The sequence below is a fragment of the Micromonospora sp. RV43 genome, from assembly GCF_001029515.1.
Lineage (GTDB): Bacteria > Actinomycetota > Actinomycetes > Mycobacteriales > Micromonosporaceae > Micromonospora > Micromonospora aurantiaca.
Genome location: NZ_LEKG01000002.1, coordinates 1 through 113,335, shown reverse-complemented (window position 1 = coordinate 113,335; position 113,335 = coordinate 1). Strand labels below are relative to the sequence as shown.

Below are 113,335 nucleotides of genomic sequence, written 5' to 3'. Positions count from 1 at the left end.
GCTCGGCACCGCGCTCGGCGGCATCCCGTACCTGGTGGGTGCAGACGGCCCGCGTGAGCCCGCCGGCACCGGCCCGGCCGAGGTGGCCACAGCGGCCCCGGGCGACGGGCGGGTCGCGTTGCCGTCAGGGGTGCAGCGCGGCGAGGCCGGCTGGGTGGTGGCGCCCGAGGTGGACGTGCTCGCCGCCGCGCTGCCGCTGGCCGCCGCCGAGGCACGCATGCTCGCCGGCGCGGCCCGGTCCCGCTACGAGCGCACCTTCCACCCCGACGTCATCACGAAGCGCCTGATCGACATCTACGCCGGCCTGGCCGGAGGTCGTGCCGCGCGCTGACCGAGGTGTTAGGAAGGGCCCCTTTCAATGCACGAGGCGTTAAGAAGGGGCCCTTCCTTACCGCAGGGAGGCGCGGGCGGAGAACGCGATGCTGGCCAGCAGGAAGCCGCCGTTGACCACCGTGAACGCCACCACCACCCAGAAGGCGAGGGCCGGCGCGAAGGCCAGCACCAAGCCGGCCACGAAGATCACCGCCCCGTAGTCGCGGACCAGCTTGACCAGGCGTACCGGGAGCGAGGTCGAGGTGACCATGCTCGCCGCGTTCGGCCCCGACTGCATCACCGAGGTCACCAGGTTGACCATCCAGGTGCCGGCGAACACCGCCACCAGCCAGACCGGCGTGGACGGGCGCTGCGCCACGGCTGTCGCGCCGATGGCGGCGACCAGCGCGATCTGGGCGGCCACGTCGCAGAGCACGTCGATCCGGGCGCCGGCCGCGCTGCCCTGACCGGTCACCCGCGCGAGCTGCCCGTCGGCGCAGTCCAGCGCGTACGCGATCTGCCAGGCGACCAGGGCGACCAGCCCGACCACCCAGGCCGGTACGGTGCCGGCGGCCACGTCGTCGGCGAGCGCCACCACTGTGACCGAGGCGGCCAGCCCCAGCACCAGGTTGGCGAGCGTCAGCGCGGTCGGGCGCAACCCGAGGCGCTGCGCGGCCAGCGCGAAGGCCGCCCCGATCCACTGGCTGATCGACTCGCTGAACAGGCCGCCTCCCCGGTTGACCCGGTGGAAGTCGGCGACGGTGGGACGGGGCTCAGCCAATGTGGTCGCGGAGGGCACCGGCGTAGTCTGCCAGCCGCTCCCGCGTCTCGGTAGCGGACATCGCGAGGTGTTCGAGGATGGTGTAGCGGTCCGGCCGGGTGGCCGGCGCGAACTGCACCGCCTCGACGAACTGGTCGTCGGTCAGCTCGACCTCGGCCGGCAGCCGGGGCAGCCCGTGCCGGGCCAGGCAGGCCGCCATCTCGGCGAACCGGCGCTCGTCGCCGCGCAGGAACGTGCAGAACAGCGCGCCGAGCCCGGCCAGCTCGCCGTGTGAGGCGGTGCCGGGGAACAGCGCGTCGATCGCGTGCATGATCTCGTGGCAGCCGCCGCTGCACGGCCGGCTGGTGCCCTCGATCGCCATCGCCAGACCACTGGAGATCAGCGCGTCGGCGAGCACCGTGACGAAGCCGTCGTCGCTCATGTCGCCCGGGTGGTTGAGCACCGCCTCGGCGCCGGCGCGCGACAGCGAGGCGGCCAGCCCGTCGACCCGCTCACCGCGTACCCGCCGGGCCAGTTCCCAGTCCGCCAGTGCGCTGATGTTGCTCACCACGTCGCCGACGCCGGCCCGGTTGTGCCGCTCCGGCCCGGCCTCCACGAAGTCCAGGTCCACGATCACCGCGATCGGGATGTGCACACCGTAGGAGCCCTTCAGGCCCTCCGTGATCAGGCTCGCCACCGGGGAGGCGATGCCGTCGTTGGCGAGGCTCGTCGCCACCGACACCATCGGCAGCCCGCGCCGGGTCGCGGCGTACTTGGCCACGTCGATGGTCTTGCCGCCGCCGATGCCGACCACCGCGTCGTACGACCGGGTGCGCAGCTTCGCCCCCAGGTCGTCGGCGGCGTCGAGCGTCCCCCCGGCCACGGTGAACACGTCGGCCGAGCGCAGCGACGGCCGGATCAGCTCGGCGATCCGTTCGCCCTGCCCCGGCCCGACCACCACGGCGACGTCGCCACCGGCCGAGATCCGCCCGTCGGAGAGGATCGCCGCCAGATCGGCCACCGCGCCCCGCCGCACGTCGATGTGCAGCGGGGTGAGGACGCTGCGGGCTAGTAGCGGCACGCGATCTCCCGCGCCCGGGCCAGATCGGCGTGGTTGTCGACCTCGACCCAGGAGACGTCGCCGATCGGGGCCGCCCGCACCTCGCCGCCGCGCTCGGCGAACTCCTGGTAGCCGTCCTCGTAGTAGAGGTTCGGGTCGCGCCGCCAGGTCGCCTCCAGCGCGTCCGCGAGCGGCTCGGCCACCTGCGGCTCGATGAGCGTCGCGCCGATGTACTCGCCGTACGCCTCGCCCGGGTCCATCAGCTTGGTGATCCGGGTGAGCTGGCCGGCGGCGTCGAAGGTGGTCTTCATCTCCTCCTCGGCCAGCGGCTTGAGCGTGTCCACGGCGAGCAGGATGCCCGGGCCGCGCTCGGCCAGCAGCGTCTTCTCCACGCTCACCGGGTGCACGGTGTCGCCGTTTACGAGCAGCACGCCCCGGGAGAAGTGCTCACGCGCCAGCCAGAGCGAGTACGCGTTGTTCCACTCCTCGGCCTTGTCGTTGTAAACCAGGGTGATCGTGACGCCGTACTTCTCCTCCAGGGCGGCCTGGCGCTGCCGCACCGCGTCGGCCGCGTAGCCGACCACGATCACGACCTCGTTTAGCCCCACCTCGGCGAGGTTGCGCAGCGCGATGTCGAGGATGGTGGTCTCCCCGTCGACCGGCACCAGGGCCTTGGGCAGGGTGTCGGTGTACGGCCGCAGCCGGCGCCCCGCACCTGCGGCGAGCACCATCCCGATCATGCCGACACGCTCCTCTTCTCGACCCGATTCCACCCGGCGAGGATATCGCCGGGCACCGACCGGCAGTGGTTCAGCCCGTCAGCCCGATCGAGCGCAGCGCCGCGAAGCCGTCCTCCGCGATCCGCCGGATCATTCCGTCGTTGACGTCCCGGTGCTCGTCGAGCAGCGCGATCTCCGACTCCGCAAGCCAGCGGAACTCGGTGTGCTTGCCGGCTTCCAGCCGGGGCCGGCTCAGGTCGCCGTCCACCCGGACCAGGAAGTCGGTCTCCACCCGGGTCAGCCCGTCGTCGGCGGTGTACCGGTATTCGCCGACCAGGCCGAGCACGTGCGACAGGGCCCAGCCGGTCTCCTCGGTGACCTCCCGGCGCAGCGCGTCGTCGATCTCCTCGCCCGGTTCGAGGTGGCCGCCGACGATGTCCCAGCAGTTCGGGAAGAGGCGTCGCTCGGGGGATCGGCGTTGGATGAAGATGCGGCCGTCGTCGTCGACGATCAGCGCGCCGGCGCAGCGGAGGGGCTCGGTGGGCACCCTCCGACAGTAGCCATCCGGGCCGTCTCCGGCGATGCCCGTTCTTGTCCCGGTACGCATCGATGGCCCACCATGTCCGTACTCAGTCGCCGTCCCACAGGGGTGATGTGTGATGCAGGTACGGGAAGCGATGTCCAGCGAGGTACTGGTGGTCGGGCCGGAGCACACGCTCCGGCAGGCGGCCCGGATGATGTCGGCCCGCGGTGTCGGGTCGGCGGTCGTGATCGACCCGGACTCCGAGGGGGTCGGGATCATGACCGAACGCGATGTGCTGAAGGCGATCGGCGCCGGGCTCGACCCGGATGTCGAGCGCACCGGGGCACACCTGACCTGGGACGTCGTCTACGCCGGCCCGGACTGGACGGTCGAGGAGGCAGCCGCGGCGATGGCCCGGGGCGGGTTCCGTCACCTGGTCGTGCTCGACGGCCGGGAGGTGGCGGGAGTGATCTCGGTACGGGACCTGATGCGGGTCTGGGCGGGCGAGCACGCGCCGACCCGTACCTGATCCGCCCGGCGCGATCGGCGCCGGGGAAAGGGCGATGGCCCGGCCGATATCGGCCGGGCCATCGTCGTATCTGTTCCGTTCCGGTCGTGCCCGCCCGTCAGGGGCCGACGAAGACCGAGGTGCCGCGCCAGTCCACGTCGTCGACGCTCGGACCGCTGCGCACCGTGGCGGAGCCGGTCGGCACGCCGTCGGACCACGCCATCGAGGACAGGGTGCCGGTGCTCCGGGAGACGACGTAGAGCGTGTCGCCGTCCAGGAACAGGCCGCCCGCGTCGGCGAAGGCCGTGGTGCCGGTGACCGTGTTGCGCTCGGCGCCGACGGTGCCGGTGTCCGGCGCGAACCCGCGCCAGAACAGCGTGCTCTGACCGGCCAGCGAGTAGTAGATCCGGCCGCCCTTGTAGAACATGGCGGTCACGTTCGGCAGTTCGGCGGAGAAGTTGCCGGTCATGCCGGCGTACGTGGAGCCCTCCGGCGCGGAGCCGGTGACGACCAGGTCCCACTTGGCGTCGTGGTACGGGTCCAGCTTCTTCGGGGTGCCGAACTCGCTGCCGTCGAACGAGCGCTTGTAGAGGTCGCCGCCGACGCCGTAGAACAGGTCACCGCCGACCCAGAAGGCGCCCTTGACGCCCGACCAGCCGGTGTTGTCCGCGTTCGGCACCGACATCGCGTTGCCGACCGAGGTCGCACCGTCGTACGTGCGCTTGGTGATGCTGTCGACGGTGGTGGCCGGCGGCACCGGGGGCAGCTTGACGATCTCGATGCCCTGCACCAGCGGGTTCTCCAGGACGCGACCGAAGTCGATGTCGATGTTGCCGTCGCTGGTGATCGGGAACGCGCGCATGGTGCCCCGGTTGGTGGCGCCGATCGCGGCGATCGGGTCGAAGTTGCTCAGCTTGACCACGCCGTCGATCGTCACGTTGAACTTGCGCTTGCCGGCGGTGGCGGTGCCGGCCCAGCGGTTCGCCAGGTAGAGCCGCACCTGCACCGGCGTGCCGGCCGGGACCGGGAAGTCCCACTGCATGTCCGGCGCGGGCGACTCGTCCCACCGCTCCGCGTTGAACAGCTCCACCGGGGTGCCCGACGGCACCGTGCCGTCGAGGGAGGCGTTCGTGGTGTAGCTGGTCACCTGGTTGCCGGCGTTGTGGTAGGTGCTCGGCGCGGCGGCGGTGTCCGCGGCCCAGGCCGGGCCGCTCGGCGCGGCCAACTGGTCGCCGCCCGCGTTGACCCGGTAGAGCACGTCGGAGGCGTCCGGCGTGGGCGCGGTCTTGACGATCTCGATGCCGTGCAGCAGCGGGTTCTGGAGCACCCGGCCGAAGTCGATGTCGACCACGCCGTCGCTGACCACCGAGATGGACTGCATGGTGCCGCGGTCGGTCCCGCCGGCGGTGACGACCGGGTCGAAGTCGTTCAGCTTGAGCACGCCGTCGATGCTGACGTCGAACTTGCGGGCGCCCGGCTTGCTCGTGCCGGACCAGCGGTTGGCCATGTAGATCCGGACGTCGACCCGGGTGCCGGCCGCGACCGGGATGTCCCACTGCATGTCCGGCGCGGTCGCCTCGTCCCACCGCTCGGTGTTGAACAGCGTGGCCGGCGTGCTCGCCGGCACGGTGGGGTCGAACGTCGCGTTCGTAGTGTAGCTGGTGACCTGGTTGCCCGTGTTGTGGTACGGGCTGGGCTCGGTGGCGCTGTCGGCGGCCCAGTCCGGCCCGCCGTCGGTGGCCGGGATGGCGGGACCACCGGCGTTGACCCGGTAGAGCACCTCGGTCTGCGCCGCGCGACCGGCCTGGTAGACGTTGCCCGGCAGACCCTTGGTGCTGGTCGAGTGCGGGGCGTTGCCGCCGTCCAGCGGGAAGAAGGCGAGCCGCTTGCGCTGGTAGTCGAAGTTGCCGATGTACTCCTGGTCGCTGCCGAGCCAGAGGCCCTCCTGGGTCACCAGCATCTCGGTGACGCCGTAGCCGCGCGGGTGGCGGCCCGGGTTCCAGGACAGCGGCAGGCCGCTCACCGGGTCGAGCGCCGCGATGCTGGCCCGCGGCACCGCGCCCGGTCCGGCCTTGTCGCGGGCGAGCGGGTTGTTCGACCAGCGGAAGTGACCGCCGACGTAGACGGCCTTCTCGCTGATGCCGACCGAGAGGAAGGTGTCGCCGCCGCTGAAGTTCGTCCAGGTCGGCTTCTGGCCGTCGCCGCTGGCGGCGGTCTCCCAGCGGGCCGCGGAGTCGCAGAGCGTGCCCGGGTACGACGCGCCGGTGGTGACCACGACGAAGTACTTGCTGTCCGGGGAGAACTGGATGTCGCGCACCCACGAGTCGAACGCGGCGTACTTGCAGGCCGCGGAGTAGCCGTCGGTGTTCCAGTCGGCGACGGTCGTCGAGCTCTCGCCCAGGTTGATCCGCACGATCTGGTCGTGCACGACGTCGTCGGCCTTCTTGAAGTTGCCGATCACCACGAGGTGCTTGCCGTCGGGGGAGACGGCGAGCTTCTCCGTACCGACACCGGCCGAGGCGCCGTTGTTGGTCGGCGTCCAGTTGTGGTGCTCGGTGAGCGACACGGTGAGGTAGTCGTCCACCGCGCCGGTGGTCGGGTTCAGCGAGGCCAGCCCGTTGCGGTTGGTCGTCGCGGTCACAGTGGTGAAGATGCCGCCCACCAGCAGGTGGCCGTCGACGAGCGCGATGTCGTTCACGGTGCCGTTGAACGCCGGGCCCTTGAACCCGTCGACGGGGGTGCCGTCCGCGACGTTCAGCAGGGCCAGCTTGCGGAAGTTCTTGTCGCCGACCTTGTTGAACTTGCCGGCGACGTACACCGTGCCCGGGGTCGGGCCGGCGATGACGGCGGTGACGTCACCGTCGAGCACCGGCGCGAACGCGTTGTCGATCTTGCCGGTCGCCTTGTCGAAGGCGAGCAGTCCGCGGCGTTCGACCGGGGTGGGTGAGGAACCCCGGTTCTGCGCGTTGGTGAACGAGCCGCCGACGATCACCTTGCTGCCGGCGTCGTGGATGGCCACGACGTTGCCGTCGTTGATGTTCGGCGTCTTCTCCGAGGGCACCTCGCCGACCATCGTGCTGTGGTCGGGCGCGGGCGCCGCGGCCGGCGCGGCGAGCGCCGGTACCGGTGTGAACAAGGTGGCGATGCCGAGCACGGCAGCGCCGAAGGCGGACACCGAGCGGTGTCTCAGGATCGAGGAAGCCACAGGCTACTCCGGGGGGAAACGTCGGAGGCGCTGCGATCGTGGTCGGTGCCGACATGAGGCGGGGCGTCACCCGACCGACCGCAGACGTGAGAGCAATACCTTCTCGCATTCGGCCGTCGCCCGTCCACCCGGGTTGGGCCTTTTTGACCGAGGAAACGCACCGGGTCACACGAAAAGACGAACGACGATCACCTGGTGGACACGGAGGGTGTTCCTGAGGAAACACTCAGGTCGGGCATCGGCGGCTGGAAGTACGGATCGGTCGCCATCTCCCGGAATACCTGCTCGCTCTCCGGGTCGTCGCCGAAGGTGCTGTCGTAGATGGGCTTCTCCGTCTGCCGGGCCGCGAAGTAGACCGCCGCCTTGATCTGCGGGTGCTTCTTCAGGTACGGCCCGACCTCGCGCATCCATTCGGCCCGCTGGCCCGGCCGCCCGTCCTGGGTCAGGCCGTACTCGCCGATGATGACCGGTCGCGGGTGCTTCTTGGCGAACGCCATGAAGTGGTCCATCCGGTTGGAGAAGCTGTTCCACTCCGGACTGGGATAGACGTCCGCGCAGAGCCAGTCGACCTGGTCGTCGCCCGGGTAGTAGGCGGCGGCCTGGCGCTGCGGCTCGGCGAACCCGTCCGCGTGCGGGCACCACACCCACCCGGCGTTGGTGACGCCCATCTCGGCGAAGATGCCGCGGACGTGCTTCCAGGCGGCGACGTAGTCCTCCGGCGAGTGCATGCTCGCGGCCAGGTTCGGCCGGTCCATCTCCCACCGGTAACGCAGCAGCACCGGAACGCCGAACTCCTTGACGTCCTTCGCGCGTTCCCGGATCAGCGCGTCGTAGACGCCGCTGACCGTGGACCGGGTGTCGGTGCCCTGCCACGAGATCATCTGGAGCTTGCCCCGGGACTGGAACAACTTCTCGGTGGCGCTCGGGAACGGCTCGTTCCACTCGTGGAACATGTGCGCGATGGCGAGCTTGCCGCCGGCCGCCTGGTTGAACGCGTCGAACGCCGCGGCCCGCCCGCTGGCGTTGTGGTACTGCGGCTTGACCCAGGTGCCGAGCCAGGCCCCCTTCTCCGGCGGCTCCGGCCCCCACCCGGTGGTGCGGACCGGAGCGGTCCGCGGTGTCACAGTCGGCGGGGGCGGCACCGCCGTCGCCGTCTCGTCGGATCGCTCCGAGCCGATGTCACAGGCCGCCACGGCCGGGGCCAGGAATGCCAGGCCCAGCACGGCAGCCATCGTCAGTCGTAACCGTCGTACCACCGCAACCTCTCCCCAGGACGGTCGCCGGCCACGGTATGGGGGCCCTGACGGATCCGCGTGGGCGGAGAGGCACGCCGGGCCGGGCGGGCGACCCCTGGCACTCTACCTGTGACGCGGCGCTCAGGCGGGGTAGCCGAGTCGCGTCAGCAGCGGCCCGGCCTGAGCCATCACGTCGGCCAGATCCTTTTCGGTCAGTCGCTGCCGCCACCGGCCCACCGAGCCCGGCCGCGCCTTGGCGAAGCGGGCGTGCAGCGCCTCCCGTCCGGCCGGATCACCGACCTCCAGGAAGTCGGCCACGACCTCGGCCGCCTCGGCCGGGCGGGTGACGACGTCCTCGTACCGCAGGTGCCGCACCCGTTCCGCGGGCAGCTCGGCGAGCTGCGTGAGCGCGCTGCTGGTGAACCGCCGCCACATCCAGGCCGACCGGCCCAGGTCGGAGACCTGCGTGAACTCCTCGCGCCGCTCCGGCTCCACCCAGAACCGGGGCGCGGCGCCCCACGGCGTACCGCCCCGGCCGCTGCGGCCGGTGCCGGTGGACGCGGCGTTCAGCCAGGGCTGCTCGGCGTGCGACACCGCCACATCCCGCCCGTCCCGGTAGACGTGCAGGAAGACCGCGTCCGGGAAGACCTCGGTCAGGAACGGCACGATGAAACAGTTCTCCGGGTCCTTCTCGGCGAACCGCAGGCCGCCGTGCCCGGACGCGGCGAGCAGCGCGCCGTAGTAGCCGCGGAAGTAGCGGGCGGCCCGCTGCGGCGTCCAGCTTCCCTCGTAGACACAGCGGGCGACCGCCTTGGTCAGGCGCGGTTCGAAGTGGTACGACACGTCCGGCAGCGCGCCGACGCAACTGCCGAGGAACGTGGTGCCGGAACGCGGGGCGCCCAGGATGAAGATCGGACGCTCCACCTTCAGGGTGAGCCGGCGGCCGCCCCCCTCGACCGGCCGTTCCAGCTCGCGGCGTTCCTTGCGGTCCGCCAGGAGACCGACCGCGGCGAGCTTCGCGGCCTTCACGGTGGACAGGCCGGAGTGCGGGGCGGGGGAGTCGCTTGTCATCGAAGGTCCCATCGGTGCGCAGGATCGGTCAGGACTGGGCGGCCGGGTCCGCCCCGGCCCGGTTACGGCCGCGGCGGAGGGCGCGCAGCGCGTCGAGGTGCAGGGTGCGCCGCCAGCGCCAGACGCCCGTCGCGTACGCGACCAGCCCGGCGACCGTCACCAGCGCGAGTACCAGCGGACCGGCGCCGAGCAGCGTCGCCAGGCCGAGCGGCAGACCCAGCGTGACCACCGCCAGCGCCATCGCGGCCCGGGTACCGGCGCCGAACGGGTGCAGCCGCATCGACCACCAGAGCTGGGTCAGCGGCACCAGGTTGGTGACCAGGATGGAGACGGTCCAGGCCAGGGCCGCGCCGAGGATGCCGTACCGCGGGATGAGCACCAGGTTGCCGACCACGTTGAGCACGGTGCCGGTCATCGCGTTGTAGAACGTCCACGCGGTGCGCCCGGCCATGTTGAGCACCATGTCGACCATGCCGCAGCCGGTGGCCAGCAGCATGGTCAGCGCCAGCAGCACCACGACCCGACGTCCGTCGCCGTACCCGGATCCGAACAGTGCCAGCATCGGCGTGGCGAACGCCGCGAAGATCAGGTACGCGGGCCAGGAGAGCAGCACGAGCCAGCCGGTGGCGGCCTGGTAGAGCTGGCGCGCCTCGGCCCGGTCGTCGCGGGCGAACGCGGCGGCCAGCCGGTGCTGCACCGAGCTGGACAGCGCGACGCTGGAGAGCTGACCCAGCGCCAGGAACCGGGTCGCGGCCGTGTAGATCGCCGCATCCGCCGGGCCGCGCAGCGCGCTGAGCAGCACGATGTCCAGCCGCTGCACCACGATCGCGGCCAGGCTGCTGACGGCGCGGGGCCCGGTGAACCGCCAGAACGGCCCGGCCAGCTCGCGCGCCGGCACCGGCCGGCTCACCTGCCGCCCGGCCCGGCCGACCAGCCGGCTCAGCCAGAACAGCGCGACCACCGCGGCGATCAGGTACGGCACCACCCAGGCCAGCGGCAGCGCGACGGTGGCGGACATGCCGAGCCAGGCGGCCACCGCCACACCCAGGAACTGCACCAGCGTGCGGCCGAGCCGCTCAACAGTCAGCAGCGGGCGCATCTGGCCGAAGCCGCGGCAGGCGGCGAGCGCGTAGTCGTTCAGCGCGGCCAGCGGCACGAACGCCAGCAGGATGCGCAGCGCGGTCACCGCCTCCGGCCCGGCCTCCGGCATGGTGGCCCGGGCCAGCGCCGGTGCGGCCAGCCAGCCGGCCAGCCCGAGCAGCGTGCCGACCACGAGCACCGGCAGCAACCCGACCAGGATGGTGCCCCGGATCTGGTCGCGGCGGTCGAGCGTGCGCTGGCGGCTGACGAAGTAGACGGTGCCGACGTCGGTGCCGAGCCGGGCCGCCGACGCGGCGATCATGAACGCGCTGGTGGCGGCGAAGAACATGCCGGCCTCGCGGACCGACCAGCCGCGGGCGATGACGATGTTCAGGCCGAAGCCGGCGACCGCGGCCAGCCCGACCCCGACCAGGTTGGCGAAGCCCTGCCGGGCCGCGCCGCCCAGCCCCGCGCCCGGCCCGGGGGGCGGTGCGGTGAGCGTCGGGGTGCCGCCGGCGTCCGCCCGCGTCACCGCCGCCACGACGGCACGCGTCCCCACCACGTCGCCAGCCGCTCGTCGTACGGCGCGAAGTGGTCCTCCAGCCGGGTCCGCAGCTCCGCCGACATGGGCGAACGGGAGCGGGAGTTGTGCTTGCCGAACGCGATGTCCGCCCAGCGGGGCAGCCCGAGGAAGTCGCAGACCGCGTCGAAGGAAGGGCGCGGGTCGGCGAAGAAGTCGTCGCTGTCGATGACGTGCATCCGGTCCCGGCCGACCAGCGCCTCCAGGCGCTCCAGCTGCTCGATGTAGCGGCCCCGGGCCAGGTACGCGTTGTGCTGGAGGTGCTCGCTGGCGTACGACGCGGAGCTGATCATCCGCTCCCGCTCGCCCGCCGTACGGGACTCCTCCAGCGCGAGCGCCCGCTCGAAGTCCGCCTCGGTCTCGTAGCCGCGGGCCAGCTCGTGCGAGTGCGCCGAGTAGGCGCGCTCCACCGGGTCACGCAGCAGCACCAGCAGCTTCACCGAGGGCAGGTCACGGGCGATCCGCTGCCCGGCCAGCGGGTGGAACATGTAGTACGGGCTGGACTCGCCGGTGATCCCGCGTACCCCGATCTGGGCCTTCACCGCCTCGGCCTTGCCGGTGGTGGGGAAGTGCCCGAGGTACCAGCTCATCCCCCGGTGGTAGTCCATGTCGAAGTAGTGCACGCCCTTGTGGTAGGCGGGCGGCAGCACACCGGGATGCTGCGACAGCGTCTTGAACAGCGAGGTGGTGCCGCAGCGCTGCGCCCCCACGATCAGGAATCCCGGCACCATCCGCGAACCGGCGGTCAGCCGGCCGACCGTCCGGCTCACCGACTTCACCGCGCGGAGCGCCTGCTCCTTGGCCAGCGTCACGTCCCCACTCCTCACTCTCACCCGGCCCGGCGGGCCAGGTGTTCCTCGACGGCGGGCAGCAGCCAGGTGTCGACGTGCCCCAGTCGCGCACCCGCCTCCGCCTGCCGGTCCCGCAGGTAGCGCGCCGCGAGCTCCACCAGGTAGAGCACGGCGACCAGATCGGCGCCCCCGCCGGTCTGGTCGAACGGCGCCAGGGTGGCCCCGGCGCCGGCGATCAGCGCTCGGGCCGCCTCGACCGGCTCCACCCCGTCGTGGCTCATCGCGCCCTGCACCGCCAGGTGCAGCGCGTCGTACCCGGCCGGCACGTCCGCCTCGAACCGTTCCCAGTCCCAGACCAGCACCCGGCCGTCGGCCAGCACGGCGCTGTTGCCGCCGTTCCAGTCACCGTGCCAGGCGCCGAAGGCCACCACCGGGTCGGCGTCCGCGACGGACTTCAGCGCCGCGCGCAGCCGCCCGGCCTCCGGCCGGGGCCCGAGCGCGTCCACCGCCTCGGTGAGCCGGGCCGCGTGCCCGCTGGCCGCCCACGACTGCCGGCGTACGCCGAGACAGCCGGCGACCGCCACCATCGCGTCGCGTTCGGCCGCCTCCGCGGCGGCCGGGGTGGCCCGGGGCAGCCGTACCGGCAGCGCCTCCTGCACCAGCAGCGCGTGGCCGTGCCAGTCGCCGTGATGGCGTACCCCGGCCAGGACCACCGGGCCGAGCGGCACCTCGGCGAGGCGGCGCAGCGCGTCCGCCTCGGCGTGCACCAGCGCGCGGGTCAGCGGGTCGACGCCGAGCTTGGCGTACCCGAGGGCCCGGCCGTCCGGGGCGAGCAGTTGCAGCACCGGCTTGCGGTTCGCGCGGGCCGGCCCGATGTGCAGGCTCACCAGCGCCGGCTCGCCGAGCACCTCGGTCAGGTGCGCGTCCAGCCCGCCGCCGTCGACCACCAGCCGGTCGCGGAACACCAGCGGGCCCAGCCCGAGCCGGAACGCCGTGGACAGACCCTGCCGGACCAGCTTGGCCTTGCGGCCGACCGCCTCGGTGGAGTGCCGGACCGCGCTCGCCGCCGCCCGGCCCGAGCCGGTGGGCACGAGCAGCCGGGGGCGGGACGCCGAGGGCACCACCACCCAGCCGGCGCCGCCGCGGCGCAGGCTGGGCTCGGCCGGCGCGGGCCAGATCAGCCCGGCCAGTTCACCGAGGTACGCGGCGCGGCCGTCGCCGTCCGGGGGTACGCGGAACACCATCAGCTGTCACCGGTCTTTTCCAGTCGGGCCCGTAGCCCGGCGATCGTGCCCTGGGGTGGCGCCGGCGCGAGCGACCGGCGTATCCGGTCGTTGCGGGCCAGCAGGGCGACAGTGATCAGGGCGTAGGCGAGTGTCGCTTCCATCGCACCGTAGGTGAACTGGAAGAAGAGCATGAGGATGAGCACGAGCGTGCCGGCGATGCCGATCGCGCTGTGGTCGCGGCGGTAGCGCCAGATGCAGTAGATGAAGAAGGCGTTGTAGCAGATCGCGCCGACCCAGCCCTGCCCGACGAGCAGCGCCCAGACCTGGCCGTTGCTGCCCAGTTCCCGGTTGCCGCACTGCTTGCAGTCCTCGGACTTGCCGATGGCGATGGACCGGTTGCTGCCGATCAGCGCCCGGTTGCCGCCGTACCCGAGGATCGGCGAGTGGTTGGCCGCGGCGACCGCGCCCTGGGACAGCGTGGTCCGGATGTCGTCGCTGTGGCCGTTCTGGAGGCGTTCGTCGAAGGTGCGGCCGAGCGGTGTGGCGACGATCAGCACCCCGATCAGCCCGACCGCCAGGGCGAGCCCGCCGAGCACCACCATCCGGCCGCGCAGCGCGAGCCGCAGCGCGACGTACGCGGCGGCGATGCCGAGACCGATCCAGAGGCCCCGGTTCAGCGAGTAGACGATCGGGAAGATCGCGGCCAGGGCGATCGCCACGCCCGCGGTACGGCGCATCGGCTTGCCCAGCACGACCCAGCCGACGATCAGCCAGACCAGCAGGATGGCCGTGTTCTGGCCCCACGAGTTCGTGTAGGTGAACGGCGCGGACGGGCGGGGCGAGCTGGCCTCCCCCTCGATCACCTGCTGCACCTGGGCGAACTTGATCTCCATGAGCGAGGTGACGTACGGGTGACCGGCGATCGACTGGGGCAGGACGAATCGCAGCGGCGCGACGAACGTGAGGTTCGGGAAGAGCGAGCCGATCCAGCCGCCGAGCACCACGACCACGCCCATGAACCCGAACAGGCGGACCATCCGGCGCTGGGACAGCTCCCGCTCCCGCAGGTTGTAGACGTAGAGCATGGTCACGGTCATGGCGACGTAGTTGGCGAGCCGGATGCCCCAGCCGATGTACTTGCCGCTGCCGCCGGGGGGCAGCGTGTTCGGCGCGGTGAGGTCGAGGGTGAGCACGGACAGGAACACCCAGAGCAGCAGGACCATCCAGATCCCGAAGCCGGGCGGCACCCGGATCGGGCCCCGCTTGCGCATCTGCACCACCATCGGCACCGCGAAGATGACGAAGACGAAGCTCGACACGCCGAGCACCCACCACAGCGGGTACAGCAGGAAGACCGAGATCAGCGGCCACGCCGTCGGCAGCCGCCACGACCAGCTCTCCGGCCGTACCGTCACCGGCCGCAGGCGGTTCCCGTCCGGCGGCGACACCGCTCCGACCGGAACCGTCCCGCGCGCGGTGCGGGGCGGGGTGGCGGTGCTCATTTCACGGTGACCTTGGCGGTGGTCGGCGCGTAGATCACCCACGCGTTGCCGGGCTGGGGGTGCAGGAGATCGCCGCCGGTGTCGGCGAGCGTGCAGACCATGCCCAGGCCGGGCTTGCGCCACCGGCCCTTCGCGCTGTTCGGCCCGGACACCGCCAGCACCGCGCCCTCACCGAAGACGTTCGCCGAGGGCAGCGAGCGCGGGGACGGGTTGCGGACGTCCAGCGTGCGGTACTCCATCGTCAGCACGATGACGGAGGCGGCGGTCACGGCGACCTTGCCGACCTTGCCGACCCAGACGGACTTGGCCTGGTCGTACCGCCAGACCATCGGCGGGCCGCCGGAGACGGTGACGGTGAGTTCGGTGGCCGGCGCGAGGTCGCGGGCGGCGAGCGCGTCGCCCTCGCCGGCGTGGTCGATCGGCGGGGTGGGCGGCTGGCCGCCCTTCGGGGCGGCCTTGAGCAGCGCGGCGGTCGACGTGTAGTCGCCGGAGAAGACCTTGCTGTCGTCGTCGGGCGTCACGCCGTCGAGGTCGGAGTTCTCGAACTGGGTGAGGAAGCCGGTGGGGCCGCCGTCGTAGCCGACGAACGGGCGCAGCACGGCGAGCGACCGGATGTCGACCGGCCGGATCTCGGTGACCGGACCGATCTTGGTGGCGTCCTTGGAGTGGAACACGGCGGTCAGGTGCAGCGTGTCGGACTCGGCGAACTCGGCGTAGACCAGGTCGGCGGCGTCCAGGCCGGCCGGGGTGGTCGCGGGGCTCACCCGCAGCGGCACGGCGACCGCCTGGCGGGTGGCGGCGGCCGGGGTGCTCACCGGCGCGCCGGTCAGCGGGCCGGTGGGCAGGGTCGGCGAGGCACTGGCCGATGACGGCGAGGCGGTGACGTCGCCCGGGTCCACCACCTGGACCTTGCCCGGCTTGGGCTCGGGCTCGCTGCACCCCGTCCCGACGCCGAGGACGACGGCGGGGGCGATGGCGGCGCGGAGCATCTGCCGGCGGTTCACCCCAGGTCCTCGCCGGAGTCGAGCGCGTAGCTGCGGCCGTCGCCGTCACCCCGGGAGCGGTACGTGCCGCCGGTGCCGTTGAGCGGCACCGGCTTACCCGGCATGCCCTGGTTGCCGGGGTTCGGCGGCGGGGTGGCCTTGCCCGGTGCCGGCTTCGCCGGGGCGGGGCGGGACGACTGCATGCGCGGCAGCACCATCGTCGACTCGGCGGACGGGCCGGGGCTCGGCCGGGGCTTGGGCCGGTTGGCCGGTGCCACCGGGGTGCTCGGCGCGCCCGACGTGCCCGACGTGCTGCTCGCACCGCCCGAGGACGCCGGCCGGGCGGCGCCGGCCACCGGGGCGGGCAGGCGCGGGGCCAGCACGGCACCGATCACCGGCGCGTTCACCTGCTCGAACTGCTGCAGGGCGGCGGTGATCTCACCGCTGCGGGTCTTGCCCGCCTCGGCCACCATGATCACGGCGTCGACGTACCGGCCCAGGGCCTGGGCCTCCACGGCGAACGTGGGCTGCGCGGTCTCGATGATCACGTGGTCGAAGCGCGCGGACAGCTCGTGCATGATCTCCAGCAGACCGGCGACCGGCAGCTCGACCTCCGCGTCCAGGTCGCCCGGCACCAGCACCCGGAGCTGGCCCAGCCCCGGCACCGGCGCGAGCGCCTTGAGCGGGGGTACGTCGCGGCGCAGCACCGAGGCCAGGTTGTGCCGGCCCTCGGCCACGCCGGTGATGGCGCCCACCGTCGAGTCGGGCTTGGTGGTGATCAGCGCGACCTGCTGGCCGGTACGGGCGTACGCGGCGGCGAGGTTGGCGGCGACGAATCCGGCGGCGGTGCCGGCCGAGGCGTCGCAGATCAGCAACTGGCGACCGCGCCCGCCCTGCGCCGGTTCGGGCACGGCGGACAGCAGCACGTTGCGCAGCCGGCCCAGCTCGCGGGAGACCCGGTGGGTGGCCGGCAGGACGGCCAGCGAGGGCGCGCGCACCGGCAGTTCCAGCAGCAGCGGCAGGCCGACCCGGTCGGAGATGTCGCGACCGCGCCGGATCCGGGTGTCGAGCCGGTCCAGCACCAGCGCCAGCACGATGCCGAGCAGCAGGCCCGCGCCCATGCCGCTGGCGAGGTTGAGCGTGCGGTTCGGTGAGCTGGGCGAGTCGGGGAGACGGGCGTCGGAGATGATCTCGCCGGGGTCGGAGCCGGCCGAGACCAGCGGGCTGAGCCGGTTGTTCAGGCCGGTGATCTGGCTGGTGAGAAGGCTCCGTTCGGCCTCGGCCCGCTCCCGCTCGGGCGAGTTCGACGGCGACGCCGCGATCCGCCCGGCGACGGCACTGAGCTGCTTCTGCAGCTCGGCGATCTGCTGCTTGAGCGCGGTCGTCTCGTTCTCCAGCGCCTTCTGCGCGGTGGCCTTGCGCAGGTCCAGATACGCCTGGGCGAACGCGTGCGAGCCCGACTGGGCGCCCTCGGGGCTGTTCCCCTCGTACGCCACCTGGAGGATCTGGCTGTTCGGCGGCACCTTGACTGTCACCGACTTGACCAGCTGGTCGGCACCGGTGTCGACCTTCATCAGCGCCTTGGCCCGCTCGGCCACCACCAGCGAGCGGACCACCTGGGCCTCGGTGTCGAGGTTGACCTTGGCGTTGGGGTTGCTCTCCGCGCCCGAGCCGAGCGGGCGCACCAGCAGCGAGGTGGTCGAGGTGTAGCGCGCCTCCTGGATCTGGTTCAGCGCCAGCCCACCACCGAGACCGAGGGCCGCGGCGAGCAGCAGGATCCACCAGCGGCGGCGCAGCCAGCCCAGGTAGGCCATCAGGGCAAGACCGTCGGCGTCGCTCTCGGCCAAATGGGGTGAGGGCATCAGAGTCTGTCGCTCCCTTTCGACCGAGCCGGGCAGTCCACGGCACAGCTGGACCTGACCGTGGCCTTGAGTGTCCCCGATCCGAACGACGAGGGAAAGTCTGCTCACGTTCCGGTAAGCCTGCCCGGGTGTGGGCAGCCCGCGTAGAAATGGCCGATCGGCGCTGACCATTCGGCGGGTTTCCCGGTGTCGGGCCCGACCTGTCCCCGGATAAGCCGGCGTCGCCGACGGCTCTCGTGCGGAGCGGTGACGGAATCCTGACACATCTCACTTTCTTCCGGTGGCCCGCCCCGGCGGCGCGGGGCGAACCGGGCTGACCTGGACGGTGGCCGGCCGGTGGGCATCCCGGTGACGGGAATCGAGAGGTGAGCCGACCGGCGAGCCAGGATCCGTCCAATGGCCCCTTCAGTTGCCCATGGGCGCGCCAGTAGGTTGTCAGGACGCGTCCGAGGGGCTTTCACAAAAATCCGGACGCGTCATCCGCGTACGGGAGGACTTTTGTGGTGAGCGGGTCAACCGAGGACTCGGGGCAGGTCCTGCTGGTGGGTTCCAGTGGCGGGCACCTGGCCCAGCTCCTGGCCCTGGAACCGTGGTACCGGGATCGGCGCCGCGCATGGGTAACCTTCGACACCCCGGACGCGCGCTCGCTGCTCGCCGGTGAGGACGTGGTCTGGGCGCACCACCCCACCACACGCAACGTCAAGAACCTGGTACGCAACGCGTTCCTCGCGCTGAAGGTGATCCGCCGGCGCCAGGTCGACGCCGTGGTCACCACCGGCGCCGGGGTCGCCCTGCCGTTCGTGGTGGCGGCCCGGATGCGCAAGATCCCGACGGTCTACATCGAGGTGTACGACCGGATCGACAGCGCGACGCTCACCGCCCGGCTCTGCCGCCCCTTCCTCTCCGCGATGCTCGTGCAGTGGGACGAGCAGCGCCGGATGTACCCGGAGGCCACCGTCGTGGGGAATCTGCTCTGATGGCGCACATTCCGCAGCAGCGGGACCGGCGTTCCGCGGCACCGTACGTGCTGGTCGTGGTCGGCACCGACGTGCACCGCTTCGACCGGCTGGTCGGCTGGCTGGAACGCTGGCACGCGGCGCGGCCCGAGGTCCGGCTGGTCCTCCAGTACGGCCACAGCCGCACCCCGGCCCTGCCCGAGGCCACCCCGTTCCTCGGCCACGAGGAACTCCAGCGGGCGATGGCCGAGGCGACGCTCGTGGTCAGCCACGGCGGCCCGGCCACCATCACCGAGGCGCGCCGCAACGGCCACCTGCCGATCGTGGTGCCCCGCGACCCGTCGCACGACGAGCACGTCGACAACCACCAGCAGCTGTTCTCCCGCCGTCTCGGCGCGGCCGGCATGGTGCGGCTGTGCGAGTCCGAGGCCGAGCTGCTCGCCGCGCTCGACGAGGGCCTGGCCGACCCGAACCGGTTCGTGCTGGCCGCCGACCCGAACCGCCCGGACCCGCGCGCCGAGGCGGTCGCCCGGGTCGGCGCGGTGATCGACGAGCTGGTGGCCCGGCGGGTACGACAACGAGCCGTCGGGCGTCGCGGATGAGCGCCCCGGATCCGGCGACGCCGCGGGTCCTCTTCGTCGGCGGCCTCGGCCGCAGCGGCTCCACGCTGCTGGAGCTGCTGCTGGCGCAGAGCGCCGACGTGTGTGCCGTCGGTGAGGTGGTGCACCTGTGGGAGCGGGCGCTCGGCGCCGACGAGCGGTGCGGCTGCGGTGAGCGGTTCACCGCCTGCCCGTTCTGGCGGCAGGTCGGCGACCAGGCGTTCGGCGGCTGGGCCGCTGTCGACCGGGACGACGTGCTGGCGCTCAAGGACCGCGTCGACCGGACCCGGCACATCCCCCGGCTGGCCAAGGAGGCGCTCCCGCCGGAGCAGCTGGCCGACGTGCGCCGCTACGCCGACCTGTACACCCGGATCTACCGGGCCGCGCTGTCGGTGACCGGCGCCCGGGTGGTGGTGGACTCCAGCAAGCACGCCTCGCTCGCCTTCGCCCTGCGCTGGGCCGAAGGGCTGGACCTGCGGGTACTGCACCTGGTCCGGGACAGCCGGGCGGTGGCGTACTCGTGGGGCAAGCAGGTGCGCCGCCCCGAGGTCGTCGACGGCGAGGACTTCATGCCGACCTTCTCGCCGTTCGAGGTGAGCAAGCTGTGGACCGCGCAGAACGCCGCGTTCCACCTGCTCGCCTCCCGGGCGAAGGTGCTGCGGCTGCGCTACGAGGACTTCACCGCCGACCCGGCCGGCACCGTACGCCGGGTGCGGGACTTCGCCGGCCTGCCGGACGACCCGGCGGCGCTGCGCATCCTGTCCGGAGCCGACGAGACCGGCGCGGCGCCCGAGCCGGCCGCGCCGTTCCGTGCGCACAGCGTCGCCGGCAACCCGCTGCGGTTCAGCGGCGGGCCGTTGACGGTGCGCCGGGACGAGGCGTGGCGGGACCGCCTGCCGCGCCGCAGCCGTGCCGTGGTCAGCCTGGCCACGCTTCCCCTGCGGGTCCGCTACGGCTATCTGGGCCAGCGGGGATCCGACGAGTCCGTGGAGAGAGCATGAGTGGGCCGAGCATCTCGGTCGTCGTACCGACGCGGGACCGTCCGGAGCTGCTGCGTGCGGCGCTCGACGCCATCCTCAGCCAGGCCCACCCGGGCCTGATCGAGGCGATCGTCGTCTACGACCAGTCCGAGCCGGACCGGTCGCTGGAGACCGACCGGGGTGACCGCCGGATCCGGGTGATCACGAATACCCGTACCGCAGGGCTGGCCGGCGCGCGCAACACCGGCATCGAGGCCGCCACCGGCGACTGGGTGGCGTTCTGCGACGACGACGACGAGTGGCTGCCCGGCAAGCTGGCCGCCCAGTTCGGGGCGCTCGACGCGCACCCGGACGGCGCGCTGGTGAGCTGCGGCATCCGGGTCAGCTACGACGACCGTACGGTGGACCGTTCGCTGGACCGGGCCCGGATCTCGCTGGAGGCGCTGCTGCGCGACCGGCTCACCGAGCTGCACCCGTCCACGTTCCTGATCCGCCGCGCCGCGTTGCTCGACGCGATCGGCCTGGTGGACGAGCAGATCCCGGGCAGCTACGCGGAGGACTACGAGTTCCTGCTCCGCGCCGCCCGCTACGCCCCGCTGGTGAACGTGGAGAGCCCGTACGTGCTGGTCCGGTGGCACAAGCGGTCCTACTTCGCGCAGCGCTGGGAGACCATCTCGACCGCGTTGCAGTGGCTGCTGCGCCGCTACCCGGAGTTCGCCACGGTGCCGCACGGCGAGGCGCGGGTGGCCGGTCAGATCGCCTTCGCGCAGGCCGCGATGGGCAACCGGCGCGACGCGGTCCGCTGGGCCCGGCGCACGCTGGCCCGCAACCCGAAGGAGCCGCGCGCCTACCTGGCGCTGGCGGTGGCGAGCCGGGCCGTGCAGGCCGACCGGGTGCTGCGCACGCTGCACAAGCGCGGCCGGGGCATCTGAGCCGTACGCGAGACGGGCGGGCGACCTCGGTCGCCCGCCCGTTCCCGTTCCGCTGTGATCAGGCCGTGCAGAAGGACTTCCACGCCTGGATGCTCGGCTGGTCGAGCAGCCGGAAGTCGCCCTGGCTGACGGTCTGGTTGTAGTACGCCACGAACTCCGGCCGCTGACCGTTGAGGAAGCTGGTCATCGACCGGATCCAGGCCGCCCGGCCGGTGCCCCCGTCACCGGGAACCAGGTCGCTGCCGGTCTCCGCGACGCCCCACGGCTTGCCCAGCGCCTTCGACTTGCTGATCATGGGGCCGTAGATCTCCTGCGGCGAGGCGTACCGCTTCCACTTCTTGCCCCAGTTGTAGCAGTCCCAGCCGAGCGCCTCGATCACGTCGCCACCCGGGTAGAACGCGTCGAAGCTGCGCCCGGACTTCGAGTCGAGCGTCCAGCACATCAGGATCAGCGTGTTGATCAGCTTCGGGTTGCCCGTCCGGTCGGCCAGGCCGGCGATCCGTTTCCACGCCGTCCGGTACGCCGTCGTGCTGAACGCGCCGCGCTCGACGTCGTCCTCCGGCTCGTGGAAGTACGACCAGTAGACGTTGTGCTCGCGCGGGATCGAGGAGAACCAGGAGGTCAGGCGGGAGTCGAACTTGCCGGTGTTCACCTCCTGCGGCGACGCCTTGAAGGACACCACGACGGTCCGGTCCACCACGTCGGCCCGGCTGCCGGACCACGCCGGCGGCAGGCCGGGGAAGAAGATCCGGGCCATCCGCAGCTTGCCGAAGGTCTGGTCGGACCGGGCCAGCGCCTGGCCGAACGTCTCCCCGCCCTGCACACCGATCGAGGCGCCGGGCAGCGTCAGTCGCGTACCGCTGAAGGCCGGCCCGGCGTCCGCGGAGGCCGACGGACGCGCCGAGGGCTTGCCGCCGAGACCCTGGTCGGCGCTCGGCGACGCACCCGGGGTGCCGGGCGTGCCGGGGCCCATCGAGGTGGCCGGCCCGACCGAGCCTGGCGTCCCGCCGGCCTGCCGTTCCGCCGCGTCGGGTCGCAGCGTGGCCACCGCCAGGACCAGTGCCGCCGCGAGGGCGACCCGCCAGCGACGACGGGAGCCGCCGGACGACGGCACGGGGGCCGGGGCGAGCGGCGGCGCGGGCGGCCGGCCCGGCCCGCCGGTGGCCGGTCCGTGCGGAACGTCCACCGGGGGCGGTCCGGTCAGGGTGGCGGTCGCCGTGGTGCCCGCACCCCAGCCCGCCTCGCCCGCCGGGCCGCCCGGCCCGAAGTCGCCCGCCGGTCCCCGGCCGGGCTCGTCGTGCGGCGCCCAGCCGGTGTGGCCGTCCGCCGGACCGGCCTGAGTGGCCCAGGCGTCGTCGTGCGGCTCACCCGGCGGCCAGGCGGCGTCGCCGTGGCCCGCGGGCCCGTGCTGCGGCCAGGGGCCGTCCTGCTGCGGCGCCCAGCCGTTCGTCGTGCCGGGAGCGGCGTCCCAGCCGGCCGGGTCGTGCCCGGGCCCGTCGTGGTGACCGGCGTCGGGCCGGTCACGCTCGGGCCAGGGCAGGTCACCGCCCGGGCGGGCCGGTGGTGGCGGTGGCGCGCTCTCGGCCTCCGGCCAGGGCAGCGAAGGGCCGCCCACCTGACGCGGAATGTCCTGACCCGGCCACAGGCCGGTCGGCTGCCCGAAGGCATTGTGCGGCTCTCGGTCGGCCGGCATGACCCTCCCTGGCTGTCGGCGGCCCGTGGTCGGGGCTCAGATCGCCACGCATACCTGCCCGACGATAACCCTCATCCACCTGGCCGTACGTACCGTGACACTCAGCCGAACGCCTCACCCTGGTCACCGGTGACGGTCGAAGCGGGCATCTCGACCCCGGTCCGGGCGATCGCGTCGAGCAACTGGTCGGCCAGTTCGGGCCGGCAGACCAGCAGATCGGGCAGCCGCGGGTCGGCCCGGTTGTAGCGCAGCGGCGAACCGTCGATCCGGGACGCGTGCATGCCCGCACCGAGCGCCACGGCGACCGGGGCGGCACTGTCCCACTCGTACTGACCGCCCGCGTGGACGTACGCGTCGACCTCGCCGGTCACCACCGCGCAGACCTTCACACCGGCCGAGCCCATCGGCACGGCGGTGGCGCCGAGCATCTCGACCAGCTCGCCCACGAACGCCGGCGGGCGGCTGCGGCTCACCGCGATCCGGATCGGCCCGTCGGACGCCTTCGGCTGCGGGCAGGTGGTGCCGAGCACGAGCGGCGTACCGTCCACCGTGGTCCGGGCCGGCATGCCCACCGCGCCGGCGACCAGGGCGCCGTCCGGGGCGGCGGAGCGCTGCCAGAGCGCCACGTGCACCGCCCAGTCGTCCCGCCCCTCCTCGGAGAACTCACGCGTGCCGTCCAGCGGGTCGATGATCCAGACCCGGTCCGCCTCGTGCCGGGGCGCGCGCTCGCCGTCCGCCCACGCGCGGCGCGAGTCGGCCTCCTCCTCGGAGAGCACCGCGTCGGCCGGCCGCAGCCGGGCCAGCGCCGCCGTCATCAGCTCGTGCGACGCCCGGTCGCCGGCGTCCTTGAGCGCCTTCGGGTCGGCGAAGCCCTGCCGGTCCCGCAGCGCGGTGAGCGCCTTGCCGGCCTCGGTCGCCAGCCACTGCGCGAACCGCTGGTCGTCGAGCCGTCCCGCCTCGTCCTCGGTCACGAGCCCCATCCCTTGTTCTCCCGGGTCTGCCGCGACCCGTCATCCTTCGGCGTCCGGTCGGACCGGCGCCAGCGTCCGTCGGATCGTAGACAGTCGCGAGGCGGTCTCGGATCCCCCGGAGGCACCGGTGGTCCGGCCGGCCGCCCGCATGTTGAACTTCGCGTGTATCGCGGTCGGACCCGCCGGGCCAGGCCCTAGGCTCTGCGCATGACCGCCGAGCAGCTGATCTCGTTCGCCCGTGGCGCGCCTTCGCTGGACATCGTCGATGTCGAAGGGCTCAAGGCCGCCGCCGTCCGCGCCTTCGACGCCGACCCCGCCGGGGTCACCGCGTACGGCACCTCCGTCGGCTACCCGCCCTTGCGGAAGTGGATCGCCGAGAAGCACGGTGTCGAGGCCGACCAGGTGCTGATCACCAACGGCTCGCTGCAGGCCGACGCGTTCCTCTTCGACCACCTGGTCCGCCGGGGCGACGCGGTGGTGGTCGAGCGTCCGACGTACGACCGCACGCTGCTCAACCTCAAGCAGATGGGCGGCGAGGTGCACGGCGTGACGATCCAGCCGGACGGCCTGGACACCGCCGAGCTGCGCAAGCTGCTGGAGTCCGGGGTGCGGCCGCGGCTGGCGCACGTGATCCCCAACTACCAGAACCCGGCCGGCGTGACCCTCTCCCTGGAGAAGCGCCGTGAGCTGCTGGACCTTGCCGCCGAGTACGACTTCACGATCTTCGAGGACGACCCGTACGCGGACATCCGGTTCCGGGGCGAGCCGCTGCCCTCGATGCTGTCGATGGACACCCGGGGCGTGGTGGTGCACGCCTCCAGCTTCACCAAGACGGTCTGCCCGGGCGTACGGGTCGGCTACCTGGTCGGCCCGGCCGAGCTGATCGCGGCGATCGCCAAGCGGGCCACCAACCTCTACATCTCGCCCGGCATGGTGGCCCAGGCGATCGTGCACCAGTTCTGCGTCTCCGGCGCGATCGAGGAGTCGATCCGGACGGTCCGTTCGGCGCTCGGTGAGCGGTCGGCGGTGCTGGCCGAGTCGCTGCGCCGGCACATCCCGGAGGCCCGGTTCGTGGAGCCGGACGGCGGCTACTTCCTCTGGGTGGAGCTGCCCGAGGACGTCGAGGTCGACCGCCTCGCCCCGGCTGCCGCCGAGCGCGGCGTGGCGGTGGTGAAGGGCAGCGACTTCATGGTCGACGGCGGCCGGCACGCGCTGCGCCTGGCGTACTCGGCGGTCACAGCGGACCGGATCGACGAGGGTGTGCGGCGTCTCGCCGAGGCGATGGCCGCCGTTCGCGGCTGATTTTCTGTCGGGTTTCTGACAAAAAGGCCCCGCTGGCCGGTTCGGCACTCCCGCCGAACCGGCCGGCACCCCCACAATGCTGCGAGTGCCGCTCACCTTCTGCCGGTGACCAGCCCGCACGCCGGATGACCGGCCGGGCCGGCGGCACGCCCAGCATCACTCCCGCCCCCAAGGGGTGCCGGGTGGGCCGTGTCGCCCCTCACCCCCCTGACGCGGCCCGGCCCGCCCGGCGCCGCCGCGTGACGCCCGTCGCAACCGCCCGTCTCCCGCACCCGCGCCCGCGCTGCGCTTCCCGCCGGTCGGCGTAACCTGCAAGCCGCAGCTCTAGGGGAAGGGGGCGAGAGATGACGGACCGGGTGGCACGCGACCGAACCGCCGGCACCGACGGCAGCCGGGCACTGCGCCCCCGCGCCTGGTCGGCCCCGGTCCGCGCGATGTCCCGCATCCTCAACGCCGACGGCTCCCCGCGTACGGCCCAGCCGGCCGGACCGGAGCGCAGCGGCATCGTCGACTGCGGGCTGTACGTCGACGGCGAGCGCCGCCCCGGCCACCCCCGGTACGCCGAGGCCCTGGCCGCCGCCCGGCAGGAGCGGGACGGCTTCGTCTGGCTCGGTCTGCACGAGCCGGACCTGGCCGAGATGACCGAGATCGCCGCCACCTTCGGCCTGCACGAGCTGGCGGTGGAGGACGCGGTCAAGGCCCAGCAGCGCCCGAAGCTGGAACACTTCGGCGAGATCGTCTTCCTGGTGCTGCGTACCGCCCGCTACTGCGAGCACGCCGAGCTGACCGAGAACTCCGAGGTGGTGGAGACCGGTCAGGTGATGCTCTTCATCGGGCCGCACTTCGTGATCAGCGTGCGGCACGGCGACGCCTGCCGGCTGGCGCCGGTGCGCGCCGACCTGGAGGCGAAGCGGGACCTGCTGCGGCACGGCCCGTGGGCGGTCGCGTACGCGATCACCGACCGCGTGGTGGACCTCTACCTGGAGGTGGCCGACCGGCTGGAGGACGACCTCGACGTGCTGGAGGCGGACGTCTTCGACCGGCAGAGCAGCGGCCGGATCCAGCGGATCTACCAGATGAAGCGGGAGCTGGTCGAGTTCAAGCGGGCGGTGGCGCCGTTGCAGCGCCCGCTGATGACGCTCACCTCGCAGGTCAACCGCGCGGTGCCGCAGGAGGTGCGGCGCTACTTCCGCGACGTGCAGGACCACCTCAGCCGCACGGTCGAGCAGGTGAACTCCTACGACGACCTGCTCAACTCGATCCTCCAGGCCCGGCTGGCCCAGGTCACCGTCGACCAGAACAACGACATGCGCAAGATCGCCGCCTGGGCCGCGATCGGTGCGGTGTGGACGGCGATCGCCGGCATCTACGGCATGAACTTCGACAACATGCCCGAGCTGAAATGGACGTACGGCTATCCGGGCGTCTGGGCGCTGATGCTCGCGGCGTCCTTCACGCTGTACCGCCTGTTCCGCCGCAACGGCTGGCTGTAGCCGCCCCGTACGCGCGGAAGCGCCGGCCACGCGGGGTGTCCCGCGTGCCGGCGCTGATCCGACGGTACGAGGTCAGCGGCGACCGCCGGCCTTCGCGGCGTTCTTGCCGGCCTGCACGGCCTTGGTGATGTCGTCGGCCGGGCGGCCGGAGGCGTCCCGGGCGCCCTCGGCGACGGAGGGGACCTGGTCGTTCGGGTGGATCACCGGCTGGCTGCCGGAGGTGGCGGTCGACGCGCTGCTGCCCTTGGCCACCGCCGAGGAACCGGCGCCGGTCGGGCCGGCCTGCGTCACCTTCGCGCTCGCGTCCGGGGTCTCCACCACGATCGTGTCCACGTCCTCCCGCATCGGCTCCAGTTTGTCGTGACCGGTCGTGCCGAGCGTGCCCGTCGCGCCGAGCGTGCCGGTCGGGTCGTACTCGGCCCACTCCTGCTGCTCGCGGCGACGGCGCATGGCCATCGCACCGGCCAGGCCGGCGACGGTGCCGGCCACCAGCAGGCCCGCGGTCATGCCCCGCGACCTGCGCTGCTTCTTCTTTCCGGCCTTCATGTTCTTCGCCTTCTTCGTCATCGCGGACTGCTTCGCGGCCATCACCTTGCGGCCACTCGACGCCTTGCCGGCGGCCTCGACCCGGGCGTTGCGCACGGCCAGCAGCACCGGCGCGAGCGCCGCGGCGGTCGACGCGAACCCGCTGGACGCGCGGTCCCGGACCAGGACCGCGGTGGGCGCGACGGCGACCCGGGCTGCCTGGACCCGCGGGCCGACAGTGGCGCCGGCCCCCTTCGCCGCGTGCGTGGCGGCCTGCCTCAGGTGACCGATGCCCTGGTTCAGCTCGACCCTCGCGAGCTGGCCCTGGGTCTTTCGCCGCCCGATTCCAAACACGGTCCCACCTCCTGGGAGTTGTTCCTTCGTCATCCTCCACCTTCGAATGCCTCCGCATGGCCAGATCGGGCACATGGGAGGATCCGCAAGGAACTGAACTACGAGTGAGGAGTACCCGTGGCCGAGGCTGTCTACGCCACCTTGCACACCAACGCCGGCCCGATCCGGCTGGAGCTCTTCCCGAACCACGCACCGAAGACCGTCCGCAACTTCGTGGAGCTGGCCGAGGGCACCCGGGAGTACATCGACCCGCGTACCGGTCAGCCGGGCAGCGGGCCGTACTACGACGGCACCGTCTCGCACCGCGTGATCAGCGGTTTCATGATTCAGATGGGCGACCCGACCGGCACCGGCCGCGGTGGCCCGGGCTACAAGTTCGCCGACGAGTTCCACCCCGAGCTGCGCTTCGACCGGCCGTACCTGCTGGCGATGGCGAACGCCGGGCCGGGCACCAACGGCTCGCAGTTCTTCATCACGGTGTCGCCCACGCCACACCTGAACAACCGGCACACCATCTTCGGTCAGGTGGCCGACGAGCAGTCCGCGAAGGTGGTCGACTCGATCGCCAACACCCCGACCGGCCCGAGCGACCGGCCGATCCAGGACGTGGTGATCGAGCGCGTCGAGATCGAGCACAAGCAGTCCTGAGCGGCACGCGGGTACCTTTGCTCGCATGACTGAGCGCTCCGGCCAGCCAGGCGACGCCACCGGGGGTCCGGTGCCGACCACTCCGGTCTGCTACCGGCACCCCGGCCGGGAGACTTACATCCGGTGCACCCGGTGCGACCGGCCGATCTGCACCGAGTGCATGCGGGACGCCTCCGTCGGCCACCAGTGCCCGGAGTGCGTCGCCGAGGGCCGCCGCAGCGTGCGGCCGGCGCGTACCGCCTTCGGTGGCGGTGCCGCCGGCCGCCAGGGCAACGTCACGAAGGCGCTGATCGCGCTGAACGTGGTGATGATGCTGCTGTCCATCCTCTCGGCCCGCAGCGGGACCGCCGTGGCCGGCGGTGGCCTGGGCGGCCTGATGGGCAACGGGACGCCGCTCACCGAGTGGGGGGCGGTGCTGGGCCTGGCGCGCTTCCCCGACGGGCACGTCGGCGGGGTGGCCGACGGCGAGTGGTACCGCCTGGTCACCGCCATGTTCCTGCACTACGGCGTGCTGCACCTGCTGCTGAACATGTGGGCGCTCTGGGTGCTCGGCCGGACGCTGGAGGCGGTGCTCGGGCCGCTGCGCTTCCTGGCGCTCTACCTGCTCGCCGGGCTGGGCGGCAACGTCGCCGCGTACGTCTTCACCGAGCCGAACCGGTTCACGGCCGGCGCCTCGACCGCCGTGTTCGGCCTGTTCGCCGCCGTCTTCGTGATCATGCGGCGGCTCGGCCGGGACACCTCGGCGATCGTGCCGATCCTGGTGATCAACCTGATCTTCACGTTCACCGTGCCGAGCATCTCGGTGGCCGGGCACCTCGGCGGTCTGGTGGCCGGCGCGCTGGTGGCGCTGGTCCTGGCGTACGCCCCACGGTCGCGTCGCACCCTGTTCCAGGTGGCGGGCTGCGCGATCGTGCTGGTCGCGCTGATCGGCCTGACGCTCGTCCGGTCCGCCGCGCTGCTCGGCTGAGCCTCAGCGCGCGGGGCGGGCCTCGTCCAGTGCCGCGGCCACCTCGTCCAGCGGGGCGTCCAGGTCGCGGCGGCCGAACAGGTGCAGCGACTCCCCGGCGTCGATCTCCAGCGTCTCGGCGGTGATCCCGCGCCGGCTGCGCCGGTCCAGGCGGATCGCCTCCACGGCGTCCCACGGCAGCCGGCGCCGCCCGGCGAACCCCCGCAGCACGGTGAGCCCGTCCGGGTCGACGGCGAGGCGGACCGGCGCGACCACGTCGCGCAGCGCCCAGGCGAGCAGACCGGCGGCGGCCAGTCCGGCGAGCGCCGGACGGACCGGGTCACCGCCGGCGAACACCAGCCCCAGGGCGACGAGCGCGAGCGCGCCCACCGCCTTGAGCACCGGCACCTCGCGCGGCACCCGCCACTGCCGGACCGGCGGCGACTGTGGATCCATCCGCCCAGCATGCCAGCCGCACCTGCCGGACGCCGGGGGAGGACGACCGGTCGGATCAGCACGTAGGATCGGGGCAAGCGAGGTTACCGGGGAGTAGACATGAGTGACGCGGTCATCGTCGGCGCGGTACGGACCCCGGTCGGGCGGCGCAAGGGCAGCCTCGCCGGAGTGCACCCGGTCGACCTCTCGGCGCACGTGCTGCGCGCGCTCGCCGAGCGCACCGGCATCGATCCGGGCCAGGTCGATGACGTCGTGTGGGGCTGTGTGTCGCAGGTCGGCGAGCAGTCCTGGAACGTGGCCCGCAACGCCGTGCTCGCCGCCGGCTGGCCGGAGTCGGTACCCGGCACCACGCTCGACCGCCAGTGCGGGTCCAGCCAGCAGGCGCTGCACTTCGCCGCCGCGACGGTCCTCTCCGGCCAGGCCGACCTGGTCGTGGCCGGTGGCGTCGAGTCGATGACCCGGGTGCCGATGGGTTCCAGCGTCGCCGGCGGCATGCCGTTCAGCGCGGCGATCCTGGAGCGCTACCGCGGCGTCGAGGGCGTCGCGGAGGACTCCCCGCTGCCGTTCAACCAGGGCGTCGGGGCCGAGCTGATCGCGCAGCGGTGGCGCTTCTCGCGTACCCAGCTCGACGAGTTCGCGCTCGCCAGCCACGAGAAGGCCGCCGCCGCGCAGGACGCGGGTGCGTTCGAGGCCGAGCTGGCGCCGGTGGCGCTCGCCGACGGCGGCAAGTTCTCCGCCGACGAGGGCATCCGCCGCGACACCTCGCTGGCGAAGCTGGGCGAGCTGGCCACTCCGTTCCGCGCCGACGGCGTGGTCACCGCCGGGTCCGCGTCGCAGATCTCCGACGGCGCCGCCGCGCTCGCGGTCACCACCGCAGAGTGGGCCAGCCGGCACGGCCTGCGCCCGCTGGCCCGGGTGCACACCGCCGTGGTCGCCGCCGACGACCCGGTCACCATGCTCACCGCGCCGATCCCGGCGACCGCGAAGGCGCTGCGCCGCGCGGGGCTGGGCATCGAGGAGATCGGGGTGTACGAGGTGAACGAGGCGTTCGCCCCGGTGCCGCTGGCGTGGCTGGCCGAGACCGAGGCGGACCCGGAGCGGCTCAACCCGCGGGGCGGGGCGATCGCGCTCGGTCACCCGCTCGGCGGCTCCGGCGCGCGGATCATGACCACGATGCTCCAGCACATGCGGGACAACGGCATCCGCTACGGCCTCCAGACCATGTGCGAGGGCGGCGGCATGGCCAACGCCACGATCGTCGAGCTGCTCTGATCCGACCGGCCGCCGGTGTCGCACCGCTGGTGCGACTTGCACGTGTGGAAGTTCCAGAAATCGGGCGTGACCCATATCACCCCTGGTCATCGGCTCGTTGGACCGGGCATGGACGTGTTCTCGCGAACGTTCCTTCCGGCCGCCGCCGAGACCGGCCTGGCGACCCAGACCGTCACCCGCCACATGCCGGTGTTCCGCCGATGCGTCGGCTCCGGCGACGCGACCATCCTGGTCACCCGGTGCAGCCGCCCGGACGACCCGGTGGGCGGCGACTACCTGATGCTCCTCACCCACCGGCGGCTGGTGGTCACCCGGCAGACCCGGGTGCTGCACCGGCTGCGCCTGCACCTCAACACCGAACTGCGCGAGCTGAGCAACGTGACGTGGAGCCCCGACGCCCGCGCGCACAGCGTGGAGCTGGCGGCCACCGCGATCGACGGGGTACGCGAGCGTTTCGTCCTGCGTACCCACCACCCGAAGCAGGTGTGGCAGCTCGACGCGTTGCTCAACCACGCCTTCCGGACCCGCCTGCGTACGCCCGCCGAGCGGGTGGTGGCGACCATCGGCGAGTCGCCGGCGGGCGCCCGGCCGACGGTGCTGCGGCCCGCCCCGGCCCGCTGACGTCCTCCTTACCTGATCCGAACATTCCCTGACCGGCCGGGCGGTCGCGGGTCGGTCATCATGAGCCGGTGACCACCGCCGCCCCGCCCGGGCTCGTCCTCGTGGTGGAGGACGAGCCGGCCATCGCCGACCTGGTCCGGCTCTACCTGACCCGGGACGGGTTCGGCGTACACCTGGAACGTGACGGCGAGGCCGGGCTGGCCGCCGCGCGGCTGCCTGCGCCCGGTGGCCTGCGTGCTCGACATCGCGCTGCCCGGCCTGGCCGGCACCGAGATCTGCCGCCGCCTGCGCGCGGCGGGTGACTGGACGCCTGTCATCTTCCTCACCGCCCGCGACGACGAGGTGGACCGCGTCGTCGGGCTGGAACTGGGCGCTGACGACTACGTCACCAAGCCGTTCAGCCCGCGCGAACTGCTCGCCCGGCTGCGGGCGGTGCTGCGCCGCACCGCCGGCGTGCCCGCCGAGCAGCCCCGCACGCTCGGCGCCGTCACACTCGACCCGGCCCGGCGGACCGTGACGGCCGGCGGTACGCCGGTGCAGCTCACCTCCACCGAGTTCGACCTGCTCGCGCACCTGATGGCGCGTCCCGGCCGGGTGTTCACACGGGAGGAGCTGCTGGCGGGCGTGTGGGGGTACGCGGCGCACGCCGGCACCCGGACCGTCGACGTGCACGTGGCGCAGGTGCGGGCCAAGCTCGGCCCGGACAGCGTGATCCGCACCCATCGGGGCGTCGGGTACGCCGCCGATGCCTGAGCAGCCCACAGTGCCGATGCCGCCCACAGTGCCGACGCCGCCCACAGTGCCGATGCCGCCCACGGTGGCGATGCCGCCCACCGGTCCGGCCCGCAGCGGCCGCCGCCCCGGGCGGACGCTCACCGCGCGCGCCGTGCTCGCCACCTGCGCGGTGGCGCTGGTGTCGGTGCTCGTCACCGCGCTCGTCGCGGTGCCCCTCGCGGTACGCGGCGCGGAACGCAGGGACCAGGAGGCGCTCGCCGCCCAGGCCCGGCTCGCCGCCGACGTGCTCCGGGTGCGGCCGGTACGCCAGCGCGACGGCGCCGGGGACCGGCTCATCCGGCAACTGCGCCAGCAGCAGATCGACGTGTACGTGATCCGGGACGGCCGGGCCGACCGGCCGGGCCTGCCCCGGCCGCTGGTGACGCGGGTGGCCGGCGGCGAGAACGTCTCCGGCCGCCGGCTCGTCGAGGGGCAACGCCGGCTGGTCGAGGCGCGGTCGCTACCCGGCGGGGACGGGGTGGTGCTGACCCGGGCCCGTAGCGCCGCGCCCTGGCGGCAGGTGTTGCGCGGACTCTGGCTGCCGCTGCTCGCCGGACTCGCCGCCGGGGCGGCCGCCGGACTGCTGCTCGCCCGCCGGCTGGCCCGGCCGATCCGTACCGCCGCCACCGCCGCCGCCCGGCTGCGCGCCGGGGACCGGGCGGTCCGGGTGCCGGTCGAGCCGCCCGACGAGGTGGCCGACCTGGCCCATGCGCTCAACGGCCTGGCCGCCGCGCTCGCCACGAGCGAGGGGCGGCAGCGCGAGTTCCTGCTCTCCGTCTCGCACGAGTTGCGGACCCCGCTGACCGCCATCCGCGGCTATGCCGAGGCGCTGGCCGACGGCGTGATCGAGGCCGACGCCGTGCCGGCGACCGGCCGGACCGTGCTCGCCGAGGCCGAACACCTGGACCGGCTGGTCCGCGACCTGCTGGCGCTGGCCCGGTTGGAGGCGGTCGACTTCCCCCTGGAACCGGTGCCGGTCGACCTGGCCGGGCTCGCCGCCGACGCGGAGCGCGCATGGTCCGGCCGGTGCGCGGCGCTCGGGGTGCCGTTCCGGCTGGAGGCGCCGGGTGTGCCGGTGCCGGCGTACACCGATCCGGGCCGGATCCGGCAGGTGGTGGACGGGCTGCTGGAGAACGCGCTGCGGGTCGTGCCTCCGGGGGCGCCGGTCGTGCTCGCGGTCCGCACGGACGGTCCGGCGGGCGGCGGGGTGCTGGAGGTCCGCGACGGCGGACCCGGCTTCACCGACGACGACCTGCGGGTGGCGTTCGAGCGGGGCGCGCTGCACGAGCGGTACCGGGGGGTGCGCAAGGTGGGCAGCGGGCTGGGCCTGGCGCTCGCCGCCGGGCTGGTCCGACGGCTCGGCGGGGACATCGCCGCCGGGCACGCCCCGGAGGGCGGGGCCGCCTTCACCGTCCGGGTGCCGGCGGATCCTTACGCGGCTCGAACATCGGCTTGACCGTCCCCTCGCGTCGGTGCGGAACGCTCGGGTCGTCACCGCGAGGAGAGGACCACAGATGAGACGTCAGCGAATCGTCACCGGCGCCACCGCACTGCTCGCCGCCGCGGCGCTCGGGCTCGCCGGGTGCGGCGTGAGCCGCCCCGGCGCGGCGCCGGACGACGCGGTCGAGGTGAGCGCCGCCCTGGGCGTGGACGGCCAGGCGCTCGCCGCGCTCGGCGTCGACGCCGACGAACTGGACGTGGATCCGGTCGCCGCCCCGGCACCCTCCGGCACGCCGCAGGCCGGGCCGGACGGCAAGGGCGAGCGGGCCAAGGACGGGCACAAGCGGCACCGCGCCCGGGTGCTGCTGCGGCGCAACACGCTGCACGGCGAGGCGGTGGTCCGGACCAGGGACGGCGGTACGAAGACAGTCGCGGTCCAGCGCGGCGAGGTGACCGCGATCGACGGCAGGTCGATGACAGTGAAGTCCACCGACGGCTTCACCGCGACGTGGACGTTCGGCGAGAAACTGCGGGTGGTCGAGCGGCGGACCACGATCCGATCGACCGACATCAAGATCGGTACGACGGTCGGGGTGGCCGGCGCGAAGGACGGCGACAAGAGCGTGGCCCGGCTCGTGGTGGTGCCACTTCGCCAGGAATAGGGTGCCTGGGCTGTCGTGACCTGAGCAATGTGCCAGGCTACGCTATGCCCCGACCTGCCATCGCCTCCGTGGAGATTCCGTGAAGCTCTCGATCCTCATGCCGGTCTACAACGAGGAAGAACGTATCGCGGATGCCCTGAAGCAGGCATTGGCAGTCGACTACCCCTGCGAGATCGAGCTCGTCGTCGTGGACGACGGCAGCCGGGACGGCACCGGTGAGATCCTCGGCCGCGTGGACGACGCCCGACTGCGGGTGATCACCCACCAGCGCAACGCCGGTAAGGGCGCGGCCATCAAGACGGCTGTCGACAGCGCCGAGGGCGAGTACATGGTCATCCTCGACGCCGACCTGGAGTACGACCCCCAGGACATCCCGCGCCTGCTGGAGCCGGTGCTCGACGGCCGGGCGACTGTCGTCTACGGCAATCGGACCTTCGGGAGCCACAGCTCGTACAGCTTCTGGTACGTGATGGGCAACAAGGGCGTCACGCTCGCCGCGAACGTGCTCTACAACTCCTACATCGGCGACCTGGAGACCTGCTTCAAGCTGATGCCGCTGGAGCTGTACCGCTCGCTCCAGGTCCGCTCCCGGGGCTTCGGCATGGAGGCGGAGGTCACCGGCAAGCTGCTGCGCCGCCGCATCCGCCCGTACGAGGTGCCGATCAGCTACCGCGCCCGGGGCCGCGAGGAGGGCAAGAAGATCACCTGGAAGGACGGCGTCGAGGCGATCTGGATCCTGGCCCGCGAGCGCGCCCGCCGCCGCCCGGCCGGTCCCGCCACCGCGCACTGAGCGTGAATCGACGGAACCCCGCGACCCCGGCACGAACCGAGGTCGCGGGGTTCCGCCGTGTCCGGCCCGCTCAGGCGAGGAACGCGTCGACCGAGCGGCGCAGCCCCGCGGCGTCCAGGCCGTGCCAGCGTTCGTGGTCCTCGGCGCTGCCGTAGCGGCGCAGGTCCTTGCGGCCCACCCCGAGCGCGAGCAGCCGGTGCGGCCGGTCGGCCAGCGCCTCCGACACCACCCGCGCCGACGTGCCCGCCAGGTACGGCTCGACCAGGATCACCTCGGTCCCGGCGAGCGCCCGCAGCCCGGCCGTGTCGAACGGTCGCGGCCGGTGGGTGTAGGCCACAGTGACCGGCCGGCCGGCCGTCGCCGCCACCGCCGCGTCCAGCACCGGACCGACCGCGACGAGCAGCGGAGCGCCCGGCCCGGCGTCGCGCACCACGTGCAGGTCACCCGCCTGCGGGTACGCCTGCACGTTGGTCCGGACGGACAACCGCAGGTACGCCGAGTCCTGCCCGCACACCACGTCGCGCAGCAGCGGCCGGACCTCGTCCGGGTGCCCCGGCACGTGCACTGTCCAGCCGTCCAGCGTGTCCAGCAGTGCCACGTCCGCCGGCCCGAGGTGGGTGCGTCCCGCCGCCGCCCGGTCGTACGAGCCGCCGATGCCGACGAGCACCGCGCCGACGTCCTGGTGGTCGAGGTCCAGCTTGATCTGCTCGTACGCCCGCTCGACCAGGAACGGGGCGTAGCTGTGCACGACCGGCCGCTGCCCGGTCAGCGCCAGCCCACCGGCCACCCCGATCATCAACTGTTCCCGGATGCCCACGTTGATCACCCGGCCCGGGTACCGGGCGGCGGCCGGCTCGAACGCGGCAGCGGAGATGTCGGCGAGCACGACTGTCGTCCGCGGATCGGCGAGCACCTCCTCGGTGCTGGTGACGAACGCGTCCCGCATGGTGCTGGTCATGCTCACTCCCCGTCCGTGACGACCGCGACGACGACGTGCGGCCGGTGATCGTCGTGCCCGGTGAGGGCGGCGTGCAGGGCGTCGTGGTCGCGCCCGTCGACTGTGGCGGCGCTCCACCCGTTCACCGTGAACCGGCTCGCCGCGCCGCCCGGCCAGCCGTATGTGGCCGAGCGGTTGTCCAGCACGATCGCTGTCAGGTTGCCCAGCCCGGTCGCGCCCGCGTACGCGATCGCCTCGTGGTTGGAGCCCTCGTCCAGTTCGGCGTCGCCGAGCAGCACGTACACACGGGGACCGGTGCGGCCCTGGGCCCGCAGCCCGAGCGCGGTGCCCACGCCCAGCCCGAGCCCGTGGCCCAGCGAACCGGAACCGATCTCCACCCCCGGCACCAGCGTCCGGTCCGGGTGGTCGCCGAGCCGGCTCGCCGGGCCGCCCTGGTCGTCCAGCCACTCGGCCGGCAGGAAACCGCGGGCGGCGAGCAGCGCGTAGTACCCGGCGACCGCGTGGCCCTTGGAGAGCAGGAAGCGGTCCCGGTCCGGGTCGGCAACGGTGGCCGGGGTGACCCGGAGCACCCGGTCGTAGAGCACCTGGAGCACGTCGAGCGTCGAGTACACGTTGGCGCCGAACTCGCGGCCGGCGCGCACCCGGTCCAGGAGCGCGCCCAGGTCGGTGGCGGTGGTCGTCGTCATACCGATAGCCTCGGACTTGAAGCGAACTTCAACTCAAGGCCGTGTGATGCACGAAGCAACACTGACCATCGGGCAGCTCGCCGACCGCAGTGGTGTCGCCCCTTCGGCGCTGCGCTACTACGAGCGGCTCGGCCTGATCCACGCCGCCCGCACCGGCGGGAACCAGCGCCGCTACGCCCGTACCGAGCTGCGCCGGGTCGCGTTCATCCGGATCTCCCAGCAGGTGGGTGTGTCGCTGGAGGAGATCCGGGCGGCGCTCGACTCGCTGCCGTCGGGGCGTACCCCCACGCCCGACGACTGGGCCGCGCTGTCCCGCGCCTGGCGGGACCGGTTGGACGAGCGGATCCGGCTGCTCGGCAAGCTCCGCGACGACCTGGACGGCTGCATCGGCTGCGGCTGCCTGTCCTTGCAGCGCTGCACGCTCTACAACCCGGAGGACTCGCTCGCCGCCGAGGGCCCCGGCCCGCGCCTCATGCTCCCGCGCCCCGGCCAGGGCTGACCCCTACCGGACCAGCAGCACCTTGCCCAGGTGGTCGTTGGTCTCCACCAGGCGGTGCGCGGCGGCGGCGTCAGCCATGTCCACCCGGGCGTGCACGACGGGCCGGATCCGGCCCGCCTCCACCAGGGGCCACACCTGCTCGCGTACGCCCCGGACGATCGCCGCCTTCCCCTCCACCGGGCGGGACCGCAGCGCGGTCGCGTGCACCGCTGCGCGCTTCGCCAGCAGCATCCCCAGGTCGAGTTCGCCCTTGCGCCCGCCCTGCATGCCGATCACCACGAGCCGCCCGCCGGTCGCCAGCGCCGCCACGTTCCGGGGCAGGTAGGACGCGCCCATGATGTCCAGGATCACGTCGGCGCCCCGGCCGTCGGTGACCCGGCGTACCTCGTCGACGAAGTCCTGCTCGCGGTAGTCGATCGTGTGCGCGGCGCCCAGCTCGCGCAGCCGATCGTGCTTGGCCGAGCGCGCGGTCACCACCACAGTCGCGCCGAGCGCCACGCCGAGCTGGATCGCGAACGTCCCGATTCCGCTGCCGCCGCCGTGCACCAGCAGCGTGTCCCCCTCGGCCAGCCGGGCCAGGTCCACCACGTTCGACCAGACCGTGCACGCCACCTCCGGCAGCGCAGCCGCGTCGACCAGGTCCACCCCGGCCGGCACCGGCAGCAACTGCCCGGCCGGCACCGCGACCTGCTCGGCGTAGCCGCCGCCGGCGAGCAGCGCGCAGACCTCCTGGCCCACCGACCAGCCGGTCACGCCGGGACCGAGCGCACGCACCGTCCCCGAACACTCCAGACCGGGGTACGCGGACGCGCCCGGCGGCGGCGGGTAGTGCCCCTGCCGCTGCAACAGGTCGGCCCGGTTCACAGCGCTGGCCCGCACCTCTACGATCACCTCGCCGGGACCGGGCTCCGGATCCGGCACGTGGGTCCAGACGAGCGCCTCGGGTCCGCCGGGTTCCGTGATCGTGACTGCGCGCATGACTCAGTCTTACCCGATCTGCCCGTCGGTCCACGCGCGGGCGAGGATCTCCGTCACCGTCTCCTCCGGTGTCTGGCCGGAGGTGTCCAGCCAGAGCCCGATCCGGGGGTGTCGGCGCGGAACCCGGCATCGGGTCCGCCACCGGCCAGTCGCCGTACCCCTTCTTCGACCGGTCCCGCTCGCGGGCGGCGACCACCTCGGGGCGCGGCGCGAGCACCACCACGGCGAGCGGCCGGTGCCGGATCCGGCCGATCATGGCCGGCAGGTCCGCTGACGATCATGCGGCGGAACACGTCGCCGCGCAGGCGCGCCGCACGGGGCAGCCGCCACGCCAGCCCTTCGGCCACTGTGGACCTGCCGGCTGCCATGATTCCGCTGATCAGCACCACTGCCGGGCTCTCCCGCACGCACACATTCGCGCAAGGGAGGTGGGACGGCGGCTTGCCCGGTACGGGGTTCGTGGCAGACTGGTCCCCGGTCGCGCACCCCTCGGGGGCGTGCCGGGAGGGTTCGCCTAGTGGCCGATGGCGCTGGTCTTGAAAACCGGTAAGGCAGCGATGTCTTCGTGGGTTCGAATCCCACACCCTCCGCCAGTAGCTGATCTCCCTTCACGCAGCTCAGCCCATCCTCCAAGGCGGGAGTTGTCCGCTGGCGGCGCATCGTGGGGGGAGAAGTCATAACAGGAGATGCCCCTTCTCCTGGGGCGCCGAGCACCAGACCGTCGATCTGCAACCGCGAACGGCACGGCAGGGCGGCCGAGGAGGAACGGCGGGGCGGCGGAACAGCGGGAGCGTCGGGCCGGTCGTAGGCTGCGGGGTGCGGCGACGGCGGGAGGCCCTGGTGGCGGAGACGACGACTGTGGCTGAGGTGACGGCCGAGCTGGCCGCGCTCGACGATCCGAAGATCCGTGCGGTGAACGAGCGCCACGGTGACGATCACGGGGTCAACCTGGGCAAGCTGCGGGCGGTCGCGAAGCGGCTGAAGACGCAGCAGGAGTTGGCCCGCGAGCTGTGGGCGACCGGCGACAGCGCGGCCCGGCTGCTCGCGATGCTGATCTGCCGGCCGAAGGCGTACGGGCGGGACGAGCTGGACGCCATGCTGCGCGAGGCGCGTACGCCGAAGGTGTACGACTGGCTCGTGAACTACGTGGTGAAGAAGAGCCCGCACGCCGAGCCACTGCGCCTGGCCTGGTCGGCCGACAGGGATCCGGTGGTGGCGAGCGCCGGCTGGGCGCTGACCACCGAGCGGGTGGCGCGGAATCCGGAAGGGCTGGACCTGGCCGGCCTGCTCGACGTGATCGAGGCGGAGATGGCGGGCGCGCCGGAGCGCCTCCAGTGGGCGATGAACCACTGCCTGGCGCAGATCGGGATCGAGCACCCTGCGTACCGGGACCGCGCGATCGGGATCGGCGAGCGGCTCGGGGTGCTCAAGGACTATCCGACGCCGCCTGGATGCACGTCGCCGTATGCGCCGGTCTGGATCAACGAGATGGTGCGCCGGCAGCACGGTGGCGCGGACAACGGGGTATGAAGGGGCGCAGGACATTCGCGTACCCGGAAGGACCGTTTCGATGACCCTGGAACGACCGATCGCCCCGGACCCGTACGAGCTGCTGCCGACGGTGCCGTCGTTCGACCTGACCAGCGACGACGTGCACAACGGCGAGCCGATGGACGCGCGGTACGCGCACGGCAGCACCGGCGGCGAGAACGTCTCACCGCAGTTGTCCTGGTCGGGCTTCCCGGCCGAGACCAAGAGCTTCGTGGTCACGTGCTTCGACCCGGACGCCCCGACCGGCAGCGGCTTCTGGCACTGGGTGCTGGTGAACGTGCCGGTCTCCGTCACCGAGCTGCCCACCGGCGTGCGTGAGGCCGACCTGGGTGGCGCGTTCAGCGTCCGCAACGACTACGGCGACACCGGCTACGGCGGTGCGGCGCCGCCGGCCGGGGACCGCCCGCACCGGTACGTGTTCGCGGTGCACGCGGTGGACGTGGACCGCCTCGACATCCCGGCCGGGGCCAGCCCGGCCTTCGTCGGCTTCAACCTGGCGTTCCACACCCTGGCCCGGGCGGTCATCCGCCCGACGTACCAGATCAAGGAGTGAGGTGTAAGGAAGGGCCCCTTGTTAACAGACGTCTGTTAACAAGGGGCCCTTCCTTACACGCGGGCGACGGCGAAGACGGACTGGCCGAACGGCGGCCGGACGCGCTGCTCGGCGGCCTTGGTGACTGGCAGCACGAGGGTGTCGTAGACCTTCACCATCGGGCCCTCCTTCGGCATCAGCCGGAAGACCTTGGTGGCCATGAAGTAGCCGATCAGGCCGAGCGCGTTGGCGTAGTGGATCCGCTCGACGGTGAGGCCCGCCTCGGTCATCGCCGCGGCGAGCGTCTTCTTCGTGTAGCGACGGACGTGGCCGGTGGCGATGTCGGCGGGGCTCATGGCGAACTGGAACGCCGGCACGATGATGACCACGGCGCCGCCGGGGCGGACCAGGTCCCGCATGCTGCGCAGCGCGCCCACGTGGTCGTCGATGTGCTCCAGCACGTTGTAGGAGACGGCCGCGCTGTAGTCGCCGCGCTCGTGGTGCGGGAGCAGCATCTGCCGGACCTCGACGCCCGGGTGGTCGGACAGCCGCTCCTTGAGCTGGATCAGCCGGTCCGGGTCGGCCTCGGTGGCGGTGATCCGGGGTGCGTACGCGGCCCAGGCGGAGGCGTAGTCGCCGAGGCCGCTGCCGATCTCGATCGGGTTGTCACCGAGGTAGGGCACCGCCAGCTCGACGAACCACTGCCGGTGGTTGACAGCCGTCGCCAGGCCTTCGAGCACCTCGGACTGGACGCGCTGATCCCCAGTGATTTCTGCCATGCGTCGATTCCTCACGATATGACTGACCCGCGCCTGGACCGTCAGAGTCAACCATCTGGATGGCTGAGGGGGAAATCGGGGGACGGAGGGGGGCCGAATTGTGATCCGGAGGGGTGCCTGTTCGGCGGTCGGCGAACTCGGCACATAGTACGTGATTCCCCGGAACATTGCACGTGCCCGTCATACCCTGACTACGCTCTGAAATGTCATGACTACTCCGGAAAGCGCCGCGAGCGTGGCCAAATCGGGGCAGGGTAGGCGGATCGACGCGCTCGCCGTGCTCAGCTTCGTGCTGCTCGCGTTCTGGGTCACCGCCCGGCTCTGGGTCGATCCGCGCAATGGCGTCCGGGACAATCGGACAGATCAGGCGCAATTCGAATGGATGATGGCGCATGGTGCTCGCGTCGTCACTGACTTCGCCTATCCGTTCACCTCGGACCGGATGAATGTGCCGGATGTCGTCAATCTCATGGCCAATACGTCCGTATTATCCGTTTCATTGCCGCTGACCCCGATAACGCTCTGGGTAGGCCCGCGCTGGTCCTTTCTGATTTTCCTCACTCTCGGGCTCGCCGCCACCGGCGTGTCCTGGTATTTCCTGCTCTCCCGAGTTGTCGTGAAGTCCCGCGGTCCGGCCTGGCTGGGTGCCGCCTTCTGCGCGTTCGCGCCGGCGATGATCTCGCACGCCAACTCGCACCCCAACATCGTCAGCCAGTACGTGGTGCCGCTGATCATCTGGCGGACGCTGCGCCTGGCCGAACCCGGCCGGTGGCTGCGCAACGGCGTCCTGCTCGGCCTGGTGATCGTCTGGCAGGCGTTCCTCAACCTGGAGATCCTGCTGATGACCGCCATCGGGCTCGGCGTGGTGGTGCTCGCGCTGGCGCTCCGCCGTCCCGCGCTGCGCTCGGCGGCCCGCCCGTTCGCCGCCGGGCTCGGGGTCGCCGCGGCGGTCGCCGGGGCGCTGCTCGCGTACCCGCTCTGGGTGCAGTTCTTCGGCCCCGGCGCGTACAGCGGGCTCTCCACGCTGATCCGGGGCTACTCCACCGACCTCGCCGCGTACGTGGCCTGGTCGCGGGAGTCGGTGGCGGGCGACGCCCGGGGCAGCGAACCGCTCGTGAAGAACGCCACCGAGGAGAACGCGTTCTTCGGCTGGCCGCTGGTGATCCTGGTGATCGCGCTGGTCTGGTGGCTGCGCCGCAACGCCGTGGTGCTCGGGCTGGCAGCGGTCGGGCTCGTGTTCGCGCTCTTCTCGCTCGGCCGGGAGATCCGCTACGACGGGCGGGACACCGGCGTCCCCGGCCCCTGGGCCGCGCTGGAGAACCTGCCGGTCCTGCACTCGGTGGTGCCCACCCGCTGGTCGCTCGCGCTCACCCCGATCATCGGCGTGCTGCTCGCGTTCGGTGCCGACCGGGCCCGGCGGCTCGCCGTACGGCACCCGGACGCGCGCGACCAGATCCGGTTCGCCACCGTCACAGTGCTCGCCATGGCGCTGCTGCCGATCCTGCCCACCCCGCTGCCCGCGAAGCGCCTCGACCCGACTCCGACGTTCGTCACCTCCGGCGCCTGGCGTCCCTACGTCGCCGGCGGGCGGAGCATCGTCACGCTGCCGCTGCCCGACACCACGTACGCGGTCCCGCTGCGCTGGTCCGCCGAGACCCGGCTGGACATGCCGCTGGCCCGCGGCTACTTCCTCTATCCGGACACCCGCCCGGGCGGGGACCGGATCGCCCTCTTCACCGCGCCGCCGCGTCCCACCAGCACGTTCTTCGAGACGGTACGGCGCACCGACGCGGTCCCGCCGATCACGCCGCAGGACCGGGTGGCCGCCGTGGACGACCTGCGCTACTGGCGGGCCGGCGCGGTGATCCTCGACCCCCGGCTGCCGCAGGCCGACGCGCTGCGCCGGGCGATGACGGAGCTGAGCGGGATCACGCCGAGGCGTACCGGCGGGGTGTGGTTGTGGGACGTCCGGCCGCTGGTCGAGTGAGCGGTCAGCCCTGGCGGACGCAGCAGCCCTGGCACACCTTGGGCCGGGGCAGCGTGAACGCCAGGCAGCAGGTGCGCCGCTGCACAGTCGGCTCGCCGGCCGGGCTGGGCACCAGTTCGACCAGGTCGCTCAGGTCGAGCGCGTCGAGCAGCGTGCCGACGGCCGCCGTGGCCGAGCCGGGCAGCGCGTCCGACGCGCGCAGGATGCCGTGGGCGATGCCGGAGGCCACCGAGCCGAGCAGCGTACGGGTGCCGATCCGGACCTCGCCCTGGATGGCGCCGATCAGCGGGGCGAAGTGGGCGTCGAGCAGCGCCGCGCGCAGCGCGCCGAGCAGCGCCGCCTCGTCCGTCACCACCCGTACGCCCGGAGCGCCGGCGAGGGCCAGCGGGTCGCTCGGCAGCACCGCCACCGGGGTGGAGGCACGCAGTCCCAAGGTGAGGAGCTGGTGGTGGTCCTCGAAGTGCACGAGCACGTCGGCCGGGTCGAGCAGCGGCACCCGGCGGGCGGACGCCCAGCCGAGCACCGCGGGTAGCGCGGTCCAGTAGCTGTAGGACTTCCAGGCCAGCGCGGCGCACGCGTGCGGGGTGCCGCCCCAGCGGCGGCCGGCGGCGGTCAGGAACTCGGACAGCAGCGTGCCGTCGATCAGCCGGGTGGCCGGGGACCAGCGGTCCAGCTCGTCGTGGACCAGCAGGCCGGGTGCGAGCCCGGGCAGGTCGTCGGTGCCGAACATGGCGCGCAGGGTCGCTGTCACAGGGGCGAGCGGGGTGGCGGCGTCGCGCCCCGGCATCACCGCAGTCACCTGGCCGTCCCCTGTCCTGTCGCCCTGCGGTCGGCGCGTGCCGTCGACCCAAGCTAAGGCTAGCCTAACCACCCTCCCGGCGGGAGGGGAAGTGGTGCCGCGGTATCGCGGGGAGGTCCCCGTCACTCCGCGGCCGTCGCGTACTACCCGGCCTCGGAGACGGAAAACGCCGCCGGAGAACCGGCGGCAGGCGGCGTAAGGATCGACGTACGCCGCTGAAAAGTCAAGGTGAGTGTCGAATACGAGGCAGTTTCCGTACACGTTCGGCCACTCAACGTGAAAATGGTCTTCCCGCGTACGAGGAAGCTGATGACGACCTCACCGATCGAGCGTGCCGCGGACTCGTTCGCGGCCGAACTCGCCCGGCACCGGACCGGCCGAGGGCTGTCCAAGAAGCAACTGGCCACGATGATGGGCTTCGACCCGTCCTACGTCAGTCACGTCGAAGGGCGCCGGCACCGGCCCACCGAGGACTTCGCCCGCCGGGCCGAGGCCGTCCTGGAGGCCAGCGGCGCGATCTGGCAGCGCTTCCGGGAGTACGACGAGCTGCGGCACGGCCGGACCAGCGCCGCGCACCGCGACCCACCCGTGCCCGGCCAGTGGCTGCCCCCGGGGACCGGCCTCGTGGTGGAACGGGAGATGGCCACGCTCACCCACACCGGGGACGGCTACCACTGCGCGATCCGGCGGGAGCTGTACAACGCGGGCACCGAACCGGTCACCCGCTATTTGGTCCGGGTCGCCGTCGACCGCTACCCCAACGACCCGGGCCGATCCAACCGGCACCACCGGGAACACCCGCTGACCTTCGCCGAGCTGCAGCTCACCGCGTACCGGGACGACGGCAACGGACGCGAGCCGATGCACTGGCGGGCCAAACACGACCGGGACGCGTTCAAGGAGATCTGGCTGCTGTTCGAGAACGACGAGGGACGCTTCCCGCTCTACCCCGGCGACCGGGTCACCATCGAGTACGCGTACCGCGTCGGCCGGGACAAGTGGGGCCCCTGGTTCCAACGGGCCGTACGCCTGCCCACCCGGCACCTGGCGGTGCGGCTCGACCTGCCCGCGGACCTCGACCCCAAGGTGTGGGGCGCGGAGACCTCGCTGTCGGCGGAGGAGGGGCCGCTGCGTACCCCGATCCAGCGTTCGGCGGACGGCGGCCGGGTGGTCTTCGACTGGGGGACCGACGACCCGCCGCTGAACGCCCGCTACCGGATGCAATGGCGGTTCCGCAGCCCCGAGCCGGACGCCGAACCGGACAGCGCGCCCACCGGCGGCGCCCGGGTACGGGCCAGCGACCGGATGCGCGCAGTGGGCATCGTGCAGCGCGGCGACGACCTGCTGCGGCAGCGGGCCCGCCAGTTCGACCTGCCGGCCGACGAACAGCACGCCCGGCAGGTGATCGACCGGCTCGCCGCGATGCTGGTCCGCCTGGACGAGCTGCACCCGTTCAGCAAGGGCGTCGGCCTCGCCGCGCCCCAGCTCGGCATCGGCTGGTCCGCGGCGCTCGTGCGCCCGGCCGACCGGGCGGCCGACCCGGTGGTGCTGCTCAACCCTCGGGTGGTGGACGCCGCCACCGAGACCGACGAGCAGTACGAGGGCTGCCTGTCCTTCTTCGACCACCGCGGCCTTGTGCCCCGGCCGCTGCGCATCGACGTGGAACACGCCCTGTGGGACGGCAGCCGGGTGATCACGTCCTACGAGTACGCGATGGCGCGGCTGGTCGCACACGAGATCGACCACCTGGAGGGGCGGCTCTACGTCGACCGGATGGCACCCGGCGTGCCGCTCGTGCCCGTGGAGGAGTACCGCGAGACCGGCACCCCCTGGCGTTACTGAGAAACGGGGGGCCGGGTCGCGTGCCCCAGGGGGCGGGGGCACGCGACCCGGCTCGGGGGGAGCAAGGTTCAGAGGTTGCCGAACGTGTCGTACCGGATGTGGTCGGGCGGGACGTCGTCGGCGGCGAGCGCCCGCAGGGTGGCCCGGACCATGGCGGCCGAGCCGGAGACGTAGCAGTCGTGCGTGGTCCACGGGCCGTACCGGGTGACCACCTCGGAGACGTCACCGAGTTCGCCGCCGAAGTCCGGGTCCTCGCTGCACGCCGGCGTCACCGACAACCACGGGTGGGACGCGACGAGGTCCTCCAGGCCGGGCAGCCCGTACAGCTCGTCCGGGCGGCGCGCGCCGTAGAAGACGTGCACCCAGCGGGTCCGGTTGACCCGGGTCAGCTCCTCCACCAGCGCCTTGATCGGCGCCAGGCCGACCCCGCCGGCCACGCAGAGGACGTCCCGGGTGGACTCCGGGTCCAGCGTCATCGAACCCATCGGCGCGGCCACCCGCAGCAGGTCACCCGGCTTGGTACGGCGCACCAGCGCGCCGGACACCCAACCGGCCGCACCCGGTGGCGTCCGGACGTGGAACTCCAGCACGTTCTCCTCGTTCGGCGCGTTCGCCACCGAGTACGTCCGCCACACCCGCGGGTGGTAGCGCGGCACCTCCACGCTCACGTACTGGCCGGCCCGCCACGGCAGCGGATCCTGGAGCGCGCGGACGGTCAGCACCGCCGTGTCCGGGCCGTGCCGCTCGTGGGTCAGCACCTCGGCGTGCCAGTACGGCGGGTTCTCGTCCGCCTCCGCGCCGGCCAGCATCCGCTCGCTGATGCCCGCGTACGCCTCCCGCCACGCCTGGTCGTACTCCAGATTCCAGCCGTCCCCGGCGGTGCTGCGCAGCGCGTCGAGCAGCGCGACGCCCATCGTCGCGTAGTGCTCGGCCGACACGTGGTACTTGCGGTGGTCGCGGCCCAACGCGCGCAGGTACTCGTCGAAGCTCTCCGGGTCGCCCACCGTCTGGGTGGCCGTGACGATGGCCTCCAGGATGCGGTCCCCCTGGCCGTTCATCTGCACTGGGAAGAGCTTGCGCAGCTCCGGGTCGAGGAGGAACAGCCGGGCGTAGAAGTGACCGCTGAGCCGCTCCCGGTGCTCCTCGACCAGGGTCCAGCTCTCCTTCAGCAGCCGCGCGAAGTTCTCCACAGGGGCACGCTCCTTCTCCGTACGGGCGGATCGGCCCGCATAGAATGTCCACGGAGCGTGTACGCCGGTCGCACAGGCTGTGCGACCGTCCGGCCCGGTCGCCGAAGTGCTTTCATGGTCCGGTGACGGTTGACGAGCTGGCCCGTCCGGTCTCCCGCCGGATGCTGGGCACCGAGACGCTGCTCGTGCTCGGTCTGTCCCTCGGCCAGTCGGCCGTGTACGCGCTCGTCTCGCTCATCGCGAAGCTGACCGCGACCGGCGGACTGTCCAAGCAGACCGCAGCGCTGAACACCTCCGCGTCGGCCCGGCCGTACCTCGACCTCACGTACCAGCTGCTCGGGATCGTCTTCGCGCTGCTGCCGGTACTGCTCGCCGTACACCTGCTGGCGCGCGACCCCGGCGACCCGGCACGGACGCTCGGCGTCGACTTCCGCCGGCCCGCCTCCGACCTGGCCCGGGGCGCGGGCCTGACCGCGCTCATCGGCCTGCCCGGGCTGGCGCTGTTCTGGGCGGCGGCGCAGCTCGGGCTCAACGCCACGCTGGTCCCGGCCGCGCTGCCGGACCTCTGGTGGACGGTGCCGGTGCTGATCCTCGCCGCCGTGCAGAACGCCGTGCTGGAGGAGGTGATCGTGGTCGGTTACCTGATCACCCGGCTGCGGCAGCTCAACTGGCGGATCGGCGCGGTGCTCGCCACGAGCGCGCTGCTGCGCGGCTCGTACCACCTCTACCAGGGCTTCGGCGCGTTCGTCGGCAACGCCGTCATGGGCGTGATCTTCGGGCTGTTCTACCTGCGTACCCGCCGGGTCGCCCCGCTGATCGTCGCGCACACGCTGCTCGACATCTTCGCGTTCGTCGGCTACGCGATGCTGCCGAAGTCCTGGTTCGACTGGCTCTGACCGCACGCGTTCCGTCCGCCCTCAGGTCGGGGAAGTGGCGGCATCGGGCCCCGCCTGACCGCGCCGGCTCGCCGAAGTGGTGTCGATCACGCCCGATACCGGGCGACCGCCCGCGCGGCCACCCGCTCGGCCCTCGCCGTACCGCCGGTCGCGGCCGCCAGCGCCGCTGCGCCCGGCAGCAACCGGGCCGCCAACCGCAGCCCGAGCCAGCCACCCGCCTGCGCGGCCACCGGCGTCGCCAGCCGCCAGGCCGCCTCCGCCACGCGCCCCCACGGACCCTCCGCCGGAGCATCAGCCGCCCGAGCCGCCGCCAGCGCCGCCCGCGCGGTGCCGTCGTCCGGGTGCACCAACGTGAGCACCAGCAGCTCGGCCGCCCGATCCGGATGCGACGGATCCCGCCCGTACGCCGCCGCCAGATGCAACACCAGGTTCGCCTGCGTCCACAGCACAGTCGCCAGCTCCGCGACCGGCGCGAACAACCCGGCACCCGCCGCGAGCGCCCCACCCGTACCGGCCATCCGCACGAACCGCCGCGTCGCCAGCCGGGCCACCCCGTCGGCGTCCGCCTCCGGGTAGGCCCGCCGGACCTGCTCCACCCAGGCCGCGGCCCGCGGCCCGAGCGCGTCGACCGCCGCCAGGGCCAGCAGCTCCGGCGCGAACCCGGGGTGGTCGCGCAGCTGCGGCCCCACCGCCCGCCAGCCCTCCACCGGGGTACGCGCGACGTCGGGTTGTGCGGGTGCCCGCTCGACGACCGTGCCGTGCGTCGGCTCGTCGGACTGCTTCGCGTGGGGTGTCGTGGTGTCGGCGGCGGCTGGACTCGCCGTTGCCGGGATCGCCATCGCCGCCGCTGGGGCGGCTTTCGTGGTCCGGCGGGTCCGTCCGGGCGAAGGTGCGGTGACGGGACGCTCCGCCGTGACCGGCTCGGTGCCGTCGGGCTGCCGTTCGGTGGGTGTGGGCTCCGTCGTGCTGATCGCCGTCTCCTGCTTCGGAGGCGACGCCTTCCGAGTGGCCTTCTTGACCGCCGGCGCAGCCTTCTTCACAACTGGGGCCGCTTTCTTCGCGACCGGGGCGGCCTTCTTGGCGGCGGGAGCGCGGCGCGCCCGTTTCGGTGTTTCCTCCCCGGCCGGTGGGGAGACCGGCCCGGCCGGAGGCTCGGTGGCTTGCTGCTGCTTTGCTGTGACGGGCCTCTCATCGGCCGGGAGCGTGCCCTCCCCGACGCTCGGCGACGGCTCTCCGGCAGTCGTGCCCGAGGGAGTCGTGGACGTCTCTTTCGGCGGCGTACCCGGGCCGTCGACAGAAGCCTTCGGAGCGGCGTGCTCGCCGGGCGTACCCGGATCGGTTGGTGAGGGATCGGCGGCCGGGCGCGGGCGCGGCGCCGGCGGTGCGTCGGCGGCCGGCGTCGGCGGCTGGAAGACGACAGTGGGCGCCGCCCGGCGCGGACGCCGGGGCGGCGGTGTGTCGCTCGTCGCGTTCTCCGCGGCGGGCTCCGGTGTCGGTGGGTTGAACGTCGGTCGTGGGGAGCGGCTCCGCCGGGCCTTGGGGGCGGGCTCGCGACGGGGCGGATCGCTCGGCGGCTGCTCCTGCATATCGATGGAGCGTAGCCGTGGGCGTGATCTGGCACACGACGAAAACGCGGTCGGAGCGGCCGGTCCGATAGTCGCTTTGCCCCGGGCGGGTACGGACCTGTATCCTCGGGCGCGGTGACCTCGTGGGTCACCAGGGAGACTTCGCCTAGTCTGGTCTATGGCGCCGCACTGCTAATGCGGTTGGGGTCTTAAAGCCCCTCCCGGGTTCGAATCCCGGAGTCTCCGCGCGAAAGCCGGTTGTGTAGACTGGCCGAGCACCAGGCGCCCGTAGCTCAACGGATAGAGCATCTGACTACGGATCAGAAGGTTAGGGGTTCGAGTCCCTTCGGGCGCACAAGCAATCAAGGCCGTGACCAGCGGAAACGTCGGTCGCGGCCTTGATTCTTTCCCACGATGTGCTGCGATCTTCCAAGATGCGGGACCACGGTGCTCCGATGGTGCTCCGTTGTCGCCGTGCCGTCTGGGCGGGGTTCGTGCGGGTGCGTGCTGACCAGTGCGTTTCGCGTCGCCTGGTCCGGATCATGGTTGAGGTGCCCGCTGGCCAGTCGTCGATCACTGTCTACTGTGGGCCAATTCTGTCGATCTTCCCTCCCAGGGTCGGGGCGGGGGTGGTCGGCCGCCGCTGACCTGGGTCGGCGCCCCGCACGGATGGCGGCGGAACCGTCGGCCCCCGGGCGAGGTCAGTGGTGACAGTTGCACCGTCCGGCCATCTGACTTCCGCCCTGCTGATCTGCCCTGTGCGCCAGGGCAGCGATCCGACCGCGGGCGGTCGCGACCTCGGCGCGCCGACCCGGGCCGGCCAGGCATCCGCTGCCTGGCGGCTCCCCGACCGGGGTGACAAAGATCTGTTCCGGCGGCGCAACCGGCGCCGCGCAACTGTGCGCCGACCCGGCCCACGTCGGACGGCTCGACCGAACGGCACGGTCCGGGGTCGGCCCCGCACGGCCGCCAGGGGTGAGGTGCCGTTCCAGGAGGCGAAGTGCCCGCGGGTGGCGAAGCGGCTGATGTCCGCAACGTCGCCGATCAGGCGGGCTCCACGATCAAGGCGAACAAGGAACTGACCCAGCTCGTCGAGACCACGGCAGCACCCTGCAGGACCTCAACGGCACCGGCCCCTCCTGGTCGACCTGGACCAGCTCGGTGATCAGCTCGGAGGCGAGTCGGCGGCGGGTGCGCCCGGCCAGGTCACGCGGCCGGACGGAGTTCAGCAGGGGGCGGGCCTGCGGAGCGGACAGGAGCTCCCAGGTAGTGCCGTGGTCTCCCACGATGTGGGAGCTTGATGCTCGATGTAGCGCGGTTCGCTGGGTTCCTACTTCCCCCGCTCGCCGTCTTACCCACCTTCAAGCATGAGGGGCACCCGAGCGATCAGTCCTGCAGCTCACCTAGCCCGAGCCCCAATGCCGACGCCAGCGATAGCACGGTGAAGTAGCCGGGCTCGACTACCTGCCCTGATTCGATCTTTCTCAGAGTCGAGACGGCCACCCGTGCGCGAGCGGCCAACTGCTCCTGAGTCAGGCCTCGCTCGATGCGTAGCGACCGCAGCCGCACCGCTAGCCGGTTCGCTTGATCACGGAACCGGCTCTCGTCTCTCTTGGCGCGCCCTACTGGCACAGGTTTCAGGATAGTGATAAAATTTTACCAGTCAAGATTTACCACTCACGGCCCAGCGCGAATGATTGCCTGGGAGGCGACAGAAGGCAGCCAGCGTTGCCGCCCGGTCAGCCGCTACCCATCAGGCCGGGCACGATGTATGCAGAGCGTGAGAAGACCACGTCGGGGGAAGGGAGGTGACAGTCGGGTGGCAACAGCAGATCAAGTAAAAGCCCTGGTCAGGAGCCATGGTGAGGGCGACGACGCGCGCTTCTACTCTGTGGCGTTGCAGGTTGCCGCGCACGCCGCACGAAGCGGCCAGGGCAAGTTCGCGCAAGAGATGCGCGAACTTGTAGACGGCCTTCGCACCCACACTGGCGCCGCCCATTTGGGTCGACCGGTACCAGTGGCTCGTCCACGAGGTGAACTGGCTGACCTACTCACCGTCGCCTACCCCGACAGCCGGTTAACAGACCTCTGTCTGGAGGCGGGCGTACGCCAACGGCTAGACCGCGCCTTGCTCGAACAACGCCAGCAGGACCGTCTTCGGGAGAAGGGTTTCCACCCGCTGCGGCGACTGCTACTCATCGGCCCTCCCGGTACTGGCAAGACGATGACTGCTAACGTGCTCGCCGGCGAGCTTCGGCTACCGTTGTTCACCATCCGCCTCGACGGCCTGATCACAAAGATGATGGGCGAGACGGCCGCGAAGCTGCGTCTCATCTTCGACGCCCTCGCCCAGACCCGAGGCGTCTATCTCTTCGACGAGGTCGATGCGCTCGCCGGTGAGCGCGCGATCGGCAACGACGTCGGCGAGATTCGCCGGGTGCTCAACTCGTTCCTGCAGTTCCTCGACCAACCTGACTCGCCGAGTCTGCTTGTCGCAGCGTCGAATCACCCGCAGCTTCTCGACCGCGCCTTCTTCCGCCGGTTCGACCTGGTGGTGGACTACCCTCTACCAACACCCGACGTCGCACGCGCGGTGATCCGCAACCGGCTCGCCACGATGAGCCCACGACGGTGGGCCTGGGACCGCGTCGACCAAGCGGCCGCCGGGCTAAGCCACGCCGAGGTCACGATCGCCTGCGAGTTGGCGGCAAAGGAGGCCGTCCTGTCCGGTCAGCAGCACATCACCACCGCCACGTTGGTTGCGGCTCTCCAGGAACGACGAAACGCCGCCCCGAGCGCTTCGTAACCATGCCAGCTCGGAACCGCCACCACCTCATCCTGCGCGCCGGCGCGGCTGCTGAACCCTACCGTCGACCAGTGGGCGGCGGTGGCGGCGAGCAGGTACCGGCACCGTCGGACCGGCAGCGACACGCGAGCCAACTACAAGAGCAGCTCCATCGAGCAGAGAGCGCAGCCACGGAGCAACGCGCCGAGCGGGACTACGCAATCTCAGGCGCGGTGGACGGCGTGTACCTCACGTTCGAGAGCTTCCCCGACGTGCACTTGGCCGTGGAGTCGCTGGACCCTCGCGCCGGTCAAGTGCATCCAGAACTGGTGTCCGTTCAAGACGTGACTACCACCGGCGGGGTGGTGGAGTACGCGACGGTGTTCGTGCCCGACGGCACCCTCGGGTACTTCGTGTCCCGCCTCCAGCAGTACGCAGAGACGGCCGAGCAGGACAAGCCGAGGAACCGCAACCTCGTCGACCGAATCCAGGCAATCGGTCTGGCAACGATCGAGTCGCTCTGGACGGATCCACCCGACGCGTTTCCCGAGCCGACGGCGACGGTGTGGTGGGAAGTGTGGCTGCGACGACGCGACGGCAACGAGGTGGGCCGGTTCCAGGAATTCGCCCAACAGGCCGGCGTCCGACTCGGCTCCCGCACCCTTGGCTTCAGCGAGCGCATAGTCGTCCTCGCGCAAGCCACAGTAGAACAGCTGGCCGGCGCGCTCGGCGTGCTAGACGACCTCGCCGAACTGCGGCGACCGCACGAGCTGGCACAAATCATCGCGCTGGAATCCGCCGTCGAGCAGGCGGAGTGGGTAGATCAGCTGGCGAGGCGCACGCGGCCGGCCGGCGCGGACGCGCCCGCCATCTGCGTACTCGACACCGGTGTCCACCGAGCTCACCCTCTACTCGCCGGCTCGCTTGATCCGGCAGACTGCCAGGCTTGCGACCCGACCTGGGGCTCTCATGATCATCGTGGGCACGGTACCGAGATGGCTGGGCTGGCCCTGTACGGCGATCTCGGCGAGGCTCTGCTCGCCACCGGTCAGGTTCGCTTGCGCCATCGCCTCGAGTCGGTCAAACTCGCCCCGCCCCCACCAGCGTCGAATCCGCCGGAACTGTACGGCGCCGTCACCGCTACGGCCACCAGCCTGGCGGAAATCACTGCACCACGACGACACCGGGCCTTCTCCCTGGCGATCACCGCGAACGACACTACCGCCAATCCTGGAACAAGCTCGGCGATCATGGTCGGCCAACCGACGTCCTGGTCCGCCGCCATCGATGCCCTTGCCGCTGGCCGTTCCATCGCGACGGTCGATGACGGGCTTGTGTTCCTCGACGACGCCGACAGCGACGCGCACCGGCTGTTCCTTGTCTCCGCCGGAAACGTAAATCCCGCTAACTTTCAGGACGACCACCTGCAGCGCAGTGACCTCGAGGCCGTCCAAAACCCCGCACAGGCTTGGAACGCCCTCACGGTAGGCGCCTACACACAGATGGACAGCTTGTCCACCGCCAGCTCCCACTGGGCCGGCTGGACACCCCTCGCCGCGCGAGGCGAGTTGTCACCGCACTCACGCACGTCCGTCGCGTATCACTCCGCGTGGCCGGTCAAGCCAGACGTCGTGTTCGAAGGCGGCAACGTCGCACGTTCTCCCGCCGGCACTAGCTTCGACACCCCTGAAGAGCTGCAACTGCTCACTACCAAGGCGCCACTCACAAATAGTCGGCTACTGACCGTCACCTGCGCTACCAGTGCCGCAACGGCACAGGCCGCACACCTCGCCGCCTCGATCATGGCCGACTATCCCTCGCTGTGGCCCGAGACAGTGCGTGCTTTGATCGTGCACTCCGCCGAATGGACCGACGCCATGCGCAAGTACGTCGACCAGGCCACGAGCAAGGCCGACCTGCGCGCCGTTCACCGCCGCTACGGCATGGGCGTACCCGATCTTGACCGGGCCACTCGTAGCGCCAACGACGCGCTCACCCTCATCGCTCAGGACACCATCCACCCGTTCCACAACGGGACCATGCGAGAGATGCATCTGCACGACCTGCCGTGGCCCGCCGACATCCTCGCCGACCTCGGCCATGCCACAGTGCGCATGCGCGTCACCTTGTCCTACTTCATCGAACCCAACCCCGGCCGCCGCGGCTGGAAACGCCGATACAGCTACGCCTCACACAATTTACGCTTCGACGTGCGCCGCGCTACGGAATCGACAGACGACTTCCGTAAACGGCTCAACCAGCGCGCCCTCGCCGAGGAGGAAAACCGTCCTGCGAGCGCGGACGACACCGGCCGCTGGTGCCTCGGACCTACACTACGCACCCCGGGCTCCCTGCACGCCGACATATGGGAAGGCACAGCCGCCGACCTCGCCAACCGCGGTGCCCTCGCCGTCTACCCCGTAACCGGCTGGTGGAAAGAGAACAAGAACCGCGACCGCAGCGACCTCGGCGTCCGTTACGCCCTCGTGGTGTCCATCGAAACTCCGGACCAAGATGTCGACATCTGGACACCGGTTGCTCAACAGGTCGGCGTGACCGTCCCAATCGAGATTACTTCCGGCTGATTTCGGCACCGAACAGATCGTGCCCCCTACCGGCACTCAGGACAGTTTCTCGGAACTGGGCTGGGTGTCACCGGCATCTGGCGGTACCCGAGCCGAACGTACCGGCGTGCCGCGTTGACCAGTGCAGCCCGGTCGGCCCCGGCTGGCTGGCTCCTGGACCGGACGGCCGCGCCGCGTGCAAGGAGTTCGATACGGCGTCGGGCCGGGCGGTCCGATGCCGCATCGCCGGGATGGTCGTCGCCTGTGTCGCGGTCCACCAACCGGGCCAGGGCGGCACCGAGTACCGCGTCGCCGCCGGCCTTGAGCAGGTTGGCGACCTCAATGGACGCCGGGGGTTCATCGAGGTCGGTGAGGCGGTCTAGTACTCCAGCCGCACTTCCGTTGACCGTGTTTGCGCAGCTAGGACCGCAGATGCGGATCAGGCGTCAGAGTACACGATCGTCCACCGTAGACTGCCGCACTTGTGGCGGTGGACGATCTTTCGGGGTGGGCGGCAGGTCTGGATGACCTAATGGCGCGGATCGCTGGCCGGTTTCGGCGGGTGGAGCCGCGCCGGCGGGCCCGGGCGTACGTGCTGGGCCTGCTGTCGCCGCTGGCCGGTAAGAATGGCTGGACCCTGGCCGAGGCGGCCGGGGAGAACACACCTGACGGCATGCAACGCCTGCTCAACAGGTCGGCGTGGGACGCCGATGCGGTCCGCGACGACCTGCGCGACTACGTCGCAGAGCACCTCGGCGACGCCAACGGCATTCTGATCATTGATGAGACGGGGTTCCTGAAAAAGGGAACCAAGTCTGCCGGCGTCCAACGCCAATACTCCGGGACCGCCGGCCGGACCGAGAACTGCCAGCTCGGGGTGTTTTTGGCTTACGCGTCCGTGCGCGGGCGCACCTTGGTCGACCGGGAGCTGTATCTGCCGCAAGGCTGGTGCGGCGATGACGCCCGGCGGACCGAAGCCGCGGTACCGGCAAAGGTGCGGTTCGCGACCAAGCCGGCGCTGGGGTTGCAGATGCTGCGCCGCGCACTCGACGCGGGGCTGCCGGCCCGGTGGGTGACCGCCGACGAGGCCTACGGCAAGGACAGCAAGTTCCGGCTGTGGCTGCAGAACCGCCGCATGGGCTATGTCCTGGCCGTGGCCTGCAACCAGAAAATCCCCACCGACGGCGGCAGCGCCCGCGCCGACGAGCTGGCCTCCGCCGCCCCTGCACCGGCCTGGAAGCGGCGCAGCTGCGGCGACGGCGCCAAGGGGCCCCGCCTGTTCGACTGGGCCGTCGCCACCCTGCCCGACACCGGCACCGCCGACCACGGATTCACCCGCTGGCTGCTCATCCGCCGCTCGATCACCGACCCCACCGAGCACGCCTACTACCTGTGCTACGGACCGGCCGACACCGACGACGAGGAACTCATCCGCGTGGCCGGCGCCCGATGGGCCATCGAGGAGTGCTTCCAGACCGCCAAGGGACAGGTCGGCCTGGACGACTACCAGGTGCGCCGCTACGACGCGTGGTACCGCCACATAACACTCGCTATGTGCGCCCACGCCTTCCTCACCATCACCGCCACCGAGGCGCAAAAGGGGGCACCGCCGACCGGGCCCAACTCGTCCCCCTCAGCCTCGCCGAGACTCGACGTCTCCTGGCACACCTGATCACCCACAAACGAACCCGCGACCATATCGATCGATGGTCATGGTGGCGACGCCGCCACCAGTTCAGAGCCAAAACAAGCCACTACCAGCGAAGACAACGACTCAGCCAAGTGCGGCTGGAGTACTAGACGCCATCGGACTCACCCAGAAGGGGTGGGAGCCGCGAAGGTGGAACTCCTGAGTGCGTGGGCGGCACGACAGGGCTGCCTGGCGTCGGAGGCGTCCGTGGTCTAGGCCTGGCCTCGATGCCGTGGTCCGACCAAAGCCAGCTGGGGCAACGCCTTCAGGAGGGTTCACCACCAGCGGCTCCTGACCTTGATCTCGCGTACGGGTATCTCGGAGGGGTGTAGGGGGCGTTCGACGACGGGGCGCATCGTGTGGGGTGTGATGCGATCGCGTTCGTGTTCCTCGGCGAAGCGGGCGGCCTGTTCGTGTTCGCCCAGGGTGTCCAGGGCCTTGAGGAGGTCGGTTATCAGGATGTCGAGGCGGTGGGTTTCGGCTTCGGCGGCGAGGAACCGTTCGTGGTGGGTGACTGCCCGGTGGCCGCACCACTGGCGTAGTAGTTCGTGACGGGGCCGGTCGTGGCGGCGGTACCAGTCGTACTCCCATTCCGGTGTCGTCGACCGGTTGTCGCGGCCGACGCGGTGCTCGTCGCCGAACTTGCATTTGTGGCGGGACTGGGCTTCCTGCTCGATCACGAGGTTGAGGACCTGGGTCGGGTGGGCGCGGCATGCGGCTTCGACCAGCTGGAGGGTGCCGGCCGGTGACAGGGTGGTCCGGCCGTCGTGGTCGAACCATTGGGCCGAGGCGAGGATGTCGTCGGTCGGGCCGTCGATGATCTCGCTCAGCCGGGCCCTGTCGCGGATGTCGGTGGCGCATGACACCGGGGACCAGAGCAGTTCGGCTACGTCATCGCTGATCAGGAGGCTGAAGATTTCCTCGACGCAGGCTTCCTCTGTACGATCGAGGCTCAGATCGTCGATGCGTTGCCAGTTCGCCATCAGCGCGTCGAAGGTCCCGACCTCGCTCCACAGCACCCGCAGCCGCGACCCGGGGACCTTCTCGACCCGTTCGCCGGGGTCGTCGAGGAATCTGATCTCGAGGCGGGCGCTGTTCTTCTTCGGCTCGACGGCCAGGATGCGGACGCGTTCGGACGGTGCGTGGTCCGACTGCCGGTACGCCCATTCGTCGCCGACGGTGAAGCGGGAGGGCTCGATTCTCATCCAGCCGTCCTTCGGGTGAGCGTCGCTTGTTGCGTGGTACCGGGTCGTGGTGGCGGTTCGCGCCGCGATGGCGGCAGGTTCCGGCGCGGGCTCGTGCGCATCCGGTCGGTGTGTGGTGGCGGTTGAGGTGGACGCACTTCAGGCGCCGCGGTCGAGCAGCCCGTGGTGCCAGGATTCGGCCTGTCGGCGGATGGCGGCGTGGGCCTGCCGGTCGTGATCAGGGCGGTGCTCTTTGCGTGGTCCGTGGGGGCTCCAGTCACCGAGGAACGGGCGCAGGTCGTCGGGTCCGGGTTCGGGGTTGTAGTTGATGTCAGCTAGCACGCGGGGATTGTGGATGGGGTCGATCCGGTCGGCGGCGGCCCTGCCCCACGCGACCCAGCTGGCGAGGTGCCCGCCGGCGCCGGTGCGCCCCTGGGCCGCTTGTTCGAGGGCGGTGCAGAACGCGCGGATGTCAGCTGCGGTGTTCCAGGCCTGGTAGGCGTTGCGGAAGGTTTCCGCGCGGATGGTGTCGGCGGCCCGGACGCGGGCGTCGGTCATCGCGGCGTGCCATTTCGCGAGGGTCGCCTCCTCCTGCCGTCTGCGCTCGGCCGCGGCTTCCTCCTGCCGCCGCCGGTGTTCGGCCGCGGCTTTCTCCCGCGCGGCTTCGGCTGCTCGCCGTTGCTGTTCGTCGGTGGTGACGCCAGCCTCGAACTCTTGGATGATTTGCGCGACGCGCTGTTCCAGACGTAGGCGGACGGTGTCGGTCCAGGTGTCCCGGTTGTCGTGGCCGGCCCGGGTGATCTCCAAGCGGAGCCTGCCGGAGTCGACGACGTCGAACTCCGCGGGTTTCATCCACGGCCGCAGGCGCAGCACCTTCAGCTCCTCGGCGGTGGGTTCGTGCGGGACCTGGTCGCGTTCCTCGGTCAGGGTGACCGTGCGTCGAACCTGCCCGGCCTGGAGGAACATCCGCGGGTGTTTCGCCTTGGTGTTGACCCCGAGCCGGTGCCCACGCCGGGCCGCCTCGCCGGCGAGCTGCCGGATCAGCAGCAACGCCCGGGCCAGTGAGTCCGGGCTGACGGCGAGGTTGGTCGGATCGGCTTCGAGGGCGCTGAACGCCAGATGCGGGTCGGTGGTGACACGTCGGGTGTTGAGCCGGATCCGGTTCCAGTCGGTCTCGTCCGGACCGGCGTCGGTGTACAGGCGGATGACGATGTCCCCGGCGTCGCGGCCGGTGTGGCGCAGATGGTGACCCGATGGCACAAGTCCCTGCTGCTTGAACGCGTGAATGATCCGGCGGTACCGAGCCCGCGTTCCACTGTCGGGACTCTCGATACGGACCATGCCGCCCGCGTGCTGCAGGCGGTCGAGCAGTTCGCGAGCCGATCGCAGCAGTTCCGCCGACGAAGCGCCGCCGGCGATGCCGCCGGGTGCCGGGGCCTCGGATCGCGGGAGGGAAGCACGGTGGTCGGGATGATCGGGATGGTGGCCATGCTCAAGGTAGAAGCGACCGGCATCGGTCGAGCACGCCCTCCACACCCCTGCCTTGCGTGTCACCGTCACCAGGTTCCGGTCCTGAAGCGCACGCGCCGACCGGCGGTACTCGACGCCGTCCGGGCCGCTGAGGTCATCGCCGCCGTGGATCCGGCGAAGCAGGTCGAGCTGCCGCTCATTGAGCGAATCCCATCGCTGCACCACCCGACAGTAAGGGGCACGGCGTACGCGATGGAGCTGAACACGGCGGTAATGTGGCAGCCCGGTCCGGCGAGGCGGCCGAACCGGCCTGCTGCACCTCTTCCTGCGAGGGCAGCACCACACCTGTGGGGAGCACAAGACCCGCTCGTTCAGGGCGGCTGCGAGCTGATTGCCGTCGACCTCGGCCTCCTGGCTCATCGCCGTGTGAAGGCGGAGCGCCGCTGTCATGCGGGAAGCTGCCGGCGGCCGTCGATCGACAGCCGACGTCCCGGACGGAAGCCCCTAAAGGCTCTCGTCCCGACCCGGTCTCCTGTCGGTGGCCCGGCATACCGTGGCCTTGCTGGTGGCCTCAGCCGGCTTCGAGGAACCTGGAAGGGAAGTGGGCGGATCATGAGTGCGCTACCTGATCTCATCCCGCTGACCGAGGGCGTAGCGATTTTCGGCGGCGGAAACGCGTACTCCTGGTACCGCGACCAGGCGCATCGAGACGGAACTGTATTCATGGGCGGCCAGCGAGTACCGGTAGTCAAGGTCTCCGGCCGATGGATGATCTCCAGTACAGACGTTGCGCAGGCTGTCGAAGCCGTTCGTCGCGAGGGGACCGAGATCGCCCAACGGACCGCCGACTACGAAGCCGGCGTCCTGCACGAAGGGTCGATCGAGCTGACGGGCGGACGCCACTACACCGTCCGGGGATCGTTTCACCTGCTGAAGGTTCCGCAGCCCATGGCTCCGGCGGACAGTTGGTGGATCTGCAACAACTGCAGGCGCTCGGCGATAATGCAGCACAATCCAGACAGGGAATGCCACCGCTGTCGGGACTGGAGCCCGTGCGCGATCGACTGCACGCTGGTCGGTATTTCCTGTCCGACATGCGGGACGTCTCTGGCGCTGCAGCCGGCATGACGGTGCTGCGCCACCTGCGACGGGTTCTTCTTCCGCGGCCAGGACATCGCCGTCCTCCACGGCGGCAACACCGCCGTGGAGGAAGCCACCTTCCTGGCCCGCTTCGCCCGCAGCGTCACGGTCATCCACCGCCGCGACGGCGAACTGCTAGCGACTAACTTCGGTGCCTGGGCAGCATCCGAAGGGACCCTCCCTAGCGATCACTGGGCCCCTGCAGTCACCAGCGGTCAGCTCAATTGATCCGCGACCCGAATGTCGAGCCGCTCCGGCCGGGCCGTCCCAGACGGCAGTTTCCCCTCACCCCTCCGGCGACAGGTTCCGACCCGCCGCGCCGTAACCCGGTTTCACGCTGGACCACCCTGATCTTCCTCCTGCTGCAGGCATGTCGCACGATCCCGCCAGATCTGGGTTGCCGGGTTCGTCGAAGAGCATGCCGGACAACGGGGGTCGCGGCGTAAGGGATAAGCGGCATTGACGGCTGCTGTGGGACGAAGGAACTGGAAGGTGGCGTTGTTTGCGTCGGCCGGCTCGGTCGTGAGCGGCTGCTGCAGCAAGGTCTTGATCGTCTCGGCGACGAGCATCACGCCGGCCATGGCGGAAGTGAAGCCAACTGCGAAGCGTGCGGGTGGTTCTGGCTCTTGCATCCTGAGGGTGTTCAACAGTCTGTCGCCGACCTCGCCGCATTCGCCGCGATCAAGCCACCTCTGGACGTCCGCATTGGTCACTCCGGCAGCAGCGGCCAGGTTCGCGACGGCCTGGGGGCCGCCCGCGCGCACGGCAGCTCGGCGGTCGTCGTCGCCGTGGTACGCCTCGGGTGGGTTGTAGCAGCGTAGGCAGGCGCCCTGGCCGGGCGGCCCGGCACGCAGGACCTCGGCGCGCAAGTCGAGGGTGCTGGCGGACAGGATCCTGGGTGGGTACCTGTGCTGGAGTGCCTGCCGGGCGCGGTTGGTGTCGACGGCGGAGATCAGCAGGGCTGGGGTGATGTTGAGGTCTTCGAACCGGCCGTGGTGCGGCTTCCATCTCACGGTGGCGTCAGCCGCGGTGCGGGCCGCCTCCTGCGCTTTGGGCTTGTGGAGGCTGCCGATGCCAAAGATGGGGCAGCGGTTGAGGTTGGTGGTGGTGACGCCCCTGGGGTCGGCGTCGACCAGCATCACGTCGCCGGTCAGGCCGGATGTCGCCCAGACGGCGTGGACCCACATGGCCCCGACCGCACCGACTCCGGCCAGGGCGGTGCCGGTCAGGTCGAGGGTGGGAAGGGCGGTGAGCGCCGAAGGATTCGGTTCAGCGGCGAGGCTTTGAGACCAGCAGTCCCAGCCGTACGTCGCGTTCGAGGTGACGGCCTGCCTCGGGAGCCGCGCCCGGAGGTAGACCTCTCCGACGGCCAAGGACGCAGCTGCATAGGGGCCGTAGGGCAGCTCGCCCGCGTCCTCTGGAGTGGGCAGAGGGTGGTTGCTGATGCCACCCCACCAACCGCATCCGCCCACGTACCGCAACACAGGCGCATCCGCGGTCGGCTCGCTCTCTGCGGCACCAACTACCAGGACCGTGTCGGCCGCGGAGCGTGACGTCGCCGGGTGAACCGGGGCGGCGCCGATGGCCCGTCCGCCTTCGACGAGAGCCTCGTCGAGGGTGAGACCGCGCCGCGCGAGGGGCACAACCCGGCCGACGAGCGGCACGTCGGGTGGGCAGACGACTTGGACCGCGCTGACCACCCCGACGGCGCGGGTGAGCAGGTTGATAAGCATCCAGGCGGTGTGCTGAGTGGCCGCTAGGTGCGCATCACCGGCCACCTCCACCGCCACCGTCGCCGTCTTGGTGTTGATGAATGGTTCGAGTCGTCCGCCGAGGTTGCCCTCGTGCCGATCGGAGATGCGTTCCACGAGGTGCTCCTCAGGTCGATCAGGCCGGGGATCAGCCGTACGACATCGCTGACGTCCTGGGCGGCGAGCCGCCGCCACCCGGCCGGCTCCCGCAGGTGTACGCCTGCCTGGCATGGGGTCGGCCGGCCGGTGGCGTGCTGTGGCAGGACCAGCGAAAGGGCACCGTCGAGCTGGCTGTAGGCGCGCCGGTCGTCCCGGTCCGAGTGGTCCAGCATGAAGTTGCCGTGCGTGTGGACCTGGGCGAGCCTGACCAGGCCCATGCTCTCGAAGTGCTCGCCGGCCTGCGCCATCGCGGCGGCGCTGACCGTGTAGTTGCCCGGGCTGGTCACCGCGTCCGGCACGGTCACCGTGGTCACCACCGCCTTCACCGCCCCCGAGCGGTCTCGGTACCGGATGCCGTCGAGGTAGGCGACCCGCTCGTGCCCGGGCGGGGCCGTGGTGAAGGCATGGAGCATGGTGTACCACACCGGCTCAGGAATCGATAGCACCCGCGGGCCCTTCGTACCGGGCGCTAGTAAGCGCGTCCTGGATGCGGTTGAGGGTCGCGCCGAGGGTGTGGCGTCCCTGCTGCCACTGCTGTCCGGGAGTCGGGTTGTGGCCGGTGATGTAGTACTCGTAGGTCATTGAGCAGCACACCAATTGGCGGGTCCTGCCGTCGGCGAAGTTCGCGTACGAGCCGTGGACAGCGAGCCACTCGAGACCGTTGACTACCGGCAGCCATCGGCTGCCCGGCGGCGCTTCCTCCCATCCGGTTCGGGCCGGCCGGTCGCCGTCGGCTGGCCGGGGCGGGCAGACGAAGGACGTGGTCGGCGGGTAGGTGTCGTAGTACTCCCCGCCGAGCTTGATGTGATAGATGTCGGCCTCGCCGTTGCGGCGGACCGCGGTCATCGTCACGACCACGTGTAGCGGGTCGAGCCGGGTGAAGGCCCACCCGCTGGCCCGGGCCTGCTCACCAGCTTCGACCCGGGCCAGGTGGTCGGCGAACGTCGCCGCCGCGATCTCGGCGTCGGCGAGGGCGGGAACGCCGGTCAGCATCTGTCAGGCACCGCCGGTGCCGCCGACGAACACCCAGTGCAGCGAGTGGCACGTGCCCTCGTCCAGGTACTGGGCCAGTGTGCGTGAGGCGTACTGGTAGACGTCTTCCCCATTGCCCCGGCAGGTCAGCCGGTCGTCCGCGCCCCGAGTGATGCGGAACTGCTCGTACATTGCCTCGATCACCGAGTCGATGGTGGCCGTGACCGGCACGCGAAGCCGCAGCGTCTCGGCGTTGTCCTTGTTCGCCACGGTCACCATCCGTCGGTGTCCGCGATCCTGCCCCCCGGCCGGCGTCTCGACCGACTCGTCCTCGGCCACCACCTCGATGGCATCGACGTTGACCCCCATGGTGCAAATCCCCCTCGTTCATGAGCAAGGCCGGAGTGTTCCCGACCGAGAACGACTGTACCCTATCGTTCTCGATCGGAAACACGGTAGACTCGTAGGCGAACATGATCGTGCTGCCCTCGGACCTCGAGCTCGCCCGGCTGGACTCGCCCGGCACCCCGGACGCCCAGCTGGTGGTGCAACTCGCCCAGCGCACGCTGGACGAGCTGGCCATGGAGCCGCCGATCAGCCACGAGATCGCCGCGTCCCTCCGGGACATCATCAAGATCGAGGAAGAACCGATTCCCTGGGCCGGGTGCCTTGTGCCTGGCCCGAGCGGCCTGCTGATGACCCTGCGCTCCGCAGACCCGTGGGGCAAGAAGAGGTTTACCGCCTTCCACGAGGTCAAGCACACCTTCCTGCCCGGGTTCAGCACGGCGTCTCAGTACAGGTGCGACCCCGCTACCCCTCCGGAAGCGACCCGCGCTGCGGATCCGGGGATCGAAGTCCTCTGCGACATCGGCGCGGCCGAACTCCTGTTTCCACGCGCCCACTTCCGTGCCGACCTAGCCGGCAACGCTCCGACATTGCATCTGGTCGAGGACCTCGCAGGGCGTTACGACGCGAGTCTTGAGGCCACCGCCCGGCGCCTCGTCGCGCTGCACCCTGAGCCAATGATGCTGCTAGCTCTGGAGCCCGCCTGCAAACCCAGCGCGCCACATGCCGAGCCGGCACTGCGGGTGCAATGGGCTCAGGCCACAGCCGGCTGGCGCTATGTGCCGCGGCACAAGTCAGTTCCCGACGACAGCCCGTTCGGCCACGCCCTGGAGGGGGATCTCGTCGAGGGGGAAATCTCTCTCGGCATACTGATCAACAACGCCACCGAGCGGGTCCGCGTCAACGCCGGCCTGTATCCCTACACCGACGATCGAGGGGAGCGACACATGCGTGTCCTCGCAATAGTGACCCGCGTGCGCCCCCGGAGGACAAGCCCGTGACCGGCCAGCCCGACGACAGCAGGGCGACGCCCAGCAGTGCGGAGTCAAGCGTCGGCGGGAGAATCAGGCGGTACCGACAAGAAAGAAAGCTCAGCCTGAGCCAACTCGCCGAACACGCCAGCGTGAGCAAGGGCTACCTCTCTACGCTCGAGAATGACCCTCACGCCCGACGCCCCTCCGCGGAAACCCTGTACGCCATCGCCGAAGCTCTCGGCGTCACCATGTCCGATCTCCTCGGCCGCAGACTCCTGTCCACACCCGGCACCGAGGTACCCCCGAGCCTGCGCGAGTTCGCCGACGAAGAAGACCTGCCGGAGGCGGACGTCCGAATGCTCAGCGCCATTCGATTCAGGGGCGATCCGCCCAAAACTGTCGAACGATGGCGGTACATCTATACCGCTATCCGCACCAGCGAGTCGATCGACCGCTAATCAGAGGGCGTTCTCGCTCCTACTCACCGGCATGACGTTGAAGCCGACCGGCGAATGCGGTCAGGGCCGAAGTCGGACATGACGCAGAGCCCGGCCGCTGATCTTCAACAAGCGACCACAGCAACTAGGCAATGCGACCGGCGATCGAGGGGGCATAAGTAGAGAAACCGCTGGTAGTCGGCCTGCGGAGAAAGATAGAGCACCGTCTTAGGAGTCTCCATGTGACTCGGATGATCTTGGTAGGCAGGGTGGTACGGCCGACGGGACCGGGGTCGCGTCGGCGGGGAGCGGGCTGGTTCAGGCTGCGGCGCGAACCGCTGGTGCCGGTTGGGTGAAGGTTTTGTTGTCGCGGATGAGGGCCCAGAGGACGTCGACGCGTCGTCGGGCGAGGGCGAGTATGGCTTGGCGGTGGTTTTTGCCTTCGGCGCGTTTCTTCTCGTAGTAGGCGCGGGAGGTGGGGCATTCTCGGGCGGCGGTGAAGGCGGCCATCCACAGAATGTGCCGCAGCCGCCGGTGATAGCGGCGAGGCTGCCGATGGTTGCCGGAAACCGTTCCGGAGTCGCGGGAAACAGGTGCCAAGCCGGCGTGAGCAGCGAGTTTCGCGGGGCTGTCGTACTCGGTCATGCCGGCGGTGTGGACGAGCAGTTCGGCGGTAAGCAAGGGGCCCATGCCCGGCAGACTGCCCACGATCGGCGCCAAGGGGTGCTGGTTGAGGTGTTCGGCGATGAGGTCGTCGACGGCGGCGATGCGTTGTTCGAGGGCGAGGATCTCGGTGGCCATCTGCCCCACCACCACGGCCGCGGCACGTTGGCCGGGGAGCGTGACGGTCTGCTGCCGCGCAGCGGCCACCATCGCCTCGGCGACCTGGACGGCGTTCTTGACTTGGCCGCGTCGGAGTAGGGCGGTGATCCGGTCGACGCCGGCGTGCCGGATCGCGGCCGGAGTCTGCCAGCAGGCCAGCACCATCATCGGGCCCTTGCGGTTGAGTTCCACAGCTCGCTCCAACGCCGGGCTGATCCCGGTGAGCAGTTCCTGCAATCGGAACAGGGTCGCGACGCGCTGGCCGACGAGGTCGGCGCGGTACCCGGTCAGCACGGTCAGCTCGGCAATGAGCCGGTCGGAGGGATCCAGGATTGGGATGTCCGGGCGCATGCGAATCGTCTGGGCGATGACCACCGCGTCGCGCGCGTCGGTCTTGTTCTCCCCGGCGAACGCAGCGGCCATGTGGAACGCGACGGCGCCGGAGACGTAGCGGACCTGGACCTGGCGCCGCCAGAGCAGGGTCAGCAGCAGCGCCGACAGGCCGGTGGTGACGTCGACCGCCCAGCAGACCGGACGGCCGTGCGTCGACACCTCGGCCATGACCGTCAGGAGGGCGGTCTCGTCGTTGGCGACCCGGCGGGAGTAGACCAGCCGACCGTCGCCATCAACGGCGGCGACGTGGTGGTGTGCCTTGCCGATGTCCACGCCGATCCACAGCTTCGCCACCCTCGCGCTCCTTCACATGATCGGTTTTCTTCGTTGGGCCCTCGTCTGTGGGTTCGGGTTTGCCGGCACCTTCTAACGATGCGAACGCAGGTCGCGGATCTCCATCAGCGGTCTACCGAATCTCGCAGACGATGAAGCGGCGGGTGGCATCTCCTACCGTCAGCCAAGCAATCTCGGCGAAACACACGCAGCCATACCCACCGCCCCAGGCATCGGTTCTACGGCCACCGGGGCCGTGCCCGTTCAACCAACGCGTCCGCGAGGCGGGAGCGGGTGGCACCTCGAAGCTCAGCCACGATCACGGCGGAACACACACAGCCATCCCCACCCCGGCCCCGCGGGCACGGCGACCCAGCCTCCCGCCGTCGCTGGCCGGCGCCTCGGACAGGATGTGCGAGAGCCGGGGATCGATCGAGCGCGGGGAAGGCGTACGGCGTGACTGCCCATAACGGGCGGGCCGCCGTTCCTTGACTGGCCTGATTCCTACGCCAACCGTCGCTGCAGCGGCTTGAATGGCGGTGTGCAGGTCAGCAAGGACGGGCGGAGTTGGCGCATCGGCGCCGCCGCCGACGTGGGCTGGATCGCCGGGCACACCACTGCCGGCGTTTCGATCACCACCGCCATCCCGCCGGTCTTTGACGCCTACGCCACCACGTACCAGGCCGATGACGTCACCGCCGCCGCCTACGAGCAGGCCCTGGTCGAGGACCTCACCATGCACACCGCCGACCAGCCGTGGTGGCTGGCCTACCTCGACACCGGCGCCCACGACGTCGTCTTCCCCGACGCCCCGAGGGTGTTCCTCTACTGGAGCTGGCCGTACGTGCTGGTCGAGGCCGGCCTCGAGCAAGCCCTCACCTGGCGCACCGGTGGTCATATCCGCCACGCTCACGGCGTTCTACCCGATCTGTTCTTCCCCGCCGACCGGTCATGGCTGGTCTCCGCGCTGTGGGACGACACCTGGACCTGCGTCGGCGGCCCGGCACCACTGATTCACACCCTGGACCGTGACCCGGTGGCCAATTCCCGCCAGGTCCGACCCGGCGAGGACGCGCTGCCGGCGGGGCTGACCCGTGAGTGACGACCCACGCCCCGGGCAGCGGTCAGCCTCCAATCATGGCTAACGCCCCCACGTCTCGGCGGGACGGCAGTCGCTGGTCGGTTTGCCGTAGATCGGCTTCCCGTCCGGGCCCGTGTAGCAGTGCTCGAGTTGGTCCTCGGCCTGGAACAGCGGGCGCCTGTCGATCTCGATCCCTCCGGAGTCGTAGCTGACCAGTTCAGGGTCGTTGCCGGCCTTGAGTCTTGCGTCGCTGGTCATGAGGCCGAACGTGCCATCGGAAAGTCGTGCTGTGGTGGTGTGGCCGTCGCCGTGATCGAGGACGAGCCGGTGGACGCGGCTGCTGACCCGGCCGCTGACGCTGACGTCCCCGCCGTCGAACTCGGTGGAGGTCAGCAGCAGCCGCTGCACCGGCCCGGGCAGCAGGTCACCGTGCGGCCACGGCTCAGTGGCGCCCCCGCCGGACTCCCGGGGCGTTCCCGCCCACTCCACGTCACACGTGGTGTAGCCGACGTCGTTCATGAACAACACCAGCGCGCGGTCACCTCGCTCGGTAGCCACCGCGAGGTCGGCCAGGGACACCGGGACGGGTTGCTCACCCGGACTTTGCCGGGTCTGTCGTTGCGGGGAACTCCACTGCAGGCACCGCTCGGCCGCTTTCTGCAGCGTTGGCGACAGCTCCCCGGGCCCCATCGCCAGCACCTGTGCGGTCGAGCGGTCCGGCCGGTCCCACGCCACCGCCGCGGCCCCGGACGCCACGGTCAGCAGCGCCGCCACAGCCACGGCGATCCTCAGTCGTGGCGTACGTGCGGGAGGCGGGCTCGCGACGCCGAGGAGCCGGGCCCGCATCGCGAGCGCCGCTCCCGGAGGCAGGTCCCGCTCCGCGGGCAGGTCGAGAATGTCGTTCACCGTTTCCCCTCCTGGATCTCCTGCGGCATCAAACGGGCCAGGCGGCTGCGCGCACGACTGACCCTCGACCGCACCGCCACCTCGCTGATGCCCAAGACGGCCGCCGCGTCCGGGTACGACACACCGGACCACAGGCACAACGCCACCGCCTCCCGCTCGGCCGGCGGCAACCGGCGGACCACCGCGAGGACCTCGGTCATCCGCCGTTCGTCGTCGAGCCGCGCAGAGACGTCCTCGGCGAGGTCACCATCGGCGTACCGCTCTCCCGGTAGACGCCGAATCAGCGCAAGCCACCGGCGCGCCGACCGCCACTCCGAGCGGACCGCGTTCGTGGCGACGACCAGCAACCACGGCAGCGCCGATCCGTCCACGAGTCGCGCGTCGTGCCGGCGGCGCCACGCGACGAGGAACGTCGCCTGCGTGACGTCCTCGGCCGTCGACCACGACCCGGTCAGCCGGAACGCGTGGTTGTAGACCGGACGGGAATACCGGTCGAAGAGCCGACCGAACGCCACCTCGTCACCGGCGGCGATCGAGGACCACAACTCCTCGTCCGACGGTCGCATTTGTTGCCTCACAACACACTATGGCCGCCCACGACGGCTCTGTTGCAGGTCGCCCACCAGTGGCCGCAGGCGGAAACCACACCCGGCGATGAGCGGGGCAGGATCGCCGCTTCGTGAGGGCCAGGCCCTTGCATCTGACGGTGTTCGGGCGAGCGTGTCAACCCCGCCCGCTGGGCGCGTGCATCCCGTCCACCCCGAGTGGCTTGCGACGACGTTCGACGGCGGGGACAGCCCGTCCCGCTCGCCGCACCTGCCACCACCTGTCGAACGGCGATCCAAGAGCTGGAACGCCGCCGCCCGCTGCAAGCGGCGTGGCGCTCCACGACAGGGTGGCTTCCCATGCGACACCTGGGCCCACGCGCGGGAGGCTGAGGCGCATGGTCACGAGGTGCGCCGTGCACACGCAAAACGCATGCTGCAACCAGCCGATCACAAAGGGTTGCATCGATGGCCGTGATCTGTGAGACTCATTGACCTCGGCACTGCTACATCCACGGGGGATACGTTGAGCAGACGTTGCCGCATTGATCGGCTCGACCATATGGCGACTCCTGGGCATGTGCCCAGCATCGGCTTCGACCGGCACGAGACCGCCAATCTTCGCCGCTAGCCCTGCCCCGAATCTCCACCCGAGTCAAGGGCACCTCACCTTTCGGCTTACCGAATGTTGACTGCAGCAGCGTTCGGCACGCTCTGAGGCGCGAGAAATAGGTTTTAGTCGAAGGTGGATGGCGGGCAACGCCCCTCTCCACTTACAGCAGAAGGAGCGACATGTCGCACCGTGTCAAGCGACTCTTGGCCGCCACCTCAACAGGAATCGTCCTCGGTGTGGCCGGGTTCGCTGTCCCGGCGTACGCCGCGGGAACCTGTTCCAGCGGCCGGATCTGCATGTGGGAAGACTTCGGATACACCGGCAGCAAGTACGTGGACTACGTCCCGGGCACCATCTCGAATGACCGGTACGAGATCAACGGATTCAACGGGGACAACGAGATCAGCTCGGTTATCAACAACACCAGCAAGTGCGCGGTGCTGTACGACAACGACGGCTTCTCGGGCACCCGTATCACCATCTCGAAGAACACCTCCGTGAGCAACCTGCGCACGTTCGCGAACTTCGACAACGAGGCGGAAAGCTTCGCACTGGTGAGCTGCTAGTTCGACGGTACGACGAGCGGCCGTCTCTCGACGGCCGCTCGTTCGGCGATTCATACCCACACTCCACAGCAGAAGGGCTATAGGGTTCATCTATGAAGGTGCCTCGTACGACGTTTCCCGGTCTCGCTGGCTGTCGAGGCGTCCGGCTGCGCTTCGGCCGGACCGTCGCGCTCGACGATCTCTCGTTCGCCGTCGAGAAGGGCGAGACGGTGGCGATCACCGGTCCCTCCGGCTGCGGCAAGACATCCCTGCTGCATGTGCTGTCGGGCCTGCTGCGTCCCGACGCCGGCGAGGTGTACTTCGGGTCGCGGGAGCTGTCGGCCGAGTCGGACGCGGCGCGCAGCCGCCTTCGATTGACCTCCTTCGGGTTTGTGTTGCAGTTCGGTGACCTGGTGCCGGAGTTGACACTCGGCGAGAACGTGGAGTTGCCGCTGCGGATGACCGGGGTACGGGCAGCGGTGGCTCACCGACGGGCGCTGCATCTGCTCGAGGAGTTAGGTATCGGAGACCTGGCGTCGCGGCAGGCGGGCGCGGTGTCGGGTGGGCAGGCGCAGCGGGCCGCGGTGGCTCGGGCACTGGTGCACGAGCCACAGGTGGTTTTCGCCGACGAGCCGACTGGCGCGCTGGATTCCACCAGCGGTGAGGCGGTCCTGGACTGCTTGTTCGCCGCGGCGAGGCAACGACATGCCGCCGTGGTCGTGGTGACGCACGCCGCGGAGGTGGCGCAGCGAGCAGACCGGGTGGTGCGCATGCGCGATGGCCGCGTGCTGGAGACGGTGGCTGCGCGATGAGTGCCGTAGGTCGCTATCTGCCATGGATGTGGTTGGGACTGCGGCTGACGGTGCGCGGTGGACGCCGGGCGCTGGTGCGCACGGTGCTGCTCGGCGCCGGGGCGGCGGTCGGCATCGTGCTGGTCCTCGGCGCGCTCGCGGTGCCGACCGTGGTGGACGCCCAGGACCTGCGGGTCATCTCCCGGACCCCGGTGACGCAACCCGGCGCAGATCAGGGGTTGCGGGTCCTGACGATCGATGACGCGGTCGCCGGTCGCCTGCTACGTCGGGTGAATGTCAGTGGGGCCAGCGGTGGTGCTCCCGTTCCGCCCGGAGTCGGGCAATTGCCGGCCGCCGGCGAGGTGGTGGTTTCCCCGGCGCTGCGTGAGCTCATCGCCGCCAACCCGCACGCGCGGCAGCGCTTCCCGCAGCGGGTGGTCGGCACGATCGGCGCTGCGGGCCTGACCGCGCCGGACGAGCTGATCGCGTACGTGGGTGTGGACGCGGCTCGAATGCCGGCGGACGCCGTTCCGGTGGTGGGCTTCGGCGATTCCGATGCCAACCGGCGGTTGGCGGTGCAGCGAGGCACTTCTGATCTGGAGCGACTGCTCACTCCCGGACGGATGGTCGCGTTCGCGTTCGCGTTCTTCCTCCTCGCACCACTGGCGGTACTGCTGTCCACCGCCGCCGGGCTGTCGGCCTCCGCGCGGGAGCAGCGGCTGGCCGCGCTCCGGCTACTCGGGGCGTCGGCGCGACAGGCACAGGCGGTCAACGCGGTCGAGACCGGTGTCGCCGCCACCATCGGCGTCGCACTCGGCTATGCGGCGTTCCCGCTGCTACGGGCAATCAGCGCCGACTGGTCGTTGGGCCGTTTCCGCTGGTACGCCACGGACGTGCACGTCGGCGCCGGTCGAGCCGCCACCGCCGGAGCGATAATCGCGGTGTTCGCGGTCATAGTGGCCGTGGCAGGGGCAACGCCTGCTGTTCTGCGCCCGGTGACCACCCGCCGTAGAACCGCGACCCCGGCACCTCGAGCGTGGCGGCTGCTCGCCTTCATCGCATCGGTCACGGCGCTGCTGGCGGCGATGTGGCTCGGTGACACGACGATGCCAGCACTGGCGTTGCTCGCCGCCGGGATGCTGGGCGTGGCGCTCACCCTGCCGCTCGTTCTTCCAGCGCTGCTCACCCGCCTCTGGGCACCTCTGCTGCGGTGGACCGCCCGACCGGTGTGGGTGACCCTCGCCGCACGTCGCGTCCTGCAGGCGCCCAACCTGGCCTCGCGTCTGGTCGGCGCGCTGATGGTCGCTCTGTTCATCGGTGGCGTGGGCACCATCGGCACCGCCGCCTATCAGGCGGCGAACACCGCCCGGCAGGTGTCCGACACCGGGTGGTTGCCGCAGACGATCCTGACTGGTGACCAAGCCCTCGCCGACAAGCTGACTCCCGTCGTCGGCACCGACAATATCGCCTACTACGAGAGCCTCAGCGGCATCGCCACGGTCGCCGGGCAGCAGCAACAGGTCTCTGTCGTCCGGGGCAGTTGCGCCAGCCTCGCCGTGCTGTTCGACACCACCTGGACCTGCACACCGGGAAAGGCGTACCGGGCGAAGTGGTCCGACCAGCTACCGCCCGGGACCACCCTGAGGCCAGCCGACGACGGAGATGCCGCGGTCACGGCCTTCACGATTCCTGCCGACACCGCCCCGCTGAACACCTCACCGTTCGGGCAAGGCACCGACATCGTCGTCGCCGAGACGCCCCGGCAGGGGACCATCGTCGCGAAGGTCACCGCCGACCAGGGCAAGCTCGAGGACTGGTACGCCGTCACCGCCGCCCTCGCCCCCACCGCAGTGGTGCAGGGATACCGCGAGATCCCGACCGGCTTCGACGCCGGCGCCGTCATCGTCCTCGTCACCGCCGGGCTGCTCATCACTGCCGCCATGGGCTTCATCGCCTTCGCCATGTCCACCGTCGACCGCAGGATCGCCACCCGACGCGCGAACGTCCCCCTCGCGGTGATCGGCGCGCCCCGGCGAACCCTCACGGCCGCGGACCTCACCGAGTCAGTCAGTGGTCTGATCCTCGGTCAACTCATCACCGCCGCGGCCGTCATCCTCACCGCCGGGACGGCAGCAGCCGTACTGCGCACTGCGAGCTTCGCCGACCTGCTCCACACCATCAGGCCCATGCTCACTCTTGCCGCCGCCGGGGTCGTCCTCGGCACCCTGATCACCATCCTGGCCACCACGTCCGCCGGCCGCCCCACCCCCGCACTCTTGCGCCACGAATAGCAATCGCACACCGATCAGGAGACCGTCATGGTTGAGGCCAGCTCATCGGGCGCCGCCTCTCTCATCGGTATTCCTCGCCGCCCCACACACTGCGGACACCGATGACGGTCTCCGTTCCCTACGCTGCTCCCATGGCAGCGTGTCCCGAGCTGACCAGGCCGGCCCCCCACGTGGGGTCCGGTCATGGTCTCTCCGGGGCAACCCCGGGGACGGACTACTCACCTCGGCACCACACCACAGGTGCGTCGGCACGCTCCGCGAGCCTGTGCACCCGCACGACCGGGCATCGTCGGGACGCGCTGCCACCACCGGCCCGATCGTGACCACCATTCACGCCCTCGCCACCGCGCTCGCCGACGCGTTCCTCGCCGGCGACAGCTGGCGCCGCGCCGATCTCATCGACCAGGGTGGGCTCGTCCTCGGAGTACGACGGCGCTGGCTGTGGCCGGTCGCCGACGCGGTGCTGGTCGCCTACCCGCGCCCACCCACCGACCGGCCACGCGAACTGGCCACGTTCCTGAGCAACGTCGACCCACTGCGCGCGGCAGTCGCCACCGCCCGCCAGCACCAGCGACCGATCGCCATCCGCGCCCGACCCGTGACACCGACCCGCACCATCCGCCGCCCCTGGCACACCCCAGTCATAGACACCGTCGATGACCTGGCCGCGATGCTCGACCTGAGCATCGAGCACCTCGACTGGTACGCCGACCGACGCGCCATGAACCGCCGCGCCACCGCCCACCGCCTGCACCATTACCACTACCGGTGGACCGCGGGCGGCCGGCTGATCGAGGCACCGAAGTCCCGGCTGCGCGCCCTGCAACGCCAGCTCCTCACCGAGGTCCTCGGCCCCATCCCGGTCCACCCCGCCGCCCACGGATTCGTCCCCGGCCGCTCCGCGCACACCTTCGCCGGCATCCACACCGCACAGCCGGTCGTCGTCCGGATCGACCTGCTCGCCTTCTTCACCCACATCCCCGCCACCCGCGTCCACGGCCTGTTCCGCACCGCCGGCTACCCCGAATCCGTCGCACACACCCTCACCGGACTCTGCACCACCCGCACCCCGAACCCCGTCCTGCGCCGCGCACCGACCGAGCTGCCGCACCGAGCGGCGCGGCTCGCCGCGCTGCGCACCGGCCATTTGCCACAAGGCGCGCCCACCTCACCCGCGCTGGCGAACCTGTGTGCCTACCGACTCGACCGACGCCTCACCGGCCTCGCCGACGCCTTCGCCATCACCTACAGCCGGTACGCCGACGACCTCGCCTTCTCCGGCGACCTCACCACCCGCCGCATCGACGACCTGATCGCCGACGTCACCGACATCGCCCGCGACGAGGGCTTCCAAGTCCATCCAGCCAAGACCCGCGTCCGCGGGCGCGCGGACCGGCAACTCCTCGCTGGACTCGTCGTCAACCAACACCCCGCCACACCACGCGACGAATACGACCAGCTCCGCGCCATCCTCCACAACGCCGCCCGCACCGGCCTCGCCGCGCAGAACCGGACCGGCCACCCCGACTTCGCTCAATACCTCATCGGACGAGTTACCTGGATCAGTCATCACCACCCGGCACGCGCAGCCAAACTCGCCGCGCTGCTGGCCCACGCTCTCGCGGCACCGTAAACTGACGCGGCACGGCAACTTCACCGGATCCCGCAAGGACGCGTCGAACCGACCTAACAAGGGCCTGAGCAGGACTTACACCTGTTCTGCTGATCTTCAGCAAGCGAGCACAGCGACGGGCGCGTGCGACCCACCAATGTGAAAACAAAATAGAAACCCGCAGGTCATCCAGCTATGGGTACAGATAGAGCGTCGTCTTAGGAAACCGATGCTCTATCCCCTGAGCTACGAGGGCGCGAGCGCCTAGTCTAGCGACCTGGGGTTCACCTGGGGTGGCAGGGAGTGGCCCACGTTCACCCACGTTCGCCGGAACCCCGTTCGCCCAGCCCAGGACCACAGCCCGAGCACACGAACGCCGGTTTGCGACCGGCGGTCGGCCGCGGTGACCCGCGTTGGCACCGGTTCACCCGGGTTGGCATCCGCTGGAGAGCACACACCGCGCACATCATCGAAGATGATGATGCCTGCCCCGGGCTCCGGGCTATGGGCTCGGCAGGGTGGTACGCCAGGCGGCAGTGAGTGCTGCCACGTCGGGGTATCGGTCGGCAGGTGTCGTGGCGGTGGCGTTCACGGCTACCTGCATCTGGTGGTGGGAGCCGCGCCAGCCGGATGGGGAGTCGAGGAGGTGGTGGATGGTGCGGCCGAGGGTGTAGACGGTGGTGCGCTGGTCGATGACGGAACCGCGGACGAGTTCTTCGGGAGCCATGTACCGGCGGGATCCGGGGAGGCGGTCGGTGTCGAGGGTGAACGGCCCGGGACGGTACTCGTCGAGGTCGATCAGGCGTAGTCGACGGGCGTGGAAGTCGTAGAGGAAGCAGCCGTCGTAGAGGTCGACTGCGACGTAGCCGGCGGCGGTGACGGCCAGGTGTGCGTCGAGGATGGTGTCGATGGCCGTTTCGACGTCGGGCAGGGGTAGTTGCTGGAACCGGTGCAGGGCGCTGCGGTCCGAGCCGTGGATGGTGGCGTGGTTCAGCACGGTGCCGTCATGCCACGGGTAGACCAGCGTCGGCCCGTCGAGGACGTGCTCGGGGCGCACGATCGCCGGGTGCTGGACCGTGGCGTAAAACCGGGCGGCGCACAGCAAGGAACGGCGGCTGGGCGCGGTGGTGGCTGTCTTGACGAACCAGCGGCGTCCGGACGCCTCGACGCCGTAGGAGACGCACCCGGAGTCCTGGGCGTCGAAGATCGCGAACGCGGAGTCCAGGGATAGTTCCACGCAGGGAGAGTAAGGCGGCCCCCTTCACCGAGCGCGGATGCTACCTGCAGCCGGCAGGATGTCGACCTGGCCGCCAGCGGGCGCTGCGCGCCACCGTCGAGCACGTCGGCCGTCGTCACGCTACGGCTCTGCCCGACCACACCGGTCGCGCCAGCGAACACTGGCCTAACGTCGATGCCCGCCTTGCCCGGCTGGCCTCGGCGCTGCGCTTCGCCGCCGGAAATCAGCCGGGCAGGCCCGGCCGCACCGGCGTAGGCAGGTCCCGGCTCCTGGGTGCACCAGCGTCTCGCCGCGTTGCTGACCGCGACCGACCAGGCGACCACCCATAGCCGATGAGAGCGCGACGAATTGCAACATAAAGTGGCGCTGGTTGTCTCAGTCTATGTTGAAGCCGTCAGTATTCAAGGCGCCAAGGTTGTTCCTCAGGAACCTCCTCGTTTGGTCCTCGTCAGCTATGAACTCGTTGTCATAACGACTGTCCGCCCATGAAGTCTTGCCTGTTTCGCGGATACGTAACTCTCCACTCACAATCTGGTAGTGCCTATCGTTGGTGTTGTTTCTGTCGCTATAGTGAGTCGACGCCTCGAATCCTTCATTCTGATCCAACAGTTGTTGAATCACCTGCTTCGTCAGGCGCAAGGTGCACATCCTTGGGTAATCAGATCAATGCTTGCCGGCGGGGCGTGTCGGAATATTAGTCCAGCGATCGAGAGCCCACCTGGGCAGCTCTGCAGGCTTACGAGTTTAGGAAGCCGCTTCGTAACAGCGCTCGCGTTCCTGCTCCCACAACTCGTCGTCACCCAGCGAGGCATACTCGGGCCGCATCTTTCGAGCCAGGCCGTAGAAGCCCGAACTCGGTCGGTTGGTGCTACGGGAGACGACCAACGCGCTCCACAGCGGCTCACCCTTGTCGAACGCTCGACGGGAGACCTTGTCGAGCGGCTGGCTCAGGAAGTCCGGCCTTGTGTCCACCCGCTTCGCGAGGGGGCCATAGCCGATCAGTCCCTTCGCTGTCGCGACGCCGAAAAGGATGTCCGCGATTCGGTCGACTCGGTCGACCTCGAACGTCTCAGGCATCTGGTCACGGTAGAACAGGTTCAACCCGTGACGGTTCAGCTGATCCGCCACACTTCTGGCCATCCAGGCCCTTCGAAGCGTCCCCATCTTCGGCTATCACGAGGCCTTGAGAGCCGCCGGTCACCCTCCGGGCAGTCGCCATGCCCCTGACAGACATACCTGTCAGGGGTGAAGAATCCTGTCGCAGTCTTCGTCGTACCAGCCGTCAGTGTTGTGCTTTTGGAGGGTGCCCGCGACGCGCGTCAGCATCAGGACATCGCCGTTGAGGGTCAGGGCGGCGTCCTCGGCCCTGCCGGTGAGGATTTTGGCCACGGCCGCCAGCATGTGGGGCTTGCCCTTGTCGACCATGGTGTCCTTGCGCATGTAGAAGCTGACGTCGACGTAGGCCTCCGGCTCCCATTCCCACAGAGCGCCACCGTCGTCCTCGGCGCTGTAGTAGCCGTGCCGGCCGCCGGTGATGTCCACGACGTACCCGTGCTCGTCGTTCAGGTCGGCGCTGAGCATCCTGCCGCCGGACGCCGTGGACGTCTCGACCGCTCCGGGAGCAGCCAGCTCCGCTACCTGTTCGAGTGGGAGGTTGCCCGCCAGCGTCAGCCGGTACTCGACAGCCATCTGCATCCCTTCGTTAGTCTCGCCGGATGATCTGAATGATCGCACCGTCGCGCGTTACCGCTGCCAATTCCTTCAGCCCTGTGATGGGCCAGTCGTGGAACTGCTTGTGCAGGGCGGCGAGGTCTCCTCGCCAGTCGTGGAGGTTCAACATCACGCGTTGGGTCTGCTCCGTGTCAACCTTCCTGGACACGGCGCTCCAGACGGCGCGGGCCGGCACAGGAGCAGTGGGCGCGTAGCAGTCGAACACATGCCCCTCGATGAGGAAATCGGGTGCTTTCTCCGGCCTCCCAGAATCCCCGGTCTCGCGTCGAGCGTCCGCGACCTCCTGCCTCGTGGGGTTCTGGTGAACCCGGTACCCCTTGCCGGCGACCCTGTCGGCACACTCGTTCTCCAACTCCAGGGCACGCCGCTCCCGAGGCTTCTCGTTCGGCGAGATGCGAGTTCGACGTCCGGTAGGTGACCCGCCGGCGACGCCGGTGGGACGCCTGGCCCACGGGGTTACTGCGTCAGCGTCGGTGGAGACGGTGCCGCCCAGGGTGGGGGCCGTCGGGGATGGGCCGCCGGTGGTAGCAGGGGTAGGGCTGGCCGGTGGATGACCGCCAGCCCCCGTCAGTTTCCCGACGACCCCAACTGCCGGGCCTGCGCGATCGCCCCTTCGACGGCCTGCCGGGCCCCGCCGGTGCGCTGCACGACCAGCACCAAGACTTGCTTGATGGCCTCCAAGGCCTGCAACAGCGGCCCGGGCTGCCCGCCCTGCAGAACCACGGCGACGAGTTGCTGCGCCTCACCGACTCCGGTGATGGCACCAGTCGCCGCGTCACGAACGGCGTCCACGGCGCTCTGCACCGGTGCCAGCCCGGCGATCGTCTCCTGCGGGGTGGCTTCGTTCGGCACCGCCGCGGTGGCCTTCGTCGCCTCACCGATCGAACCGGCGAGACTTCCCAGGCCGCCCTGGATGCCCGTGATCGCGTTGCGTACCCGCGCCACACCCGCCGCCACCGCGAGGAAGCCCGCGCTGGCGGCCCGCAACGCCACCTCCTGCGCCTGACTGTCGGCGACGGCTGCCAACCCCTGCGCGCGTTCGACTCCAGCCATCAACGCGCGGAGTTCACCGGCGATCTTCTCGATCTGCGACACGTAGCCGGCATCTCCAATCGAGGGTAATGAAAGTTCTTGATGCCCGAACCTACCGGGCTACTCGCGAGGCAACCAGACCCGTAGAGCGGTCGTTGCCCCAGGCAGCCGCCGTCAGTAAGCATTCGCACAGACGATCGAAGGAACGGCGATGCAGGTGTTCGCGTCGGGAGGATCGGTAGGAAACCCCAAGCGCAGTGGCCGCCGGCTGCGGCGGGAGACGATCTGCTGGCTGATCCCGCTTACCCCGCGTGCATGGTGCCGCGTCAGGCAAGGTTTGCCTCGCTCCTGTCAGACTGCTCGGGTGATCGTCAGACTTGCGGGAGAGCAAGACTTCCATGGTTTCCTTGGCCTGGCGGCCCAGGTCGAGTGCTGGTTCGGCCCGATGACCGAGGATCTCGGCTTCCATGACGCTGTCCGCAAGCACGTTCGCCGGTCCACGGCGATCGTCGCTGTCGCCTCGGGGCCGGATCTCCTGGGTGGGCTGTTGTTCGCGGCGAAGGCCCCGACCTACCACGTCCACTGGCTTGTCGTATCTGAGCAGGCACGGGGAAAGGGCGTCGGCCGTGCGCTGATGGCGGAAGCGATGCGCCGGTTCGTAAAGGGCCCCGGCACCCTTGAGGTGGTCACCTTCGGGACCGATCACCCTGGTGCCTCCGTCAGCGGTGCACGTGTCTTCTACGAACGCCTTGGATTCACCCCTGCCGAGGCCGTCGATCCCGGTCCGGAAGGCGGTTCCCGGCAGGTCTTTCGCCTGGCCGTCACCTGACTCACGCGACGTTGGCCCGGGACGTCCTCCGGCGGTGCAGCGCCCCTCCTTGTTCAACCGATGTATGGCGTCGCCCGTTCCTTGAGGGCGTGGTCGATACGCAGCCGCATCGAGGGGTGGATGTCCAACTGGTTGAGCTCGGCGGGGTTCACCCAGCGGACCTGACGCGACTCGCTGGAGGTCCCCAGTTGCCCGCCGATGGGCCGGGCGGTGAAGCAGATCGAGAACTGCTGCCGTACTTCACCGTCGTCATAGGCCATCACGTGGCGGGGGTTGCTATATATCCCGACCAGGCCGGTGACCTCCACCTCGATGCCGGTCTCCTCGCGCACCTCCCGCACCACCGTGTCGGAGATCGACTCGCCGATGTCGTGGCCACCGCCGGGTAGCGCCCACAGGTTGTTGTCGGTGCGGTGGATCATCAACAGCTCACCGCGCTGGTTACGCACCGCCGCCACAACCGACGGCACCACACTGTTGGCAGCTGGCGCACTGGGGTCGTTGAAGTAGTCACGGCGTGCCATCCGTCATCTCCCGTCGAATGCGGCTACCCGCGCATCGATATCGCAGTGAGCTCCGCCTAGCTCAGCTGCACCCTGAGTAGGGTCAGCTTCATGAATGAGGTCCTGTATGTGTATACCGCTGCGGGCAGTCTGGAGGTCGCGCGGCGGTTGGTGCAGGGCGCGGTGCGGGAGCGGTTGGCGGCTGGCGGCCAGGTCGTGGGGCCGGCCGAGTCAGCCTTCTGGCATGAGGGGTCGTTTGGCACCGGCCAGGAGTAGCAGGTGGTGCTCAGGTCCAGCGCCGGAGCGTATCCCCAGTTGGAGAGCTACCTGAGGAAGCATCACGAGTGGTCCAACCCGGAGATCGTCGCGCTGCCAGCGGTCGCTGGTTCACGGCCGTACCTGCAGTGGGTGCGCGGTGTCACCGAAATCGCCGATGAGGGTGGATGAGGCGGCTGCCCTACAAGGTGACGCCCACCGGTAGACCTTGTCTCGACGCTCGGTCGAAGGTGAATGGCAGCGACTGAGCAGCTGCCCTTCAGCGAGGGCCTCCGCCAGCGGAGTTGGTGTGTCGGATGTGAGCGCCGCTGTGCCCGACGGCGTGGGAGCCGGCGTGGACGGCGGCGGTGATGGCGTCGGGTAGCGGGGTATGGCGGGCGAGGTCCAAGGCAAGAGAGCCGAGGAAGGCGTCGCCGGCTCCGGTGGTGTCGACGACCGGGACGGCAGGTGCCGGCACGGTGCCGGATCCATAGGGGTGGGTGAAGGCGGCACCGTTGGGGCCTGCGGTGACGACGACGGTACGGGGGCCGAGGCGTTGCAGTGCGGCGGCGGAGTCGAGCGGGTTGCCGGCGGTGGTGCGCAGGATGGCGGCGGCTTCGTGTTGGTTGACCACGAGGACGTCGAGTTCCGCGAGCAGCCGGGGGTCGAGGTCAGGGTTAGGAACGAGATTGCCAATGACGATCGGCGCGCGGCGGTGGCTCAGCAGTGTGGTTACGGGCTCGGGTGGTAGGTCGAGCTGCACGATCACGGCTTCCGCAGCGAGGCCGGCGGTGGCTCGGTGCATGTCGTCGGTGGTGAGTTCGGTGGCGGGTGAGAGTGCGAGGGTGATGTAGCTTTCGCCGTCTGGGGTGACCTCGATGATGGCCGCTCCGGTGGTGGCGTCGGGGACGAGCCGGACGCGGCGGGTGTCGACCCTGGCGTCGGTTAGCGCTGTAGTGATCTGGTGGCCCCAGGTGTCCGCGCCGACGTTGGCGATCAGGGCGGCGCGCCCGCCGTGGCGGGCGGCAGCGATGGCCTGGTTGAGGCTTTTGCCTCCGGCGTTGGCAGTCAGAGGCGAGCCGATGGCGGTGCGGCCGGGTCGGGCACGGTGGGGCACATGGATGGTCAGGTCGATGTTGGCCCGGCCGACGAAGGCGGCATCGACCCTGCCACCGGCGCCGCTGCTGTCGGTCACGAGGTCGCTGTGGAAGCGGCCAGGGCGGCATGTAACTGCTGCACTGCGGGCTCGGTGGGAAACGCCGCGAGCTGGCGGCCTGCGATCGCGACCTCGCGTTGGATGCGTGCCGAGCGGGTGAGGTTGGCCAGGTTGAGCGCGGCGAGGGCGGCGGCAGCGGCCAGCTCGGGTTCATCAGCGGCGGCGTGGGCGACGGCGGTGCGCGCCAGGTAGCGGCCCCGTTCCCGTCGGTAGGTTTCCGGCCACGCGTCGAGAGCCTCGCCGAAACACCGGACGGCGACGCCGGGGCGACCCAGCCGAAGCCAGCCCTCGCCCTCCTGCGCGCTGATGTACGCCGTGGTGCAGAACGCACCGAGCCCACCGCTGTCTGTTCCGGTGGCGGCAGCGAGGTGGTGGGCCTCGTCGATGGCGGCCCGGAACGAGCCGGCGTCACCTTCGACCGTGTGCCCGTGGGCGCGTTGCACCGCCGCGAACGCGCGCACCTGCTCCCGGATGCTGCCAGCGCGCTCGGCGGCACGGGCGAGCCCGAGTACGCGGTCCTGGTCGGCGGCGTCGCTGGCCCGCTGTGCCATGCGAGCGAAAACGTAGGCGGTGAACTCCATGTCGCCGGCTTCTTGGGCCATGGTCAACGCTTGGGCGAGCCACCATTCGCCAGCGTCCCGGTCGCCCAGATCGTCGCTGAGCCAGCCGGCGAATTCCGCCCACCGAGCCTCGGTACTCAACAGCGCGTCGCGCAGGCTGCCTCGTGCGGCTCGGCGGTAGTCGGCGATGTGACCGAGCTGCTGTCGGGCCGTGGGAAGGATGGCCGCGGCGCCGACCCGGTTGTCGGATTCCACGAGCACCGACCGCAGTGCCGCGAAGTGCTCCACGACAGCCGGATCAACCTGCGCCGCCCGTGTCGCTGAGGGCAGCGGTTCCGCACTCGACAGGGACGCCACCACACTGCCGGGGACCGCCTGCAGGAGAGCCCGGCGGCTGACCTGAACGTGCCGTCCTCGCCCGTCTGCCACAGTCATCACGATATCCGCCTCCCCTGCGGGCTGGCCGTTCGTGTCGGTCACCGGGGTGGTACCGGCCGCGGTCAGAGCGGTGGTGAATGCTGCTGTTCCCCTGGCCCGGCGGTACTTCTGCTCAATGGCCACGACCCGGTCGTACCCGGCGGTGAGGGCACCGTCGGTGTCGAGGACCTCGTCACAGCGGTTCCAGAAGGCCCGGTCTGGGTGCTGGCGCCCGACTTCGGTGTTCGCGATTGTGCTGCGGCCGGTAAGGATCCTGGGCGCCAGTGAGTGCTGGGTGTGGCCGGCCGCCTTGCGGTACGCGGCCAATTGCTGGCCAAGCGCGCGCCACGCTTCGCTCACCTCGTTCGGGCCTGCCACCGTCGCCTCCCGGGGCCATCGCGCCTCGGCCGGCTGAGCGAGATGACCGAGCGCTAGCCAGAGGCGGTCTTCGATGTAGATCGTTACCCTACCGTGCGGTCGTGGCTGCGTAGGTCGTCTACCCGCCGTTGCTGGTCGAGGCTTGCCCCGCCTGGCAGTGGCCCGCCACGGCCAGGCGGGGGCGTCAGACCTGTGCGGGTGCGCTTGGTCAGCTGGTCGTCGCAGCGGCGGGCGGGGTGTCGGCTTTGCGGGCGCAGTGTCGGCAGCGTCGTGGGCAGGGCGTTTGTGGTATGGCGCTGATGAGGCCGCTGGCCTGCAGGATCGTGGTAACCGTCTGCTCGAGGGTCTGGGGTTCGGGGATGGTGGTTTCGCCGGGGACCTTGAGTACGTCTCGGTGCGTGTACCAGCGGCGCATCTCGTCGGGGGTGACGGGTATTGGCTCGTCTCGGTTGAGGTGGCGGCGGATGGTCTCGTCGATGGAGACGTCGAGGTAGAACACGGCGACCGGACCGGGGTGTTGGTCGATGAGCTGGTGCAGCACGGGGGCGTAGCGTTCGGTGTGCAGGATGCCTTCCAGGATGACGTGGTAGCCCAGGTCGAGGGCGGTGCGGGCGGTCGCGGTGATGAACGCTGGGGCTACCGGGTCGATGTGGGCGCTGTCATGTTCGCGGAGCAGGGTTCTGCGCAAGTAGTCCTGCTCCAGCAGGGCAGCCCCGCGTCCATAGCGGCGTCGGACCTCGCGGGCGGCCGTGGTCTTTCCGCTGCCGGAATTGCCGCGGATGATCACCAGCGTTGGGGCGAGATCGGTAGCGTGCGGTTTGTCCATCTGGTGGTCCTTCAGGCGGAGGCGGGTTGGCGGGGCAGCGTCGGAGTGTGCGCGGTGGGGCTGTCGTAACCGGCGGCTTGGAGGGTGAACAGCTCGGCGTACCGCCCGTCGGCGCTCATGAGCTGGTCGTGGGTGCCGGCTTCGACAAGGCGGCCGTGGTGCAGGACGTAGATGCGGTCGGCGTGGCGGACGTTGGCGAGCCGGTGGGTAATCAGGATGGTGATGCCGGTTCCCTGCCGGTCGCGGATGGCCTGGAACAGGGCGTCCTCGGCGCGGGGGTCGAGGGCGGAGGACGGTTCGTCCATGATGAGGACGTCGGCGTCACGCAGGAAACCGCGGGCGGCGGTGATGCGTTGCCACTGGCCGCCGGAGAGATCCTGGCCGCCGGCGAAGGTCCGGTCGAGCAGCGTCTCGTACCCGTGGGGCAGGTCGGTGATCATGTCGTGGGCGACCGCGCGGGCGGCGGCGGCCTCGATCCGGTCCTGCTCCGTCGTGGTGGTGATGTCGCCGATGGCGATGTTGGTGGCGGCGGTGAACGGCCACTTGTGGTACTCCTGCGTCACGACGCCGATCCGGGCCCGCAGAGTGTCGGTGCCCCAGTCGTCGCCGGGCCGGCGGTTGTAGCGGATGGTGCCGCTGGTGGGGGTGCGGAGAGTGGCGATCATGGTGGCCAGGGTGGACTTGCCGGAACCGTTCTCCCCGACGAACGCCACAGTCTGCCCGGCGGAGATGGTGAGGGTGACCCGGTCGACGGCCGGGGTGTCGCGGTCGGGGTAGCACAGGCTCACCGCGTCGACGGCGATCTCCCGCAGCCGCTCCGCGACCGGCGCACCGGCGGCCCGCTCGGTGGGCGGTGGCAGGTAGTCGGCGGCGCGGGTCATGAAGCCGGTGTAGTCGCGGAAGTGCTGCCCCTCGGTGTAGACCCGGTCGACCTGGAAGGTCACCACAGCCAGCGAGCGTTGCGCGGACTGCACGGCGATCACACAGGTCGCGGCGGCGGCGAGCGGAATCTGACCGTCGACGAGCAGCAGGCCGAGCAGGACGTAGACCACGGCGGTGGCGATCCCGCCGATCATCGCGCCGACGGTGGTGGTCGTGGTGACCCGGCGGGCCAGGGCGAGTTGGATCCTCGTCTCGACGCTCATGACCCGGTCGTACTGGTCGAGCAGGAACTCGCGCAGCCCGTAGGAGCGCAGTTCGGGAGCGGAGTCACGCTCGGCCATCAACCGGTGCAGCAGCCACAACCGCCGCCGGCGGACGGATCCGGCGGCGTACGTCTGGTAGCGCAGGTGCCCGGCCCGCAGCGACGCCCACCCGTTCGGCACGGTCGCCACCAGCAGGGCGAGCAGCAGCAGCGGGTGGACCACCACCACGGCGACCGCGACGGCGATCACGCCGGCCAGCCCGGCGAGGAGGTTCATCGACGCCTGGACCAGGGCGGTGGTGGAGTTCGCGCCGCGGGAGGCGCGTTCCATGTCGTCGGCGAACGCGTCGGCGTCGAAGGCCTCCAGCCGGACGGCGGTGGTCACCTCGAACAGGCCCCGTTCCACCTCCCGGTCGACCTTCGGGGTGAGGCCGTTCTGCGCGTACCCCATGGCGGTGGCCATGCCGGCGCGCAGCGCGGTGGCCGCTGCGAGCGCGGCCAGCGCGGGCAGCGCGGCGGTCACCTTGTCGGCGGTCGGCCCGCCGGCGAAGAGTTCCACCAGCACCCGCTGCGCCGCGAGAAGCCCGAACGCGGACATCACCCCCGCGGCCACCGTCGTCGCCGCCACCACCGACGTCCGTACTCGGTCGGCGCGCCAACTCACGACGAGCGCGGCCCAGACCAGGCGAGGTAGTTCGGAGAAGACGGCGAACAGGCCGGCTTGCGCTCGCGCCCGCACGCCGGTCTCCCACCACACCTCCCGCAGCTCCGGCAGCACCGAATCCCGCTGCGGTGGCGCGGGAGGAGCGGGCGTGCGGTCGGGGTGGTCGGTTTTCGGCATGGCGGTACCTCCCGAAGGTGAGCACGGTGGGCGGTGGTGGTGTCGCGATGCAAACGGCCGGAGCGGCAGTGTCCCGTTGGCGTTCCCGGCGGGCGCAACCGACGCTTCGCCGTTCCGGGAGGCGCCCCGGTCGGTGGGCCTACGGTCAGGTGACTCGGACGCCGTCTTCGAGGTAGTAGCTGCACCCGTCCGCACGGGCGTGCAGCGCCTCGGTGATCCGGCGGTTCAGCAACGGCGGTAGCCGCTGGGCGGCCTGTGGCGGGTCGGAGAAGGCCCAGCCCTTCAACTCGCCGGGCGGCACCACGATCCGTTCGTGCACGCGGCCTCCGAGCGTGCCGCCGTCGTAGAGGACCATGAGGCCCTCGGTCCGCCCGGCGCGGGCCGGCACCCAGTCCACAACGAGCATCCGACCCGGTGCCAGGTCAAGGCCGAGTTCCTCCCGGCATTCCCGGATCGCGGCCTGGTACGGCGACTCGTCAGCCTCCACGCACCCACCAGGGATCTCCCAGCCGGCCTTGTAGACCGGCTCGACCAGCAGAACCCGATCGTCCGCATCGGTGATCAGCAGCCCTGCGGCCATCCGCTTACGGGGCAGGCCAGCGGTGACGTCGCCGCGTTCGGAGGGCATGCAGGGACCGTAGGACGCCGGTCGGTCGACACGCCCGCAGCGCCGTGCGCCGACATTGTCGGCAGATGCCGACACAACTCCGACACCACATCCACTCCGTCCGCGTTATGGCCCGCGCCGTTGGAGCCAGCGCCGTGAGCTGGGCATTCATCACCCGCAGGCAACTGCGGAAGGGAGTCCCGAGGGTGCAGAAGTGTCACCGGGAGCAGCTACGGTGTCGGCTCATCGTGACTGCGGCACCGGGGGTGGCAGCGATGGTCGACCACGACGAGATCGCCGCCGCTCGCCGCGCGCTCGGTCGCCACCTCGCCCACCTGCGTAAAGACGCCGGCCACACCCAGCACGGGCTGGCCCGGCTCGTGCAGTACGGGCGCAGTTCAGTAGCGAACACCGAGACCGGCCGCCAACATCCCGAGCGGTCCTTCTGGTCCCGCTGCGACGCGGTGTTGCGCACCGGTGGCGTGCTGACCGCCGAGTACGACCGCATCGCCGACCTGGACCACCAACACCGCCACCGCCCGGCGCCCCCACCCGCTGACCCCGGCCCTGCCACCGACGCGGCAGCCGTGTGGTGGGAGCACGAGGAGCGCATCACCGCCCGCCGGTCCGCGCTGACCGTAACGGCCGATGACGACGCACGGCTGGCGCACCTGGAGCACGAAGTGCGGCAGGCGATCAGTGACAACGAGCGACTCCCGCCGGCCACGCTCGTGGCCCGGCTGCGTCCGCTGCGGGTCAGCGTCGACCAGCTGATGGTGGCCCGGCAGCACCCGCCGCAACGCGCCCGGCTCTACTCCGCCGCCGCCCACCTGTCCGGGCTCCTCGCTGCCCTCGCCCTGGACCTGCGAGCCTTCCCGGTCGCGCACGCCTACGCCGCCGAAGCCTTCGACCTCGCCTACGCCGCTGGGCAACCCGACACGCAGGCCTGGGCCCGCGCCACCCAAAGCCTGGTCGCCTACTACACCGGCAAGCACCGCGACGCGCTCGCCTACGCCGAAGACGGCCTACGCCACGCTGGCGCCGGCCCGCACCTCATCCGCCTAACGATCAACGGGCAGGCCCGGGCGCTCGCCCACCTCGGCGACCGCCGGGGTGTCCACCAGGCCGTGGACCGTACGTTCGCCCTGCTGCCCGAACAGCCGGCGGACGGGCAGGTCAGCACCAGCCTCAGCCTTGGCCCGTACTGCCCGACCCGGGCCGCCGCAAACGCGGCGACGGCCTACCTGGTCCTCGGCGACGCCACCGGCGTCGTCGACCATCTCACCGCCGCTGTCGCGGCGTTCGACGCGGCGCAGCTGCGCGGTCCGCAGGCGCTCAGCCGCCTCGATCTGGCCACGGCCCACGCGCGGGCTGGCGACCTCGACCACGCCGCTGGGCTGGCGCTGGAAGCACTCAGCCTCACCGCCGAGTACCGCTTCGAATCGGTCTACCAACGCACTCGTCAATTCCTCGCCGCCGCTCACCCCTTCGGCCGTCACTCGCGACTACAGGACGTCGCGGACCTGTTCACCGAATTGACGCATCCCGGCAGCGCGGCACCACCGGGCCTACGATCGCCGACATGAGCAGCCGGGAATTGGCCAGCTTGCGGCAGCGGTGGACCGCCTACCGGGACCTGGCCGTACTCACCGAGCACTGGTACTGGCGTCCCGGCTGGCGCGCCGGCCGCCACTTCTACACCTGGCACCTCACCTTCCAGGAACAGCCCGACCTTCACCGCCTCGTCACCGACCTTCAACACCAGCTCCAGTTCCCCGGACTGGACCTGGTGCCGATCGACGGCCTGCATCTGACCATGCAGGGCCTCGGCTTCACCGACGAGGTGCCCGACGGCGACATCGAAGCGATCGTCACCGAAGCCCGGCAACGGTGCGCCGGCCTGCCGCCGCTGGACCTGTCCCTCGGCCCAGTCGACCCCGACGCCGAAGGAATCGGCCTGCTCGTCCGACCCTGGAGCCCCGTCGAACGGGTCCGCGCCGCGATCCGGGCCGCGATCGCTGCCGTGTGGCCGACCGTCCCCGAACCAGCTGACGGGTTCCGGCCCCACGTCACGATCGCCTACAGCGGTGCGCCCGCACCCACCGCCCCCATCCGCGACCGGCTGGCCGAGCTGCGTGACCTGCCGGCAGTGACAGCGACGATCAGCGAGGTGTCACTGATCGCCGTGCACCGGGAACACCACACCTACCGATGGTCGACGCAGGCAACAGCACCCCTGAGCGGACGAGGCCCCCGACATGCTGAAGCGCAGGCAGCTCGTGGCAATCAGTGACTTGGACATCTCAACGGAGCTTTTGGCCTACCTCGAGTGCTATCCGGACGACGCCGTGTCGCTGTCCGAGCCGGTAAAGCTGCTGGCTGAGGGAGAGGGTTTCGCTTCCCGGCGAAACTTCTCGATGCATGTAACTGTCGGTGCTCTCCTGGTCCGCAGCGGCACCGAAGTGCTGCTTGTCGATCACCTGGCCTACGAGATGCCCCTGCAGCCGGGAGGACACCTTGAGCCGACCGACTCCACGTTGATCAGCGCGGCGGTGCGTGAGCTGGTAGAGGAAACCGGTGTTGATCCCAGCGGACTCGTCACAGCATCGCAGATGCCGGTCTACGTCGAGTACGGCAGAGTTCCGGCGCGGCCGGCGAAGGACGAGCCGGAACACTTCCATCTCGACTTCGGCTACTCGTTCTTGACGACGCAGGCGGATGTGGGGCGTATCCAAGAATCGGAGGTGGGAGGTGCGGCGTGGTATTCCCTCTCCGTGGCTGAGCGGCTTGTCGGCCCTCGCATCGCGCGGGCGATGACCGCATTGACATGAGGCGGATGACGGCCCAGCAGCCGTCACGTTTACTCATCGCCGCTCATGCTGAGGCCAGCGGTTGCCCGACCGCGACAGGCAGACCGCCGGCAGAGTCGTACTCCGTCAACTTTGCCAATAGGCCAGGACAATCAGGTCTGGGAGCGCGGGGGGATGGCGGGTGCGGTCATGGTCAGGTATCGGTAGCCGATTTCGGTGAGCCTGTCGGCGTCGAGGCAGTGTCGCCCGTCGAGGACGAGCGGTGAGCGCATGGTGGGGGCGAACTTGGCCCAGTCGAGGTCGCGGTAGTGCGACCATTCGGTGGCGACCACGATGGCGTCGGCGTCGTCGAACACGTCTTCGACGCGGTCGGCGAGGTGCTCGGCCAGGGTGGGCTGTTCGCGGCGGAAGCGATCGGCGGCGACGGGGTCGTGCAGGGTGATCCGGGCACCGCGTTCGAGGAGCAGATTCGCGATGTCGATGGCCGGTGAGTCGCGCAGGTCGTCGGTGTCGGGTTTGAACGCGAGGCCGAGGATGCCGATCTTGCGACCCTTGATGATGTGGAGTTCGTCCAAAAGCCGGTCGACGACCTTGGTGCGCTGGCGGTGGTTGACGTCGCGGGCGGCGGTGACGATCGGCATGGCGAGGTGGTACTCGCTGGCGGTGGCGATGAGCGCTGCGGTGTCTTTGCCGAAGCAGGATCCGCCCCAGCCGATGCCGGGGTTCAGGAAGCGGGGGCCGATGCGGGCGTCGAGGCCGGTGCCGCGGGCGACCTCGCGGACGTCGGCGCCGACCTTGCCGGCGATCGCGGCGATCTCGTTGATATAGCTGATCTTGAGAGCGAGGAAAGCGTTGGCCGCGTACTTAATCAGCTCGGCGGAGGCCAGGTCGGTGGAGACCAGCGGCACGGCGCTCATGCCGGCGGGGCGGGGCAGCACGGTGGGCGGGGTGAAGGACTGGTTGAGGATGGGGCGGTAGAGCTGGTTGAGGAGGTCCAGGCTCTTCTGGTTGTCGGAGCCGATGACGATGCGGTCCGGGTAGAGGGTGTCGGCGAGCGCGGTGCCCTCGCGGAGGAACTCGGGGTTCGAGGCGACGGCGAATCGACCGTCGGGGCGGTGGCCGTGGTGGCGTTCGTAGGCCTCGCGAAGGATCGCGTCGACCCAGTTGCCAGAGCCGATCGGGACGGTGCTCTTGTTGACCACGACGGTGAAGTCGCCACGCAGGTGTTGGGCGACGCTTTCGGCGGCGGACCGCAGGTACTGCAGGTCGGGGTTGCCGTTGTCGAGTTGCGGGGTCTGCACGGCGATGAACACGACGTCGGCGTCGGGTACGCCGACGGCGTATTCGGTGGTGAAGTTCAGGTGGGAGGACGCCTGCTCGAGGAGCGCTTCCAGATGTGGCTCATAGATCGGGCAGTGGCCGCCGCGAAGGGTGTCGATCTTTTGCTTGTCGAGGTCGATGCATGTGGTGTCGTGGCCCAGGAAGGCCAGGCTGACGCTGGTGGTGAGACCGACGTATCCGGTGCCGACAACACAGACCTTCATTGAGCGTTTCCTCTCGCCATGAACGATACCGACGCGTGGTGATCCGGATCCAAAAGTGCCGCTGACCAGCGATTTTCTGTTGCGGCGGTCGGCCGGCTTGAAGGTCGTGGCCCGCCTGCTGCCCGCCGGAATGATACCGACCTGAGGCGGGCGGCGGGTCGGTCGGACCGGACATTCGGGTCAAGAAACGGCGGCCGCTCCGCTGCTGTTCAGATGTCCGAGCAGGGTGTCCTTCTGCCCGAGATAGTCCCGGTTATCGGAGGTGACGAAACCGGAGAGGGGGACACGATCGACGGTGATCCCGGCGGTACGGAGGGCGTCGATCTTGTGAGGATTATTGGTGGCGAGTCGGGCAGAAGTGACGCCGAGCCAGGCCAGGACGCTCGCGGCGGGTCGGTAGTCGCGGGCATCGGTGGGTGCGCCAACGGCGGCGTTTGCGGCAACGGTGTCGTAGCCCTGGTCCATGAAGGTGTAAGCGCGGATCTTGGCAGCAAGCCCGATGCCACGGCCTTCGTGGCACAGCATGTAGAGCAGGATCCCGTAGTCGGATGCGCCGATCATGCGCAGGGATGTGGCCAGCTGGGGGCCGCAGTCACATTTGAGGGATCCGAGCAGGTCACCTGTGGCGCAGGCGCTGTGAATCCGTACCAGCGGATTCTGTTGGCCGGCGGGCTGAGGGCGGTGGACGGCGGCGAGCACCTCCTCAGGGCCGGTCTCGGGGCCGAAAGCATGGAGTTGGAATTGTCCGTACGCGGTGGGGAGGTCACAGCTGGCGAGCCGAACGGTAGTGGTCATCTCGTTTCCTTCGCAGCGGTGCTGTCGGGTGTGGGCTTGTGGGCGATGAGCAGGACGTGTTCGGACATGCCGAGGAGTGAGGGTTCTGCCTCGACCCGGCGGATCGCCCGCAGGAGGAGGTCGCGACGGTGTGGGTCGCGGAGGCGGTCGGCGAGGTCGGGCAGCAGTTTGGCGGCGCCTTCGACCGCGAGCAGGGCGTGCGGGCGCAGGCCTGCGGTGGTGGCTTCTGCAGCGAGACCATTCGGGTTGTGGAAGTAGCCGGTGGTGAACAGCCGTCGATCACCGGTCGGGTTGCGGTGTTGCCCGTCGCGAAGATGTCGGGCCAGGATCGCCTCCACCGCCGGGTCGTCGTAGAGGTTCTTGGCGAGGTACTCCCAGGTGGTGTAGTAGCGGGACGTCGCTGCGGCGGCGACCACGCCGCCTGGGACAAGTACGCGGTACGCCTCGCCCCAGGCGCGGGCGCGGTCAGCGGCGTTGGTGAGGTGATACAGCGGTCCGAGTAGAAGAACTGCGTCGCAGCTGGCGGAGCCGAGCGGCACCTGGCGCGCGTCCCCGCGCGAGATCGAGGCCAGCGGCGACTCGACGCGGGCGGACGTGGTGGCGGCTTGCTCCAGGTGCAGCGGGACAGGGTCCACGAGGTGGACGCGGTAGCCGTCCGCGGCCAGCTGAAACGCGTACGCGCCAGGTCCTCCGCCGACGTCGGCAACAGTTCCGGCTGGGGGAAGGTGGCGGCCCAGGATGTCGCGGGTGCGCAGGTACTCGATGTGGCGGCGCGGGTCGCTCAGGCGTCCCTGCTCGGCCCCGTGTGCGTAGAAGGCGAGGACCTCCGGAGTGATGCTCGCCGATGAGGTCACGTCGGGCGGATGGAGATTCACGCTGCTGCCTCCGGCGCGCCATGCTCCAGATCCGCGAGGAAGCCGTCCTGGAACTGTCGACGCAGGCGGGTCTGCTGCGCCGACATGATCGGGCCGCGGAAGCGGTCGAGGATCGATGCGACGCTGCCGCCGATCGCCGGACTGCTACCAATGGCGCTGAGCAGCTTGAACTGCATTACGAGGTAGACCGGCGGACATTCACGCGAGCTGCCAAGTCGCGCTGGGGACCAGAATCCGAGGTGGTAGTCCAAGCCAGCCAAGGTCAGGCACCGGTTCGCGAGATCCATGTTCGTTCGTAACAGGGCCATCTCGTGGGCGGTGATGTCCCGGAGTAACGCCCTCAGCATCACGAGACCTTGCCGGCCGGGTTCGGACAGCCAGGTGAGGTTGTTCAGGTTCGCCGCGACCTGGTCGGGCGGCAGCAGCCCCGGCCGAGTCCACGGGGGCGACGCCGCCGGGCTGCCGGTGAAGCACTCCCGCAGCTGCGCGTACGCGCCGGTGGCCATCTCATGAAGTTGGACGAGAAGGCGCGCGCAGGCGGTATCGAGGAGGAAGTCCCAGTCCGGAAGAGCGATCTTGAATCCGACTGGGCCACCAGCAGCGGACAGATCTGCGTCGCCCGCGAGGTGGCAGCCGGCTGGCAGCGGCTGCGTACGGGATGCGTCACGCATGACCTGGGCGGCCAGGTGCGCGATGGGGTCCACCAGCGCCCGTCGTCGGTTGAGGTCGTCTACCTCGCCCAGCGGCACGATCGAGGCGTCGCGGTAGGCGGCGGCGGGCCAGCAGTTGAGGTGCCAGTGCATCCGCTTGTCCTACCACTGCCCGTTGTCGCGGTCGACCGTGTACGGGTCGTGGTTCGTGCCGATCATGAGCTGCGCCCCGTCGAGGTCGAACCGGCGCCGAGTCGAGGAGGCGTCGACGTAACCGACGAACTGCCTACAGAACCTCAGCAGCGCCGTCAGCATGGCCTCGGGGACATCGCTGACCGACGACGCGATGACTCTGTCGTCGCCGACCGTGGCAAGCAGCATCATGTCGTAGACGCTGTGCGGGAACGCCTTGTCGATGAACGCGAGCCGGTCCCCGGATCGTCCGGCGGGATATTCGCGCAGGATGTTGGCGCCGTAATGGTCGCGGTAGTGCGGGCTGAGGTTGCGCACGTCCGGTGGCGGCGCGGCGAATCTCGGCATCGGAAGGCTGGGAATGACCGGCAACGTCATCGCCGACGCCGGGTAGAGCGGCCCGAACCGGTCCGCGACCAGGTGACGAGTCGTGACGGCGGTCATGCCGGCATACCGGTCGCGATGGCGTCGCCGGCGGCAACGCCCATCATGGCGGCCTGCACGATGCCCTGGGCGATCCCTGCGGCGTCTCCGACCACGTAGATCGGCAGGCCCCGCACCTTGCAGTCCTCGTCGACCGGGACCCGGTCCCACAAGAACTCGACCTCAGGCCCAATCACGAGAACATCGTCAACAAGGTCATTCACGGACAAGCCTGCGCCGGCGTGGTCCAGGATCGAGCCCATGACCCGGCGGAGGCTCTCGATAAGGCTGAGGTGCTCTGCGTCGGTGAACAAGCTGTCGAGCCGGGCGGTAGTCAAGTCCTTGACGGACGGCTCGAACGTCACTGCCGCAGCCAACTCCGGCCAACGACGCGGCTCGGTCGTCTTGTTCATGAACGCGCGCAGACCCTGCGCCACCGGCCGGCCTCCGCTGAGCCGCCAGTAATCGGACAGGATCTCGTCCCGGACTTCGGTGCTGGTGCCGGGTCTGGCGAGCTGGCACAACAGGCCGAAGTTGGCTGCCAGTGAACGTTCCCCCGGAAGGCGTTCAGTGGTTTCGTGCCCGTCGAGAGTGATCACCTCCCGCCCGAAGGAGCGCTGGTAGTTGGTGAACTTGATCCGACCACCATTCGGGCCGCCGCAGAAACAGAACGTCTTCGTCTTACGGTCCACCCGCTCTAACTGGGTGATCTTCAGATCGGGGTGCTCGACGCCGATCGCGGCCAGCACCTCGGCCCTCGTCTCGAGACGCACGCCGAGCGACATGTCCGGCGCGATCGTCTCCACCCCGAATGCCATGAGGAGGTTGTGAGTGCTGGTCACCCCGTGTCGGCCCGTGGCCAGCACCAGCCGTGCCGTCTCGGCGGTGACGAGGCCACCGTGGGTCGCTACCGTCAGCGTCAGGCGGTCCCCCTCCAGGGCGGCGGTGACAAGTTCCGATTTCTCCCAGACGGTCAGAGCGTCGTTGCGGAAGCCGTGCAGCGCCGTGAGCATGTCCCGAACCTGCGTCTCCCCCAAGACCGCGACCGGGTACTCCCGGATGGCCAGGCCGTTCCCGGCGAAGGCCTTGATGACTGGCGCGCCGAGTCTCGTGCCACTCAGAATGGGCGGCTCTGGCAGTGGAGCGGTCAGGAACTGGAACGCGCGCTCGCACAGTTCGTCCGCGCGGTCCTCACCGAAGTGATCGATCAGGCGGCGGCCGGACGGCAGCAAGCTCAACTTCACCCCGTCTCCGTAGTGCACACAGCCGCCAAAGCCACTGATCACGTTGCAGATCCCGGCGCACCCCGTGCAACGCAGCCCTCGGTCGACCGGGCACGGCCGATTCCGCATCCCCCGCCCGGCCTCCAACAGCAGCACCCGTAGGCCCTGGGCCTGGCGCACGACCTCGTGGGCACAAGCCAGACCACCTGGGCCAGCGCCGACGACGACGACGACGACATCGAAGAACATTGCAGACATTCCTTCCAACAGTCGCAGGCGATCGGGAGTGAACAGCCATCCCCGCCGCCGGACGCGCTGCATGTCCGTGGCTGAATCAGCAAATCGGCAGCAGCCGCGGCCAGCGCGATGATCACCACGTAGGGCAGCGAAGGTGCCGTCCGGACAGCTATGCGCGGACGATCCGCCCGGGGCCTTTCGGGGAAGGCTCACTCACCGTCGCCGACGTCGGGTGTTGTCGGACAGGCATGTCATCGGACTATGACAATCCACCGACACTCGCTGCCGCGACCGCATCCGCCGCTTTGCCTTTCGGTCCGACCGCGAACCCGGAGCGCTCGGCAGGGTTAGCTGCTCGTGCCCGTGCGACGATTGGATCTATGAACCACAGCAGCGCCGGCTTGGTCATCTGGGACGTTGACGGGACGCTCATCCCCGCGGACTTGCGTTGGCTGACGCGCGCGATCGCTCGTGCGTACGGCATCGCGGAGTCCGAGGTTGTCTTCCCTGACAAGAAGGTGCATGGGTATACGGACGAGTCGATCGCCGTGGACACGGCGATTGCTTCGGGCGTGGACCCGTCAGCCGCGGAGGCGGGCATACCCGCCTTCCGTCAGGCCATTGCCGCGGTCATGCAGGAGGGTCGGCAGGAGTTGGCTGAGGTTCAGCCGCCGTATCCAGGTGCAGCGGCGAGCATCGCGAAGCTACACGAACGTGGCTTCATCCAGACCGTGCTGACCGGCAACCTGCGTTCGGCCGCCGAGGTGAAGCTGGACGTGGCGGGCTTGGACGATTTTCTTGATCTTCGCATCGGCGGGTTCGGATCGGACGCGCGAGATCGCTTCGAGCTTCCGGCAGTCGTAGCTCAGCGATACTCCGCGATCTACGGTGATCCGCTCGATTCCGCTCGAGCGATCGTCATCGGGGATGCGCCCAACGATATCGCTTGCGCACGTCACGCCGACTTTCGCGTCGCTGTCGTCGCTCACCGGCTTGGGCGTCGAGAGCTGGCATCCTACGAACCTGACGTGGTACTGGACAGTCTCGACCCGACGACGGTGGTGGCAGCCGTCAGTTCGCTGTTGAGTGCGGGCGGGGCGCCGGCTGCTCGTTAGGCGGCCATCTGCTCCTCGAGTTCGCGGACAAGCGGCTCATCGCGCCATCGGTCCAACCGTTGTCGAGCTCGTTGGGCTCGAGCGATGCCTCGATAGTTTCCACTGGCTTTCAGCTGGTCGTAGGTGGCGCCAAGCAGGGTGCAGGATTGTTCGAGTTCGCCGGCGTCGGCGTAGGCGCTGGCGAGGTCTACGGCTGCCGCCAACGCGACGTTGGCGTTGGCGTGGTCGTGTTGCAGCATCTGTACCGCACTTTCCAGCACGGTCACCGCTTGGTGGGGCTGACCGAGAAGGAGATGGCATGTGCCCGCGTAGACGTGGAGGCGGGCGCTGCTCCAGTCGCTGTAGAGGCCGACACAGTCAGCGGGTGACAATTCGTTGACCGCTTCTTCTGCCCGCTTCAGGGCCGCTGTGGCCTCGCGGGGAAGTCGCAGGGCCGCGAAGGCTTGGGCCTGCTCGGCAGCTACTCGCGCCCGTGCGGGTGGACTGAGATCGGTGGACGCATGGGCGGCCTCATCGAGGAGCCGCAGGCCGATCATGATGTCGCCGTCTGCGTCGATCAGTGTGGCGGCTTCGGAGTGGAGGTTGCTCTCGAAGATGCGTGCTGTTGCGCTGATCCTGCGGCTGCCCAGCCTGTCACCGAGCTGACGGGCATAGGCACAGTGAGCGAGCGCGAGGGCACGGTTGCCCTGCGCGCTCCACAGCCGGCTGGCGACGATCGAGGCTTCGGCGAGCATCGCTCCGATATCAGCGCGAATGGGAGCACGACCCGCTTTGCGGTACAGCGTTGACAGGCAGTCACGGTGGGCCTCGATCAGACCCAGTAGCGCGTCGGGTGACACGGCTTGGCGCTGCTGGGCCAGCATGCTGGTGAGCGTGGAGAAGCTGTTCCACTCGCCCACCAGGTAGTCCGTTCCCGGTGTGCGGGCGAGCGCCTCCGCAGCGGTGGAGGACGAGGGCTCCCCAGCCAGGTGGTACGCCGTAGGGGCGGCCGTGCCGCTCAGCACGTGCCGGTTGCTGGCGAGGCGGATGCGATCGTATTCCCGGACCAGTCTGCCGCCGGTTCCCAACACCTCGTCGCTTCGGGCCCAGAAATCGCGGCCCACGCGCTGCCGGCCGGTCTCCACGTTCGCGATTGTGCTCCGTCCATAGCTCACCTGCGGGGCGTATGCCTCCTGCGTATAACCAGCGGCTTTGCGGCTGCGGGCCAGCATTTGGCCAAGAGCGATCCATGCCTTGGCCACGTCTTGTGGTGGCACGCTCGACATCAGCAGCTCCCGATGGGTACGAACGCTCGCGCGAGGCGAGGCAGGTTGGCGTGGGAGCACTGTAGTGCAGGTCTGTGATGCGTCAGCTACTCAGCGGCTTCATCCAGCACTCTTCCGACAAAGTTCCGACATTGGCCTCGTGGTCGTCCGAACTCGCGTGACCTGCGATGCTCGTATGCTCCCTGCTCGTGACCCACGAGCCGGCCAACAATGATCATGAGGTTGAAGCCAAGTACCGCGTCGACGACCTGCAGAGGTTGATCACGGCGCTCGCCCGGCGGCAGGTCGTGTTGACGGAGCCGTCGGTCCAGGACGACCAGGCGTACGCACCAGCCGGCTGGTCGTACGGAATGTCGAAGGTCGGTGTGCCGTTCGCGCGTCTTCGCACGCAGGAGGGGCGCCATCTGTTCACCGTGAAGAAGCCGATCGACAATGAGATGGCGTGCCTGGAGCACGAATGCGTGATCCTCGACCGTCACGCGATGCACGCTGCTCTAGCGACGATGGGTTGGGTGCCAACCGTACGAATCGTCAAGCACCGCCGAACTGGCGATTGGGACGGCGCGACGGTCTGCGTCGACGTTGTCGACGGGCTCGGCGCATTCGTCGAGGTGGAACGGGTGGTCAGCTCCCAGCACTCGGGTGAACAGGTGCAGCACGGACTCGATGCGATGATCCGCTCACTCGGCGTGCCTGTACTGCGGGTCGTGGACACCTACGACACATTGATCTGGAATCTGACGAGCGCGGCTGTTGGGACGTCGGCGCGGGTCTGAGGGGGTCGAGTCCACGGCTGTTGTCGCCCCGGCTGTGCCGGCTGTAAGCCTGGGCTGCCGCGCTCGGCTGTCTTCAAGGGAATTGTAGGAGTGGCACGTCGTAGAGGTCGGTTTGGCGGACGCGCCTCATCGATGGCTCGGCGATCTCAGTAATGATCATCTCGGTGAGGAACTGGACGGTCGCGGCGAGCAGGTGGCTGGTGTGGGCGGTGGCGCTGTGCGCTTTCAAGCCGACGGTGAGGTGGATGTGCGGCTGGATGGTGTCGGGGTCGTAGGCGAGGGTGCCGCCGCCGAGGGCCTCAATGTTGGTCAGATGGACTTTGGACCAAACGGGGGCGTCTGGGTTGTCGAGGCGTTCGCAGGTGCCGACGATGTCTGCGGTGGCGAGGCCGGCGATGAAGGTGGGGATGTAGCCCTGGCGGATGTCGTGGGTGCGGCAGGTGCGGTCGAGGGCGTCGTAGAAGTCTTCCCCGTGGTCGAAGACGGCGACGATGGTGCGGCCGGGGACGACTTCGCGGCTCCGCAATGTGGGCTCCTTCGAGTTTCGGCTCGCGCGCAGTGAGTGATGGGTGCCGCCGGGAGGATTTGTTGCGTGGCGCGAGTGCTGGCCTATTGACGGGTAAGCATGATGAGGGTGTCTTCGAAGCTGCGGGCAAGGCTGGCGAGCACGGCCTGTCCCTTGGCTTCGGCGGCCAGAGATGGTTGCCCGATTACTCCGGTGCTCGTGTAGGCGGTCATGCCGAGTGTCAGGAGGTGTGGCCGCTCGGTGAGGTGATCGGCGGTTCCGAAGTCCGAGCCGACGGCATCCGGCGCGGCGTGGAGAAGGATCGAGGTCTCAATCTCTCCGGCGTGCATGTCGTCGTGGGTGGTGCTTTGCAGTCCGGCGTCGCGGCGTGCTTGGTCCCAGTCCTGTCGACCTGGGAAGAGCGCGAGGCGTGGCCGGTCAGTGTTGGCCTCCTGGACGACGTTGGACAAAACGTAGTTGCCGCCGTGCCCGTTGACGAGCACGAGACGATCGATGCCTTGGCCGTGGAGGGACGCCACGACGTCGTTGATGATGGCGGTGAGGGTGGTGGAGCTGAGACTGACAGTTCCTCGCCACGCCGCGTGCTCGTGAGAGCAGGAGAGGGTGATTGGCGGAAGTAGAAACAGGTCGTAACGTTCCGCCAGCGCGTTAGCGATGGCGCTGGCCACGATGGTGTCGGTGGCGAGCGGTAGGTGTGGGCCGTGTTGTTCGAAGCTGCCGATGGGGAGGACAGCGACCGTCGCTCGGCGGCGGGCTTCGTCGGCCGCCGTGGCGATCGTCCAGAGGGTCACGCGCCTATTCTGCCGCTCGTCTGGAAGACGTACGGGACGTCAAGGGAGCTTCGGCGTTGCCAGTACCGGCACCGCGCCCGCAGGCACGCCGTACGTCGATGTCGGCGCTGTGCGCGCAGTGGTCGGTGAGACCTTCAAGCCGAGGTTGGTCCAGGTAGGCGGCATCTGTCAGATGGGGCAGTAGCCCAGGGCCGGCATGGAGGTAGTCGAAGCGGTATCCGTTTCCGGCACGGCCGATCCAGCTGTGTGCCTGCACGTCGGGGTGCAGAGTCCTGTGGACGTCAGTGAGCCCGAGTGCGGTGAGGGCGTCGAGAAAGTCGTACTCAAAGGGTCGAAAGCCGGGGTAGCGGGGTTGGTGGTTACGGCTGATGACGTTGTAGTCCCCGCCGACCACCAGGTGTGCGCGGTCGGTGGTAGGTAGTCGGCCCAGGGTGTCGGTGACGGTGGTGAGGAAGGTCCGCTTCCTGGTGAGCTTGGCCGGTGCCCGGTCGCTGGAGGGGACGTAGAGGCCGAGGATCGCCACGGCAGGGTCGGTGTCGAGGATGACGGCGGGGGCCCGGCCAGGCAGGCTGATGCCCGCGGTGAGGTGCGGGGCTGGGCGGGTGGGGATGCGGCTGGCGATGGCACAGCTGCGGTCGCCGTCGGGTGAGGGCTGGTGAGTGATGAACAGCCCGGCTGCGCGCAGGCCGGTGAGAAGGTGCCGGGTACCGGGTCCGTTGCTGGTTTCGGTCAGGATGACCACGTGGTCATCGCGCTGCAGCAGCCAGGTCAGAAGGTTCTGCGCACGGGCGAGGGCGGCGGCCTGCACGTTGATCGTCAGGATGGACAGCACGGTGAGCCTCGCTGGTCAGGGGCCATCGGCGGGTAGCAGGGCGAGAATAGTGTCCACGACCTGTTCGGGGGTGAGGCCGTGGCAGGCGACGACGTGTTGGCGCCACTGCTGCCGGTGCAGGTGGGTGGCGGCGTCGCGGTAGAGGGCGAGTTCTTTCTCGGGTGAGCCGGCCAGTTCCAGCCTGGTCAGGTGCGGCCTGGCTGCCAGTCGGGTACGGATGACCTCTGAGTGGTCTTCGAGGTAGATGACGGTGGCGGGCAGGACGTAGCGGTTGTAGGACCAGATCTCGCCGAGGTCGAGGCCGTCGATGCGTTGCAGCACCAGGGAGGAGGCGACGTACCGGTCGGTCACGACGTGGAGTCCGTCGTCGAGCCGGGGGATGATTTCCGTTTCGATGTGCGCGGCGCGGTCGGCGGCCAGGGCGAGGGCCAGTGCCTTGCCGTGCAGGAAGGACTCCTGGCGGCGCAGGAGTTGGCCCAGGGGCGTGCGGGTGGGCTCGCCGGTCAGGTGGACCCCTGCCGGTCCGAGTTCGGCGAGGCGGTCGGCCAGGAGTCGGGCGACGGTGCTCTTGCCGACTCCGTTGGGGCCCTCCACGGCGATGAACAGGCTGCTCACCCCTTCGCCGGGTACAGCGGAAGCAGTCGACGGCCGTGTGGTGCTGTGACCGGGCACTGCTCGGTGTCGACGTCGCCGATGCGCCCACCTGCGGCGACGACCGCGGCGGGGCAGCCCTTGCCGCACTGTCCGGCCAGCGCGCAGGAGCCGCAGGTCGGGTTGGCGCCGAGCCGGTAGCGGCCGTGGAAGTTATAGGCGTCGAGGCCGGTGACAACCTCACTATCGAGGATGTTGCCCGTCAGAAACTCGGTGTCGTGGTGTGCGGAGGCCGGCGTGCGAGCGGCGAAGACCAGGTAGGGGCACACGGCGACCTGCCCGTCGACGAAGACGTAGATCAGTTTTCCCGCAACGCACCCGCCCAGCGGCAGGTCGTCGTTAGGGAACCGGATTCGCACGAGGTCGACTTGGCCGGCGAAGCGGTCGGTCACGGCCGTGATGGCGTCCATCGCGGCCGTGGTGGCGGCGAGCTTACTGCGGCTCTTCACCCCCCGTCCGAAGGAGGACAGCGGGTTCATCAGCACGTACTCGGCGCCGACGTCGACGGCGAAGGCGCACAGGTCGGCGAACTCCTCCGGCACGGTCAGCGCGTTGGGCGTGGACAGCAGGCCCTTGAGCAGGCCGGCATCGGCGAACTTGCGGGTGGTGGCGACAGTGGTGGCGAACGACGACCGGTCGCCGCGGAACTTGCCGTGGCTGTCGGGCCGGAACCCGTCAAAGGACACGTTGACGTGAACGTTGCCCAAGGCGGCCAAGGCGGCTATATCGGCGTCGCGGGTCAGCGTCGCGTTGGTGCAGATGCCCACCGGCAGTCCCTGATCGGCCACCGCCTGGCACATGGCGATCAGGTCGGGGTGGACGAAGGGCTCGCCCCCGGTGAGCGTGAGGCGTTCGACTCGGGCGTCGAGCAGCCGGGGCAACACTCGGATGGTGAAGTCGCCCAGGTACAGGTCAGAACCGACTGCGGTCGAGGAGACGAAGCAGTGGGCGCAGTGCAGGTTGCACCGTTCAGTGATCTGCACCAACGCCTTGCGTCCATCCCCGCCGACGGAGGTGCGGAAGTAGCAGGACGAGGCGTGGGTGTCCACGATGAGGCGCTTCATAAGGATCTTCCCGCGGTAGTGAGATGAACTCCGGACGCGCCAAACGGGGCGGCGTCGAGCAGTTGCGCGGCAGCGTGCAGTTGGCGGTGCACGACCTGGGCATGAGAGCCATCGGTGTGGGGCCGGTGGTGGCCTGCGGCGGCCGTGGTCAGAAACCACCAGGCTGCCCACACGCGGTGCCATCCCAGCGCCCACTGAGCCGGCGGCAGGCCACCGCGGTCTGAGTGAGCGTCGGTGCTGCCGCCAGCCTCGACGTAGGCGCGGATCAGGCGGGTGAGTTGGGCGGGGTCTGCGGCGTTGCGGGTGCCGAACCAGGTGGCGAGGTCGAGCAGGCCCGGTCCGGTGAATGCTTTCGCCCAGTCGACGAGACGGCATCCCGCGCGGCTGACGTGCAGCGAGCTGCGATGGAACTCGCCGTGGCACAGCCCGAAGGGTTCTCGCTCGGCGCCGTCGGCGCGTCTGCCCGCCACGGCTACCAGCCGCCGTAGCAGTTCCTCGGCCGCGCCGGAGTCGACGAAGCGGCCCTGGCGGTGCAGCTCGTCGAGTGCGGCGAGCGCCTGCTCGGGCAGGCGCGCCAGGGTCCGCTGGTCGAACACGGGCAGCGTCGGCACCGGCGGGATGGCGTGGATTGCGCTGGCGGCGGCTGCGGCCTCGGCGATAGTTGCTGAACGAAGGGGGTCCCCCAGGTCGCCCATCAGCATGCCCAGTGCGTGCGGCCGTAGCGTGTAGCCGTGCAGATGGGGCACGGTGGCGCCGTGTTCGTTGAGGTGCCGCAGCACGGCGGCTTCACCGGTGAACGGCGATGTGGCGAGCTTGCAGATCACACTGCTGCCGTCGCTCAGGTACAGCCGCTGCACCGTCGACAGTTCCCACTCCCGGATGACCTGCCCACCGGTCTGTTGATGGCCAGCGGCGGTGAGCAGGTCGCGGCGTAGCTGGTCCGCCAACGCGGCACCAATGGCGATCATGGTTTGCTCGCCGCCTGAATACCGGTGGCGGCTCTCTCAAGCAGCGCCAGCGCGGTGTCGAGGCGTGCCGACATTCCGGCCGGTACCCGGGGGTGGGCTGCCTGGTGAAAGGCCCGGAAGTGCGGCAGCAGCGTGAGTAGCGCCGGGCGCTTGCGGAGGAAGTCGGTGACGTCGCCGCTGGTATGCGCCCGTCGCAGCAGCGATGTCAGCGCGACGATCTTGTCGGCGGTCGAGGCGAGCAGTACCGGCAGGTCGTCGACGCGGATGGGCGGGTCCGGCATGTCGAGGGCCTGGTGCTCGGCGTGCAGGGCGGCGATGATCCGCGGTACCTGCGGGCCGTAGGCGACGGCGAGGACCTGGTAGATGTCCGGCGTGCGGGGCGCGAAGTCGGGGATGTCGTGCAGCAGCGCTGCCGCTATCAGATCAGGGTCCGGGTGTAGTACATGTTCGCCGATGGTCACGGCGACCCGGACCGCGTGGGCCAAGGCGGGGCGGTCGTCGATGGTGTGTCCGGTGCACCATCGCTGGGCGTCGCGTAGGGCGCGGTCGACGGTGGCGGCTCGGGGAGGGGATAAGACGGTCATGGCCTGATACCTCCTGGTTGCCGTAGCATCGGCGCCATGTCCGGGCCGCTACCGCAGTGGTGTGAGCAGACGTGCGTGGTGTGTCCCGCCCAGCAGCTCGGGCCGGGCCAGTTCGACGTGGTCGATCGGCCCGGACCCGAGTTCGCCTACAACCCGGACATCGGATGGCGAGTTACCGCCGAGGGCATCGCGGTGTGTGTGCACCCGTACCGGGTCGGACTGCCACCGGGCAGATACGCCTCACGCGGTGAGCCTGTCCCAGACCAGGCGTCACGACCGGCGCCGACGCCTGCCTCCCTGGTGCTTCCTGCCGACCTGGTGGATCTGGAAGGTTGGCTCGTCGCCGTGCTGCGTGACGCCCCGTCGGAGCAGATCTTCGGTGCCGTCGCCCGCGCCGAGCGCCTCGCCGGCGAGAGATTCGACCCGAAGCAGGTGGTGGCGGCCATGCGGCGGGTGTTGTCGGTGGAGCTGGCTAACCGCTGACCCCGACGGGCGCGGTCGCCGGGTCCGGCTGGTCGAAGTCGAAGTCGTGGCTGCGTCCGTCACGTCCCAGGCCTGCGGCCTGGTAGTGGGCGTTGAGCTGGTTCAGCCGGCGGGTCACCTCGGCGGAGCCCAGCCAGTACCGCAGCGGCTGCGGTCCCCAGCCGGCGGCGGCGTAGTACGCGTCGGTCAGGCAGCCGCGAGTGTAGGTGAACTCCTCCAGCTCCGTGGCGTGCGGGAACGTGACCCCGAGGTCGCGCTGCAACCGGGACATCAGGGTGAACTGGGCCAGCACGGCGTGGATCATCTCGTCGACCGGCGCCGGCACCAGCAGCTCCGCGGCCTCCTCGTCGCCGCCGGACAGCTCGAACACCGCGGCCTTGAGCGCGAGGACCCGCATCGCTTCGGTCAGCAGCGGGCCGGCGTCCCGTTCCAGGGACCACCGGCTGATCGCCGGGTACCCAGTGAACGTCGCCCAGCAGCTGGAGTACTTCATCGACGAGCTGCGCAGCCGCTCGGACGACGAGTGGCGTGTGATCAGGTCGAGGATCTCGGCGGCTCGGCGACCGACCTCAGCCGGTTCGGGCATGGTTCGTGGGGCCATGGCACATCCCTCCTACGGGAGCGTTGGGCACAGGCAGGCGAACCAGCCGGCGGCCGGCTCGCCCGTCACCGATGTCCGCGCCGCTGGCGCTCACGGTGATGCCCCATTAACGGCCGCGTGCGCGGATGTCGATAACCCGATGCCCTGACCTCTGACAAAGCTCCGACATTGACCGGCCCGGACATTGGGCGGCCTCGACGGGTGAAGCCGCGGTGCAGCGCGTCGGTAGGCGATGTTCGCCGGCCATCCCAGGCGCGCTGGCCGCCATCGAGTAAGGGCGGATTGTCGGCGGATTGTCAGACGTGCACGGCGAGCCTTACCGACATCGACGGTCTTCGCCTTTAGTCACTCTCGTCGCCGACGATGCCTGGGTTATGCCCCGGCCCGTTGCAGAGCAAGACCGTAGCGCGGAGGACCGCGCCAATTCGCCGGACTGTGGGAAGGACTGCTGTGCCTGTCGCTCGGAGGCTTGCGCTCCTGCTGCTGATCCCGTTGGCGGCGACTCTGGTCTTCGCCTCGTGGGGTGTGGCATCGACGAGCCGTCAGGCGCGCAGCGCCGACCGCCTGCAGTCGCTGGTGGCAGTGTCGGCCGCGGTGGGTGAGGTGCTGCACGAACTCGACCGGGAGCGGCAGGTCGCCGGCGGGCTGGTCGGTGATCCGGCTGATGGCCTCAACGGTTATCTCGAGCAGGTCGCGGCATCCGACCGGGCGGTGGACGCCTACCGGCAGCGCCGCGGCGAGCTCGATGCTTCGGCTTCGGTCAGTCGACTGGTGGGGCCGTTCGACGAGCAGCTGCGGTTGCTTCCGGTGTTTCGGGAGCAGGTCAAGGCGCGGTCGGCGTCGCTGACGGCGGTGCTGGTGCGGTATCGGGCGGTGCTCGTGCAGGGGCTGGCGGTGCGGGAGACCGTGGGTCAGGTCGGAGGTGCGGACGGTGCGGTGGCCGACCAGTTGCGGGTGGCGGCGGCGTTGTCGCAGGCCGGGCAGTACGCGGGTATCCAACAGGCAGCGGTAGCTGCCGGCAACGGCGCCGTGGTGTCGCAAGCGGTGCAGCGGGAGCTGGCCGCGACCCGTGCCGGGTATGACGAGGCGTTGCTGGCGGTGTCGCAGCGGTCGCCGGCGCGGTGGCGGTCGTGGCTGGACCAGGCGCTGTCCGGGCCGCAGGTCCTCGCGGCGCAGCGTCTCGACGACGAGGTCGCCCGCACTGAGGTGGGTCAGCGGTTGCGGGTGAACGCGTCCCGGTGGGCTGCGGCCAGTAGTGAGCGGCGCGACCGGCTGCACGAGGTGCAGACCCGCGTCGACGCGGACATCGCCGCCGAGGTGGGGCGGCAACGCCGACAGCAGTGGATGACCACGGGTGTGCTGTCGGCGGTCGCCGTGGCGCTGACCGTGGCCGCCGCCGTGCTGGCGTGGCGGCAGGGGCGGGCGTTGGCGAGGCGGCTGCGGCGGGTCCGTGACGCGGTGACCCGTGTCGCGGAGCGGGACCTGCCGGACCTGGTCCGCCGGGTCGACGCGGCGGATCCTGCCGACCCGGCGTCGGTTCCGCCGCCGCCTGCCGCGCTGGCACCCGATCCGGCGCGGGACGAGGTGGACGAGGTGGCCGCCGCGTTCGACACGCTGGCGTTGAACACGTACCGGATCTCGACGGATCTGGCGCGGCAGCGGCGGGTGGCGGCCGGTGCGGTGGAGGCGGTGGGTCGGCGGTGTCAGGGGATGACACATCGGCTGCTGCGCGAGTTGGACATGGCCGAGCGGGACGAGAAGGACGCCGCGACCCTGGCGACGTTCTTCGCGGTGGACAGTCTCGCCGCGCAGTTGCTGCACGCCACGCAGAGCCTGTTGGTGCTGTCGGGACGGTCGTTGGGGGCGGTGCATCCGCAGCCGGCGGAGTTGGTGACGGTGGCGCAGGCGGCGCAGGGCCGGATCCAGGAGTACCGCCGGGTGCGGCTCGGTGTGATCGACGAGCGGGTGCTGGTGCCGCCACCCATGATTGACGACCTGGTCCATCTGTTGGCGTCGCTGCTGGACAACGCGACTCGCTACAGCCCCGGCGACGCGGTGGTCACCGGGCATCTTCTGGGCAACCGGGCGATCATCCAGGTCACCGACACCGGGCCCGGCATCAAGGCTGACCTGCTGGTTCGGCTCAACGCCGAGCTGGCCGAACCCGCGCCGATGATCGAGGTGGAGCACATCCGGCGCCAGGGCCTGGTCACCGTCGCGCTGCTGGCCGCAGCGCATGGGCTGCGCGTGCGGCTGCTGCCGGGACAGCCGCACGGCACGGTAGCGGAGGTCGAGATCCCCGCCGACAAGCTCCTGATCAGCGTTCCGGAGCCGGCCGCGCTGCCCACCGGCCCGATCGCCGGACGGCGTGCTCCCGGCGGCACGCCCGCGTCCACCCTTACCCTGCCCGCGCCCATGGCGGCACCGGCTGGGCGCGGCGGCTCGGCCGCGCTGCCCACCCGGCGCCGGTCGTCCACCCCGAGCGCGGCGGACTGCCCTACCCAGGCGCTGCCGGTGATTCCGGTGCCCCGTCGGGCGACTGAGTCGGAGTCGACGCCGGCCTACGACGAGACAGCCCGACACCTGCCGGCTCCGGCGTGGTTCGTCGAGGGAGCCACAGTGCACGTGCCCTCCACCCCTGCGCGCGGGCTGCCCGGACAGGACGCCACCACGGCCAACGGCCTGCCGAAGCGGCAGCCCATGTCCGCGTTCACACCCCCGCCCCTGCCCGCTGCCGACGCGCCGGTCCGCTCAATGGGTGGCCTGGCCCGTACGGCGGGGGCCTACCAGCGCGGCCTTGAGCGCCGCTTTCCCCAGTCGAAGGGCCAGTCATGAGCGATCTGAGTTACCTGCTGAACACCAACCTCGTCGCCCGCGTGCCCGGGATCAGCCAGGCCGTGGCGGTGTCGGCCGACGGGCTGCTGCTGGCCTGGACCGACGGGCTCAACCGGGACGCCGCCGAGCGCCTCGCCGCGGTGGCGGCCGGGATGAACAGCCTGCTCAACGGCGCCGCCCGCGACCTGTCCGCGGGCGGGGTGCGGGGCAACCTGACCGAGCTGGCGCACGGGTTCCTGATTCTGGTGGCGGTGAGCACCGGCGCGTCGCTGCTGACCCTGGCCACCCGCGACGCCGACCTCGCGTTCGTCACCGAGGAACTCGGCCGTTTCGCCGAGCAGGTCGGCGACCAGCTCACCCCCGCCTTCGCCGGCACACTCACCACCGCGGCGGCCGGCCGGCGATGACCGCACCCGCCCTCACTGTCCGGCGACCCGCCGGTGGGCCGCCGAGCCTGAAGATCGTGCTCACCGGGCCGTTCGGCGTCGGGAAGACCACCCTCGTCGGCGCGGTCTCCGACATCGCACCGGTCACCACCGAGGCCCGTATGTCCGCCGGAAACGCCGACGACGACACGACCCTCATGCCGGCCAAGACCACCACCACGGTGGCGATGGACTTCGGCCGCCTCGACGTCGACGGCGTCACCGTCTACGTCTACGGCACCCCGGGCCAGCACCGCTTTTGGTTCATGTGGGACGCCATCGTCCGGGGCGCCGCCGGGTCCGTGGTCCTGGTCGACACCCGCCGACTGCAGGACTCGTTTCGCCACCTCGACTACGTCGACCACGTCCGGCTGCCCTACGTCGTCGCGGTCAACCAGTTCCCCGGTGCCCGCTCCTACCCCGCGTCGGCCATCCGTGAAGCCCTCGCCCTGGCCGCGGACGTGCCGATCGTCGACATCGACGCCCGCGACCGCGACAGCGTCCGCCGACTGCTCATCGCCCTCATCGAGCACGTCATCACCCAGACCACCCGCTCGGCGGTCGCACAGCCCTGAGCACCCGCCGCACCCCACCCCTCACCCCCTGACGAAGGAGCATCTTCGATGTCTGATCCCCGACCACGCCTGCGACGTGGGCTCGCCGCCCTGACCGCGGCCGGTCTCCTGCTAACCGGCGCCGCGTGCAGCAGCACCCCCACCGACTCCGGCTCGGTCCGTGTGGGGCTGCTGGTCTCACTGTCGGGCACCTACGCCACCGTCGGCGAGGACATGCAGCGCGGCTTCCGCCTCTACCTCGACACCCACGACGGCAAACTCGGCGGTCGAAAGGTCGACCTGGTCGTGGCCGACGAGGGCGACGGCCCCGCCACGGCCGTCCCCGCCGCGCAGAAGCTCCTCGAACGAGACCAGGTGGTCGCCCTGACCGGGCTGGTGGGCGGCGCGACGGTCGACAAGGTGCAGACGCTCACCACGCAGCGGAAGATCCCCCTGCTCGGCGCGAACGCCCGGCCAGCGTTCGCACCCGTCGGCGGCAAGCCACGCGACCTGGCCTACACCTGGCACACCTCCTACAACTCCGACGAGCCGGGCATTGCCATCGCCGAGTACGTCAAGGCGCAGGTCGGCGACGGTCAGGTGTACGCGATCGGCCCGGACTACCAGGGCGGCTACGACGAACTACGGGGCTTCACCGACACCTTCACCCGCCTCGGCGGGAAACTCGCCAACCCCGACGGCAAGCCCCTGTTCACCCCGTTCCCGGCGACGGAGAACTTCCTGCCGTACTTGAACAAGGCCGCCGAGACCAAACCGAAGGCCGTCTACACCTTCTACGCCGGGGCCGCGGCGGTGGCGTTCGTCAAGCAGTACGCACAGTCCGACCTCGCCGACGTCCCGCTTTACGCCGCCGGCTTCCTGACCGAAGGGTCCGTGCTCACCGCGCAAGGACCGGCGGCCACCGGCATCCGCAACGTCCTCAACTACAGCCCCACCCTCGCGAACCAGGCCAACCAGGACTTCGTCGCCGCCTGGTCCGCCGCCGGCCATCCGGGCCAGCCGACGACCTTCGCGATGGCCTCCTACGACGCCGCCGCCGTCCTCGACCGGGCGCTGACCGCCGTAAACGGCGAAGTGACCGGGGAGAAGCTCAACGCCGCGATCGGGCAGGTCGGGCGGGTCGTCTCCCCGCGCGGGGACTGGCAGTTCCACCCCACCGAGCACCGCCCAGTGCAGCGCTGGTACCTGCGCGAGGTCCGCAACGACGGCCCGGTGCTGTCCAACGTCCTGGTGCAGGACCTCACCACCCTGCCCGCCATCTGACCAGACCAAGCACACGAGAAGGGGGTGCGGTGCGCGTGGACGCCTACCTGATACCCGCCGTCGACGGCGTCGCCTACGGACTGCTCCTGGCCATCGCCGCCGCGGGGTTGACCGTCGCGTTCGGCGCCGGGGGTGTGCTCAACCTCGCGCACGGCACCCTGATCGCCGCCGGAGGCTACGTCGCCGCCGCCACCAGCTCGGGGACCTGGCCAAGCCTCGCCGCCGCGGTCGCACTGGCGGCCGGTGTGGGAGCCGCCGGCGGCGGGGTGCTCGCCGCCGCAACCGCCGCACTGCACGGTCGGGGGCACCTCGACCAGGCGCTGCTCACCTTCGGTGTCGCGCTCATCGGCACCGACCTGCTCACCACCGCCTACGGCCCCGACACCCTGCGACCTCGCCTGCCCGAGGTGTTGGAGGCGACCGTCCGGGTTGCCGGGCACCGGTATCCGGTCGACCGGCTCGCCGTGCTGGGCGTCGCGGTCGCGGTCGTCGCCGCCGGATACGTGGTACTGCACCGCACCCGCGCCGGCCGGCTGATCCGCGCCACCGTCGACGACCGGGCCATGGTCGCCGGCATCGGTGTGCACCCCCGCCTGGTGGACGCGGCAGTCCTGGTCGCCGCCGGGGCACTCGCCGGCCTTGCCGGGGCGTTGACCACGCCGATCCTCGGCGTCGGCCCGCACACCCCCGACACCGCGCTGCTGCTGTCGCTGATCATCGTGGTCTGCGGTGGCCTCGGCTCCGTGCCCGGCGCGCTCGCCGCCGCCCTCGCCGTGGGCGTCGTGCAGACCGTCGGCGTGACGTCGTTCCCGGCGGTCGCCCCGTACCTGCTGATCGGCGCCATGGCCGTGGTGCTGCTGGCCCGCCGGACCAGCCTCCCCACCGGGGCGTCGGCGTGAGCGGTCCACGGCACGACATATCGGCGATGGTGGTGCGCGCGCTGGCACTACGCGCGCACCCGTGGTCGGCACTCGGGCTGGCAGCGGCGGTGGTGGGCGCGGTGGCGGTGTCACCGGATCCGTACCTGCACGCCACCGCCGCGCGGATGCTGCCGCTGGCGGTGCTGGCGGTCAGCGTCGCGGTGGTCACCGGCCACGCGGGACTGCCCACGCTCGGCCAGGTCGCCCCGTACGCTGCCGGCGCCTACACCACCGCCCGGCTCGCCCTCGCCGGCACCGGCCTCGCCCCGCTGCACCTGCTGGCGGCGGCCGTGGCGGGAGCACTGACCGCCGGGGCCCTCGGCGCGGTGCTGGTCCACTACCGCGCCACGGTGTTCCTCATGCTCAGCCTCGCCGTCGCGGAACTGACCGCGATCACCGCCGCCCAGTGGCGCACTGTCAGCGGCGGCACCGACGGGCTCGCCGGGATCCCCGCCCCCCGCCTGCTGCCCGGCCTGCCGCCGCTGACCGCCGACCGCACGGTGCTGCTCTACACCGCCGCCGTGGCGATCGCCGCGACAACCGCCGCCGTGGCGCTGCTCGGCGGCGACCAGCGGACGCTGCTGGCGGCCGTGCGCGGCAACGAGGCCCGCGCGAGCGCCAGCGGCCATCAGGTCACCGCCTACCTGTGGACGGCGCAGACCGGCGCGGGTGCGCTCGCCGGGATCGGCGGGGCCCTGCTCATCCACACCCACCGGTGGGTCCCCCCCGCCGATGTCGGCTTCTCCACCGCCGCCCTCGCGCTGCTCGCCGTGGTCATCGGCGGCGCCACGTCGCTGCCCGGCGCCGCCGCCACCACGATCGCGGTCCTCGCCGTGCGCGACGTCGTGGGTGCGTGGCTGCCCGGTCACGCGCCCCTGCTTCTCGGCGCCCTGTTCATCACCGCGGTGTACCTGCTGCCCGGCGGCCTGACCGCTCTTCCCGCACGACTGGCCAGCCTGCCCATCCGTCATCACCGTCGGCACCGTCCCGCTCTGCACACGTCCGACAACCCAGCCCAACCCGTCACCAGGAGCACCCCGTGAGGACCGTCCACCGCATCGACCCCGACGGCATGCCGTCGCAGCGCGAGCCGGGGGACATCGACCGCGCCCACGGCAACGGCCTCGTCGCGACCGGCCTACGCCACGCCTACGGACAACTGACCGTCCTCGACCTGGACACCTTCACCGTCGCCCCCGGCGACCGCCACGCCGTCATCGGCCCCAACGGTGCCGGCAAGTCCACCCTGCTGAACCTCCTCGCCGGCACCACCCGCACGCAGGCCGGCACCATCACCTACAACGGACAAGCCATCACCCGCCGCGGCCCCGCCTGGCGTGCCCGCGCCGGCATCGGTCGCACCTTCCAACACCCCCGCGTCTACCCCAACCTGACAGTGCTGGACTGCGTGCGCATGGGCGGCTGGCACCACCGCCACCAACCCGAACGCACGCCTCTGGAAGCCCTCGACCTCGTCGGCCTGATCGGGTACGCCGACTACCCGACCGCCGCGCTGTCGCACGGGCACCGACGCATGCTCGACCTCGCCGTCGCTCTGGCCGGACAACCCCGCGTGCTGCTACTCGACGAGCCCGCCGCCGGCCTCACCGACACCGACACCACCCGCCTGCTCGACATCCTCGGGCGTCTGCCCGGCTGGATGGCGGTCGTGCTCGTCGAGCACCACATGGACGTCGTCGCCGCCCTCGCCGACTGGACCACCGTCCTGCACCATGGCCGTCGCCACACCGACGGCCCCACCGACACCGTGCGCGCCGACCCTGCCGTCACCGCCCTCTACCTCGGCACCGGGGGTGACGATGCTGCGCATCGGTGACCTCGCCGCCGGCTACCGCCCCGACACCCCTGTCCTGCACCACATCACCATCGACCTGACGGCCGTCGCCGTGCACACCGTGGTCGGACCCAACGGCGCCGGGAAGACCACCCTGCTGCACACCCTCGCCGGACACCTGCGACCCACCATCGGGTGGGTCCTGCTCGACGGCCGCGACGTGACCGGCTGGACCCCTGTCCGCGCCGCCCGCGCCGGGGTCGCCCTTGCCCCGCAGGGGCGGCGGCTGTGGCCGTCGCTGACCGTCGCCGAACACCTCACCGTCACCCGGCCGCCCGCTCACCGCCCGGACAGCCGCGCCTGGAGCGTGGACGAACTGCTGGAAATGTTCCCAGCCCTCGCGGCCCGGCTGCGCCACCGCGGCCACCAACTCTCCGGCGGGGAGCAGCAGATGCTCACCATCGCCCGCGCCCTGCGCACCGCGCCCCGGCTGCTGCTGTGCGACGAACCCACCGAAGGACTCGCCCCCACCATGGCCACGCACGTCACCCGAGCGCTGCGGGACCTGCCCTGCCACGGCGTCACCGTCCTCGCCGCTGTGCCGCACGCCCGCGCCGCTGCCACCCTCAGTGACACCGTCCACGTCCTCGCCGACGGACGCCTCACCGGACCCATCACCACCAGCGGCGGACAGGCCGAGCAGGCGCTACGCGACCACCTCACCCTAGTCTCACCCGCCCTGCCCAATCCTGGACAGGCACACCGATGACCCCCACCACTGCGGCAGTGGCGTCCCTGGTGGTGCTCGCCGCCACCGCCGTACCCGCCGCGACGATGCCAGCACCGATCCCCGCTCAGCCCAGGGCCGCGCACTGTCCCACCTCAGCGGCCCCGCAGCCCCGGCTTGCTGCGGCAGATCACACCCCCGGCCACCGGGGCACTCGAGTGGCGTACCCGCAGCGGGCGCGCATCCCGCTGCTACAGAGGTTGAAAGGCCAAGGTTCGAGTTATCTCGGTGGCTCGGGTTCGAGGGTCATGCCGGTGCTGGCGAAGAAGCCGGCGAGGAGATCGGTCTGTTGCTGACACGCGCGTAGTCGACGTTTGA

General features: G+C 70.6%; 107 protein-coding genes, 3 tRNA genes and 4 pseudogenes (1 of these 114 cut by a window edge). 53 read left to right on the top strand and 61 right to left on the bottom strand.

Annotation, left to right across the window (positions count from 1 at the left end):
• Positions 1–331, top strand: partial view of a glycosyltransferase family 4 protein gene (locus tag ABD52_RS01595; RefSeq protein ID WP_047890505.1) — the 3' portion only. The gene continues 938 nt to the left of window position 1, outside the view; only the last 331 of its 1,269 coding nucleotides appear in the window; its start codon lies off the left edge, out of view; the stop codon is at positions 329–331.
• Positions 332–388: 57 nt separating this feature from the next.
• On the opposite strand, the gene ABD52_RS01590 is transcribed toward ABD52_RS01595, so the two are convergent.
• The 4 genes from ABD52_RS01590 to ABD52_RS01575 all read right to left on the bottom strand — a co-directional run bounded on the left by ABD52_RS01590 (position 389) and on the right by ABD52_RS01575 (position 3,398).
• Complete coding sequence (locus ABD52_RS01590) at positions 389–1,111, bottom strand: CDP-alcohol phosphatidyltransferase family protein (RefSeq protein WP_047890504.1); 723 nt, start codon at positions 1,109–1,111, stop codon at positions 389–391.
• Complete coding sequence (locus tag ABD52_RS01585; protein ID WP_047890503.1) at positions 1,086–2,153, bottom strand: iron-containing alcohol dehydrogenase family protein; 1,068 nt, start codon at positions 2,151–2,153, stop codon at positions 1,086–1,088. The genes ABD52_RS01590 and ABD52_RS01585 overlap by 26 nt, the downstream gene beginning before the upstream one ends.
• Positions 2,141–2,872, bottom strand: coding sequence for a sugar phosphate nucleotidyltransferase (locus ABD52_RS01580; protein WP_047890502.1), 732 nt, complete (start codon positions 2,870–2,872; stop codon positions 2,141–2,143). The genes ABD52_RS01585 and ABD52_RS01580 overlap by 13 nt, the downstream gene beginning before the upstream one ends.
• Before the next feature lie 70 nt (positions 2,873–2,942).
• Positions 2,943–3,398, bottom strand: coding sequence for an NUDIX domain-containing protein (locus ABD52_RS01575; RefSeq protein WP_235437298.1), 456 nt, complete (start codon positions 3,396–3,398; stop codon positions 2,943–2,945).
• Between the two features lie 112 nt (positions 3,399–3,510).
• On the opposite strand from ABD52_RS01575, the gene ABD52_RS01570 reads away from it, so the two are divergent.
• A complete protein-coding gene (locus tag ABD52_RS01570) occupies positions 3,511–3,903 on the top strand; it encodes a cyclic nucleotide-binding/CBS domain-containing protein (RefSeq protein ID WP_013289279.1) in 393 nt (130 codons plus the stop codon).
• 97 nt (positions 3,904–4,000) lie between these two features.
• Here the strand turns inward: ABD52_RS01570 and ABD52_RS01565 are convergent, their stop codons facing one another.
• From ABD52_RS01565 to ABD52_RS01525, 9 genes are all read right to left on the bottom strand, one after another.
• On the bottom strand, positions 4,001–7,057 hold the full coding sequence (locus ABD52_RS01565; RefSeq protein WP_235437297.1) for a malectin domain-containing carbohydrate-binding protein: 3,057 nt from the start codon (positions 7,055–7,057) through the stop codon (positions 4,001–4,003).
• A gap of 218 nt (positions 7,058–7,275) precedes the next feature.
• Positions 7,276–8,319 (bottom strand): glycoside hydrolase family 26 protein, encoded by a 1,044-nt coding sequence (locus ABD52_RS01560; protein ID WP_047890500.1) that lies wholly within the window; start codon positions 8,317–8,319, stop codon positions 7,276–7,278.
• A 144-nt stretch (positions 8,320–8,463) separates the two neighbouring features.
• Positions 8,464–9,393 (bottom strand): sulfotransferase, encoded by a 930-nt coding sequence (locus tag ABD52_RS01555; RefSeq protein WP_047890499.1) that lies wholly within the window; start codon positions 9,391–9,393, stop codon positions 8,464–8,466.
• A 28-nt stretch (positions 9,394–9,421) separates the two neighbouring features.
• Positions 9,422–11,035, bottom strand: a complete 1,614-nt coding sequence (locus ABD52_RS01550) for an oligosaccharide flippase family protein (protein WP_047890498.1) — start codon at positions 11,033–11,035, stop codon at positions 9,422–9,424.
• The gene (locus ABD52_RS01545; RefSeq protein ID WP_013477472.1) at positions 11,002–11,865 is read right to left on the bottom strand and encodes a sulfotransferase; all 864 of its coding nucleotides are present in this window, start codon (positions 11,863–11,865) and stop codon (positions 11,002–11,004) included. The genes ABD52_RS01550 and ABD52_RS01545 overlap by 34 nt, the downstream gene beginning before the upstream one ends.
• Before the next feature lie 17 nt (positions 11,866–11,882).
• Positions 11,883–13,088, bottom strand: coding sequence for a hypothetical protein (locus ABD52_RS01540; protein ID WP_013289273.1), 1,206 nt, complete (start codon positions 13,086–13,088; stop codon positions 11,883–11,885).
• Positions 13,088–14,572 (bottom strand): O-antigen ligase, encoded by a 1,485-nt coding sequence (locus ABD52_RS01535; RefSeq protein WP_047890497.1) that lies wholly within the window; start codon positions 14,570–14,572, stop codon positions 13,088–13,090. Before ABD52_RS01535 ends, ABD52_RS01540 begins: the two co-directional genes overlap by 1 nt.
• Positions 14,569–15,576 (bottom strand): DUF3048 domain-containing protein, encoded by a 1,008-nt coding sequence (locus ABD52_RS01530; RefSeq protein WP_047890496.1) that lies wholly within the window; start codon positions 15,574–15,576, stop codon positions 14,569–14,571. The genes ABD52_RS01535 and ABD52_RS01530 overlap by 4 nt, the downstream gene beginning before the upstream one ends.
• A complete protein-coding gene (locus tag ABD52_RS01525) occupies positions 15,573–17,417 on the bottom strand; it encodes a Wzz/FepE/Etk N-terminal domain-containing protein (protein ID WP_013477471.1) in 1,845 nt (614 codons plus the stop codon). Before ABD52_RS01525 ends, ABD52_RS01530 begins: the two co-directional genes overlap by 4 nt.
• Positions 17,418–17,917: 500 nt before the next feature.
• On the opposite strand from ABD52_RS01525, the gene ABD52_RS01520 reads away from it, so the two are divergent.
• From ABD52_RS01520 to ABD52_RS01505, 4 genes are read left to right on the top strand one after another with little or no spacing between them, the layout of a single operon-like run.
• Positions 17,918–18,394 (top strand): polysaccharide biosynthesis protein, encoded by a 477-nt coding sequence (locus ABD52_RS01520; protein ID WP_013289269.1) that lies wholly within the window; start codon positions 17,918–17,920, stop codon positions 18,392–18,394.
• A complete protein-coding gene (locus tag ABD52_RS01515) occupies positions 18,394–18,975 on the top strand; it encodes a glycosyltransferase (protein ID WP_013289268.1) in 582 nt (193 codons plus the stop codon). Before ABD52_RS01520 ends, ABD52_RS01515 begins: the two co-directional genes overlap by 1 nt.
• A complete protein-coding gene (locus ABD52_RS01510; RefSeq protein WP_013477470.1) occupies positions 18,972–19,973 on the top strand; it encodes a sulfotransferase in 1,002 nt (333 codons plus the stop codon). The genes ABD52_RS01515 and ABD52_RS01510 overlap by 4 nt, the downstream gene beginning before the upstream one ends.
• Complete coding sequence (locus ABD52_RS01505) at positions 19,970–20,884, top strand: glycosyltransferase family 2 protein (RefSeq protein WP_013289266.1); 915 nt, start codon at positions 19,970–19,972, stop codon at positions 20,882–20,884. Before ABD52_RS01510 ends, ABD52_RS01505 begins: the two co-directional genes overlap by 4 nt.
• 58 nt (positions 20,885–20,942) lie before the next feature.
• On the opposite strand, the gene ABD52_RS01500 is transcribed toward ABD52_RS01505, so the two are convergent.
• Complete coding sequence (locus tag ABD52_RS01500; RefSeq protein ID WP_047890495.1) at positions 20,943–22,577, bottom strand: hypothetical protein; 1,635 nt, start codon at positions 22,575–22,577, stop codon at positions 20,943–20,945.
• Positions 22,578–22,678: 101 nt separating this feature from the next.
• Positions 22,679–23,557 (bottom strand): 3'(2'),5'-bisphosphate nucleotidase CysQ, encoded by an 879-nt coding sequence (locus ABD52_RS01495; RefSeq protein ID WP_047890494.1) that lies wholly within the window; start codon positions 23,555–23,557, stop codon positions 22,679–22,681.
• Between the two features lie 198 nt (positions 23,558–23,755).
• On the opposite strand from ABD52_RS01495, the gene ABD52_RS01490 reads away from it, so the two are divergent.
• Together ABD52_RS01490 and corA are read left to right on the top strand one after the other, a co-directional pair.
• Entirely contained in the window at positions 23,756–24,850 is a 1,095-nt protein-coding gene (locus ABD52_RS01490) for a PLP-dependent aminotransferase family protein (RefSeq protein ID WP_013289263.1), read from the top strand.
• A gap of 344 nt (positions 24,851–25,194) precedes the next feature.
• On the top strand, positions 25,195–26,343 hold the full coding sequence (corA, locus tag ABD52_RS01485) for a magnesium/cobalt transporter CorA (RefSeq protein WP_013289262.1): 1,149 nt from the start codon (positions 25,195–25,197) through the stop codon (positions 26,341–26,343).
• Between the two features lie 72 nt (positions 26,344–26,415).
• Here corA and ABD52_RS01480 read toward each other — a convergent pair whose 3' ends face one another.
• Positions 26,416–27,255, bottom strand: a complete 840-nt coding sequence (locus ABD52_RS01480; RefSeq protein WP_013289261.1) for a hypothetical protein — start codon at positions 27,253–27,255, stop codon at positions 26,416–26,418.
• Positions 27,256–27,339: 84 nt separating this feature from the next.
• Between ABD52_RS01480 and ABD52_RS01475 the strand changes: the two genes are divergently transcribed.
• Both ABD52_RS01475 and ABD52_RS01470 read left to right on the top strand, forming a co-directional pair.
• The gene (locus ABD52_RS01475; RefSeq protein WP_013289260.1) at positions 27,340–27,870 is read left to right on the top strand and encodes a peptidylprolyl isomerase; all 531 of its coding nucleotides are present in this window, start codon (positions 27,340–27,342) and stop codon (positions 27,868–27,870) included.
• Positions 27,871–27,895: 25 nt separating this feature from the next.
• On the top strand, positions 27,896–28,837 hold the full coding sequence (locus ABD52_RS01470; RefSeq protein WP_047890493.1) for a rhomboid family intramembrane serine protease: 942 nt from the start codon (positions 27,896–27,898) through the stop codon (positions 28,835–28,837).
• Between the two features lie 3 nt (positions 28,838–28,840).
• Here ABD52_RS01470 and ABD52_RS01465 read toward each other — a convergent pair whose 3' ends face one another.
• Complete coding sequence (locus ABD52_RS01465) at positions 28,841–29,272, bottom strand: PH domain-containing protein (RefSeq protein WP_030272641.1); 432 nt, start codon at positions 29,270–29,272, stop codon at positions 28,841–28,843.
• Positions 29,273–29,371: 99 nt separating this feature from the next.
• Between ABD52_RS01465 and ABD52_RS01460 the strand changes: the two genes are divergently transcribed.
• The 6 genes and pseudogenes from ABD52_RS01460 to ABD52_RS01435 all read left to right on the top strand — a co-directional run bounded on the left by ABD52_RS01460 (position 29,372) and on the right by ABD52_RS01435 (position 34,831).
• Positions 29,372–30,544, top strand: coding sequence for an acetyl-CoA C-acyltransferase (locus ABD52_RS01460; RefSeq protein WP_013289257.1), 1,173 nt, complete (start codon positions 29,372–29,374; stop codon positions 30,542–30,544).
• Between the two features lie 108 nt (positions 30,545–30,652).
• Complete coding sequence (locus ABD52_RS01455) at positions 30,653–31,165, top strand: hypothetical protein (RefSeq protein ID WP_013289256.1); 513 nt, start codon at positions 30,653–30,655, stop codon at positions 31,163–31,165.
• A 68-nt stretch (positions 31,166–31,233) separates the two neighbouring features.
• A pseudogene (locus ABD52_RS01450) lies at positions 31,234–31,918 on the top strand (response regulator transcription factor).
• 70 nt (positions 31,919–31,988) lie between these two features.
• Positions 31,989–33,395, top strand: a complete 1,407-nt coding sequence (locus ABD52_RS01445; protein ID WP_235437301.1) for a sensor histidine kinase KdpD — start codon at positions 31,989–31,991, stop codon at positions 33,393–33,395.
• A gap of 58 nt (positions 33,396–33,453) precedes the next feature.
• Positions 33,454–34,041, top strand: coding sequence for a hypothetical protein (locus ABD52_RS01440; RefSeq protein ID WP_013289253.1), 588 nt, complete (start codon positions 33,454–33,456; stop codon positions 34,039–34,041).
• Between the two features lie 79 nt (positions 34,042–34,120).
• Positions 34,121–34,831, top strand: a complete 711-nt coding sequence (locus ABD52_RS01435; protein WP_013289252.1) for a glycosyltransferase family 2 protein — start codon at positions 34,121–34,123, stop codon at positions 34,829–34,831.
• Positions 34,832–34,901: 70 nt separating this feature from the next.
• Here the strand turns inward: ABD52_RS01435 and ABD52_RS01430 are convergent, their stop codons facing one another.
• Together ABD52_RS01430 and ABD52_RS01425 are read right to left on the bottom strand one after the other, a co-directional pair.
• Complete coding sequence (locus tag ABD52_RS01430; protein ID WP_047890534.1) at positions 34,902–35,777, bottom strand: transketolase family protein; 876 nt, start codon at positions 35,775–35,777, stop codon at positions 34,902–34,904.
• A gap of 14 nt (positions 35,778–35,791) precedes the next feature.
• Positions 35,792–36,475 carry a hypothetical protein gene (locus tag ABD52_RS01425; RefSeq protein WP_047890491.1) on the bottom strand — a complete coding sequence of 228 codons (684 nt, stop codon included), beginning with the start codon at positions 36,473–36,475 and terminating at the stop codon, positions 35,792–35,794.
• Between the two features lie 46 nt (positions 36,476–36,521).
• Between ABD52_RS01425 and soxR the strand changes: the two genes are divergently transcribed.
• Positions 36,522–36,974 carry a redox-sensitive transcriptional activator SoxR gene (gene soxR, locus ABD52_RS01420; RefSeq protein WP_013289249.1) on the top strand — a complete coding sequence of 151 codons (453 nt, stop codon included), beginning with the start codon at positions 36,522–36,524 and terminating at the stop codon, positions 36,972–36,974.
• Between the two features lie 3 nt (positions 36,975–36,977).
• On the opposite strand, the gene ABD52_RS01415 is transcribed toward soxR, so the two are convergent.
• Positions 36,978–37,952, bottom strand: coding sequence for an NAD(P)H-quinone oxidoreductase (locus tag ABD52_RS01415; RefSeq protein ID WP_047890490.1), 975 nt, complete (start codon positions 37,950–37,952; stop codon positions 36,978–36,980).
• 503 nt (positions 37,953–38,455) lie between these two features.
• On the opposite strand from ABD52_RS01415, the gene ABD52_RS01410 reads away from it, so the two are divergent.
• The 3 genes from ABD52_RS01410 to ABD52_RS01400 all read left to right on the top strand — a co-directional run bounded on the left by ABD52_RS01410 (position 38,456) and on the right by ABD52_RS01400 (position 40,056).
• A tRNA-Ser gene (locus ABD52_RS01410) sits at positions 38,456–38,545 on the top strand.
• A 247-nt stretch (positions 38,546–38,792) separates the two neighbouring features.
• The gene (locus ABD52_RS01405) at positions 38,793–39,482 is read left to right on the top strand and encodes a DNA alkylation repair protein (protein ID WP_047890533.1); all 690 of its coding nucleotides are present in this window, start codon (positions 38,793–38,795) and stop codon (positions 39,480–39,482) included.
• 40 nt (positions 39,483–39,522) lie between these two features.
• Positions 39,523–40,056: a YbhB/YbcL family Raf kinase inhibitor-like protein gene (locus ABD52_RS01400; protein WP_013477456.1), complete on the top strand. Its 534-nt coding sequence runs from the start codon at positions 39,523–39,525 to the stop codon at positions 40,054–40,056.
• A 53-nt stretch (positions 40,057–40,109) separates the two neighbouring features.
• Here ABD52_RS01400 and ABD52_RS01395 read toward each other — a convergent pair whose 3' ends face one another.
• Positions 40,110–40,814, bottom strand: coding sequence for a class I SAM-dependent methyltransferase (locus ABD52_RS01395; RefSeq protein WP_013289245.1), 705 nt, complete (start codon positions 40,812–40,814; stop codon positions 40,110–40,112).
• 208 nt (positions 40,815–41,022) lie between these two features.
• On the opposite strand from ABD52_RS01395, the gene ABD52_RS01390 reads away from it, so the two are divergent.
• Positions 41,023–42,801 carry a hypothetical protein gene (locus tag ABD52_RS01390; protein WP_047890489.1) on the top strand — a complete coding sequence of 593 codons (1,779 nt, stop codon included), beginning with the start codon at positions 41,023–41,025 and terminating at the stop codon, positions 42,799–42,801.
• 4 nt (positions 42,802–42,805) lie between these two features.
• On the opposite strand, the gene ABD52_RS01385 is transcribed toward ABD52_RS01390, so the two are convergent.
• Positions 42,806–43,588, bottom strand: coding sequence for a hypothetical protein (locus ABD52_RS01385; protein ID WP_047890532.1), 783 nt, complete (start codon positions 43,586–43,588; stop codon positions 42,806–42,808).
• Between the two features lie 321 nt (positions 43,589–43,909).
• On the opposite strand from ABD52_RS01385, the gene ABD52_RS01380 reads away from it, so the two are divergent.
• Complete coding sequence (locus ABD52_RS01380; RefSeq protein ID WP_047890488.1) at positions 43,910–45,442, top strand: peptide deformylase; 1,533 nt, start codon at positions 43,910–43,912, stop codon at positions 45,440–45,442.
• Between the two features lie 68 nt (positions 45,443–45,510).
• Here the strand turns inward: ABD52_RS01380 and ABD52_RS01375 are convergent, their stop codons facing one another.
• Positions 45,511–46,632 carry a globin domain-containing protein gene (locus ABD52_RS01375; RefSeq protein WP_013289241.1) on the bottom strand — a complete coding sequence of 374 codons (1,122 nt, stop codon included), beginning with the start codon at positions 46,630–46,632 and terminating at the stop codon, positions 45,511–45,513.
• A gap of 122 nt (positions 46,633–46,754) precedes the next feature.
• On the opposite strand from ABD52_RS01375, the gene ABD52_RS01370 reads away from it, so the two are divergent.
• Positions 46,755–47,528, top strand: a complete 774-nt coding sequence (locus tag ABD52_RS01370) for a CPBP family intramembrane glutamic endopeptidase (RefSeq protein ID WP_013477452.1) — start codon at positions 46,755–46,757, stop codon at positions 47,526–47,528.
• An 86-nt stretch (positions 47,529–47,614) separates the two neighbouring features.
• Here the strand turns inward: ABD52_RS01370 and ABD52_RS01365 are convergent, their stop codons facing one another.
• Positions 47,615–48,367, bottom strand: coding sequence for a hypothetical protein (locus tag ABD52_RS01365; RefSeq protein ID WP_235437302.1), 753 nt, complete (start codon positions 48,365–48,367; stop codon positions 47,615–47,617).
• An 881-nt stretch (positions 48,368–49,248) separates the two neighbouring features.
• Between ABD52_RS01365 and ABD52_RS01360 the strand changes: the two genes are divergently transcribed.
• Positions 49,249–49,339, top strand: a tRNA-Ser gene (locus ABD52_RS01360).
• 36 nt (positions 49,340–49,375) lie between these two features.
• Positions 49,376–49,448, top strand: a tRNA-Arg gene (locus tag ABD52_RS01355).
• Positions 49,449–50,479: 1,031 nt separating this feature from the next.
• Here ABD52_RS01355 and ABD52_RS41635 read toward each other — a convergent pair.
• A complete protein-coding gene (locus ABD52_RS41635; RefSeq protein WP_368665014.1) occupies positions 50,480–50,662 on the bottom strand; it encodes a helix-turn-helix domain-containing protein in 183 nt (60 codons plus the stop codon).
• 250 nt (positions 50,663–50,912) lie between these two features.
• Between ABD52_RS41635 and ABD52_RS01345 the strand changes: the two genes are divergently transcribed.
• The 3 genes and pseudogenes from ABD52_RS01345 to ABD52_RS01335 all read left to right on the top strand — a co-directional run bounded on the left by ABD52_RS01345 (position 50,913) and on the right by ABD52_RS01335 (position 56,242).
• The gene (locus ABD52_RS01345; RefSeq protein ID WP_013289238.1) at positions 50,913–51,899 is read left to right on the top strand and encodes an AAA family ATPase; all 987 of its coding nucleotides are present in this window, start codon (positions 50,913–50,915) and stop codon (positions 51,897–51,899) included.
• A 221-nt stretch (positions 51,900–52,120) separates the two neighbouring features.
• Positions 52,121–54,463 carry a S8 family peptidase gene (locus ABD52_RS01340; RefSeq protein ID WP_235437296.1) on the top strand — a complete coding sequence of 781 codons (2,343 nt, stop codon included), beginning with the start codon at positions 52,121–52,123 and terminating at the stop codon, positions 54,461–54,463.
• 511 nt (positions 54,464–54,974) lie between these two features.
• Positions 54,975–56,242 (top strand): annotated as a pseudogene (locus ABD52_RS01335) (IS701 family transposase).
• 165 nt (positions 56,243–56,407) lie between these two features.
• On the opposite strand, the gene ABD52_RS01330 reads toward ABD52_RS01335, so the two are convergent.
• Positions 56,408–57,337: a hypothetical protein gene (locus tag ABD52_RS01330; protein WP_053065253.1), complete on the bottom strand. Its 930-nt coding sequence runs from the start codon at positions 57,335–57,337 to the stop codon at positions 56,408–56,410.
• 138 nt (positions 57,338–57,475) lie between these two features.
• Positions 57,476–59,011, bottom strand: a complete 1,536-nt coding sequence (locus tag ABD52_RS01325; RefSeq protein WP_047890483.1) for a hypothetical protein — start codon at positions 59,009–59,011, stop codon at positions 57,476–57,478.
• Positions 59,012–59,398: 387 nt separating this feature from the next.
• On the opposite strand from ABD52_RS01325, the gene ABD52_RS38895 reads away from it, so the two are divergent.
• Positions 59,399–59,914 (top strand): hypothetical protein, encoded by a 516-nt coding sequence (locus ABD52_RS38895; protein WP_152748168.1) that lies wholly within the window; start codon positions 59,399–59,401, stop codon positions 59,912–59,914.
• A gap of 6 nt (positions 59,915–59,920) precedes the next feature.
• Positions 59,921–60,052, top strand: a pseudogene (locus ABD52_RS40515) (NAD-binding protein); the annotation flags it as partial.
• A gap of 206 nt (positions 60,053–60,258) precedes the next feature.
• Here the strand turns inward: ABD52_RS40515 and ABD52_RS01315 are convergent.
• Genes ABD52_RS01315 through ABD52_RS01300 form a run of 4 tightly spaced genes read right to left on the bottom strand, consistent with a single transcriptional unit; the run spans position 60,259 to position 63,177 of the window.
• Complete coding sequence (locus tag ABD52_RS01315) at positions 60,259–61,794, bottom strand: ThiF family adenylyltransferase (protein WP_161801593.1); 1,536 nt, start codon at positions 61,792–61,794, stop codon at positions 60,259–60,261.
• The gene (locus ABD52_RS39665) at positions 61,683–62,282 is read right to left on the bottom strand and encodes a hypothetical protein (protein ID WP_235437295.1); all 600 of its coding nucleotides are present in this window, start codon (positions 62,280–62,282) and stop codon (positions 61,683–61,685) included. The genes ABD52_RS01315 and ABD52_RS39665 overlap by 112 nt, the downstream gene beginning before the upstream one ends.
• The gene (locus tag ABD52_RS01305; RefSeq protein WP_047890479.1) at positions 62,266–62,829 is read right to left on the bottom strand and encodes a hypothetical protein; all 564 of its coding nucleotides are present in this window, start codon (positions 62,827–62,829) and stop codon (positions 62,266–62,268) included. Before ABD52_RS01305 ends, ABD52_RS39665 begins: the two co-directional genes overlap by 17 nt.
• 3 nt (positions 62,830–62,832) lie before the next feature.
• Entirely contained in the window at positions 62,833–63,177 is a 345-nt protein-coding gene (locus ABD52_RS01300) for a hypothetical protein (RefSeq protein WP_047890478.1), read from the bottom strand.
• 104 nt (positions 63,178–63,281) lie between these two features.
• Between ABD52_RS01300 and ABD52_RS38890 the strand changes: the two genes are divergently transcribed.
• Positions 63,282–64,154 carry an ImmA/IrrE family metallo-endopeptidase gene (locus ABD52_RS38890; RefSeq protein WP_047890477.1) on the top strand — a complete coding sequence of 291 codons (873 nt, stop codon included), beginning with the start codon at positions 63,282–63,284 and terminating at the stop codon, positions 64,152–64,154.
• Positions 64,151–64,585, top strand: a complete 435-nt coding sequence (locus ABD52_RS39660; protein WP_053065252.1) for a helix-turn-helix domain-containing protein — start codon at positions 64,151–64,153, stop codon at positions 64,583–64,585. Before ABD52_RS38890 ends, ABD52_RS39660 begins: the two co-directional genes overlap by 4 nt.
• A gap of 297 nt (positions 64,586–64,882) precedes the next feature.
• Here ABD52_RS39660 and ABD52_RS01285 read toward each other — a convergent pair whose 3' ends face one another.
• A complete protein-coding gene (locus tag ABD52_RS01285; RefSeq protein WP_047890476.1) occupies positions 64,883–66,073 on the bottom strand; it encodes an IS110 family transposase in 1,191 nt (396 codons plus the stop codon).
• Between the two features lie 520 nt (positions 66,074–66,593).
• Here ABD52_RS01285 and ABD52_RS40030 point away from each other — a divergent pair.
• Entirely contained in the window at positions 66,594–67,154 is a 561-nt protein-coding gene (locus tag ABD52_RS40030) for a hypothetical protein (protein WP_176722852.1), read from the top strand.
• Between the two features lie 39 nt (positions 67,155–67,193).
• On the opposite strand, the gene ABD52_RS01275 is transcribed toward ABD52_RS40030, so the two are convergent.
• Entirely contained in the window at positions 67,194–68,039 is an 846-nt protein-coding gene (locus ABD52_RS01275) for a hypothetical protein (protein WP_047890475.1), read from the bottom strand.
• Positions 68,036–68,605, bottom strand: a complete 570-nt coding sequence (locus tag ABD52_RS01270) for an RNA polymerase sigma factor (protein WP_047890474.1) — start codon at positions 68,603–68,605, stop codon at positions 68,036–68,038. Before ABD52_RS01270 ends, ABD52_RS01275 begins: the two co-directional genes overlap by 4 nt.
• Before the next feature lie 771 nt (positions 68,606–69,376).
• Here ABD52_RS01270 and ABD52_RS01265 point away from each other — a divergent pair.
• The 4 genes from ABD52_RS01265 (at position 69,377) to ABD52_RS01250 (ending at position 74,457) form a co-directional block, all read left to right on the top strand.
• Positions 69,377–69,763, top strand: coding sequence for a peptidase inhibitor family I36 protein (locus tag ABD52_RS01265; protein WP_082171164.1), 387 nt, complete (start codon positions 69,377–69,379; stop codon positions 69,761–69,763).
• A gap of 92 nt (positions 69,764–69,855) precedes the next feature.
• Positions 69,856–70,554 (top strand): ABC transporter ATP-binding protein, encoded by a 699-nt coding sequence (locus tag ABD52_RS01260; protein ID WP_046569657.1) that lies wholly within the window; start codon positions 69,856–69,858, stop codon positions 70,552–70,554.
• Entirely contained in the window at positions 70,551–72,824 is a 2,274-nt protein-coding gene (locus ABD52_RS01255) for a hypothetical protein (RefSeq protein ID WP_152748167.1), read from the top strand. Before ABD52_RS01260 ends, ABD52_RS01255 begins: the two co-directional genes overlap by 4 nt.
• Positions 72,825–73,143: 319 nt before the next feature.
• Positions 73,144–74,457, top strand: coding sequence for a reverse transcriptase family protein (locus tag ABD52_RS01250; protein WP_047890528.1), 1,314 nt, complete (start codon positions 73,144–73,146; stop codon positions 74,455–74,457).
• 481 nt (positions 74,458–74,938) lie between these two features.
• On the opposite strand, the gene ABD52_RS01245 is transcribed toward ABD52_RS01250, so the two are convergent.
• The 6 genes from ABD52_RS01245 to ABD52_RS01225 form a co-directional block, all read right to left on the bottom strand.
• Positions 74,939–75,673, bottom strand: a complete 735-nt coding sequence (locus tag ABD52_RS01245) for a serine/threonine protein kinase (RefSeq protein WP_047890471.1) — start codon at positions 75,671–75,673, stop codon at positions 74,939–74,941.
• Positions 75,674–76,048: 375 nt separating this feature from the next.
• Positions 76,049–76,312, bottom strand: coding sequence for a hypothetical protein (locus ABD52_RS38885; protein ID WP_152748166.1), 264 nt, complete (start codon positions 76,310–76,312; stop codon positions 76,049–76,051).
• 105 nt (positions 76,313–76,417) lie between these two features.
• The gene (locus ABD52_RS01240) at positions 76,418–76,750 is read right to left on the bottom strand and encodes a hypothetical protein (RefSeq protein ID WP_152748165.1); all 333 of its coding nucleotides are present in this window, start codon (positions 76,748–76,750) and stop codon (positions 76,418–76,420) included.
• Positions 76,751–76,912: 162 nt separating this feature from the next.
• Positions 76,913–77,362 (bottom strand): SitI3 family protein, encoded by a 450-nt coding sequence (locus ABD52_RS01235; RefSeq protein WP_047890527.1) that lies wholly within the window; start codon positions 77,360–77,362, stop codon positions 76,913–76,915.
• 13 nt (positions 77,363–77,375) lie between these two features.
• The gene (locus ABD52_RS01230) at positions 77,376–77,762 is read right to left on the bottom strand and encodes a hypothetical protein (protein WP_235437300.1); all 387 of its coding nucleotides are present in this window, start codon (positions 77,760–77,762) and stop codon (positions 77,376–77,378) included.
• Positions 77,763–77,971: 209 nt separating this feature from the next.
• Complete coding sequence (locus tag ABD52_RS01225; protein ID WP_047890468.1) at positions 77,972–78,499, bottom strand: DUF6244 family protein; 528 nt, start codon at positions 78,497–78,499, stop codon at positions 77,972–77,974.
• 301 nt (positions 78,500–78,800) lie between these two features.
• On the opposite strand from ABD52_RS01225, the gene ABD52_RS01220 reads away from it, so the two are divergent.
• Positions 78,801–79,265, top strand: coding sequence for a GNAT family N-acetyltransferase (locus tag ABD52_RS01220; protein WP_047890467.1), 465 nt, complete (start codon positions 78,801–78,803; stop codon positions 79,263–79,265).
• 53 nt (positions 79,266–79,318) lie between these two features.
• Here the strand turns inward: ABD52_RS01220 and ABD52_RS01215 are convergent, their stop codons facing one another.
• Entirely contained in the window at positions 79,319–79,789 is a 471-nt protein-coding gene (locus ABD52_RS01215; protein ID WP_047890466.1) for an NUDIX hydrolase, read from the bottom strand.
• 90 nt (positions 79,790–79,879) lie between these two features.
• Between ABD52_RS01215 and cutA the strand changes: the two are divergent.
• Positions 79,880–80,215: pseudogene (gene cutA / locus ABD52_RS40510) on the top strand (divalent-cation tolerance protein CutA).
• A gap of 88 nt (positions 80,216–80,303) precedes the next feature.
• Here the strand turns inward: cutA and ABD52_RS01205 are convergent.
• The 5 genes from ABD52_RS01205 to ABD52_RS01185 all read right to left on the bottom strand — a co-directional run bounded on the left by ABD52_RS01205 (position 80,304) and on the right by ABD52_RS01185 (position 86,033).
• On the bottom strand, positions 80,304–81,218 hold the full coding sequence (locus ABD52_RS01205; RefSeq protein ID WP_047890465.1) for a PfkB family carbohydrate kinase: 915 nt from the start codon (positions 81,216–81,218) through the stop codon (positions 80,304–80,306).
• Positions 81,215–82,594 carry a helix-turn-helix transcriptional regulator gene (locus ABD52_RS01200; protein WP_047890464.1) on the bottom strand — a complete coding sequence of 460 codons (1,380 nt, stop codon included), beginning with the start codon at positions 82,592–82,594 and terminating at the stop codon, positions 81,215–81,217. Before ABD52_RS01200 ends, ABD52_RS01205 begins: the two co-directional genes overlap by 4 nt.
• Before the next feature lie 208 nt (positions 82,595–82,802).
• Entirely contained in the window at positions 82,803–83,420 is a 618-nt protein-coding gene (locus ABD52_RS01195; protein WP_047890463.1) for an AAA family ATPase, read from the bottom strand.
• A gap of 11 nt (positions 83,421–83,431) precedes the next feature.
• Positions 83,432–85,405 carry an ATP-binding cassette domain-containing protein gene (locus ABD52_RS01190; protein WP_047890462.1) on the bottom strand — a complete coding sequence of 658 codons (1,974 nt, stop codon included), beginning with the start codon at positions 85,403–85,405 and terminating at the stop codon, positions 83,432–83,434.
• 145 nt (positions 85,406–85,550) lie between these two features.
• Positions 85,551–86,033, bottom strand: coding sequence for an NUDIX hydrolase (locus ABD52_RS01185; protein WP_082171162.1), 483 nt, complete (start codon positions 86,031–86,033; stop codon positions 85,551–85,553).
• Positions 86,034–86,260: 227 nt separating this feature from the next.
• On the opposite strand from ABD52_RS01185, the gene ABD52_RS01180 reads away from it, so the two are divergent.
• Genes ABD52_RS01180 through ABD52_RS01170 form a run of 3 tightly spaced genes read left to right on the top strand, consistent with a single transcriptional unit; the run spans position 86,261 to position 88,843 of the window.
• Complete coding sequence (locus tag ABD52_RS01180) at positions 86,261–87,598, top strand: helix-turn-helix transcriptional regulator (protein ID WP_235437294.1); 1,338 nt, start codon at positions 86,261–86,263, stop codon at positions 87,596–87,598.
• Complete coding sequence (locus ABD52_RS01175) at positions 87,595–88,305, top strand: 2'-5' RNA ligase family protein (protein ID WP_047890459.1); 711 nt, start codon at positions 87,595–87,597, stop codon at positions 88,303–88,305. Before ABD52_RS01180 ends, ABD52_RS01175 begins: the two co-directional genes overlap by 4 nt.
• Entirely contained in the window at positions 88,271–88,843 is a 573-nt protein-coding gene (locus ABD52_RS01170) for an NUDIX hydrolase (protein ID WP_235437293.1), read from the top strand. The genes ABD52_RS01175 and ABD52_RS01170 overlap by 35 nt, the downstream gene beginning before the upstream one ends.
• Before the next feature lie 131 nt (positions 88,844–88,974).
• On the opposite strand, the gene ABD52_RS01165 is transcribed toward ABD52_RS01170, so the two are convergent.
• The 6 genes from ABD52_RS01165 to ABD52_RS01145 all read right to left on the bottom strand — a co-directional run bounded on the left by ABD52_RS01165 (position 88,975) and on the right by ABD52_RS01145 (position 94,773).
• A complete protein-coding gene (locus ABD52_RS01165) occupies positions 88,975–90,366 on the bottom strand; it encodes a UDP-glucose/GDP-mannose dehydrogenase family protein (RefSeq protein ID WP_047890458.1) in 1,392 nt (463 codons plus the stop codon).
• Between the two features lie 180 nt (positions 90,367–90,546).
• Entirely contained in the window at positions 90,547–91,161 is a 615-nt protein-coding gene (locus ABD52_RS01160; RefSeq protein ID WP_047890457.1) for a GTP cyclohydrolase II, read from the bottom strand.
• Positions 91,158–92,036 (bottom strand): class I SAM-dependent methyltransferase, encoded by an 879-nt coding sequence (locus tag ABD52_RS01155; RefSeq protein ID WP_235437292.1) that lies wholly within the window; start codon positions 92,034–92,036, stop codon positions 91,158–91,160. The genes ABD52_RS01160 and ABD52_RS01155 overlap by 4 nt, the downstream gene beginning before the upstream one ends.
• On the bottom strand, positions 92,033–92,839 hold the full coding sequence (locus ABD52_RS40505; protein ID WP_235437291.1) for a hypothetical protein: 807 nt from the start codon (positions 92,837–92,839) through the stop codon (positions 92,033–92,035). Before ABD52_RS40505 ends, ABD52_RS01155 begins: the two co-directional genes overlap by 4 nt.
• A 9-nt stretch (positions 92,840–92,848) precedes the next feature.
• Complete coding sequence (locus ABD52_RS40500) at positions 92,849–93,322, bottom strand: hypothetical protein (RefSeq protein WP_235437290.1); 474 nt, start codon at positions 93,320–93,322, stop codon at positions 92,849–92,851.
• Positions 93,319–94,773, bottom strand: coding sequence for an NAD(P)-binding protein (locus ABD52_RS01145; RefSeq protein WP_152748164.1), 1,455 nt, complete (start codon positions 94,771–94,773; stop codon positions 93,319–93,321). Before ABD52_RS01145 ends, ABD52_RS40500 begins: the two co-directional genes overlap by 4 nt.
• A 368-nt stretch (positions 94,774–95,141) precedes the next feature.
• Here ABD52_RS01145 and ABD52_RS01140 point away from each other — a divergent pair, with 368 nt between their 5' ends.
• Positions 95,142–95,876: an HAD family hydrolase gene (locus tag ABD52_RS01140; RefSeq protein ID WP_047890456.1), complete on the top strand. Its 735-nt coding sequence runs from the start codon at positions 95,142–95,144 to the stop codon at positions 95,874–95,876.
• Here ABD52_RS01140 and ABD52_RS01135 read toward each other — a convergent pair.
• Entirely contained in the window at positions 95,873–97,141 is a 1,269-nt protein-coding gene (locus tag ABD52_RS01135; RefSeq protein ID WP_047890455.1) for a helix-turn-helix transcriptional regulator, read from the bottom strand. The two genes, ABD52_RS01140 and ABD52_RS01135, sit on opposite strands and share 4 nt — an antisense overlap.
• A gap of 188 nt (positions 97,142–97,329) precedes the next feature.
• Here ABD52_RS01135 and ABD52_RS01130 point away from each other — a divergent pair, with 188 nt between their 5' ends.
• On the top strand, positions 97,330–97,917 hold the full coding sequence (locus tag ABD52_RS01130) for a class IV adenylate cyclase (protein ID WP_200905145.1): 588 nt from the start codon (positions 97,330–97,332) through the stop codon (positions 97,915–97,917).
• A gap of 73 nt (positions 97,918–97,990) precedes the next feature.
• Here the strand turns inward: ABD52_RS01130 and ABD52_RS01125 are convergent, their stop codons facing one another.
• The 7 genes from ABD52_RS01125 to ABD52_RS01095 form a co-directional block, all read right to left on the bottom strand.
• Positions 97,991–98,443: a PPC domain-containing DNA-binding protein gene (locus ABD52_RS01125; RefSeq protein WP_047890453.1), complete on the bottom strand. Its 453-nt coding sequence runs from the start codon at positions 98,441–98,443 to the stop codon at positions 97,991–97,993.
• Positions 98,444–98,526: 83 nt separating this feature from the next.
• Entirely contained in the window at positions 98,527–99,234 is a 708-nt protein-coding gene (locus tag ABD52_RS01120) for a creatininase family protein (protein WP_047890452.1), read from the bottom strand.
• A 4-nt stretch (positions 99,235–99,238) separates the two neighbouring features.
• Entirely contained in the window at positions 99,239–100,066 is an 828-nt protein-coding gene (locus tag ABD52_RS01115) for an endonuclease/exonuclease/phosphatase family protein (RefSeq protein ID WP_053065251.1), read from the bottom strand.
• 15 nt (positions 100,067–100,081) lie between these two features.
• Positions 100,082–100,681, bottom strand: a complete 600-nt coding sequence (gene tmk / locus ABD52_RS01110; RefSeq protein WP_047890451.1) for a dTMP kinase — start codon at positions 100,679–100,681, stop codon at positions 100,082–100,084.
• Positions 100,678–101,781, bottom strand: coding sequence for a radical SAM protein (locus ABD52_RS40495; protein ID WP_047890450.1), 1,104 nt, complete (start codon positions 101,779–101,781; stop codon positions 100,678–100,680). The genes tmk and ABD52_RS40495 overlap by 4 nt, the downstream gene beginning before the upstream one ends.
• The gene (locus ABD52_RS01100) at positions 101,778–102,749 is read right to left on the bottom strand and encodes a phosphotransferase (RefSeq protein WP_047890449.1); all 972 of its coding nucleotides are present in this window, start codon (positions 102,747–102,749) and stop codon (positions 101,778–101,780) included. Before ABD52_RS01100 ends, ABD52_RS40495 begins: the two co-directional genes overlap by 4 nt.
• Positions 102,746–103,333, bottom strand: coding sequence for an HD domain-containing protein (locus tag ABD52_RS01095; RefSeq protein WP_047890448.1), 588 nt, complete (start codon positions 103,331–103,333; stop codon positions 102,746–102,748). Before ABD52_RS01095 ends, ABD52_RS01100 begins: the two co-directional genes overlap by 4 nt.
• Before the next feature lie 36 nt (positions 103,334–103,369).
• On the opposite strand from ABD52_RS01095, the gene ABD52_RS01090 reads away from it, so the two are divergent.
• Positions 103,370–103,816, top strand: coding sequence for a hypothetical protein (locus tag ABD52_RS01090; protein WP_047890447.1), 447 nt, complete (start codon positions 103,370–103,372; stop codon positions 103,814–103,816).
• Here the strand turns inward: ABD52_RS01090 and ABD52_RS01085 are convergent.
• Positions 103,806–104,417, bottom strand: coding sequence for a hypothetical protein (locus ABD52_RS01085; protein WP_047890446.1), 612 nt, complete (start codon positions 104,415–104,417; stop codon positions 103,806–103,808). The two genes, ABD52_RS01090 and ABD52_RS01085, sit on opposite strands and share 11 nt — an antisense overlap.
• A 450-nt stretch (positions 104,418–104,867) precedes the next feature.
• Here ABD52_RS01085 and ABD52_RS01080 point away from each other — a divergent pair, with 450 nt between their 5' ends.
• The 8 genes from ABD52_RS01080 to ABD52_RS01045 are packed head-to-tail and all read left to right on the top strand — an operon-like array spanning position 104,868 to position 112,999.
• Positions 104,868–107,252: a nitrate- and nitrite sensing domain-containing protein gene (locus ABD52_RS01080; protein WP_161801591.1), complete on the top strand. Its 2,385-nt coding sequence runs from the start codon at positions 104,868–104,870 to the stop codon at positions 107,250–107,252.
• A complete protein-coding gene (locus tag ABD52_RS01075; RefSeq protein WP_047890444.1) occupies positions 107,249–107,659 on the top strand; it encodes a roadblock/LC7 domain-containing protein in 411 nt (136 codons plus the stop codon). The genes ABD52_RS01080 and ABD52_RS01075 overlap by 4 nt, the downstream gene beginning before the upstream one ends.
• The gene (locus ABD52_RS01070; RefSeq protein ID WP_047890443.1) at positions 107,656–108,252 is read left to right on the top strand and encodes an ATP/GTP-binding protein; all 597 of its coding nucleotides are present in this window, start codon (positions 107,656–107,658) and stop codon (positions 108,250–108,252) included. The genes ABD52_RS01075 and ABD52_RS01070 overlap by 4 nt, the downstream gene beginning before the upstream one ends.
• A gap of 48 nt (positions 108,253–108,300) precedes the next feature.
• On the top strand, positions 108,301–109,515 hold the full coding sequence (locus ABD52_RS01065) for an ABC transporter substrate-binding protein (RefSeq protein ID WP_053065250.1): 1,215 nt from the start codon (positions 108,301–108,303) through the stop codon (positions 109,513–109,515).
• A 29-nt stretch (positions 109,516–109,544) separates the two neighbouring features.
• Positions 109,545–110,414, top strand: coding sequence for an ABC transporter permease (locus tag ABD52_RS01060; RefSeq protein ID WP_047890442.1), 870 nt, complete (start codon positions 109,545–109,547; stop codon positions 110,412–110,414).
• On the top strand, positions 110,411–111,478 hold the full coding sequence (locus ABD52_RS01055) for a branched-chain amino acid ABC transporter permease (protein ID WP_152748163.1): 1,068 nt from the start codon (positions 110,411–110,413) through the stop codon (positions 111,476–111,478). The genes ABD52_RS01060 and ABD52_RS01055 overlap by 4 nt, the downstream gene beginning before the upstream one ends.
• Positions 111,475–112,272 (top strand): ABC transporter ATP-binding protein, encoded by a 798-nt coding sequence (locus ABD52_RS01050; protein WP_200905144.1) that lies wholly within the window; start codon positions 111,475–111,477, stop codon positions 112,270–112,272. The genes ABD52_RS01055 and ABD52_RS01050 overlap by 4 nt, the downstream gene beginning before the upstream one ends.
• Positions 112,256–112,999: an ABC transporter ATP-binding protein gene (locus ABD52_RS01045; RefSeq protein WP_047890440.1), complete on the top strand. Its 744-nt coding sequence runs from the start codon at positions 112,256–112,258 to the stop codon at positions 112,997–112,999. Before ABD52_RS01050 ends, ABD52_RS01045 begins: the two co-directional genes overlap by 17 nt.
• The last annotated feature ends 336 nt before the right edge of the window (positions 113,000–113,335 follow it).

Excerpts from the sequence above, each read along its gene's own strand:
- ABD52_RS01580 (WP_047890502.1), bottom strand. The coding sequence starts at position 2,872 with ATGATCGGGATGGTGCTCGCCGCAGGTGCGGGGCGCCGGCTGCGGCCG.
- ABD52_RS01570 (WP_013289279.1), top strand. The coding sequence starts at position 3,511 with ATGCAGGTACGGGAAGCGATGTCCAGCGAGGTACTGGTGGTCGGGCCG.
- ABD52_RS01560 (WP_047890500.1), bottom strand. The coding sequence starts at position 8,319 with ATGGCTGCCGTGCTGGGCCTGGCATTCCTGGCCCCGGCCGTGGCGGCC.
- ABD52_RS01555 (WP_047890499.1), bottom strand. The coding sequence starts at position 9,393 with ATGACAAGCGACTCCCCCGCCCCGCACTCCGGCCTGTCCACCGTGAAG.
- ABD52_RS01540 (WP_013289273.1), bottom strand. The coding sequence starts at position 13,088 with ATGGTGTTCCGCGTACCCCCGGACGGCGACGGCCGCGCCGCGTACCTC.
- ABD52_RS01535 (WP_047890497.1), bottom strand. The coding sequence starts at position 14,572 with ATGAGCACCGCCACCCCGCCCCGCACCGCGCGCGGGACGGTTCCGGTC.
- ABD52_RS01525 (WP_013477471.1), bottom strand. The coding sequence starts at position 17,417 with ATGCCCTCACCCCATTTGGCCGAGAGCGACGCCGACGGTCTTGCCCTG.
- ABD52_RS01515 (WP_013289268.1), top strand. The coding sequence starts at position 18,394 with ATGGCGCACATTCCGCAGCAGCGGGACCGGCGTTCCGCGGCACCGTAC.
- ABD52_RS01510 (WP_013477470.1), top strand. The coding sequence starts at position 18,972 with ATGAGCGCCCCGGATCCGGCGACGCCGCGGGTCCTCTTCGTCGGCGGC.
- ABD52_RS01505 (WP_013289266.1), top strand. The coding sequence starts at position 19,970 with ATGAGTGGGCCGAGCATCTCGGTCGTCGTACCGACGCGGGACCGTCCG.
- ABD52_RS01500 (WP_047890495.1), bottom strand. The coding sequence starts at position 22,577 with ATGCCGGCCGACCGAGAGCCGCACAATGCCTTCGGGCAGCCGACCGGC.
- ABD52_RS01495 (WP_047890494.1), bottom strand. The coding sequence starts at position 23,557 with ATGGGGCTCGTGACCGAGGACGAGGCGGGACGGCTCGACGACCAGCGG.
- ABD52_RS01490 (WP_013289263.1), top strand. The coding sequence starts at position 23,756 with ATGACCGCCGAGCAGCTGATCTCGTTCGCCCGTGGCGCGCCTTCGCTG.
- corA (WP_013289262.1), top strand. The coding sequence starts at position 25,195 with ATGACGGACCGGGTGGCACGCGACCGAACCGCCGGCACCGACGGCAGC.
- ABD52_RS01480 (WP_013289261.1), bottom strand. The coding sequence starts at position 27,255 with ATGACGAAGGAACAACTCCCAGGAGGTGGGACCGTGTTTGGAATCGGG.
- ABD52_RS01470 (WP_047890493.1), top strand. The coding sequence starts at position 27,896 with ATGACTGAGCGCTCCGGCCAGCCAGGCGACGCCACCGGGGGTCCGGTG.
- ABD52_RS01465 (WP_030272641.1), bottom strand. The coding sequence starts at position 29,272 with ATGGATCCACAGTCGCCGCCGGTCCGGCAGTGGCGGGTGCCGCGCGAG.
- ABD52_RS01460 (WP_013289257.1), top strand. The coding sequence starts at position 29,372 with ATGAGTGACGCGGTCATCGTCGGCGCGGTACGGACCCCGGTCGGGCGG.
- ABD52_RS01455 (WP_013289256.1), top strand. The coding sequence starts at position 30,653 with ATGGACGTGTTCTCGCGAACGTTCCTTCCGGCCGCCGCCGAGACCGGC.
- ABD52_RS01445 (WP_235437301.1), top strand. The coding sequence starts at position 31,989 with ATGCCGCCCACCGGTCCGGCCCGCAGCGGCCGCCGCCCCGGGCGGACG.
- ABD52_RS01440 (WP_013289253.1), top strand. The coding sequence starts at position 33,454 with ATGAGACGTCAGCGAATCGTCACCGGCGCCACCGCACTGCTCGCCGCC.
- ABD52_RS01430 (WP_047890534.1), bottom strand. The coding sequence starts at position 35,777 with ATGCGGGACGCGTTCGTCACCAGCACCGAGGAGGTGCTCGCCGATCCG.
- ABD52_RS01425 (WP_047890491.1), bottom strand. The coding sequence starts at position 36,475 with ATGACGACGACCACCGCCACCGACCTGGGCGCGCTCCTGGACCGGGTG.
- soxR (WP_013289249.1), top strand. The coding sequence starts at position 36,522 with ATGCACGAAGCAACACTGACCATCGGGCAGCTCGCCGACCGCAGTGGT.
- ABD52_RS01415 (WP_047890490.1), bottom strand. The coding sequence starts at position 37,952 with ATGCGCGCAGTCACGATCACGGAACCCGGCGGACCCGAGGCGCTCGTC.
- ABD52_RS01400 (WP_013477456.1), top strand. The coding sequence starts at position 39,523 with ATGACCCTGGAACGACCGATCGCCCCGGACCCGTACGAGCTGCTGCCG.
- ABD52_RS01395 (WP_013289245.1), bottom strand. The coding sequence starts at position 40,814 with ATGGCAGAAATCACTGGGGATCAGCGCGTCCAGTCCGAGGTGCTCGAA.
- ABD52_RS01390 (WP_047890489.1), top strand. The coding sequence starts at position 41,023 with ATGACTACTCCGGAAAGCGCCGCGAGCGTGGCCAAATCGGGGCAGGGT.
- ABD52_RS01385 (WP_047890532.1), bottom strand. The coding sequence starts at position 43,588 with ATGCCGGGGCGCGACGCCGCCACCCCGCTCGCCCCTGTGACAGCGACC.
- ABD52_RS01380 (WP_047890488.1), top strand. The coding sequence starts at position 43,910 with ATGACGACCTCACCGATCGAGCGTGCCGCGGACTCGTTCGCGGCCGAA.
- ABD52_RS01365 (WP_235437302.1), bottom strand. The coding sequence starts at position 48,367 with ATGGCGATCCCGGCAACGGCGAGTCCAGCCGCCGCCGACACCACGACA.
- ABD52_RS01330 (WP_053065253.1), bottom strand. The coding sequence starts at position 57,337 with ATGAGAATCGAGCCCTCCCGCTTCACCGTCGGCGACGAATGGGCGTAC.
- ABD52_RS38895 (WP_152748168.1), top strand. The coding sequence starts at position 59,399 with ATGAGTGCGCTACCTGATCTCATCCCGCTGACCGAGGGCGTAGCGATT.
- ABD52_RS01305 (WP_047890479.1), bottom strand. The coding sequence starts at position 62,829 with ATGCTGACCGGCGTTCCCGCCCTCGCCGACGCCGAGATCGCGGCGGCG.
- ABD52_RS01300 (WP_047890478.1), bottom strand. The coding sequence starts at position 63,177 with ATGGGGGTCAACGTCGATGCCATCGAGGTGGTGGCCGAGGACGAGTCG.
- ABD52_RS38890 (WP_047890477.1), top strand. The coding sequence starts at position 63,282 with ATGATCGTGCTGCCCTCGGACCTCGAGCTCGCCCGGCTGGACTCGCCC.
- ABD52_RS01270 (WP_047890474.1), bottom strand. The coding sequence starts at position 68,605 with ATGCGACCGTCGGACGAGGAGTTGTGGTCCTCGATCGCCGCCGGTGAC.
- ABD52_RS01265 (WP_082171164.1), top strand. The coding sequence starts at position 69,377 with ATGTCGCACCGTGTCAAGCGACTCTTGGCCGCCACCTCAACAGGAATC.
- ABD52_RS01260 (WP_046569657.1), top strand. The coding sequence starts at position 69,856 with ATGAAGGTGCCTCGTACGACGTTTCCCGGTCTCGCTGGCTGTCGAGGC.
- ABD52_RS01255 (WP_152748167.1), top strand. The coding sequence starts at position 70,551 with ATGAGTGCCGTAGGTCGCTATCTGCCATGGATGTGGTTGGGACTGCGG.
- ABD52_RS01240 (WP_152748165.1), bottom strand. The coding sequence starts at position 76,750 with ATGCCTGAGACGTTCGAGGTCGACCGAGTCGACCGAATCGCGGACATC.
- ABD52_RS01235 (WP_047890527.1), bottom strand. The coding sequence starts at position 77,362 with ATGGCTGTCGAGTACCGGCTGACGCTGGCGGGCAACCTCCCACTCGAA.
- ABD52_RS01215 (WP_047890466.1), bottom strand. The coding sequence starts at position 79,789 with ATGGCACGCCGTGACTACTTCAACGACCCCAGTGCGCCAGCTGCCAAC.
- ABD52_RS01195 (WP_047890463.1), bottom strand. The coding sequence starts at position 83,420 with ATGGACAAACCGCACGCTACCGATCTCGCCCCAACGCTGGTGATCATC.
- ABD52_RS01190 (WP_047890462.1), bottom strand. The coding sequence starts at position 85,405 with ATGCCGAAAACCGACCACCCCGACCGCACGCCCGCTCCTCCCGCGCCA.
- ABD52_RS01185 (WP_082171162.1), bottom strand. The coding sequence starts at position 86,033 with ATGCCCTCCGAACGCGGCGACGTCACCGCTGGCCTGCCCCGTAAGCGG.
- ABD52_RS01175 (WP_047890459.1), top strand. The coding sequence starts at position 87,595 with ATGAGCAGCCGGGAATTGGCCAGCTTGCGGCAGCGGTGGACCGCCTAC.
- ABD52_RS01170 (WP_235437293.1), top strand. The coding sequence starts at position 88,271 with ATGCTGAAGCGCAGGCAGCTCGTGGCAATCAGTGACTTGGACATCTCA.
- ABD52_RS01165 (WP_047890458.1), bottom strand. The coding sequence starts at position 90,366 with ATGAAGGTCTGTGTTGTCGGCACCGGATACGTCGGTCTCACCACCAGC.
- ABD52_RS01160 (WP_047890457.1), bottom strand. The coding sequence starts at position 91,161 with ATGACCACTACCGTTCGGCTCGCCAGCTGTGACCTCCCCACCGCGTAC.
- ABD52_RS40505 (WP_235437291.1), bottom strand. The coding sequence starts at position 92,839 with ATGCACTGGCACCTCAACTGCTGGCCCGCCGCCGCCTACCGCGACGCC.
- ABD52_RS40500 (WP_235437290.1), bottom strand. The coding sequence starts at position 93,322 with ATGACCGCCGTCACGACTCGTCACCTGGTCGCGGACCGGTTCGGGCCG.
- ABD52_RS01145 (WP_152748164.1), bottom strand. The coding sequence starts at position 94,773 with ATGTTCTTCGATGTCGTCGTCGTCGTCGTCGGCGCTGGCCCAGGTGGT.
- ABD52_RS01140 (WP_047890456.1), top strand. The coding sequence starts at position 95,142 with ATGAACCACAGCAGCGCCGGCTTGGTCATCTGGGACGTTGACGGGACG.
- ABD52_RS01135 (WP_047890455.1), bottom strand. The coding sequence starts at position 97,141 with ATGTCGAGCGTGCCACCACAAGACGTGGCCAAGGCATGGATCGCTCTT.
- ABD52_RS40495 (WP_047890450.1), bottom strand. The coding sequence starts at position 101,781 with ATGAAGCGCCTCATCGTGGACACCCACGCCTCGTCCTGCTACTTCCGC.
- ABD52_RS01100 (WP_047890449.1), bottom strand. The coding sequence starts at position 102,749 with ATGATCGCCATTGGTGCCGCGTTGGCGGACCAGCTACGCCGCGACCTG.
- ABD52_RS01095 (WP_047890448.1), bottom strand. The coding sequence starts at position 103,333 with ATGACCGTCTTATCCCCTCCCCGAGCCGCCACCGTCGACCGCGCCCTA.
- ABD52_RS01090 (WP_047890447.1), top strand. The coding sequence starts at position 103,370 with ATGTCCGGGCCGCTACCGCAGTGGTGTGAGCAGACGTGCGTGGTGTGT.
- ABD52_RS01085 (WP_047890446.1), bottom strand. The coding sequence starts at position 104,417 with ATGGCCCCACGAACCATGCCCGAACCGGCTGAGGTCGGTCGCCGAGCC.
- ABD52_RS01075 (WP_047890444.1), top strand. The coding sequence starts at position 107,249 with ATGAGCGATCTGAGTTACCTGCTGAACACCAACCTCGTCGCCCGCGTG.
- ABD52_RS01070 (WP_047890443.1), top strand. The coding sequence starts at position 107,656 with ATGACCGCACCCGCCCTCACTGTCCGGCGACCCGCCGGTGGGCCGCCG.
- ABD52_RS01065 (WP_053065250.1), top strand. The coding sequence starts at position 108,301 with ATGTCTGATCCCCGACCACGCCTGCGACGTGGGCTCGCCGCCCTGACC.
- ABD52_RS01045 (WP_047890440.1), top strand. The coding sequence starts at position 112,256 with ATGCTGCGCATCGGTGACCTCGCCGCCGGCTACCGCCCCGACACCCCT.